We start from the raw sequence: 112,322 nt of genomic DNA, 5'->3' as shown, positions 1-112,322 counted from the left end.
CGAAACGTCCTAGACCACCTTCCAGCAGTGAGTAGTCGCTGGACAGATCGCCCTTCCAGGTGCGGTAGCCCTTTTCGATCCGCAGCGCGTTCAACGCATACATGCCGAACGGTGTCGCACCGGCATCGAGGATCGCCTCGTAGATCGCTGGCATGTCCTCGTTCAGGGCGTGCACCTCCCAACCCAGTTCACCGGCGAAGGAAACGCGGATCAGGAAGGCCGATTTACCGGCGACAGTTGCCGCCTGATGGGTCAGCCAGCCGGTGGACAGGTCCGCATCGCTCAGACCCGCCAGGATCTCACGCGATTTCGGGCCGGTCACGATCAACGTGTCGCGGGTGGTGGTGACATCCTCGACCGAAACACCGGCAGGCATCGCCTTCGTCAGGATGTCACGGTCATGCCACTGAGCAGTCGCTGCGGTGATCATCATGAACTCATCCTCGCCCAGACGGACGCAGGACATTTCTGTCAGGATGCGGCCCCGGTCGTCCGAGACATAGACCAGGTTGATGCGGCCAACCTTGGGCAGGCCACCGGTGATCAGACCACGCAGAGCTTCAGCTGCTCCTTCACCTTTGACCATAAAACGCGAGAAGCCCGGCAGGTCGAGCACGCCGCAATTGTCGCGAACGGCTTCACACTCTTCCTTGATGCGTTGTTCCCACGGGCCGGACCGGCCCCATGTGTGGGTGGCGTCCTCAGAGGTGTCGTCGCCCGGCTTGGCAAACCAGTTAGCACGTTCCCAGCCGTTATAGGCCCCCATAACGCCGCCCAGTTCCTTGATCTTGGCATGGACCGGAGACAGCTTTTTGTCGCGTGCCGCAGGCCATTCGTGGTGCGGGAAGTGCATGGCGTATTCGTTGCCGTAAACTTCCATACCTTTCTGGTTGCAGTAATCCTGATCGGTATAATCGGTGTAGCGGCGCGGATCGACCGCCCACATATCCCACTCAGTGTGACCATCGACGATCCATTCGGCCAGCACCTTGCCTGCACCACCGCCCTGCGCGATGCCGAAGGTAAAGCTGTGGGCTTCGAACGCATTTGTCACGCCCGGCATCGGGCCGATCAGCGGCAGACCGTCGGGCGCATAGGGGATCGGGCCGTTGATCACACGGCCAACACCCGAGGTCGCCATCAGCGGCACCCGCTCCATCGCGTCGGTTACGATGTCTTCGATACGGTCCAGATCGTCATTCCACAGCTGGAAGGAGAAATCCTCGGGCATCGGGTCATCTTCGGTCATCCAGTGGCCCTTGCAGTTGGGCTCGTAGGGACCAAGGTTGAAGCCGTTCTTTTCCTGACGCAGGTAGTACGAGATATCCACGTCCCGCAGAAGCGGCAGCTTGCCACCGTTCTCTTTCGACCATGCCTCGATCTCGGGCACTTCGTCGGTCAGCAGGTACTGGTGGCTCATGACCATCGCAGGCACGGTGCGGCCGCCAAACGGCTTGAACATCTCACCCACGCGCTGCGCATAGTAACCGGCGGCGTTCACCACATAGTCACAAGCGATGTCGCCCTGATCGGTGTGCACGGTCCAGGTGCCGTCTTCGTGCTGGGTCACATTGGTCGCCGGGCAGAAACGGATGATCTTCTGGCCCAGATCGCGCGCGCCCTTGGCAAAGGCCTGAGTCAGCTGCGCCGGGTCGATGTCACCATCGGTCGGGTCGTACAGCACGCCTTCCAGATCATGGGTTTCGAGGAACGGGTAACGCTCTTTCGCCTGCTCCGGGGTCCACATCTCCATCGGGATGCCCTGATACAGGCCCATGGACATGGCACGCTCGAATTCCTGCATCCGCTCTTTGCTGTGCGCCAGACGGATCGACCCCGATACGTGGTAGTTCATCGGGTAGTCGACCTCTTCGGCCAGGCGCGAATACAGCTCGGTCGAATAGCGCTGCATGTTCATGATCGCCCACGAGGTCGAGAAGGTCGGCACGTTACCCGCCGCGTGCCATGTCGAACCGGCAGTCAGTTCGTTCTTTTCCAGCAGAACGCAGTCGGTCCAGCCCTTCTTGGCCAGATGATACAGGGACGAACAGCCAACGACGCCGCCGCCGATGATGACCACACGGGCCTTGGTTGGAAAATCACTCATGAGTTTGGATCCTCTTTTACTGTGCCTCTTGGGGCAGATCGTCTGTGATGTCGTAGTAGTCGCCCTTGTCGGCCACAAAGATGTGCCGGGCGAGGTGCAGTCCGGTGGGTTCGCTCAGGGCACCCATGGAAATCGAAATCGTGTCTTCGTCATTGTGCTGCCAGAACAGGAACGACCCGCAGGCACTGCAAAAGCCACGCCGGGCAATGTCGGAAGCGCGGAACCAGCGCAGCGTGTCACTGGCGGTAAAGCTGAGATTGTCCTGATGGGTCGAGGTCGAAGCCCAGACATGGCCCGATTGCTTACGGCACTGGCCGCAATGGCAGACCGAAGGCGGCGACAGATCGCCGTCAATGGCAAACGAAACAGCACCACAAAGACAGGAACCGGTGTGCATGTGACTACCTCCTTGCTGCCGGCGAATGGACAGGCATCGGCCCTTCGCCACAATTGGTGAATGCTGGACCCACCATGTCAGTACACCGGCGGTGCGATGACCCAGATGGCCACTGCGGGCTCATCATAGGGGTTGGCCCATTGATAGGGTTCGTTCTTGATCCGGAAACTGTCCCCCGGACCGACCGAAAACGCACGCCCCCCGATCACCAGATCCAAACGACCCGACACCATATAGCCAACCTCTTGCGTGGGGCGGTTCGCGGGCGTCTGCATCTTTGAATGAGGCTCGAACGTGGAATGCACCATCTCGAAGTCATCGGTCAGATCGGGTGACAACAGTTCCTCGATCAACCCTTCCTCGCCCGACCCCATCGGGCGGCGCGATCCGGCGCGCACGACATACCCCTGCTCGTCCGCTGGTGCTGAGGAATGCGCGAACAGCATGGACATCGGCACACCCAGACATTCCGCGATCTGGCGCAGGTCCGAGATCGAAGGGTCGGACATGTCCCGCTCGACCTGACTGAGCCACCCGACCGAGCGGTTCAGACGTTCGGCTATTTCGGTCAGCGTCAGCCCGCGCGCCTTGCGCAGGGCGCGGATATCCGCACCAAGCGTCGCGCTGTGGGGGGCCTGAGTGTTCACGTGCCGCTCCGATTCTGGTGAAATTTTCCTCTTCTTTTTCACGATGACCCAGATTCGTGAAATTTCCAAGAGTTTTTTCATTTGCACGAGAAACCGTGCCTGTTTATGCCAAGGCCATGTGGATTGCAGTGATCTATCTTTGGGCGATCAACGCCCTGACGCTATTGGCATTTGCGTGGGACAAGGCCCGCGCCCGGCGGCGCAAAGGCAGGGTTCCGGAACGTCGATTGTTATGGCTGGCCGCACTGGGTGGCAGTCCGGGCGCAGTGGTCGGTCGATGGATTTTCAACCACAAAACCCGCAAGCGCGGCATTTCGATGCGGCTGTTTCTTATTGTCGGGATACAGGTTGTCTGCGGATTTTTCCTTGTACAGTTTGTGCAGGCAAATTGATCAAAGAAGTGCTGTTCAAGCCAACGTACTGGGTAAATTTACGGGGAGCCGATGGATCTTGTATTGCAGTCGATCAAGTACATGCTTTGGCTGAACGGAGCGATGATCGTCGGCGCGATTGGACTCGCCATTGGATACAATTCGCCCGAAGCCATTGCGGTATCCCTGCAGATCGGGCTGGTCACCTTGATCTTGCTGGCCTTTCGGACCGGTCTGCGCAAAGAAAAGCGTTGGGTTGCCCTGTTATTTGCCGCGTTCTGCACAATTGACCTGTTTGGCGCGATTTCAGGCGGCATTTCGCTACGGAACGCCATCAACCTCGTTGACGGTATCTTGTCGTTCGTCGCCATTTGCGGTGTCATCATTTGGCTGCGCGAGCGCAGCATCACAGCCTCACAATCAAAGGCCTAACGGGCAAAGACCTGCGCCAGAACGCGAGTCAGTTGGTCGGCGTCTTCTTCATCAAAAGCATTCGGCTGATCGCTATCGATGTCGAACACGGCAATGACTTCACCCGACGCATCCCGCACCGGCAGCACCAGTTCCGACCGGGTGGACGAGGCGCAGGCGATGTGGCCCGGAAACGCGTCTACATCCGGCACCAGCTGCACCTCGCCGGTGCGCGCCGCTGCGCCACAGACGCCGCGTTCGAATGGGATGACCAGACAGCCGTGACCGCCCTGATAGGGGCCGATCTTCAGCACGCCCGGTTCGGTCACCCGGTAAAACCCGGTCCAGTCAAAACGGTCGTCGGCGTGGTGCACCTCGCAGGCGATCGTGGCCATCAGGGCGACCTGATCTGTTTCGCCTTCGGTCAGGGCTGCAATGGTCTTGGCGAGAGTGTCGTAGTCAACGGTCATGGTCAGTCTTTTCCGGGTTGGGCGGGGGCACTGCCCCCGGACCCCTGGAGTATTTGGAAAATGATGAGGCGTCAAACGCGTTCGATAGCGATGGCCGTGCCTTCACCACCGCCGATGCAGATGGCGGCCACGCCGCGTTTGAGATTTCGCTTTTCCAACGCGTTCAGCAGCGTCACCATGATGCGCGCGCCCGACGCGCCGATCGGGTGGCCCAAAGCGCAAGCGCCGCCGTTCACGTTCACCTTGTCGCGCGGCAGGCCCATTTCGTGCATGAAGGCCATGGGGACAACGGCAAAGGCCTCGTTCACTTCCCACAGGTCCACATCGTCTTTGGTCCAGCCAATGGCCGCAAGCAGCTTTTGCGCCGCCGGAACCGGAGCGGTTGTGAACAGGCCGGGGGCTTGCGCGTGGCTGGCATGCCCGACGATCCGGGCACGCACGGTCAGGCCCTGCGCCTCGGCGGCATCGGCCGAGGCCAGCACCAAGGCCGCGGCACCGTCAGAAATCGATGAAGAATTGGCCGCCGTCACCGTACCGTCCTTGCGGAAGGCGGGTTTCAGTGTTGGGATTTTGTCCGGTCGCGCAGATTGTGGTTGCTCGTCTGCGGCAAAAGTAACCTCACCCTTGCGGGTCCGGGTGGTCACAGGTGCAATCTCGCCTTCGAACGCACCGCTTTCCTGCGCGGACAGGGCGTTGGACAGCGATTGCAGCGCGTACTCGTCCTGTGCCTCACGGGTGAATTGGAAAGATTCGGCGCAGTCCTCGGCGAAGGTGCCCATCAGGCGGCCCTTGTCATAGGCGTCCTCGAGCCCGTCCAGAAACATGTGATCGACCACCTGACCATGCCCGATCCGCGCACCACCACGCATCTTGGGCAGCAGGTAGGGGGCGTTGGTCATGCTTTCCATCCCGCCCGCGATCATTGTATCCGCGTGACCCAGAGCGATCTGGTCAAAGGCCATCATGGCAGCTTTCATCCCCGATCCGCACATCTTGTTCAGGGTCGTCGCGGGCACCTCTTCACCCAGACCCGCCGCGAATCCGGCCTGGCGCGCTGGTGCCTGACCCTGACCGGCGGGCAAAACGCAGCCCATCAAAACCTCATCCACCGTATCAGCGCCTGCGCCCTGCAGCGCGGCTCGGATGGCGGTTCCGCCCAGCTCGGCAGCAGCCACACCGTCGAACATTCCCTGAAACCCTCCCATGGGTGTGCGCGCGGCCCCGGCGATAACAACCTGTTTCATCGGCGTGTTCCTCCTCTTTTTCCATCCGATGGATACCGAATGGTAAGATTTGCCGTCTAGCGTATTTCTACCAGTGATTTTCAGATTAAAGGACCGTCGCGCATGGCCCTGACCAGCACAACGACCGACGCAACCCAGATTATCAAAGTTCATTCAGACCGGATCGATGCGGCCATGGCTATCCAGTTCAAGGAAGACATGCGCAACGAGGCCGAAGGCGGCGCCATACGGGTGGTACTGGACCTGAGCAGCGTGGAGTTCATCGACTCGAGCGGTCTGGGCGCCATCGTCGCCTCGATGAAACAGCTTGGCAACGACCGCAGACTGGATCTGGCCGGGTTGCATCCTTTCGTCGAAAAGGTGTTTCGGCTGACCCGCATGGACACGGTGTTCAAACTGTACCCGACGCTGGATGACGCCTTGTCGACCACCGCCGGCTGACCCTCCTGACCATCTGAATAGGCCCAATGCCCATGTGTGACGGCAAATGTTTGGATCTGAGCTTTGCAGCGACCGAATCTGAGGCCAGCGCCGGAATTGCGCAGCTCAGCAGATGCCTGGCGACACAGGGGCTGCCGCAGCACAAGGCGAGTGACGTGAAGATTGCCCTGGCCGAGGCGATCAACAACGTGGTCGAACACGCCTATGCCGATGTGACACCGGCCAAGGTCCAGGTGCGGTGTCGCCTGCACCGGAACTGGCTGGATATCCTGATCTCGGACACCGGCAACCCCTTGCCCGGATTTCGGGTGCCCGACGGGATTCCGGCGCCGTTGGGATCATCCATTGAAGACCTGCCCGAAGGCGGGTTCGGCTGGTTCCTGATTCACGAATTGACCAGTGATATCCGGTATGAACGCTCTGATGGCTGCAACCGGCTGTCGCTGCGCTTTGATTTCCCCGACCCGGCCTAACGGCAAGAAAACGTCACAATAAGGCCCAGATCGAACCATTGTAGCGCCGCAAACAACGGACAAAGATATAACTGTAGCTCAGATAGCTTCCCTCGGCGCCACGTGTCACAGCCCCCACCCAGTGAACGGCGCCGAGGAACTTCTCCCTCATGTGACTGGACAAGTTCTGACCGCGCGATACTTTCGGCGCGTTCAATACGGGGAATAGCAACATGCGGGATTTTCACACTCCGGGCCGGTCCGAAGTTCTGGCGACCGAAGGGATGTGCGCCACGTCGCATCCTCTGGCGGCGAAAGTGGCCGTGGATATTCTTGCACGGGGCGGCAACGCGATGGATGCGGCCATTGCCGGAGCGGTCCTGCTGGGCATTTGCGAGCCTCAGATGACCGGATTGGGCGGCGATTGCTTTGTCCTCTACAACCGGGCCGGAGAGGATGAGATCCGCGCCCTGAACGGCTCGGGTCGTGCGCCTGCCGCGGCCGATGCGGAAACACTAAGGGCGCAAGGGCTGACTGCGGTGCCCCTGAACACCGCGGACGCCGTGACCATCCCCGGCGCGGTTGATGCGTTCTGTCATCTGGCAGAGACCGAGGGCAAACTGGACCTGGACGCCATCCTGCAACCCTCCATTCACTATGCCGAGGCCGGTGTGCCAGTTGCGCCAAGGGTCGCTTTGGACTGGGCGACCGGGGCGGCCACCCTGCAAGGGGCTGCGCAGGGGCACTATCTGATCAACGACAAAGCGCCCGCCGTCGGGCAGATTTTCCGTTCCCCCGGCCAGGCCGAAGTTCTGCGTCGGATTGCCCGAAACGGACGGGACGCGTTTTATTCTGGCGACATCGCCGAGGACATGATCGCGGCGCTGACTGAACGAGGCGGCACCCACACGGTCGAAGATTTTCAGGCCACGGCCTGCACCAAAACCCTACCCGTCAGCGGAACGTATAGCGGGCTGGAATTGGTCGAGCATCCACCCAACGGTCAGGGTGCCACCGCGATTTTGCTGCTGAACATCCTCAAGAATTTCGACCTTGCCAGCATGGATCCCTTCGGGACCGAGCGCCTGCATATCGAGGCCGAGGCCTCAAAGCTGGCCTATGACACGCGCAACCGGTTCATTGCTGATCCCGACCATACGACTCATGCGGCCCGGTTTCTGGATCAGGACGTTGCAGATAGGCTGGCAGCCCTGATCGACCCAAAGCGCGCAATGCCTGCCGCGGCCCCGCTGACCGAGGCCATTCACAAGGACACCGTCTATATCACCGCGGTGGACCGGGACAGGATGGCAGTGTCGCTGATCTATTCCATATTCCACAGCTTCGGCTCGGGGATCGCGTCCGAGAAATATAGCATTCTGCTGCAGAACCGCGGTGCGGGCTTTACTCTTCAGGCGGGTCATCCCAATGAGTTCGGCGGCGGCAAACGCCCTATGCACACGATCATCCCCGGGCTCTTGAAACAGAATGGCCGGGTCCTGATGCCTTTCGGAGTGATGGGCGGGGCCTATCAGCCCACCGGTCATGCCCGGTTCGTGTCAAACCTGACCGACCACGGGTTGGGCATGCAGGCCAGCATCGATGCACCGCGCGCTTTTGCGGACAATGGTGTTTTGAAGCTGGAACGCGGTATTTCGCCCAAGGTAGCTCAACAATTGTGTGAAATTGGCCACACTGTTGAGCTGCCAGAAACACCACTGGGCGGCGCACAGGCTATTCGAATCTGTGAAAACGGCGTTCTGAAGGGCGCAAGTGACCCGCGAAAAGACGGCTGCGCGCTTGGGTATTGACCGACGAACGCGCGGCCAGAGGACCTCAATTCAGATGGAAGTGCAGCGGGTAGGACCCGTTTTCAAACGGACCGAACATATCGGGGATATCCGGGTGCTCGACCGGTTCTCCAGACTGGTCTGCAACCAGATTTTGTTCTGAAACATAAGCAACATAGAAGGACTGGTCGTTTTCCGCCAACAGGTGGTAAAACGGCTGATCCTTGATCGGGCGGCTGTCTTCGGGGATGGCCTGATACCACTCTTCGGTATTCGAAAACTCTGCATCCACGTCAAAAATCACCCCCCGGAAGGGATGTTTCTTATGACGGACCACCTGACCCAGGCGGTACTTGGCATGTGTCTTCAGCATTGTTTCTGCCCCCAATAGTCTTACTACCTGTTTCCGGGCCGAAATGCCAATAATTGATCCGAATTTAAGGGAAACAGTCTGTGAACCTCCTGCTAACAGTGTTCGAAATCGTGGCCCCGGTCTTTCTTTTGGCCGGTATTGGATTCGCCTGGGTGAAGCTGGGATTCGAGTACCGGTTGGAGTTTGTGACCCGTCTTGGCGTCACGCTTGCGGTGCCCAGTCTGATCTTTGTGGCCCTGATGCAAACCGAAATCCCGGGCGGAGATCTGACCCGTTTCACGCTGGCCGCCATTGCCGGACATGTCGGGCTGGCAATCGTTTTCGAATTATTCGTACGTCTGCGTGGATTGGACCGCAGAACCTACCTGTCTCCGCTGATTTTCGGGAACACTGGCAACTTGGGCCTGCCGCTGTGCATCTTTGCCTTTGGGCAGGCCGGACTGGGTTATGCGGTCATTTTTCTGGCTGTCACTGCCCTGCTGTCTTTCACATACGGCATCTATCTGGTGGCCGGGAAAGGCGGCTTCGGCAAAGCGGCACGGGAACCGATGGTCTGGGCGACGCTGTTGGGAGCCTTGTTCCTTTGGCGCGGTTGGCAAACCCCAGTCTTTTTGACCAACACGCTGGAACTGTTGGGGCAGATGGCCATTCCGATGATGCTGATCACAGTCGGGGTCGCAATCGCCCGCCTGACAACACAGAAAATAGGGCAGGCTGTCTGGCTATCCCTGATCAAACTCGTCGTGTGCTTTGCCTTGGGATGGGCTTTGGCCGTCTTATTCGCCCTCGATTCCATAGCGTTTGGAGTGATGGTCCTGCAAATGTGCACACCGGTTGCGGTGACGTCTTATCTTTTGGCGGAACGGTTTGAGGCGGATGCAGACGCTGTGGCGGGGATGGTCATGATCTCGACAGTCCTGTCTGTCGCCGCGTTACCTTTAATTCTAGCTATTGTTCTGTAACGATTGTGATTTCCTAAAAGCTCAATCTGCGCTAGAATAAAAGAAAAAGGCACGAGGCACATGAGCAGAATTCTTTTCGTACTCTTCGGGGTGCTGCTTTTGGCATCCTGTGGGGGTGGCTCCAAGCAGCCGCCCAGCAAGCTGAATGACGCGTGCAGCATTGCGCGCGAACGGCCCGAATACATGAAGGCCTTCAAAAACACCGAGCGGAAATGGGGCGTTCCGGTCCACGTGCAGATGGCGACGATCTATCAGGAAAGCCGCTATAAGCACGATGCCCGCACACCGCACCAATACGTTCTGGGCGTGATCCCGATGGGCCGCCAAAGCAGCGCCTATGGCTTCAGCCAGGCACTGGACGGCACGTGGGAGCAATACCAGAAAGAAACCGGCAAACGCCGCGCCAAGCGGGATCGTATACGCGATGCGTCGGATTTCATCGGCTGGTATATGAACAAAAGCTACCAGCGGAACGGCATTCACCCCAGCGACACGCGCAACCAGTACCTCGCCTATCACGAGGGGCACACCGGTTACGCCCGCGGCAGCCACTATGGCAAGACGTGGCTTCTGAACGTAGCCAACGACGTGGACGCGCGCGCCAAGCTGTATCAGGCGCAACTGTCCGGTTGCCGCTACTGACAGGTTAGCGGGTCAGCGGTTGCCTGACCCGCTTCTGTTCGATTTTGTAAACAGGTCCCGGCTCAGGTTCTTGCCTGTGTCCAACTGCCCTAGCAGCACGGTGGTCTGGGTGCCCGCATTGTCGTGGATGACCCATTTGCGCAGTTCGATCGGGTTGTCGGTGAACATCAGCTCAATCCGACCCGATTCAGGATTCTTGGGGTCCTGAGCGGTGACTACCGTCGCGGTGCCGTCGAAATCGTGACCAACGACCATATTCGCCTGCCCCAGATTCACATTGCGCGCCAGCACCAGCGACAGGGGCGTCCGGTTCAGCGGATATTGCTCGGGCGGCTGGTTCGACTTGGGGTCAAATATCTGCACGGTGCCCGTGTTGGCCAGAACAACGGCGCTGCTGGGCGGATCATACTCGAACCGCATCTTGCCCGGCCGCTGCAACCACAGCTTGCCGGTGCTCAGCGAACCATCATCATTGACCTGAGTGAATGTCGTCTGAACGGTTTTCAGACCGTTCAAATAGTTGGAAATCTGCGACAGCGGCAGTTTTTCGGCCGCCCAGGTCGCCGGAGCGGCCAGGGTCAGGGCAAGGGCAAAAGCAATCTGTTTCATGCGTCACAGATAGGCGCTCTGCCCTTGTTATTAAATATCCTACTGTTCGGGGACGAGGATTTCCCGCTTACCGACGTGATTTGCCGCCGAAACAACGCCTTCGTCCTCCATCTGCTCAACCAGCCGCGCGGCCTTGTTGTAGCCGATGGCGAGTTTCCGCTGGATGTACGAGGTCGAGCATTTGCGATCCTTGATCACAATCGCCACCGCCTGATCGTAGAGGGCATCTTCTCCGTTCGTGTTGCCGCCGGTGTTCAGGCCCAGAACCGCGTCGATATTTTCAGCCTTTTCCTCGGCCGGGCCATCGACCACGCCGCTCATGTAATCGGGCGGACCGAACTGTTTCAGATGGTTGACGATTTCCTCGACTTCTTCGTCCGAGACAAAGGGCCCGTGACAGCGGGTGATCTTGGCACCTCCCGCCATATACAGCATGTCACCCTGCCCCAGCAGTTGCTCGGCGCCCATCTCACCCAGAATAGTGCGGCTGTCGACTTTCGACGTCACCTGGAACGAAATCCGCGTCGGGAAGTTCGCCTTGATCGTACCGGTGATCACATCGACCGAGGGGCGTTGCGTAGCCATGATCAGGTGAATGCCCGAGGCCCGCGCCATCTGCGCCAGACGCTGAATGCAGGCTTCGATCTCTTTGCCAGCGACCATCATCAGGTCGGCCATCTCGTCGACGATGACAACGATATAGGGCATCGCTTCGGGTGCGAATTCCTCGGTCTCGAACACCGGCTCGCCGGTTTCATCATCAAACCCGGTCTGCACCGTGCGGCTGAACAGCTCACCTTTGGCCAAAGCGTCCTTCACGCGGCCGTTGTAACCTGCGATGTTGCGGACGCCCATTTTGGACATCTTGCGGTAACGATCCTCCATCTCACCCACGACCCATTTCAGGGCCACAACCGCCTTTTTCGGATCGGTCACAACGGGGGACAGCAGGTGCGGGATGCCGTCATAGACCGACAGTTCCAGCATCTTGGGGTCGATCATGATCAGGCGGCACTCATCCGGCGTCAGCTTGTACAGCAGCGACAGGATCATCGTGTTGATCGCCACCGACTTACCGGACCCGGTGGTTCCCGCGATCAGCAGGTGAGGCATTTTTGCAAGGTTCGCCACAACGGACTCACCACCAATATCCTTGCCCAGCGCCAGCGGCAGTGCGTGGTTGCCATCGCCGAAATCGCGGCTGGCGAGGATCTCGCGCAGCACCACCATCTCACGGTTTTCGTTCGGCAGTTCGATTCCGATCACCGAGCGGCCCGGCAGGGTCGAAACCCGCGCCGACAGGGCCGACATCGAACGTGCGATATCATCCGCCAGACCGATCACCCGGCTGGCTTTCAAGCCCGGAGCAGGTTCCAATTCGTACATGGTGACAACGGGGCCGGGACGAACGCTAACGATCTCACCCTTCACGCCATAGTCATCCAGCACGTTCTCCAGCATCCGCGCGTTTTCCTCCAGCGCCTCATCGCTGAGGTGATGGCGCTGAATGCTGGCCGGGTTGGAAAGCAGGCCCAGCGGCGGCAGTTCGAAATCGGAATGCCGTTCCTCAAAGGACAACGCTGGCTGCGCTTCGGCTTGGGCCCGGCGCGAGGGCGGCGGGGCTCGACGCACGGGTTGGGCTACAACCGGCTTGCGCGGCTCGGCCACCGGGATTTTCATCGCCGGGCGCGGCTGCGGTTCGGGTTCGGGCATCGGGGTATCCTCGAACACCGCTTCGTCTTCGAAATCCGGCTCGGGCGCGAAATCCTCATGCAGCGGCTCCTGCTGCCATTCCGGCGCGGGCTCTGCAGTCAACATCGGTTCCGGCGGCAGACCGGTCGAAGTCATCGGCGGTTCGGGCGGCAATTCTTCCCCACCTCTGGGGTTCAGGATCAGCGGGTCCGGCCCACGGCCCCGCCCCTTGGTCAGCGGCAAGTTCGGGTCATGCTCGGGCGCCATCTCGCCCGCGGCGACCTTGCGGTTGCGCACGGCGGCGGAAATCTTGGACCGGATGCGGTCCTCGCCCGGCATCTCGTCAAATCCCGCAACGGGTTCTGGATCGACCAGTTCGGGCTCGGGCATCGGCTCGGGGCGGCGGATCAGGCTGGGCATCCGTGCCAGCAAACCGGTTTTTGCAGGCTCAGGTTCGTCGAATTCCGGCTCTTCAAAGATCGGGTCTTCAAAGGCGATTTCATCGTCGAAAACGGCATCGGCGCGGGCGATCTTGCGTTCCTCCCACTGCGCGCGACGATCGCGCGCAGCCTGCGCGGTGACGGCAGCACCACGGCCCAGCAGGTTCATCAGCATGTCGTAGGACATCACCAGACCCAGCAGGAAGGCGCGGAATCCTTTGCGTACATCGGCCTTGGTAAAGCCCAGAACAAAAACTCCCAGCACCAGCATTCCGGCGGCCATCGCCAGCGACATCAGCTTGACCATGAAATGCGAGGAGATCGGCAGCAATGTCAGAAGCGCGCCCATGACGGTGTCACCGAACAGACCACCCAGACCAAAGCTGTGGGTCGCGCGCCATGCCTCACCCGGCACCAGCGTTGCGGCATAGACCGAGACAACGGCAATCCAGATTGGGGCAAAGATCAGGCGGGCGACTGCGCGTTCTGCGCCGAAATGCCCGGCAAAACGCACACCCCAGCCGATCAGCACCAGCGCAATACTCCAGCTGCCCCAGCCCACGATCATGAACAAGGGTGCCGCAATCGATGCACCAATCCGTCCCATCCAGTTCTGCACCGGCGCGTCCGTCGAGACCATCCAGTTCGGATCATCCGGCGTATAGGACCAAATCATTGCGGCAGCGGCCAGCCCCAGCAGGATCAGGGCGATCCCGATCAGCTCCTTGCTGCGCCGCTCAATCGCGGCCTGAGTCGTGCTGTCCAACAATGGATCGCGGTTGCGCGCGTTCAATGATGCCATTTTGCCCTCGTACCTCACGAATAGATGCAGTCGCGGAGCTTGATCAGCCCTTGCTGCAACTCTGTTTTTGGGGCCACCAAAGCGACCCGGATAAATTGCTCGCCCGGGTTTTGCCCCGGATCACCTTGAGAAAGATATGCGCCCGGCAGCACCCGAACACCGGTTTGCTTCCAGACCTTCAATGCAGTTTCTTCACCGTTCTCGACCGGCAGCCACAGGAAAAACCCGGCCTCGGGCGGCATATAGCCCTGAATGCCCGCGAAGACTTCATCGGCAATCGCGTATTTTTCCTGATAGAGCGCGCGGTTTTCGGCAACGTGTACTTCATCCGCCCAAACCCGGGCAGCAGCGGCCTGCAACGGCAGCGGCAGCGGCGCGCCTGCATAGCTGCGCAACTGTTTAACCCGTCTTATCGTCTCGGGGCCACCGGCAATCAGGCCCGACCGCAGGCCAGCCAGATTGGACCGTTTCGACAGCGAGTTGAACAGAGTGACCCGCTCGGGGTCGGCGCCCAGTTCTTGCGCCACGGTCAGCGCCCCCGTGGGGGCCTCATCGCGGTAGATCTCGGAATAGCACTCATCTGCGAAGATACGGAAATCGTATTTCTCGGCCAATTGGATCAGTTCGACCCAATAGTCGTGCGAGGCCACCGCCCCCTGCGGGTTGGCAGGCGAACAGATATAGGCCGCGACGGTGCGGTTCAGGACATCCTCGGGCAGGCTTGCATAGTCCGGCAGATGGCCGGTGGCGGCCGTGGCGGGCACGAAAACCGGCTCGGCCCGGACCGAGATCGAGGCGACCATATAGACTTGATAGAACGGGTTCGGGCACAGGATGACCGGTTTCTGCCCATTCTTTTCCTCGGGGCACAGCGCCATCGCGGCGTTATACAGCCCCTCACGCGTGCCGTTCAGGGCCATCACGTTGGTGTCGGGGTCCATCTGCACGCCATAGCGGCGGCTGATCCAATCGGTGATCGCCCCACGCAACTCGGGCGAGCCTTCATTCGGCGGATATCCCTGAAACCCGGCGGCGTTTTCGGTGATCACATCTGTCACCCACGCCGGAAAATCGTGCATCGGCGCGCCAATGGTCATGTGAATCACGTCGCCGCCCGGCTGGTGGTGGTCCAACAGGGTGCGCAGACGCGGGAATGCGTATTCCGGTAGGTTCGAAAACCGCTCGGGGAAGTTCATAACTGCTGCCTCAATATCGGGATCATTTTCGCCCCGTTTTTTTGGCAGGTTACAGATCACACCCCGTTTCGTCCAGACAAAGAGGTGCCGAATCAGGGGATTGTGACATTCAGGCCAAAGCAGCTTCGGCCGCTGATCCCAGCCTTAACAGAGCCTCTTCCGACCCCGGATAACCCATCATCATCAGCCCGCAGCCGGGTGTTCCGGTGGGCAATGTCAGCGCTGCCAACCCCATCAGGTTGCCAATCCGCGTGTTACGCAGGGCCAGCAGGTTTTCAGTAACGTAGTAATCATGGTCAGCCATCAGCCGGTCCAGATTCGGCGGCAAGATGGGGGAAGTGGGGGCCAGAACCGCGTCAAACCCGGCGGTGGCTGCGTCCCACGCGGCACGGATGGCCTTCAGCTTGGACCAAGCGGCGATGTAGTCGGGGCCCGAGACGTTCTTGCCCCCGCGGAACCGCTCCAGAATTTCCGGATACATCGCGTCCGGGTTGGCCTCGATCACGTCGCGCCACAACCCGTAGGCTTCGGTTGTGTAGAGGATACCGGACAGGCCCATCGCCTCGTTCAGTTCTGGCACCTCAAGGGGCACGATCTCGGCCCCGGCATCCCGCAGGCGTTCCAGCGCGTCGTCGAAAGCCTTGCCCGGGGCGTCCCGTAGATCATCTCTGGCGACGTTCTGAAGATCGGCAAAGCGGCGACCTTTCAGACTGGCCCCGCGCAGATCGGCCGGTGAGTTCCCTTCCATCATCGCCAGCAGATGGGCCGCATCCTCAACCGACCGGGCCAGAGGACCGGCGGTATCGAAGCGCAAACACAAGGGCACCACCCCTTCCAGACTGACGCGCCCGGCGGTGGTTTTCAGCCCGACCAAATTGTTCCAAGCCGCCGGGATGCGCACCGACCCACCTGTGTCCGAGCCGATCCCACCTGCCGCCAAGCCCCAGGCCACCGATGCGCCGGCCCCAGAGGAAGACCCGCCCGGCACCGCCTCTTCATCGTTGATACAGGGCGGCGTTCCGTTGATGGGGTTCAGGCCAAGCCCGGAAAAGGCCAGCTCGCTCATGTTAGTTTTACCCAGACAGACGGCTCCCAATGCAGTGGCGTTGCGCAGAACAACCGCGTCCACCTCGGGCACGCGGCCTTTCAACAACGCCGATCCGGCCTCGGTCGCGGTTCCGGCGGTGTCGAACAGGTCTTTCCAGCTGATCGGCACGCCATCCAGCAGCGACAGGCGCAGGCCCAGTTTCGCGCGTTCTTGTGCCGCCCTTGCCTCGGCGCGGGCACGGTCGTGGGTTACGCGGGCATAGATCCGATCGCTATGAGGGTGGGCGTCGATGGCCGAGAGGTAGGTCTCGGTCAGTTCCACCGGATCAATCCGGCCCATGCCGATACCTCGACCCAGATCACACGCCGTCATGGTCAGCCAATCCTGCATCCCTGCCCCCCCAAAAAATTCTGCTGCATCGGACGGTAGCGACAGGACCGCACATGGACAATCCCGAAAGGCCGCGCATATTGCGGGGCATGGAACAGAAGACCGATATCCTGATCGTTGGCGGCGGGCTGAATGGCCCGGCCCTGGCCCTGGCTTTGGCGCAGACGGGGCATTCCGTCACCGTGATCGACGCGTTGGCCGAGACAGTACGCAAGAACGCAGCCTTTGACGGGCGCGCCTATGCGCTGGCGCTGGCATCGCAACGCCTGCTGGACGCAATCGGGGTATGGGAGCGGGTCGCCGAACACGCCCAGCCGATGTTGGAGATCAAAGTCACCGACGGGCATGCAGGCGCAGGACCCTCTCCCTTCTTCATGCATTTCGACCACGCCGAGATCGAAGAAGGTCCGATGGGCTATATGGTCGAGGACCGCCACCTGCGCCGAGCCTTTCTGGATGCGATGGCCGAGGAAAAACGTGTCACCCTGATCAGCGGCCGGACGGTCATTGCGCAAGAGGCTGACGCAACCGGTGTGACCCTGACGCTGGACGATAATAACACCGTCACCGGTGGCCTGTTGGTGGGATGCGATGGCCGCCGCAGCGGCACCGCCCTGCGCGCTGGTATCAAGCGCACCGGCTGGGACTACGGCCAGACCGCACTAGTCTGCGCCATCGAACACGACCTGCCCCATCACGGCGTCGCGCATCAGTTCTTCATGCCGCCCGGCCCGCTGGCGATCCTACCGCTGACCGGCAACCGCAGCTCAATCGTCTGGAGCGAGCGAACCGAGGCCGCACAACGCATCAATGCCCTACCCGAAGACGAGTATTTGCAGGTTCTGCGCCCCCGGTTCGGGGATTTTCTGGGCGACATCCGTCTGCAGGGCGACCGGTTCACCTATCCGCTGAACCTTACCATCGCCAACTCCTTTATCGGCGACCGCATGGCCCTGGTCGGAGACGCCGCCCACGGAATGCACCCCATCGCCGGGCAAGGCCTGAACGCGGGTCTACGCGATGTTGGCGCATTGGCCGAAGTGCTGACGCTGGCCGGTCGACGGGGCGAGGATATCGGCTCGGTATTGGTGCTGGAACGCTATCAGGAATGGCGCCGCTTCGACACCGCCGCGTTGGCGATGGCGACGGATGTGTTCAACAAGCTGTTTTCCAACGACAATCCGCTGCTGCGCATGGGGCGTGATATCGGGATGGGGATCGTGGGCTCCATGCCCGGTCTGCGCCGCGGCTTTGTGCGCGAGGCCGCCGGGCTGACCGGAGACCTGCCGAAACTGCTACAGGGCCACCCGATTTAATCCAGCTGGCGTGCCTCATCGACCAGCATCACCGGGATACCGTTGCGGATCGGAAAGGCCAGATTGGCCGCCTTGGACACCAATTCCTGCTTTTCGGCGTCATAGTGCAGCGTGGTGTGGGTTTGCGGGCAGATCAGCGCCTCAAGCATGTGCCGGTCAAAGGGATGTTCAGGGTCGGTCATTGCAGTTTTTCCTCGTTCGTTCCGCCGCGCATGGCGAATTCTATCAGTGTCACCAAAGTCTCGCGCCGGGTACGCAGGCAAGGCGCCTCCAGCAATGCCTGCTTCTCTTCAGGGTCGAAATCCAGCAGCATCGACAATGAGTTGACCAGCAGTTCATCATCAGCATCTTTCAACGTGTCCCAATCCGTCGACAACTGACGCGAGGCGAAAAAGCGCTCCAGCAGGTACAAAAACTTCGAGCGGTCGAACCCGTCGTCCAGTTCGGCCCTCCCCAGATCGCGGTCAAACCCGTCCCAGGACACGGCACAGCGCCGGTAGGGTGTAAAGGCGTCCAACTCGGACGTGATGCGGAACCGCGAAATGCCAGTCAGCGTGATCAGATACCGACCATCTTCGGTTTCCGAAAACTGCGTCACCCGCCCGGCGCAACCGATCTGGTGCAGTTTGTCCTCATTGCTCTGACAAGGGTTCGGCTGCACCATGCCGATCAGGCGCTCCTGCGTTTTCAGCGCATCGTCCAGCATCTGCAGGTAACGCGGCTCGAAAATATGCAGCGGCAGGCGGGAACGGGGCAGCAGCAGCGCCCCGGGCAATGGAAAAACGGATACCGTTTCCGGCAGATCAGCGGGATGCATCATGTACCCGAGTGTAGCTCTGATCCGGAATTAGGCAAATATCATCGAGCTGAGTTTGCGGCGCCCGTTCAGAACAATCGGATCGTTGGGCTTGAGCGCATCGAAGATGGTGAACAGCTGGGCCTTGGCAGCGCCGTCGTTCCATTCGCGGTCACGACGGAACAGGTCCAGCAGGTGTGCGACGGCCTCTTCCACATCGCCATTGGCGTGCAGCGCCTGCGCCAGATCGAAACGCGCCTGATGGTTGTCGGGCTCGGCCTCGACCGCTGCGGTCAACTCGGCCACGGGGCCAGCATCAGCGGCCTGTTTGGCCAATTCGAGCTGCGCATGGGCGGCTTCCAACTCGGGCGAAGAGGAAATCTCGGCCGGTGCGCCGTTCAGAATCGCCTCGGCCTGCTCCAGATCCCCGGCAGCGATATGGGCGCGGACCAAACCGCCATAAGCACCGGCATGGTTGGGATCTTCGCCCAGAATTGCGGCAAAGGTTTGGACCGCGTCACTGGCGGCGCCCTCAGACAGCATCTCTTCGGCAGCGGCAACGGCGTCGTCCAGTTGCCCACCGGGGCTTTCGCCGCCTGCGGCCTCGATCACGCGGTCGACAAATGCCTTGATCTCGGAGCCCGGCAGCGCGCCCTGAAACCCGTCCACAGGCTGGCCCTTGAAGAACGCGTAGACGGTCGGAATCGACTGGATGCGCAGTTGACCGGCGATCATCTGCGCCTCGTCCACGTTAATCTTGACCATCTTCACCGCGCCTTTGGCGGCGGTCACGGCCTCTTCCAGCATCGGGCCCAGCGTCTTGCACGGGCCACACCAGGGTGCCCAGAAATCCACGATGACCGGGATCTCCTGTGAGGTTTCGACCACATCGGCCATGAACGTGGCCTCGGTTCCATCCTTGATCAGATCGGTGGTCTCGGGGGCACCTGCGGCGTTCAGAAGGTCCATGGTATTCACTCTCCGGTTCGAACTTGCGCCCTATATGCAACCACTTGTTGCAGAAACCAAGGGCAGAGTTGCAGGGTTACAGGTCGAAACTGGCAAAAACGGGCGCGTGGTCGCTGGGCTTCTCCCACCCACGTGCGTCCCGCAGAATGCGACTGGAATGACCCGCGTTCGAGATATCGGGCGTAGCCCAGACGTGATCCAGCCGCCGCCCCTTGTCGGCCGCATCCCAATCGCGCGCCCGGTAGGACCACCAGCTAAAGAGCTGCCCTTCAGGGATATCCTGCCGGGTGATGTCGACCCAGCCGCCTGCATCCTGCGTCTCGGCCAGCTGTTCAACCTCGATCGGCGTGTGTGAGACGACCTTGAGCAGTTGTTTATGCGACCACACGTCATCCTCACGCGGGGCAATATTCAGGTCGCCTACCAGAATGGATTTCTCGGGCTTTTCCGCGTGAAACCAGTCGCGCATGTCGGTGAGGTAGTCGAGCTTTTGGCCGAACTTCTCGTTCTTTTCCCGATCCGGGATATCACCACCCGCAGGGACATAGAAATTGTGAATGGTGACGCCATTCTCCAGCCGTCCGGCGATGTGGCGGGCATGGCCGAGACCAGCGAAATCCTTGTCGCCCACTTCCTCCATCGGCAGGCGCGACAGGATGGCGACGCCGTTGTAGCCCTTTTGCCCGCGCGCAACCATGTGAGTATATCCCAGCTCGGCAAACCCCTCGGTCGGAATCTTTTCGACCGGAGACTTACACTCCTGCAGACACAGAACATCCGGAGCCTCTTCCTGCAGCAGTTTCAGCACGATGGGCTCGCGCAGGCGGACCGAGTTGATGTTCCAGGTGGCAAGGGTAAAGGGCATAAGGGATTCCTCTGTCGCGGGTTGGACGGAGGTTAGCGTGATGCACATTTGTGAACCATGGGAAAAGGGCACACAAACATCCAAAAAAATGGTAGCAATGCGAGCAAACGAACTTTGCCTGATAAGGAACTAAAAAATTTCAGCTCCAAAGTTGCATTGTGCCTGTCCTTGAAAATCAACCACCTCCGACACAAGAACAGCTGCTGAGTGCTGTCACAGCACCAAATTCTTCAATCGGCAGCAATACGCAGATTGCGAGCGCCAATCGCAATCAGCAAGCCACTCGCACCATCTAAAAAACACCAACAATTCCAGCGGATCCAGGATCACTGTCCCCTCGCGCTCCACAAAAGATCAATAATTACTGCGGATTTCCCCTCGTTAACATCTGGTTAATCTGAGGATTTATAAAAAAATCATGTAGTTCTTAACGAGTTGAATATGGGTAAGCAAATTAAACGGGAGCTGTTCCCACCATTAGATAGTAATGAGCCCAACTTTCAGGGTTCGAGCGGGAACAGCTCCCTAAAATCTTTGTTTCAAATCTTTAAATCGGCGAGCCCAATTGCTTTGTGTTTTTTCCTTTTGGCCATTTGCCTTCTTGAAGCTTCCGTTGAAAAATTTGTGTCGCTCCTGATGTGAAATACGATCAGCGTAGCGTGCACCTGAGCAACCCCCCAACAAAAAAAGCCGGGCCAAAGGCCCGGCAGTCCAACAGGGAGGTACATGTCATAACCCGGACATGCACGGGTTGGGAGAACTCTAATTACACATCCAGAGTATCACTTTGATCCACGTCAATCCACAACGAGTTAAGAGACCAATCGATATCCACCCGATTCTGTGACCAAAAGGCGTGCATTGGACGGATCGGGTTCGATCTTCTGACGCAGGCGATAGATGTGCGTTTCCAGCGTGTGGGTGGTTACTCCGGCGTTATAGCCCCAGACCTCGTGCAGCAGCACGTCGCGGGCGACCACGCCATCGGTCGAGCGGTACAGGAACTTGAGAATATTGGTTTCTTTCTCGGTCAGCCGGATTTTGCGATCATCTTCGGTGATCAGCATCTTCATCGCAGGCTTGAAGGTGTAGGGCCCCAGAACGAACACCGCGTCCTCGGACTGTTCATGCTGTCTCAGCTGGGCGCGGATGCGGGCCAGCAGGACCGGGAATTTGAACGGCTTCGAGACATAGTCATTGGCGCCTGCATCCAGACCCAGAATGGTATCCGCGTCGCTGTCATGGCCGGTCAGCATCAGAATCGGGCTTTTGACGCCCTGCTTTCGCATCAGGCGGCACAGCTCTCGCCCGTCGGTATCCGGCAGGCCAACGTCCAGAATGACCAGATCGTAAATCGCCTCGCGCGCGCGCTCCATCGCGGATGCCCCGTCATGGGCCTCGAAGACATCGAAATCTTCGGTCATCACAAGTTGCTCGCTGAGCGCCTCGCGCAGGTCTTCGTCGTCATCCACCAGCAGGATTTTCTTGAGCTGAGCCATGTCCGGTCCTCCTAAGCCTTTTCCACCACTTGCGCGCGGAAGATGCAATCAACAAGGTTTGCTGCAACGGTTTCACGCCCTCGTGTCTGACGCAGAGGAAATGTTTCACATTTCCGTCTTATCAGGCTACAGGAAGGCCGGATGGTTACAGGGTAACGCAGATGAGTCTTGTCCCGGATATTTCAGAATTGCTGGCACGGGCCCGCGCGGATCTGCGTATGGGGGTCCCGGTTGCCCTGACCGATGACAGCGGATTCAGCGTGCTGGCCGTTGCCACCGAAACACTGAGCGCCCAGCGGCTTGCGGATCTGCGCGGCCTCGGGGGCGAGCCTGTGGTCGCCGTCACCGTGCGCCGGGCCGAGACGCTGAAGGCGCGGGCCTATGATGGCGATCTGGCGCGGGTGATCATTCCCGCGGACGTGGATATCGCCTGGGTTCAGGCCGTGGCCGATCCCTCGGATGATCTGAACGCGCCGATGAAAGGCCCCCTGATGACCGAGCGTCAGGGTCACGCCAATCTGCACCGTATCGCGATTGCCCTGACTAAATCCTCACGCCTGCTGCCTGCAGCGGTTGTTCTGCCCATCGAGGATGGGCACAGCTTTGCGGCGGCGCATGGTCTGACCTGCATCGACCACACCCGCGCCGCGCCGCATCTGGCGGATCGCAGCGAACTGCACGAGGTGGTTGCCGCCCGCTTACCGATGGAAGTGTCCGAAGCCGGACGGCTGCACGTCTTCCGCCCCGAAGATGGCGGTGAAGAGCATTACGCCGTCGAAATTGGCCGCCCGGATCGCGATAAGCCGGTTCTGGCGCGACTGCATTCGGCCTGTTTCACCGGCGACCTAATGGGCAGCCTGAAATGCGATTGCGGCCCTCAGTTGCGGGGGGCGCTGGCGCAGATGGGCTCGGAAGGGGCCGGGGTTCTGCTGTACCTCAACCAAGAGGGGCGCGGGATCGGTCTGGCCAACAAGATGCGCGCCTATTTCCTGCAGGACCAGGGATTCGACACAGTCGAAGCCAATCACCGGCTGGGGTTCGAAGATGATGAACGGGACTTCCGGCTGGGCTCGGACATTCTGAAATCGCTGGGATTCAGCTCGGTTCGGCTGCTGACCAATAACCCCGCAAAAATCGCGATGATGGAGAATACCGGCATCGCCGTGACCGAGCGTGTTCCGCTGAAAGTCGGCGAAACGGACCATAACCGCGGATATCTGGCGACCAAGGCGGCCAAGTCGGGGCACCTGCTGTGACACCTTCTGATCTGGTGCTGACCCCGCGTGGCGTTCGGTTTGCCGGTCGGGTCTTTCCCTGCTCCATCGGCAAAGGCGGGCTGAGCAATACCAAGCGCGAAGGCGACGGCGCCACACCCACCGGCGTGCATCATATCGTCGGCATGTTTTATCGGCCGGACCGGATTGCGAAACCGGCAGATTGGGCGATTCCGATCGGTCCACGCGATCTGTGGTCAGATGACGTGCAAGACGATGGCTATAACCACCTTGTCACTGCGCCTTATGACTTCAGCCATGAAAAGCTGCGCCGCGCCGATCCCTTGTATGATCTGGTGCTGATCACTGACTGGAACTGGCCCAATGCCGTGCCCGGTCACGGATCGGCGATCTTCATTCACCAGTGGCGGCGCCCCGGCTATCCGACCGAGGGCTGCGTTGCGTTTCGCCGCGACCACCTGCACTGGATTGCGGGCAAGGTGTCTCTGGGTGCGCGGCTGATTATTCCCGAGGTTTGACCCGCTCGCCGAAAATGGCGGAGCCGACGCGGACATGGGTTGCCCCAAGCGCGATAGCTTTTTCGAAATCACCGCTCATGCCCATTGAAAGGCCCTGAAGACCGTTGCGACTCGCGATCTTGGCCAACAGGGCAAAATGCAGCGCGGGTTCTTCATCAATCGGCGGGATGCACATCAACCCCTGAACCGGCAGGTCTAGTTCCCGGCACTCTTTAACAAAGGCGTCGGCATCGGCAGGCAGGATACCGGCCTTTTGCTCCTCTTCCCCGGTGTTGACCTGAATGAACAGGTTCGGGCAGGAGCCGACCTCTTGCGCCAGTCGGGCCAGCGTCTTGGCCAGCTTGGGCCGGTCGACGGAATGGATGGTGCTGAACAACTCCATCGCCTGCCGGGCCTTGTTGGTTTGCAGCGGGCCGATCAGGTGCAGATCGACATCCGGGTATTGCGCAGTAAATCCCGGCCATTTGCCGGCGGCCTCTTGCACCCGGTTTTCACCGAAACACCGATGCCCCTGATCCAGAACAGCCTGCACACGCTCATCCGGCTGCACTTTGGAGACCGCGATCAATTTGACGGACCCTGCGGCCCGCCCGGCGGCGGTTTCGGCTTTGGCGATACGGGCAGTGATATCTTGCAGCGACATGGTGTTCCTCAATCTGCTTTGAGCGCAGAAAAACACCAAGTCGGCGCAAAAGAAAAGGGCAGGTCCGAAGACCTGCCCTAAAACCTTGCGGTTTCAGATCAACTTAGAAGTTGAACTGCGCACCGAAGTCAGCCTGGATGGTGTCGTCGCCCGCGTCGGAGTCGTTGCGGCCGATACCACCGCGCAGCGATGCACCGCCGCCCAGGTCGTAGATGGCGCCGATAGCGATCTGCTGAGTGTCGGCGTCTGCGTTACCGTCACCGTAGGCGAACAGCAGGGTGGTTGCGGCGCCTACATTGTAGGAAGCCGACAGACCCCATGCGGTGCCGTCAGTTGCGTCAACCTCGGTGGCGTCGTCTGCAACAAACAGAGTACCGCCGAAGTCACCCCATTCGCCGCCCAGGGTCAGAACGGTCAGGCTCGGGTTGCTACCGCCGTCAACATCGGTCTGACCGTAGGCCAGAGCTGCGGTGATGTTGTTGAAGGTATAGGTCGCGCTCACGTCCCAACGGTCTGCGTCAGCAGAGGTCGCGGTCAGGATCGGGCCAGCTGCGGCAGTGCCGATTGTGGTGGTCACAGAAGCGGCTTGGTCATACGACGCGCCAAAGGCGAAGTCGCCAACTGCGTACTGGAAGAACACAGCGTTCGAACCCGAACCGGTCGAGTCATACGCCAGGAAGTCGTAGTTAACGCCCGAGTACTGACCTGCGAACAGTTCCAGACCAACTTCGTTGCCGTAGTAGTTTGCCAGGTTGTCGAACGAACCTGCTACGTTGCCGGCGTCAACACGCAGACCACCGTAGATGACCGAGAAACGTGCGCCGTTCAGGCCAGCTTCGTTTGCTTCACCAGTTGCGGCGTTTTCGTCGGCTTGCAGACGAACACGGCCTTCAAAGCGAACGCCACCATCGGTTTCGGTGAAACCGTCGATGTTCAGACGGAAGCGCGAAACCAGAATGGTGTCGTCACCTTCGACCGATGCGGTCAGGGTTGTGGTGGTGAGAGCGCCACCGGTTGTCACGGAGCGGATAACAGCGGAGGTCGAGAAGCTACGATCTTCTTTGTAGCCCAAACCAAAACGGCCGTAACCGCTGAAGTTAACACCGGACTCAGCCGCGGCCATACCGGCGGTTGCGATCAGAGCGGTCGATGCGAAGAGAACTTTTTTCATCTTGTTTCCCTCGGTTTCAAAAAGTTTATCTACTCGACATATGCCTCAGCACATGTCTCAGCACGGGAACCGTTTCGCTCTTTTTGCCCCTGAGGCGCAAGCTCGGCATAAATGAATGGTCTGCATTGGCAAAAAATTGGTGCAAGGATGCCACAGTCCGTTTTCGAGGCCCGGCCGCACCTAAACCCACGCTTATGCGACAATAATAGGGTTGTTGCTGAACGGGTCCTTGTCTAGGAGTAACATCTGACAACGTAGACCCAAGTGAACAGGACCAGTCGACAATGCGCCTGCAGACGATTTTCGGTTTGATCATAGTGACTGCCGCCGTGTCGGCATGCGGAGAGAATCGGGGGGCGACGCCTAATCCGAACGTTGTCGCAACTGGCGGCAATTCCGATGAACAAGAGCTCAACGATCCGGATCGTTCGACCATTTGGGATTTGTTCGACGGCCGGAACTCTGAGCAGGTTACGAATGTGAACCGTTACTTGTGGGCTGCTTCGCTTGATGTGCTGGATTTCCTGCCGGTGCAGGAGGTCGACCCGTTTACCGGCGTGATCGTAACGGGTTACGGCACACCTCCGGGTGGCGGACGTCAGTATCGCGCGACCGTACATATCAGTGACCCGGCGCTGGCGGCGCGCTCTTTGTCGGTGTCGCTGCAGACCAGTGGCGGCGCTCCGGTTAGCGCGGCCACGGCGCGTGCGATCGAAGATGCCATCCTGTCCCGCGCGCGTCAGTTGCGCATTGCGGACAACAAGCTCTAGCCACCCGCAGAAAATCACAATATTACCACGCCGGGTTCACACCCGGCGTTTTCATTTACGAAGGACCGCACGATGTCTCGCTACTCGGCCAACGAAATCGAAGCAAAATGGCAAGAGGCCTGGGACAAGGCCGGAATCTTCACTGCCGACCGCACGGCGGACAAGCCCAAGTATTACGTGCTTGAGATGTTCCCCTACCCCTCGGGTCGAATCCATATGGGGCATGTGCGCAACTATACGATGGGCGACGTGATCGCGCGGCACAAGCTGGCGACCGGCCACAACGTGCTGCATCCGATGGGCTGGGATGCCTTCGGGATGCCTGCGGAAAACGCCGCGATGGCCATTGGCGGTCACCCTAAGGACTGGACCTATGGCAACATCGCCGACATGCGCGGGCAGATGAAGCCGCTGGGCCTGTCGATCGACTGGTCGCGTGAATTCGCCACCTGTGACCCGGAATATTACGGCCAGCAGCAGGCGCTGTTTCTGGATATGCTCGAGGCCGGGCTGGTTTACCGCAAGAACGCCGTAGTGAACTGGGACCCGGTCGACATGACAGTTCTGGCAAACGAACAGGTGGAAAACGGCCGCGGCTGGCGCTCGGGCGCGCTGGTGGAACGCCGCGAGCTGACACAATGGTTCTTCAAGATCTCGGACTATTCCGAAGAACTGCTCGAGGCGCTGGACACGCTGGAAAACTGGCCCGCCAAGGTGCGCCTGATGCAGGAAAACTGGATCGGCAAGTCGCGCGGCCTGCAATTCGGTTTTGAACGCACCGACGGCGGAGAACCGATCACCGTCTATACGACTCGCCCCGACACGCTGTTGGGAGCGTCCTTCGTTGGCATCTCGCCAGACCACCCGATTGCCAAGCAGCTTGAGGCCGAAAACCCCGAGGTTGCTGCGTTTGTTGCCGAATGCCGCAAGGGCGGCACCACCGAAGAGGCGATCGAAACCGCCGAGAAGCTGGGCTATGACACTGGTATCAAGGTCAAACACCCGCTGGACCCGAGCTGGGAGCTGCCGGTCTGGATCGCGAACTTCATCCTGATGGATTACGGCACCGGCGCGATCTTTGCCTGCCCGGCACATGACCAGCGCGACCTGGATTTCTGCCGCAAATACGGGTTGCCTGTAGTCGACACCTTCTTTGCGCTGGACGATGACACGCCGGTCGACAAGATCGCGTTCGTTCCGCCGAAAACCGAAAAAGTCCGCTGGGTGAATCACTTCGCGGGCCTGACCGAGGCGACAGGCGACGAGGCCATCAACGCCACCGTGGATTATGCCGAAAAGGCCGGTTGGGGCGAAGGTGTCACCAAATACCGTCTGCGTGACTGGGGCCTTTCCCGCCAGCGCTATTGGGGTTGCCCGATTCCCGTTGTCCACTGCGATAGCTGCGGCGTGGTGCCCGAGAAGAAAGAGAACCTGCCGGTACGCCTGCCCGATGATGTCACCTTTGACAAACCGGGCAACCCGCTGGACCGTCACCCGACCTGGCGCGACTGTACCTGCCCGAACTGCGGCGCCCCGGCCAAGCGCGAAACCGACACGATGGACACGTTTGTCGATTCGTCCTGGTATTTCGCCCGTTTCACCGCGCCGCGCGCCGAAACACCGACCGATCTGGCCGAGGCCGAATACTGGATGAATGTGGACCAGTATATTGGCGGGATTGAGCACGCGATTCTGCACCTGCTCTATTCCCGCTTCTTTGCGCGGGCGATGCAGATCACCGGCCACCTGCCGAAAAAAGCCATCGAGCCGTTCGATGCGCTGTTCACCCAAGGCATGGTAACCCATGAGATTTACCAGACGCGCGACGAAAACGGCCGCCCGGTCTATCACCTGCCGGAGGATGTGACCGACGGCAAACTGGCCGACGGCACCGAGGTCGAGATCATCCCCTCGGCCAAGATGTCGAAATCCAAGAAGAACGTGGTCGACCCGGTCAGCATCATCTCGGCCTTTGGCGCCGACACCGCACGCTGGTTCGTGCTGTCCGATTCGCCGCCCGAGCGTGACGTGGAGTGGACCGCATCCGGGGCCGAGGCCGCGTTCAAGCACCTCAGCCGTGTGCATCGTATCGCGTCGGAGATCGCCGCGTCCGATGAACCGACCAATGCCGAGGATACGGCTCTGCTGCGTGAAATGCACAAGGCGATCCATGACGTGTCGGGCGGTGTCGAGTCGTTTGGCTTCAACGCCTCGATTGCCAAGCTCTATGCCTTCACCAACACGTTGGCGAAATCCAAGGCGGGCACCGCTGCGAAACGCGAAGCCGCCAAGACGCTTGCGCAGTTGATGTCGCCGATGACACCGCACCTGTCCGAGGAACTGTGGCAGCTGCTGGGCGGTGAAGGACTGGTGGCCACCGCGCCGTGGCCCGTTGCGGATGAGGCGATGCTGGTCGACGACACCGTCACCCTGCCGATCCAGATCAACGGCAAGCGTCGCGCGGAAATCAGCGTGGCCAAGGATTTGGCCAAGGACGAGGTTGAAAAAATCGCGCTCAGCACCGAAGCTGTTCAAAAGGCGCTGGATGGTAATGCGCCGAAGAAGGTGATTGTTGTCCCGGGCAGGATCGTGAATGTCGTTGTTTAATCGCAGAACCCTGTTGTTGATGCCGTTTGCCCTAGCGGCCTGCGGCTTTGAACCGGTTTACGCGCCCGGCGGTTCGGGCGCGGCCCTGAATGGTCAGGTCGCCGTGTCGGCCCCCAAGTCGGTCGACAGCTATATGCTGGTGCAGAATCTGGAACAGCGGCTGGGACGCAGCGCAACTTCGGGCAGCGAATATAATCTGGATGTGAACGTATCAACTGCGTTCCGCGCTGCGGCGATCACCACAACGAACGAAACCAATCGCTATACCATCGAAGGCAGTGCAAATTACGCGCTCAGATCGAATGCGACCGGTCAGGTCATTGCGTCCGGCACGGTCAACAATTTCGTCGGCTATTCAGCGGCCGGATCGACCGTCTCCACCTTGGCGGATGAACGCGACGCCCGAGAACGGCTGATGGTGATTCTGTCCGACCAGATCATAGCCGAGCTCTACGCCGCGCCGGGTCTTGGTACATGAAGCTCAGCCCGCGCGAGGCTGAAGGGTATTTCGCCCGGCCAGACGCCGACAAGGCCGGGCTGCTGATCTATGGCGCGGATGCGATGCGCGTGGCGCTGAAACGGCAGCAGGTTCTGGCCGCGCTGCTTGGCCCCAATGCCGAAGAAGAAATGCGCTTGACCCGGATGCCGGGCTCGGATCTGCGCGGTGACCCGGCGCTGTTGCTGGATGCGGTCAAGGCGGTGGGGTTCTTTCCCGGCCCGCGCGCTGTTTTTGTCGAAGACACCACCGACGTAGCCGCCCCCGCGATTCTTGCCGCGTTCGAGGATTGGGCTCCGGGCGATGCCCAGATCATCGTCACCGCCGCGCAGCTGAAAGCCAGTTCGAAAATTCGCAAGGCGTTCGAGGCGCACCCGGCGGCCTATGCGGTCGGCATTTACGACGATCCGCCCTCACGTGGTGAGGTCGAGCGGATTCTGACCGAGGCCGGGGTGCAGAACATTCCCCGCGATTCGATGTCGGCAATCACCGAGCTGGCCTCCGGGATCAGCCCCGGAGATTTTGCGCAGACGATTGAAAAACTCTCTCTCTATAAACGCGGTGACAGCTCGGAGCTGACCATTGAGGACATCGAGGCCTGCGCGCCCCGTTCGACCGAGGCGGCACTGGACGATGTCCTGAATGTGGTGGCCGAGGGCCGCGCGGGCGAGATCGGCCCACTGATCCGGCGCCTGCAATCGCAGGGCACTAATGCGGTCACTCTCTGCATCGGTGCGACCCGACATTTCCGGACTTTGTACGCCTGCGCGTCCGACCCGGGCGGAGCGGCGCAGGGCATCGGCAAGCTGCGGCCACCGGTGTATGGCAAACGCCGCGACCGGATCTTGCGGCAAGCGCAGGGATGGGGTGCGCAAAAACTGCAAACCGCCCTGACCGTCCTTACCGATACCGACCTGTCGCTGCGGTCAGCGGGTCAGACCGCCCCCGCGATGGCGCTGGTTGAACGGGCCATGATCCGTTTGGCGATGCTGGCACGGTCACGCTGAACGGTTCACCCACTCAGCCGCAGACCGCCCGGCCCATTTCCCCGTCGCCATGCAGGCTGTCAGCAGATAGCCCCCGGTTGGGGCTTCCCAATCCAACATCTCTCCAGCGCAGAACACACCCGGCATCGCGGTCAGCATCAGCCCGTCATCCAATGCGGATTGCCTGACACCACCGGCCGTTGAAATAGCTTCATCCATCGGACGCAAGCCCGCGTGGTGGATCGGCAGGCGTTTCAGGGCTTCGCCCCATTGCGCGTACGAAAAGGCGCTGGCCTTAGCCATTTCGTGAAACAGCGCGACCTTCTGGGGTGGCAGACCGAGCGACTTTTTCAGCCATTGCGACAGTGTGGTCTTAGATTTCTTTGACGAAAAGCGGGCCTTTAGGGCCTCGGCATCCAGATCAGGCACCAGATCCACAAAAAGAGGCGCTCCGGTACGCAGGGCCGGGGTCAGAGTGTACAACCCTCCGCCTTCAAGGCCTTTTGCCGATATCGTAGCTTCACCCCGGCTTTCCAGATCTCCGGCCGTCCAGCGCACCGACTTCAACGCCGCGCCGAAATGGGGCCGCATGTGAGGGCTCCAATCGACGGACAGGGCCGAGTTCGAAGGTGCAAACGGTGCAAGTGCCACGCCCATGTCCTGCAAAGTTTCCGCCCATTGGCCATCCGATCCCAGCCGCGCCCAACTTGCCCCACCCAGCGCAAGCACCGTGACATCCGGCGTGATGCTGTGCTGACCATCCACTGTCTGGAACAGCAGCGCATCGCCATCCCAGCCCAACCAACGCCAGCGGGTTTTGATCTGCACGCCAGCGCCCTCAAGCCGCATCAGCCAGGCGCGCAACAATGGCGAGGCTTTCATTACCGTGGGAAACACCCGCCCGGTCGAGCCGGTGAACAACTCTTGCCCCAGTTCGCGCGCCCAGCCCTGCACCGCGGTGGCGTCAAACGCAGCAATCATCGGGCGCAACCAACCTGACGCGTCACCATAGGCCTGCAGCAAGGTGTCGAACGGCTCGGCCTTCGTCAGGTTCAGACCCGATTTCCCGGCCATCAGAAACTTGCGGGCGACCGAGGGCTTGGCCTCGGCCACCAGAACATCATGGCCCGCAGCGGCAAGCTCCTCTGCCGCCATCAGTCCTGCGGGTCCGGCCCCGATTACCACTGCCTGCGCCATTGCCGTCCTCTTGCTTTCCCCGCCATCCGGCGCAAATTAGTAGCCGCCATGCCGACCAGCGACCCGATCTGCCCGCTCTGTGACCGCCCCATACCGGATGGGGACGGCAGCCTGCATCATCTGATCCCAAAACTCAAAGGGGGCAAGGGCGGACCTACGGTTTTACTGCACGTTATTTGCCACAAAGAGGTTCACGCCACCCTGTCCGAGGCCGACCTGGCGCGCACATTCAACACGGTCGAGGCCCTGCGCACCCACCCGCGGTTGGAGAAATTCCTGAGCTGGGTTCGCAAACGCCCGCCAGGATTTCGTTCGAAAGTGCCGGGCAAGCGGCGCGGGCGGTAATCAGCCGGGCCGCACCGGATCGCCAAACGCATCGCGAAGGGACGTCGTCATTCCCTGAACCTCCAACCCGCGATAATCTGGCGCCGGTGCGAATTGCGCCCCGGCAAGATGTTGAAACTCCAGCGTGGTATAGGGGCGTTTCCACAACCATTCCCGGTTTTCGACCGCCCATAGGTCCGCATTCGGCGGTTCCTCATCGGTGAAGGCATAGAAATGCAGGTCGAACCCGTATTGGGCCACATCCTGCACCGACAAAAGGCGCATTCCCTGCCCACGGTAAAACGCATCCTCGGCGGCGATATCGCCGGTGCGCAAGGTGATCTGACCGATACAGGCTTTGGCGAACGGGTTGTCCGGATCGGCTGCATTATCAGGGCGGTTGCCCTGGAAATCATGTTGCAACAGCTCGATCACGAATCCTTCGGGGTCTTTCAGGTGACACATATAGCCTATGTCGAGGAACTGTTTCGGGTCCGAGACCTCAACCCCTTTCCGGCGCAGATGCACAACGGCCAGATCAACATCCGGCACGGTGATCCCAATCTTCCAATACCGCTGCCCGCCATCATGGATATAGCCGCCTCCGCCCGGCATCAGCAGCAGATCCGCATCCTGCCCGCCATAGCCGACGCGGCGGTTCGGCCCCTGCGCCCGGCCGGTCATGCCCAGAACATCCGCATAAAACGCGGTCAATCGGTCCGGATCGGCAACACGTAGTAGCACAGCAGACAATCTCATCGGCACATCCCTGCAATACCGGCAGCAATTCGAGGTTCGGCAGCCAGACTGTCCGCCACCAGTTCGTGCGCCGTTGGCATCAATCTGTCGGGCTCAACCACGCGATCGACCAGCCCGAATGTATAGGCCTCATCCGCAGTAATCTTCTGCCCAGCCATCAAAATCATCTTGGTACGAGACGGGCCGATCAACGCGGCCATGCGCACCGGGTCCGACGGTTGCGGCAGAAATCCCAGCTTCATGACCGGATAGAAGAACTTGGCCTGCGGCACCGCGATACGAATGTCACAGGCCAGCACCATACCGTTGGCCCCGCCCGCAAGCGTTCCGTTCAGGGTGGCAACCGTCAGGCACGGCAGGGCGGCGATGGCACCTGAAAGCCTCTCCCACACGTCCGAGGTCGCCAGCCCGGCGCGCGCTTCGTCCAGATCGGCCCCGGCGCTGAACACCTTGCCCGCACCTGTCAGGATCAAGGCGCGGGCCTCGGTCGCGGCCTCGGCAATTTCGGCCAGTTCGGTCAGCATCGCGCCGGTCAAGGCGTTGGCCTTTTGCGGGTTGTTGAGCGTGACGGTCCACAACCCGTTTTCTTTGGTCAGTTCGATCACGTCAGCCCTACCCTTTTCCGAATATCCTCGCGCCGCAGCGAGATTTCGGTGCCCAGGAACTCATCCGCATCCGGGCTGCACATCCACAGCAGCGCCCGCGCCGGCCAGTCAGCGGGGATGTGATCGCTCCAATCCAGCTGGCTGACTGCGTTGATGCCGCTGGCCTTGATGACTCGCTGCATGTCGGTGGCGACAGTGCCGGGCGACAGACCCATGGCGCGGATGCCGTGGATCGACTCTTCAAGATGCAGGCATTCGGTCAGCATCTTGGCCCCGGCTTTTGAGGCGCAATAATGGCTCCAGGCCTCAATCGGGTTGGACGCCGCCCCCGAGGACACCGTGATCACCGTGCCCCCACCCGCAGCACGCATGACGGGCAGGGCCGCCCGCATCCCGTAGAAAACGCCTTTGAGGTTGATGTCGATGGCCGCGCTCCACGCCGCGACATCGGCATTGGACAGATGGAAGATCGGATCAATGACACCTGCATTTCCGATCAGAACATCCAATCCGCCAAATCGGTCGACACAATCGGCAACCGCCTGTTCGACCTGTGCGAAATCGCTGACATCGCATTGCAGCGCGATGGCGTTTTCGCCCAGCGCGTCGGCCAGCGCACCGATCTGATCACGATTGCGTGCGACCAGCGCCACATTCGCACCGGCTGCGGCAAATACGCGCCCTGCTTCGGCCCCGATACCGCGGCTGGCCCCTGTTATCAGTACGGTTTTCCCCTGCATAAGACCCCTGTAGCTCCGTTGTTTTGAGATTGTGTGAATCTCTACCGCGCCAACGGGGAAAGCGTCCAGCCCTTGCCCCTTGACGCCCGGCGCCGCAGGCACGACGATGCCCGCAAAATTGATCAAGAAGGGTTCTCAAATGTCCGTTTTCGTTCGCCGCAGCTGCGGCGCAGTCTTGGCTTATGCCGTTGTCACCCAGGGTGCGCTTGCCGATGTCACCGCACAGCAGGTCTGGAATGACTGGCAGGCCTATCTGACCCAGATGGGGTACACGGTTTCGGCCGAACAATCCGTATCGGGCAATGTGACCACCATCTCGGATATGAACGTGGCCATGACCGTCCCAGACAGCGACGGTGCATTCAAGGTCACCGTACCGCAAATGACCCTGACTGAAAACGGCGACGGCACGGTCAGCATCGACCTGCCTGAAAGCTTCCCCATGACCGTAACCGGCGAGGAAGAGGACGAGGCGTTTGGCGTCGATATCGAGTATTATCACAAGGATCTCGAAATGGTCGTCTCGGGCGATCCGGACGACATGACCTATGACTATTCCGCGCCCACCCTGGGCGTGAAGCTGGGCGGCCTGACGGTTGACGGGGAATCCGCGCCCGAAGACCTTCTGGATATGAGTTTCGAACTGAGCAACCTTGCGGGCAGCTCACGGATGAAAATCGGTGAGAACCGCGATGTCGATCAGAAATTCTCTGCCGATGGCCTGACCTACGACCTCAAGTTCAACGATCCGGAAGGATCGGATGACGGCAAGATCGTCGGGTCGATGGACAAACTGGCCTTTGAAGGCCTCAGCGTGATCCCGTCGGATTTCGATGGCTCGGACCCCGCAAGCTTTTTCCAGGGCGACACTTCGTTCTCGGGCCTGTTCACCTATGGCTCGGGGAACACCGCCATTGACGGAACCAGCGAAGGTCAGGCGTTCTCGATGGGCAGCGAATCCCAAGGCGGTCGGTTCGGCGCCAGCCTGGACGAACAGCGCCTTGCATATGATATCGAGCAGAACAACGCGAAACTGGCGGTCACCACCGCTGACCTGCCGTTCCCGATTGAAATCGCCATGGCCAAGACCGGTGTGAGCTTTGAGTTCCCGCTGAAGCAATCCGAGGAAGAGCAGCCCTTTGGCTTCGCCATCAACCTGACGGATTTCACCATGTCGGACGTGTTGTGGAGCATTTTCGACCCGGCCGGAGCGCTGCCGCGTGACCCCGCCACCATCGCGCTGGACACCACCGGCACCGCCAAGATCCTGACCAATTTCTTCGATCCGGCTTCGATCGAAGAGCTGGAGGAATCTGGTGAAGCACCGGGTGAGCTGAACTCGCTGAAGATCAACGAACTGCTGGTTTCTCTGGTCGGCGCGAAACTGACGGGTGACGCCGACTTTACCTTCGACAATTCGAACACCGAAGAGTTCGACGGAATGCCCGCACCGGCGGGCGTGGCGAACCTGCAGCTGGTGGGGGCCAATGCGCTGATCGACAAGCTGATCGGTATGGGTCTGCTTCAGGAAAGCGACGCGATGGGTGCCCGGATGATGATGGGTCTTATGGCGGTACCGGGGGATGAGCCCGACACGCTGAACTCGAAAATCGAATTCACCGAAGACGGCCAGATTTTGGCCAATGGTCAACGCATCAAGTGATGATCACGCGGCGGGGCGGATATTCTGCCCCGCCCGCCCCCTGTGTGCTGGTCTGATCGCCACTCACCCTAAATTGCATCCTCCAATACAACCGCAGGTCTTGCGGGTCGGGCGGTCCAAGGCTAGGTCCAATGGATAAAGACCGGAGGCCGCATGACCCGTACACCCGAAGAGATCAGCCAAGCCCTGTTGGACGCAGCCCGCACAGCCGGGGCGGATGCGGCGGATGCCATCGTGATCGACGGCTCTTCAGTCTCGGTCGAGGTGCGGGGCGGCGCGCTGGAACATGCCGAACGCTCGGAAGGCACCGATCTTGGGCTGCGGGTATTTCTGGGGCAGCGGCAGGCCATCGTATCCAGCTCGGACAGTCGACCTGAAACCCTGACCGCGATGGCCGAACGTGCCGTGGCCATGGCGCGTGAAGCGCCCGAGGACCCGTTCACCGGTCTGGCTGATGCGGAACAGTTGGCAAGCGGTTGGGACTTGCCAGCACTGGAACTGTTCGACCCGACCCCGGAACCGGCGGCCGAGGACTTGATGCGCGACGCGCTGGAAGCCGAGGCTGCGGCGCTGTCGGTTCAGGGGGTCTCGCAGGTCTCTGACGCGGCGGCGGGTTATGGCACCCATCGCGTGCATCTGGCAGCGACCAATGGTTTTTCCGGGGGCTATGCCCGCAACAGCCGCTCGACCTCTTGCGTGGCGATCTCGGGCGAAGGCACCGGGATGGAGCGCGACTATGACGGCGACAGCCGCACCTTCCAAAGCGACCTGCGCAACCCCGAAGAGATTGGCCGCACCGCAGGCGAACGTGCCGTGTCACTGGTGGGAGCGCAAAAGCCCGCAACCGGCACCTTCCCGGTGCTGTTTGACGAACGCATTTCATCCTCGCTTATCGGTCACCTGCTGGCGGCGAGCAACGGCGCCGCCATTGCGCGGGGTGCCTCGTGGCTGAAGGATTCTCTGGGCGAACAGGTGCTGCCCGAGCATCTGTCGCTGATCGAAGACCCGCACCGCCCGCGCATCGCAGGCTCGCGCCCCTTCGATGCCGAGGGTCTGGCGACCCGGCGTCGTGCGATTGTTGAAAACGGCATTCTGACCGGCTGGACCCTGGACCTGGCCAGCGCGCGCAAGCTGGACATGACATCAACCGGCAACGCGGCGCGCGGCGTGTCCGGGCCGCCGTCGCCCAGCAACTGGAACCTGGGCCTGACGCAAGGCACGCAAAGCCGCGAGGACCTGCTGCGCGACATGGGCACCGGGCTGCTGGTGACCTCGATGATCGGCTCGACCATCAACCCGAACACCGGCGACTATTCGCGCGGCGCGTCGGGGTTCTGGGTGGAAAACGGAGAGATCACCCATCCGGTCAATGAATGCACCATCGCGGGCAATCTGCGCGATATGCTGAGACGGATCATCCCGGCGAACGACGCGCGCGCCTACCTGTCGCGGGTGGTGCCCTCGGTGCTGATCGAAGGAATGACGCTTGCCGGCAACTGACCTGCCCCTTCTGATCGACGCCGCGTTAGAGGCCGGAAAGATCGCCACCCGATACTCGGGCACCACGGCGCAGCGCTGGGACAAACCCGACGGCGCGGGCCCAGTGACCGAGGCCGATCTGGCGGTCAATGCCATGCTGGAACAACGCTTGCCCTCAGCCCGGCCCGGCTATGGCTGGCTGAGCGAAGAGACCGAGGATTCCACTGCCCGGCTGACCCGCGACCGCGTGTTCATCATCGACCCGATCGACGGCACCCGCAGCTTTGCCGAAGGGTCCCGCACCTGGGCGCATTCGCTTGCCGTTGCCTACGGCGGCGAAGTCACCGCCGCGGTGATTTACCTGCCACAGCGCGACCTGCTTTATGCCGCGGCCAAAGGTGAAGGCGCGACCCTGAACGGTTCGGCAATCCGGGTGTCAGGCGTTTCGGACATTAAAACGGCCGAGATTCTGGCGGCCAAGCCCAATCTGGACCCGCGCCATTGGTTGCAAGGTCAGGTGCCCGAGTTCAAACGGGTCTACCGCCCCTCGCTGGCCTATCGCATGGCCACTGTTGGCCAAGGGCGGTTTGACGGAATGCTGACTCTGCGACCCAGCTGGGAATGGGATATCGCCGCCGGAGACCTGATCATCCGCGAGGCAGGAGGCATCTGTACAGATCGGTTGGGCCAGCCCCTGCGGTTCAACAACGCCCATCCCCGTCTGAACGGCGTGATCGCGGCGGGTTCAGCGCTGCACAATGCTCTGCGCGCCCAGCTTGACCCGGACAGCGCCGGTATTCGCCCATGAGCAAGCCGCGCTCTCTCAGCCTGGCCGCGTATCGGGTGCTGTCCTGGGGCGTGCCCAACACGGCAAACCGGCCCGACCTGCCCCGCCCCGAGGGCGAGCTGATCTGGGTGCATATCAACGTGCAGCACCGCCAGCGCGCGGTGACCGATTTCTGCCACAGGCTGCAACAGGCCCGCCCGACCCTGAACGTTTTGCTGACGGCCCCACCCGAGGCCGATCTGCGACGCTGGGACCAGAGTGACTATCCGCTGGTGAACCTGCCCCTGGAACAGACCGGCGCCGCGCGGGCGTTTCTGGATCACTGGCACCCCGATATCGGCCTCTGGGTCGGGGGCGGGCTGATGCCCAACGTGATCACCCGTGCCGAGGAACGCGGCATTCCCCTAATCCTGATCGAGGCGCAGATCGACATTAAGGTTGCGCGCGGGGCACGGTGGTTACCGGATATCACCCGCTATACGCTGGACTGTTTCCAATCGATCCTGACCAAGACATCCGAGACAGCTCGCACGATCCGCCGCCTTGGCGTTGCCTCGGACAAGGTCAGTGAATCTCCGCCCCTGCATGTCAGTCCGAACCCGAGGCCCTGGCCCGAGGACGAGTTGATCGAAACCAATCATGCCTTGGCAGGTCGGCTGGTCTGGTTGGCCGCCTGCGTGCTGGACAAAGAGTTCATCTCGGTTCTCAGCGCCCATCGTCAGGCGATGCGGATGCTGCCCCGGCTGACACTGGTCCTGCATGTGGCGGACATGGCCGAAGCCGGACCATTGCACCAGCGCCTGGAATCCATGGACCTGCGTTGCGCCAACTGGGATGCCGACGGGCAGATCGAAGACACCACGCAGGTCATCCTGTCAGCGGAACACGAAGACCTGGGTCTGTGGCACCGGATTTCGCCTGTCACGTTCATGGGTACTTCAATGGAGCGCGGAGCGGGCGGACACGATCCGCTTGTTGCAGCAGCCCTCGGGTCGTCCATCATCCACGGTCCGTTTGTGCATCGTCATCAGCAGATATACGATCAGCTGGACCGCGCCGGTGCCGCACGCATGGTCAAGACCGCAACCGAGCTGGGCGACGCCGTGGTCGAGATGTTGTCGCCAGACCGCGCTGCGGACATGGCGCTGGCCGGGTGGCAGATCGTATCAGAGGGCGCACCCCAAACGGACCACCTGATTGACATGGTGCAGGACTGCCTGGATCAGCGGGGGAACAGATGATGCGCGCACCTGATTTCTGGAACACCGCACCCGATCGGCTGGGCCTGCGCGCCAGATTGCTGGCCCCGCTGGGGCGCATCTATGCGGCCGCAACCGCGCGCCGCGTTGCCTCGGAGACCGGTGTCAAACCGGGCGTTCCGGTGATCTGCATCGGCAACCTGAACGCGGGCGGCACCGGCAAGACCCCCACCGTGATCTGGATGATCGAACAGTTGCGCGACGTCTGGCATGAAACGCATGTTGTCACGCGCGGCCATGGCGGCTCATTGGAAGGGCCCGTGCGCGTTGATCCCGCCAAGCACACCGCCGCGCAGGTCGGGGACGAGCCGCTGCTGTTGGCCGCCTTTGCCGAGGTCTGGGTCGCCAAAGACCGCGCCGCCGGAGCGCGTGCCGCCGCCGAGGCCGGGGCAACGGTGATCGTGCTGGACGATGGGTTTCAGAATCCCTCGGTCGCCAAGGATTTCTCGGTCATCGTGGTGGATGCGGCACGCGGATTTGGCAATGGCCTGTGCCTGCCCGCTGGCCCCTTGCGTGAACCCGTTGCTGTCGGATTGCAACGCGCTGATCTGGTGCTGTCACTGGGGGATGCGGCGTCTCAGGCGGAATTCGCAGATCGTTGGAGCGCGGCCCTGACGGTGCCCCATGTCACGGGTGAGGTCGCACCGTTGCAGACCGGTATGGATTGGGCCGACACGCCCGTTCTGGCCTTTGCAGGCATCGGGTACCCTGAAAAATTCTTCCGCACTCTGCGCCAGCAAGGCGCAAAGCTGCTGCGGGCCGAGGCACTGGACGATCATCAACCACTGACCCCGGCCCTCATGACACGTTTGGAAAACGAAGCCCGCCTTTTAGGCGCGCAGATGGTGACAACAGAAAAAGACGCCGTGCGCCTGCCTGCCGCATTCCGCAGCAAGGTCCTGACGCTGCCTGTTCGTCTGAAAGTGGATGAGGTCGACAAGATCCGGCAGATGCTGCTGCAGATCGCCCCGTCACCGTGATTGGCGACCGGCCCGGATTGAGCCGGTCGCACAAGGCAGTTAGCTGCCCAGTTCTTCTTCGATCAGCTTCTTGAAATCGGCATAGGACTGGTTGTCGACTTTCTTGCCGTTCACCACGAAGGACGGCGTCGCTTGAACACCGTCACGTTCGGCGTTTTCCTGATACCAGGCCACCAGCGTTTGTGCGTGGGTGCCGTCCTGCAGGCAGGCCTCAAGCTGGTCATTGTCGATACCCGCCAGGCGTCCGATTTTACGCAGTTCGTCCACGATCTCGGCCGGACCACCGGCTTTGACCCATTCGGACTGACCCTCAAAGATCAAATCGGTAATGCCAAAGAACTTCTCGGGGCCGCCGCAGCGCGCCACCATCGAGGCCCACAGGCCGTAGCGGTCGAAATACACCTCGCGGTAGATGAACTTGACCTTGCCGGTGTCGATGAAGTCCTTCTTCAGCTGCTTATACGCACCTTGATGGAAGGTGGCGCAGTGCGGGCAGGTGTAGGAGGCATACTCGATGATCTCGACCGGCGCGTCCTCGGCGCCCTGCACCATCTCGACGATTGTCGAGGTGTCCAGATCAGCCTCTTGCGCCTCGGCACTGCCGATCAGCGGGTAAGACGGAGAGGAATTTGACAGCGACAGCCAATAGCCGCCCGCGGCGATGGCGACGGCCGCGCAGATTCCGGTTGCGATACGGCTCATTTCTCAGCCCTTTCTCAGCGTTTTTGTTTGGATAAAACGTTACGGCCCAGACGTTCAAGGGCCGCGCGCAAATCACCATCGTGAACGTCGCGTGCGGTCCGGCCTGCCTCGGCCTCGATCTCTGGGTCAATCTTGGGTTTCGCCGGTTTCGGTTTGTGATCGAAACGGGCTTGCCCCTCGGCAAATCCGGTCGGAGCGGTCTGGGTGATGCGCACCCGGCTGATAGCGTTATAGCCATAAACCGCGTTCACCTTGCCGCGCAGCTGTTCCTTCTGCATCTCAAGCATCGGGGCCTGCGGTCCTGTGGTCAGAACGGTCAGCGTCGCCCCCATGCCTTCCCTGCCATAGCCCACCTTTACCGGGCGTGCGATTGAGGCCAGATCCTGGCCCACGATCTCAGCCCAGTGGGTCAGCAGGCGCGATACGGCGAAACCCCGGCTTTCCCCGGCGCGCCGAATCTGCCCGTTCAGCAATGTCGCGGTGCGTTTGAACCCGCGGGTCGAAGAACGTCTGCGCTGCATCTGGTTTCCAACTCCTGCGCCGCTATTGTAAAGGGCGTGACACCGGGCGCCAGCGAAACCCGACAGGGAGATAGATAAAACTTGCGTGACTCTATTCAACAAGGCCTGAGCGGTGTTCTGCTAGACTGGTACAACCGCCACGCCCGAGAAATGCCCTGGCGTGTCGGGCCTGCGGATCGGGCCGCAGGGGTGATGCCCGATCCCTATCGCGTCTGGCTGTCCGAGGTGATGCTGCAGCAGACCACTGTGGCTGCGGTGCGCGACTATTTCACCCGATTCACCGCGCGCTGGCCAACGGTACAGGCTCTGGCCGCCGCCCCGGATGATCAGGTCATGGGCGAATGGGCCGGGCTGGGCTATTACGCCCGCGCCCGCAACCTTCTGAAATGCGCGCGGGCGGTGACTGATGAGCATGGCGGCACGTTCCCCAACACCTACGACGCCCTACTGAAACTGCCCGGCATCGGCCCCTATACCGCCGCCGCCATTTCGGCGATCGCATTCGACCGCCCCGAGACGGTGCTGGACGGCAATGTCGAACGGGTCATGGCCCGCCTTTATGACATTCAAGATCCGCTGCCCGGTTCAAAACCTCTGCTCAAGGACAAGGCCGCTGCGCTGACGCCTGTCACGCGGCCCGGAGATTATGCGCAGGCGGTGATGGATCTGGGCGCCACGATTTGCACACCTAAATCTCCGGCCTGCGGTATCTGCCCCGTCCGCGATCCCTGTCAGGCCCGCGCAGCCGGAACGCAGCCCGACCTGCCACGCAAGGCACCGAAAAAGCCCAAACCCACGCGATACGGCCACGTCTATATCGCCCAAAGTGACTCCGGCGCTCTGCTGCTGGAACGCCGTCCCGACAAGGGGTTGCTGGGCGGGATGCTGGGCTGGCCGGGCTCGGATTGGTCCGATGCGCCAAATGCCTCGCCCCCGTTCGAGGCGGATTGGCAAATGCTGGCCGGAGAGGTGCGACACACATTCACACATTTCCACCTGATCCTGCGCATCTGGACCGCCTCGCTGCCTGCCGAAAGCGTGCCCGAAGGTCTGATTGTACTGGAAAAACATGCCTTCCGGCCCGGCGACCTGCCCACGGTGATGCGCAAGGCGCACGACCTCTGGCGCGACCGATAGTCCGTTGTGCACGCCAATGGACTGTGACTAGTCTATGCGCAATCGTTCGGAGCCCTCCCATGACCGCACCCCAGTCCCTGTCCCGCTGGCAATCGGCACTGCCCTTCTGGATCTCATTCCTGCTGATCCCGGTGATCTGGACAACGGCGATGGCCGGTGGCTGGTGGGTGCTGCTTGTCCCGATGTCGACTTGGTGGGCCTTTGCCGTGCTGGACCGGTTCACCGGACTGGAGCTGAACAACGCCGACCCAGATACGCCAGACACCGGGCTGCGCTGGTATATCCTGCTGACCAAGGCTTGGGTTCCGGTACAGTTCCTAACCCTCTACGGGTTGATCTGGTACGCCACCCATACCGACCATCTGTCGACAGCAGCCAAAGTCGGCTTGTTCTTCGGCATGGGCGTTATCTCTGGCACCATCGGCATCAACTACAGCCACGAGTTGATGCACCAAAAAGGCCGGTTCGAGCGTTGGCTGGGCGATATCCTTCTGGCGATGGTGCTGTATTCGCACTTCCGGTCCGAGCACCTGCTGGTCCATCACCGCTATGTCGGCACCCCGCGCGACCCAGTCACGGCGCGCTACAACGAGGGCTTCCACCGCTTCTACCCGCGCGTCCTGAAGCAGAGCCTTGTTTCTGCCTTCCGGGCCGAACGTGAAAAACTGGCCCGCAAGGATCGCCGCTGGACCGACCGGTCCAACCCGTTCTGGCGATATTGGGGCCTGCAAGCCACGATGCTGGCGATGGCCTTCGCGATCGGAGGTCTATCCGGACTCGCCCTGTTCCTGATCCAGGCAAGCACTGCCATCTGGCAACTGGAACTGGTCAACTACGTCGAACATTACGGCCTGACCCGAAAACACCTGGGCGAGGGGAAATACGAACACGTCCTGCCACGCCATTCGTGGAACGCCTCGCAGAAGGCATCGAACTGGCTGCTGATCAACCTGCAGCGCCATTCGGACCACCACTACAAACCCAACCGTCGTTTTCCGCTGCTGCAGCACCACTCCGAAGACACCGCCCCGCAACTGCCCTATGGCTATCCGGTGATGACGGTCGCCGCCATGATCCCGCCCCTTTGGCGCCGGGTCATGAACCCCCGCGTTCGCGCCTGGCGCCGCCAGTACTACCCCGAGGTCACGGACTGGGCGCCCTACAACAAGTCGCAAAACCCTTTGCCACGCACTTGACCGCAGCGCGCGCCAGCGCGCTGCCCTGCCCAACGATCCGCATTGCATCTCTGATGCTGGGCAGATCGGCGGGAGCGCCTACCCCGTCATTACCCACACATCCATCGGGGCCTCCACCCCCCGGACCGCATGGTTCTCGTGTTTCTCGAATCCATCCATCAGCTCAGATGCGTTGTGACCCTCTTCCTGCAATTGACCCCGCACCGCATCGCTGATGATCACCTTGGCCTGAAACGCCCGGGTCAGCGCCTCCAGCTTGGCGGCCACGTTCACCGCATCTCCGATCACCGCAAATTCCAGCCGGTTGGCGCCAATATCGCCCAGAACCACTGCGCCAAAATGAACCCCGATTCCGACATGAATTTCGGGCTCGCCCGCCCGGCGGCGCTCAATGTTCCAGCGGTCGATCACCGCGACCATTGCCCGCGCACAGGCCACCGCGTTGCTGGCATCCAGAGGCGTTGGCACCGGCGTCCCGAATGTCGCCATCAGCCCGTCACCCAAATACTTGTCCAGCGTGCCGTGATGCCGAAACACCTCGGCCTCCATCCGGGCATGAAACCCGCGCAGAACCTCAATTACCTCATAAGGGTCACGCCCGGCGGCATATTTGGTGAACCCCACGATATCGATGAACAGAACCGCGATGTTCTCTTTGCGCACCTGTTTGAGCGGCTCGTCGTTCTGGCTCAGTTCGTCCACTACGTTGGGTGAAAAATACCGTGACAGGTTCGCTCGCTCCCTCTCCAACCCGGCATTGGTCATCAACAAGTGGTTGAGCCGGCGCATTGAAATGCCAAGCGTCACGGCAACCATCATGAAAACAATGACCTGCTGAATGCGCAGCTCAGGCATAAAGCTGTTTGGGTTCAGCCATTCTGCGACATCCGGATAGCCCACCAAAGCTTCTGCCACCCTTTCGCTGATACCGGGGATCGGCGTTGCTACCCACCAGGCGATCACCCAGCCCGCTGTCCACATCATCACGGTCCACGATCCGATCGCAATAACAGTCCGCCAGGAATAGGCCAGCGTGCCTGCTGCCAGAATGATGAAGAAATACTGGAAGTTGTCGAACCTGTACTGCATGGCCAGCGGCCGCACATCATCGCTGAACGGGTTGGGCACGATCATGCCCAACGTCATGATCAGCAAATCCACAAATATCAGCAAAAGCTCGGTTCGCGATTGTCCCACACGCCCGGCCCGCCGGATCAGCCAGCCATTTGCGCAGATCAGCAACAGGATGAAGTGATACCACATCACCTCCCATTGCGGGTTGAGGAAAACCAGCAGAACCGCCGTCAGGCCCATCGCGATCCACCGGGCGCGCACGGCAAGCTCCAGCCCTTCGCGCTTGTGCCGTTCCAGCGCGGCCTCGGTGTATTTGTTGTCCAAATCGAAATTGTCCGGGCGCGTCACCGAAAACCGGTCAAGGCGGGATAGGCTGGCTGTGGTATCCGACATCGCAAAGGCTCCTACACTGTGCCGCAGGATACAGAAGGTGCGGTTTGAGACCAGACATTCGGAAAACAAAAGACCCCGCCGAGATCGGCGGGGCAAGGCTTAGTGCCTTGTGTCAGGCCACAGGCACCGGCGGTATTGGTGAAATCAGTTCATCTCGGCCCGGATCTGCTGGCGCAGAACATCGATCGGCACCGTCTTGCCGTCGCGCTTGAAGCACCAGTAGGTCCAGCCGTTACAGGATGGCGCGTTTTCCAGATGCGCACCCACCTGATGGATCGAGCCCTTGACGTTCTGCCCAACCAGCGTGCCGTCGGCGCGGACCTTGGCCTTGTGGCGCTGGTTCATGGAATAGAGTTCCTCACCCGGGCGCAGCATCCCGCGTTCGACCAACTGGCCGAAGGGAACACGCGGCTCGGCGCGTTTGCTGGCGCTGACCTCCAGCGCCTCGCGGTCGAATTTGCGCACCTTCGAGATGCGCTTCTCGGCCACCTTGCGATAGCTTTCCTCGCGCTCGATGCCGATAAATTCGCGGCCCAGCATCTTGGCGACGGCACCGGTCGTACCCGTGCCAAAGAACGGATCCAAAATCACATCGCCCGGATTGGTCGAGCCAATCAGGACTCGATGCAACAGCGATTCCGGCTTCTGCGTCGGATGGGCCTTGTCGCCGTTTTCGTCTTTCAGGCGCTCGTGTCCGGTGCAGATCGGAAGCACCCAGTCGCTGCGCATCTGCACGCCTTCGTTCAGAGCCTTCAGCGCCTCGTAGTTGAACGTGTATTTCGCACCTTCGCGCTTGGACGCCCAGATCATCGTCTCATGCGCGTTGGTGAACCGCTTGCCACGGAAATTTGGCATCGGGTTCGATTTGCGCCATACGACGTCATTCAGAATCCAGTATCCCGCGTCCTGCAGGGCCGAGCCCACGCGGAAGATGTTGTGGTAGGAGCCGATCACCCAGATCGCGCCATTGGGCTTGAGCAGACGATGTGCCGCCTTCAGCCACTCGCGGGTGAACTGGTCATAGGCGCCAAAGCTGGAAAACTGATCCCAGTGATCGTCGACCGCATCTACCTGGCTGTTATCGGGGCGGTGCAACTGGCCCTTCAACTGCAGATTATAGGGCGGGTCTGCGAAGATCAGGTCCACCGACGCCTCGGGCAGACTGTTCATCACTTCGATGCAGTCCCCGGATAGAATCGTGTTTAAAGGGAGCGCTTTTGCGCCCTTTTTGGTGGTTGTTGTCATTTTACTGCCTCAAGTATCCACGGCGCTTTTGCGCTCATTTGGTTGAGACTAGGATGAGTCAAAGACGATTCGCCGTCAATTTCTTTTTTGAATCAGCAACTTACGATTTACTCTTGATACAAGATATTGTGTACCGGCTTAAACGAACGTCTATGGTGTGGGGTCACACCAAGATTTTGCAGCGCTTCGCGGTGTTGTTTCGACGGATAACCCGCGTTTGTCTCCCAGCCATAGCCGGGATGCTGTTGCGCCAAATCCACCATCAGTCGATCGCGCCAGTTTTTGGCAATGATCGAAGCCGCCGCAATCGACACCGAATGCGCGTCGCCCTTGACTACGGCCTGCGACGGGATCGTTAATCCACGCGGAATCATGTTTCCGTCGATCAGCAGATAGTCGGGCGGTGGGTCCAGCGCCGCCACCGCGCGTTCCATCGCCAGATGCGAAGCACGCAAGATGTTGTGTTCGTCGATCTCGGCCACTGTGGCTTCGGCCAGTGCGACCTCGGCCCGGTCACGTATGGCGGTCTCAAGCGCGGCGCGGCGTTTGGCGGTCAGCTTTTTGGAATCATTCAACCCTTCGGGAATATCCTCGGGGTTCAGGATCACGGCCGCAGCCACAACCGGCCCGGCCAGCGGCCCGCGCCCAACCTCATCCACGCCCGCGATCCGCAGATAGCCTTGCACCGCGGCAGCATTCTCAAATTCATAATCCGGTGTCGTCATACCCCCGGAAAACCGCGTTTCACCACCCACCGCAAGAAAAAAGAGAGGGCAGCTTGCGCCACCCTCTCCCGCACGGCACTTCTGTGGCGCCGCTCCTGCTCGAAAACTGTTACTTGTAACTCACCCGGTATCCGTTCTGGCGCAAACAGCCAGGGTGGTATGCCCGCTTGACCTTTTTGCCATTCCAGTACCTGACCTTGCACTGGTCCGGCAGGCTATTGCTGTATTTGTAATGCTTGCTCAGGCAGTTCTTGCCCAACAGCGGTTGATCGGGCGAGAACCCATGGAAGGTGCGCAAGCATCGTTGTGGCAGGCTATAGCGCGCAACCCGTTTCGGCAGCGGGCGGACGTCATGCGGCCTGCGCTTTGGCTTTGTGTACACGTGGTCCTGGGGCGCCTTATAAACATGATTGTAGTTATTCGTAACGGTGTTCTTCTTGTTTTCATCGTTGAGATGCTTCACCGCAACGCCAAGCAGCGCGATAGCTGCCAATCCACCAAGGATATCTTCGACATCGGCCGCCCGCGCCTGCGACGCCGAAATTCCGGTGATGGCGACCGCAGAGGCCACGATCAGGGCGATGAATTTCTTATGCATGATGCTTGTCCTTCAGAAGTCTCAGGTGGCCCGTTCGCGGGCCGTGTGCTCGATGCCCTGACACTGGGAGTTCCCTACCCAGACAAGCAATAACGCCCCCGTGTTATCTGATATCAGCCCCGCCAAACCCCTTGGGTTATTGAATATCGCGCCAACCCGTGCGCAGGATGCGGCCTATGAAACAGATCCTCTCTTCTCTGGCCCTGCTGGCCCTGATATCGCTTGGCTCTGCCGCTGCGGCGGCCGATTGCTATGCGGATTACAAGGCCAAACAGGACAATCCGCTACGTCTGCACTATGGCGTGATGCAGGTATCGGCCTGCGACAAGGGGCAGGCAAAACGTGAAGTCGCCCAGCGCCTCAAGGGCGCGGGCTGGACCCTGCTGAACGTCATGTCCGTGTTCGGACCGGAAGGGTTGGAGAAAAGGAAGGCCAATGCCGGACAATTCTATCTCCGTTACTGAGGCCCGCCGATCCGGTGTCAGACTGGTCGGCGCGGGCATCGCGGCGATCGTGTTGATTCTGGTGACGGCGGCGATCTTCCTGTTCTGGACCCTGCCCGACGCAAACGCCTTCAACGCACGGGTCGAGCGGCTGTTCATCGAAAGCGACCTGACCTCGCAGACGGAAATCCGCCTGCTTGAGATTCTGGCGCAATCGGGCACCGCGTTTGCGGACACGCTGTCCAGCTATCGCATGGTGATCTTCGTGCTGCTGGTCTTCGCCAGCGCGATGCTGGTGACCGCGCTGGTGTTTCTGGTGATGTTGGTATTGCTGAACCGCCGGATGGCCCAGATCGAACGCACCGGGATTCAGGTGACCTCTCTGCTGATCAGCCGCGAGGAAAATACCGTCTACCTCAACAATATGGATTTCAAACTGACCCCGGCAGCGATGGAAACCCTGTCGGTGCTGGCCGAATCCCGTCTGGATGACGAGGTTCTTTCGGGCGTGCAGATCGAGGCGATGATATCCGGCAAAGACGCCGCCGATTGTGATGAGGCCGCGGGCGCAACCCGGATCAAACGCCTGCGCGATGCCCTTGGCAATCAGATGGTCAGCGAGCTGTTGGTCAAGAACATCGCCAAAAAGGGCTATATGCTGTCGATCGAAAAAGACGTGATTCAAATGGTCTGATCCAGCCGCACCGCACAGGACACGTGCAGTAAAATGCCGGTTACACCCCTTGGAATGCGACGGTCAAAGCCCCATCCTATAAAGACTCGCGTCAGGGAGTCTGATGATGAATGTGCATACCACCCCAAAGACCAAAGGTTACGGCATCTCGGTCGAACAGCTGACCGGGCGGGTCGCGATCTACCGCGACGACATCCTTCTTGCCGAAAGCACCAACGCCAAGGTTATGTATGAAACGCGGCTGCCAGCCACGATTTATTTCCCGCGGGATGACGTCTGCATCGATCTTAGCGACGAAACCGAATTGCAGACTTTTTGCCCCTTCAAAGGGACCGCGACCTATCACGATGTCAATCTGAATGGTCAACAACTGGCCAACTCCGTCTGGGCCTATGAGGACGCCCTGCCCGAAAGCGCTGCCATTCAGGGCCATATCGGCTTCATGCCCGCAGCCTATACGCGCATCGACCTGGGCGAGAACGATCTGCGCGATCCCGAAGATGGCAATATCAGCGGGCCTTTGATTGACTGGCTGATGCGCGGCGCGTCCGAGAACCAGACCCCCGAAGCCTTTACCAAAGCCTTGGCCGAGAAGATGCTGGAACACGGCATCGCCATCCAGCGGCTCAGCATTCTGGCCTGGTCGCTGCATCCGCTGATCGCGGGCAAACACTATATCTGGGAAAAGGGCACGGCCGAGATTTCCACCAATGTGCCCACCTACGAAATCCACGACCACCCGGCCTATATCAACAGCCCCTTGCGCCACGTGTCGAACGGGCTGGGCGGGGTGCGCCAGCGGCTGAACGACGAAAACCCGCAAAACAGCTTTCCGATCATGGAGGATTTGCGTGCCAAGGGAGCAACTGATTACGTCGCCATGCCGTTGCCGTTTTCGGACGGGCGGACCAACGTTCTGACCCTGACTTGCGATCACCCGGACGGGTTCACCACCGAAAACCTAGGGCTGGTGTTCGAATGCTCCTCGGTCATTGCCCGGTTTTACGAGGTCTTCATGCAGCGCGAAAATGCGCAGGTTCTGCTGGAGACTTATGTAGGCAAACGCTCCGGCGCGCGCGTTCTGGGCGGCGAAATCCGGCGCGGGGACGGCGATGAGATCGACGCTGCCATCATGTTCTGCGACCTGCGCAATTCCACCAGTCTGGAAGAACAGCTCGGCCGCGCCGCCTATATCAAACTGTTGAACGAGTTCTTTGAGACCGTGTCCGGCATCGTTCATGAAAACGGCGGTGAAGTCCTCAAATTCATCGGCGACGCTGTGCTGGCAGTATTCCCGGCCGGAGACAACTCGGAGTCGGCGCGCTGGAATGCCCAGCGATCAGCCATCGAAATCGTCGAAAAACTGGGCGAGCTGCGCCTATCCGGCTCTGACACTCATTGCGATTGCTCGATCGGTGTGGCCTATGGGCGTGTCACCTATGGCAATGTCGGATCACGCGAACGGCTGGATTTCACCGTCATTGGACAGGCCGCAAACGTGGCGGCCCGATTGGGGGAATATGGCAAAAAGGTCGGCCACCGTATTGTCGTCTCCGCCGATATTCAGCCGGCCTGCAACAATGCGGTGCCGTTGGGGGATGTCAAACTACACAACGTATCGCAGCCGGTCACATCCTTTGCCCTGAGGACCTCAGCAGATGCGGTTTTGAGCAGCTAGCGTATTTTTTGGGCGGGCATTGCGACCGGACGAAGACCGGCCGGGTTAGGTGCCGGACCCTTTTTTGCCGTCACGCCCCCAGCAGGATCAACGCGGTTTGAGCGGGAGAAATCGTGCTCTGCAACTGAGCAATCTGGCTGCGGGCAAGGTACCGGTCGGTCAGCTGAGCCACAGCTGCCTCATCGGTAAACTGCGACAGATCATCCGACCCGGTCACACCCGACAGCCTGTCTTTGAACACCTCAAGCTGCCGGTCGATATCCAATTGGGCAAAACTGGACGGCAGGCCAAGCGCTGTCTCCATCATGCTGCGCAGCGGTGGCAAGCTCATCAGATCGAACCACTTGGTGTCCGCACTTCCGCTTTGCCCGGCCAGATCGACCAGAGCGTGCTGCGCATACAGCGCAATCCGCATGGTTTCGTCGGAATCGCCCACCTCGATCTCAAACCGGGACACGTCGTTGTCGCGTGCAATATCTTCCATAAAGCTCGCCAGCCCGGTTCTGCGTATTTCCCCCGGCCCCAGACCGAAGGCTTCGGAAAACTCCCGATACCTGCCGTCCGACAGCCGGTTTGACAGCGCATCGTCGGCACTGGTGCCATCGGAAAGCACCTTCTGGATGAAGTAGCGATTATTGATATCGTCCTCCAAACCGAAAGCGCCCAGAGCGACCTGCAACAAGCGGCGGTCCGACACCAAATCCTCGGCCGCTTCCACCTTGCCGATATTCTCTAGAAAATACTGCCGCTCCCTCTCATTGACGGATGAGGACGAAAAGCTGTCGAGCTGTGCGTCATAGGTGCGCTGCAGAAACCGCCAGCCAACCAGACCGCCCGTAGGGATGACAGGCTGGAACGTCATTGCTGATACGCCATCAACCGTTCTTCGCGCGGCAACAACGCGCGCAGAGATTTCAGACATTTGTAGTACTGCTCGGCCAGCAAGGCCTCGGTGGCCTCGGACAGCACGCGACGACTGTCCGAGTCGGTGAAGACCTGGCTCAGTTCCTCGACCCGGCGCAGCAGCTGCTGACGGGCCCGATCGGGTTCCATATCGCCGGACAGTACAAGCTGGGCGGCATAGCAGACCCGTCGCACCGGAGTGTTCACCTCATCCGGGTGGATGGCGTCCCGCAAGCGCAGGACGTTGGCATCAGGTGTCATGATCGAGAACCGACTGCGGCGATCCCCGTTTTCAACAACCACACCGTTGATCAGCACCCTCTCTTTCGGCGCCAGTTTCAGAACCAACCCGCCCATCAGGTGGCCCCCTTTTGTCGTAGGCCGCGCAGTACGGCCATGTTGATCTCAAGCAGAGGTTCCACAGTCGCCTTATTGCCCAGAACCTGGCTGCTGTGCTGTTCGGTGAACTCGGCCAGATAGAAAATCCGGGCCCGCAGCTCGTTGGGCAAGGCGTTGTCCGAATCCGTGACACCGCTGGCCAAAACGGTCCAAAGACGGCGATTTTCGTGCAGCGCCTGAACGAACCCGCCAAAATCCGATTTTTGCCGGGCAGCGGCAGCCTTGAGCCGATGCGTGATCTTTGAAATCGCCTCGTACTCGGTGTCGCGCGGTGTACGCGTGGGGGCGGCGGTCTGCGCATAGGCTCGCTGTGCAAGAGTGTGCGGTGTCACTTGAAATCCTTCCAATAATCCGTCTTTTGACGATCAGGGCCGGGGCGCGTTACCACGCCCCGGTCAAGTTCCGAAATTTAGCGGAACAGAGACAGGATCGACTGCGGCGCCTGGTTGGCGATCGACAGCGACTGGGTAGCCAGCTGCTGCTGAACCTGCAGGGCCTGCAGACGGGCCGAGGTCTCTTCCATGTCGGCGTCAACCAGCGAACCGATGCCGGATTTGAACGAGTCAGCCAGGTTCGAGATGAACTCCTGCTGGGTTTCGATCCGGCCTTGGGCCGAGCCGAACGCGGCCGAGGCGTCGATGGCTGTATCGATCAGCGTTTCAACAGTTGCCAACGCGGCGTTTGCACCAGCGCCAGTGGAAACATCAATCGAAGACAATGCACCCAGACCACCCGAGCCGGCGTTGGCGAACTGACCACTGACCGTCAGGTCGTTAGTGCCGCCATTGGTGAAGTTCAGCGTTCCAGGTGTACCGCTGTCATAGTCGACGGTCAGACCTGCGACACCCAACTCGTCAACCTTGGCCTTGAGCGCAACCGCAACGATATCAGCCGTGGTTGTTGCCGCTGCATCGTCTGCCGTCACCGTATACGATACAGTTTCGTCACCAACAGTAAGGCTGACGCTGTCACCGGCAGCAAACGCTGCACCGTTCTCTGCGATCTCGATCTGTTCGTTTCCGCCGCCATTATCCAGCGCGATTGCAACGGTATCGCCGTTCGCCGATGCACCCGCCGAACTGCCCGAGAAAATGTCATTGGCGGTATAGCCACCAACCGACAAATCCTGACCGGCAACAGCGATGGACGACGCCGTGACATTGCCGGTGTTGTCTCGGTCGAGTGAGGACAGGATCGAGGCGGACCCGGTCGAACCATTAACCAGATTGAGGCCGTTGAACTGAGCTGCGCCCACAACCGCGGCGATCTGATCACGCAGAGCGGTCACGTCGTCGTTGATCTTGCCACGATCCACGTTGTCTTCCTGCGCGGCGACGATCTTGCCCTTCATCTGGGTCAGAAGGTCGGTCACGGTCTCCGAGGCGTTGCGGGCCACAGCAACGGTCGATTCACCCAGCGCCAGGCTGTCCTTGATCGCGTTGAAGCCCTTTACGTCGGATTCCATGACTTTGGAGATCGCCCAGACGGCCGAGTTGTCCTTGGCGGTTGCAACGTCCTTACCTGTCGAGATCGCGTTCTGGGTCTGTGCCAGGTTCTTGTTGACCGATTTCAGAGTTTGCAGCGCAACCATTGCGCCGTTGTTGGTCAGAATGCTGGACATAGCTTTCTTCCTTTTCCGTTCGGGCCCTTTACGCCCATGCTTACCCCGCACCACATGCGGGCTTTGACGTCTTTCTGATCACTGCGATCCGCCGTCGGGCTGTTCGCGCCACCTGCTGTTTCAGGTGCCCGACCACCTTTGCCCCTGATCCCCTAACGGAGTGCTAAAGCGCCCAAGCCAGAAAATTCGGATTTGAATCAAACCCGCCGCTATGCCCGTTTTTCCAGTTTTGCATGGTGGCGTACGGTGTATCCGTTGCGCTGGCCGTCAGCGCCATAGGTGCTGAACTCCTGACGCACGCGGCGCAGCTCGGCCATACGGCTGGCCACAGCGCGAATCCCTTCGGCCGCGCTGTTCAGCAAGGCCTGATTGCGCTCGACCTTTTGTTGCACGCGAATCAACTCGGCACTGTCAAAGACCTGAAGCTCGTTGATCGCGCCGATCAGCTTCTCCTTTTCCGGCGCCATGTGATTCAGCCGGTCCAGATCACCATCGACAAGCGCGGTACGCTCAAGGTCCAGCACTTCTTCCAAGGATTGGATCAGGTCGGTGTCAGCTTTGGTCGGCATTGGTTTTCTCCATCATGGACTGGAACAGGATTTCGGACAGACCGACGCCACCGGATTCGGCCAGCACGCGCGCCTGATGCTGCACAAGGAAAGAGGAAAACTGATCTTCCCCCGCTCCGCCGCCAAAGGAATGGCGCGCCTCACCCAATCCGGACGCCTTGAGCATTTCAGCCAGAAACGCCGCCTCCAACTCGACGGCGGCGGCCTGTAGTTTCTGGGGTGTCGTCGGTGGATGTGCAGCGGGAAGAGTCGCAGAAACCTTCATTGCTTTCTCCGAAATTTGCATCGAACTTTCTCGATCAAAGTCGAAAGCGGTTAAAATAAATGTAACTTCCTGCGGGCAGATTTCCGGGTACACAAAAGGAGCCGGAGCAAAATGCCCAACCCTCTTTCAGCGGTGATGTCCTCACCTACCGCCGCCGCGAAACCCGATGCGCCCCCGCGTGAGGCACGCGAATCCAAGGGCAGTATGTCCTTTGAGACGGTCATGGATCAGGACACCAGCCCGCAATCCGATGATGCTGAGGCGGCTGATCTTCTGGTTCAGGACCCAGATGCGGCGTCAGAGCTGGAAGCTATCGCGAATGAGGTTGAGCCAGTAGACATTTCTGTTGCACCGGGTGACCAGCCGCCTGTTGAAATCCGCCCTGTTGCCGCCGAAGCGATTCCAAACCCGGCTTTGGAATCACCACCAAAAGGCCAGTCTGTAACGCCTCCGGTCGCCCAGGCTGACGCTGGATCGACCGGCGACAAGCAACCGGATCTTCCACAGGCTGAACTCCTGCGAACCGCCGAAAGCACAGCACAGCGTTTGGTTCCTCCGGTCTTTCAGGCTTTGGTTTCCGGAAGTGACCAACCGAGGCGACCGACTGAAAACGCCCTAAAGCCACAGAACCTGCCGATGGGCCCGTTCGTTACGGATCCGCGCCCGAAAGAGATACCGGTTCTGTCGGTCTTCACCGAACCGGACCGGGGCATGGCGCAAGCTGCATCAGTGGCTGAACCGAGGCCGAACCATCCCGCATCACTTGATCGCGCGCCGACTCTTGTGCAGATGCAGCTTCTGGCGACCGAGAAAGCCCAATTTCAGGCGGAAACACAGCCGGTTCCCGAGGTCGAGGACATACAGGCCGCCAGAGAGGCTCCGACTCAGTCAGCCGCGCGCGACTCGGTACCCGCGATTCAGGCAATGACAGCCTCCGCCCGCGCAGAAACAGCCAGAGCCATCGCGTCTCAGATGGCAACAGCCATCAATGTGCGGCCGCATTCCGGCGCCATCGAGGTTGCGCTGAATCCCGAAGAACTGGGGCGCGTTTCGATCGTTCTGAATGGCCGCGACGATGGCTTGCATCTGACGATCAGCGCAGAACGCCCCGAAACATTGGACATGATGCGACGTCACCTCTCGGTTCTTGAGGCCGAGTTCCAGAATTTCGGTCTGGGCAATCTGTCCTTTGATCTGGGCACATCCGCCGATGCGCAGCACGACGAATCTGAGGGTGCTGAGAGCAACGAATTCCTAACCCCTCAACCCGAGCCCGTCGCCGAGGCTGGCCCGGCACGCCCAAACATCGCCCCTGACGGGCGAATCGATATAAGGCTTTGACCATGATCACCCCAACACAATCGACAACTCAGGCAAGCACGTCCGCACAGGCGGCGTCCAGTTCACAAGCTGCGTCTGTGGCATCCGATTTCGACACGTTCCTGTTGCTGATGACCACGCAGGCGCAGAATCAGGACCCGCTGGAGCCGATGGATTCCAGTGAATACGCCTCACAACTGGCGCAGTTTTCGATGGTCGAACAGCAGGTACAGACCAACGAGGCGTTGTCCGAGCTGGTGCTGTCGCTGGGCGGCGTCAAGCTGGAGGAGTTGGCCAATTGGATCGGCACGGACGTTAAGACCACGGCAGCGTTTCACTTTGACGGTGAACCTGTGACCCTGTCCGCGCAGGCTGCAGCGGCGGCCGACGGTGCGGTCATGGTCATCCGTGACAGCAACGGCACCGAAGTCGAGCGGATTTCAGTCCCGGTAACGCAGACCGACTTTGTCTGGGCCGGAACTGCGAGTGACGGCAGCCCGTTACCAGCGGGCAGCTATACGGCAACCCTGGAAAGCTATGAAGGGGATGAAATACTCTCGGCCCAACCCGTCGCGGCCTACAATCAGGTGGTTGAGGCGCAGGTAGGAGAGGACTCGGTCTTGCTGACGCTGGAAAGCGGTCAGGTTGTGCCGGTGGGAATGGTCACAGCCGTTCGCGCCGGAGCTTGATCTGCAGGGCGCGACAGGCCAAACCTGTGCAACCTGCGACTCGCTTTTGTACTGGTGACCCCTCTGTCTGACCCGATTACCCCTCCGTTGGATCTTGTTGATGACCTGCGCGATCAGGGTTTGATTGCGGGTGACGCGCAATTTCAGACCTTGTATGGCGGGCGCACCAATCAGGTCTGGAAGGTGCTGGAAGAAAACGGCGGCAAGGTGCTGAAACTGTACCGCGCAGGTCTGCGCAATCCGCTGTTCCGCAACGATGCCGAGTTGGAGGCCCAGTGCCTAACCGCCTTGGAGCCCACCGGTTTTGCCCCCCGCCTGCGCGCAGCCGGTGAGCATGAACATGGCCGATGGGTGTTCTACGACCACGCGCCGGGCTCTCCCTGGCGCGAGGGGGCGGCTAAAGTAGGGGCGCTGCTGCGCAAGCTGCATACACTCAACCTGCCCGTACAAGCGCCCAAAGGGTGCAATGGCAGCGCGGATTTGGCCCGACACGGGCAGAGTATTCTTGATGGATGCGTTTCCAGAAAACGGCATAGGCTGGAACAATTGAAGCCAGACGAACAAGTGCCGCCGACCGCCAACACCTGTCTGATTCACGGTGATCCGGTGGCCGGGAATATTCTGGCTGCGCCGTCGGGCTTGACCCTCATTGACTGGCAATGCCCGGCGCAGGGTGATCCGTGTGAGGACCTGGCCTTGTTCCTGTCCCCAGCGATGCAACACCTTTACCGGGGCGCGGCTCTGACGCAGGAAGAAGAGCGTGAGTTCCTGTCCGCCTATGGCCACACGGATACGCTGGAACGGTATCAGGTACTACGCCGCTGGTACGCGTGGCGCATGGCGGCCTATTGCCTGTGGCGCGCCGAAAACGGCGCGGGCGATTACGCTGAAGGATTGGAACTGGAGTTGGCGACGCTCTGATCGTCACCAATCCGCAAGCGCCATCACCGCATAGGCTGGTGGCATCAGCACACGGCGCCAGCGCCCGAGCGGAAACCGCTGCGGCGCACGTGCAATCGGGTCGGGAAGTTCGGGGTCCTGCCCCAGAACCATCCGGGCCAGCGCGCGCCCGCAATAGGTGCCCATCGCCACGCCGTTTCCGTGATAAGCAAACCCGACGAACATCCCCGGCTGGTCCGCCACAGGCCCGGCAAATGGCGTAAGGCCCCGCGAGAGGCAAACCATGCCCGACCACATATGGGTCACGTCAACACTTGCCCAGCCCGGGAACATCTGCCTGAAATCCTTGACGACCTTGCGCCGTATGGCGGCCTCGGCCTGTGACGAAGATATTAATCCTCCGCGCATTCCGAACAGAAACCGCCGGTCGGGCATCAGGCGGAAGTAATGCAGCAGATTTCGCGTGTCATAGGCCATCTGATTCGTAGTCCAACCCTGCGCCTGCAGTTCAACCTCGGACAAGGGGCGGGTCACCAGAACCGTAGATTGGGCGGGCATATAGCGATCAGCCATCCAAGGCGGGATATCCTCGCTGGAATACCCGTTGGTGCAGATCAGTACGTTTTGCGCCCTGATCCGGCCTGAGCCGGTTTGAACTTCGAAGCCGGATTGCGTTTTACGGATGGATTGCGCGCTGCTTTGCTGGAACAGATCCGCGCCTTGGGACTGGGCCGCCTGCGCCAGTCCGAACAGGTATTTTCTGGGATTCAGGGCAAATCCAACCGGGTTGGTATAGCCGCCGTGAAACCCCTCTCCAAAGCCAAGCCCCGGCAGATCACCGGGTTCATGAAGTGTGCCCGAGGCCTCAGCCTGCCGCCGCAATTTGTCCATTGCGCGCGGAGTGTGGGCCAGCTGGGTTTCACCCTGCGAATGAACGTCCGCGTCGATACGATGGGTCTCAAGCAGGTCGGCGACAAGGTGAACCGCGTCTTCTTCAGCTTGGGCATAGCTGTTTGCCGCGACTTCTCCGAACTGGCGGGCCATCGCGTCATGGCTCAGCTTTGATCCACCCAGACAACAGAACCCACCATTGCGCCCGGATGCGCCCCAGCCCGGTGTCTCGGCCTCGAGCACAGCGACCGACACGCCGGCCGCAGCCAGATGCAGCGCCGCCGACAGGCCCGTGAAACCGCCCCCGATGACGGCTACATCGGTGTTCAGGCCGCCCTGAAGCACAGGCCAGTTCGGGCTGGCAATCGTTTCATCCCACCAACAGTTGGTCCGAGGGCCGGACCCATAGGTGTAGTCGGGAAACAGCCGTTTCATTCGGTGCGCGCCGCGGCCATTTCATCCTGCTTTTGCCGCACCATCGCACGTTTTGTTGCCAGAGAGGCGGCGATCACGCCCAAGGTGACAACTGCGATCATGATTGTGGACAGAGCATTGATCTCGGGGCTGACGCCCAACCGCACCGCCGAGAAAATCCTCATCGGCAAGGTTGTCGCTGACGGTCCCGAGGTAAAGGACGCGATCACAAGATCGTCCAGTGAGAGCGTGAAAGCCAGCAGCCATCCCGAGATTACCGCCGGAGCGATGATCGGTAGGGTCACCAAACGAAACGCTTGCGCCGGAGAGCAACCCAGATCAAGTGCCGCTTCTTCCAGTGACTGATCGAACGTTACAAGTCGCGACGAGACAACAACGGACACAAAGCACATTGAGAACGTCGTGTGCGCCAGCACAATGGTCAGGATACCACGATCCAGCCCGATACCGATGAACAGCAGCAAAAGCGACAGGCCTGTAATCACCTCAGGCATAACCAATGGCGCATAGATCATGCCGGAAAACAGCGTGCGGCCAAAGAAACGCCCCCCACGCACCAACACATAGGCAGCGGCGGTGCCCAGAATTGTTGCGATCGTCGACGAGAACACCGCAACGCGCAAAGTCACCCACGCAGCGTCCAGAATTTGCTCGTTCTGGAAAAGCTCACCATACCATTTGGTTGAGAAACCGGCCCAGACCGTCACCAGTTTACTTTCGTTGAAGCTGAAGATGATCAGGATGATCATCGGAATATAAAGGAAGGCGAACCCCAGCGTCAGTGATACGGTATTGAACCAGCTTAGCCTGTTCATTGTTCTGCCTCCGCCTGTTTCTGCTGGTTGCGCTGGAACAGCACAATCGGGATCACAAGGATCAGCAACAGCACTACCGCCACAGCACTGGCCACCGGCCAATCGCGGTTCGAGAAGAACTCCTCCCACAGCACCTTGCCGATCATCAGCGTGCCCGAGCCGCCCAGCAACGACGGGATCACGAACTCACCAATCACCGGGATCATCACAAGGAAACACCCCGCGATGATGCCGGGGCGCGACAGCGGGACGGTCACCAGCCAGAAGGCCTGCAAGCGTGAACAGCCAAGGTCTTCGGCGGCTTCGATCAGGGACCCGTCCATACGCTCGAGCGACGAATAGATCGGCAGGATCATGAAGGGCAGATAAGTATACACGATGCCGATATAGACCGCCGTATTGGTGTTCAAAATGACCAACGGGGTCGAGATGATGCCCGTCCAAAGTAGGAACTGGTTCAGATAGCCCTCGTTCGACAGGATACCCATCCACGCGTAGACCCGGATCAGGAACGAGGTCCAGAACGGCAGGATCACCAGCATCATCAACGTCGGCCGCCATTCCGCAGGTGCGCGGGCCATGCCATAGGCGATGGGATAACCCACCAGCAGCGTCAGGAACGTGGAAATCACAGCGATCTTGACGCTGGAGAGGTAAGCCTTCCAGTACAGGTCATCCTCGGTCAGCCAGACGAAGTTTTCGAAATCCAACTGGCTGAAGAACTCTTTGACCCCAGCCCATCCCTGCGACAGGTCCAGCGTCGGCGTATAAGGCGGGATGGCCAGTTCGGTATCTGACAGAGAGATTTTCAGAACAATGAAAAACGGCACCAGAAACAGCGCCAGCAGCCAGACATAGGGAACGGCGATCAGAAAAGCGCGGCGCATCAGGTTGCCAGCAGAACCGCAGCCGTTGCTGTCCAGGACAGCCAGACCGGGTCTTCCCAGGTGAAGGATCGGCGCGAGATGCGGCGGGTATTGGCCGTCTGCGCCTTGATGATCGTACCATTCGGCAACTCGACGTGATAGGTAGACAGGTTGCCCAGATAGGCGATGTCATGCACCTTGCCCTGCACCGCGTTGATCGCATCTGACGGACGGTCGGCCGAAATCGTCACTTTCTCGGGCCGGATCGCAATATGGCAGGCCTGCCCGTTCGAAAAATCGTTCGCCGAGGTCGCCGTCAGGGGCGATTGCCCCTCGGCCCAGTCGATCTGATAGGTATCTTCGCCATTGGCCGACGCGCGGCCTTCGATGATGTTCACGTCACCAATGAAATCCGCGACATAAACTGAGTTCGGGTTCTCATATATGCGGTCCGGCGTCGCCACCTGCATCAGCTTGCCCTGATCCATCACGGCGACGCGGCTGGCGACCGTCATGGCCTCTTCCTGATCGTGGGTCACAATGACAAAGGTGGTGCCGGTCTTTTCCTGAATGTCCATCAGTTCAAACTGCGTGTCCTGCCGCAGTTTCTTGTCCAGCGCGCCCAAAGGTTCGTCCAGCAGCAACAGTTTGGGTGCCTTGGCCAGAGACCGCGCCAGCGCCACCCGCTGACGTTGCCCGCCCGAAATTTGGTGCGGCTTGCGGCGGGCGAATTGTTCCAACCGGGTCAAGCGCAGCATTTCCTCGACTCGGTCCTGAAGATCATGCTTGGGCATGTTGTCCCTGCGCAGACCGAAGGCGATGTTGTCCCAGATGCTGAGATGCGGAAACAGCGCGTAGGATTGGAACATCATGTTCACCGCCCGCTTGTTCGGCGGGATCGGGTCGATGTCCTGACCGCCCAGCATGATATGCCCTTCGGTCGGTTTTTCGAACCCGGCCAGCATTCGCATCATGGTGGTCTTGCCACAGCCGGACGGACCCAACAGAGCGAAGAACTCCTTTTCGAAGATATCCAAAGACAGATTGTCGATGGCCGTGAACCCGCCAAAACGTTTGGTCACATTCTGGAATTGGATCAATGGTTTCGCCTGTGAGTCTTCCCACGGCGCAAAGACGGTAGTGTTCAAAACGGCCCCCGTTAGACAGTCTGATTGGAACAGCAAGGCGGTCAGGCCGCCTTGCTCAGATACTTCGGATCAGGTGCCCGATTTGATCTTGGTCCACATACGCGTCACGACGCGCTGTGTTTTCGACGGGTAGGGCGTCGTGATGTACAGATTTTGCATTGTGGCATCATCCGGATAGATCGCAGGATCACCGATCACGTCTTCCTCAAGGAACTCTTGCGAGGCCTTGTTACCGTTGGCGTAGTACACATAGTTCGAGGCTGCCGCCATGTTGTTGGCGTCCAGAATGAAGTTCAGAAACTGGTGCGCGCCATCCGGGTTCGGAGCATCTGCCGGGATGGCCATCTGGTCGAACCACATCAGCGAACCTTCGGCGAAGGGATGGTATTCGATGTTCACACCGTTTTCCGCCTCGGCTGCGCGGTCCCGAGCTTGCAGAACGTCTCCCGACCAGCCAACAGCCACACAGATGTCACCGTTTGCTAGCGCATTGATGTATTCCGAACTGTGGAACTTCTGAACATGCGGACGGACACCAGCGAGGATTTCTTCGGCCTTACCAATCACGTCGGTGTCGTGGCTGTCCGGGTCTTCGCCGATGTATTGTAGAACCATCGGAATGATCTCGGCTGGCGCGTCAAGGAAATGCACCCCGCACGAGGCGAGCTTTTCCATGTTTTCCGGTTTCAGAACAAGGTCCATGCTGTTCAGGGCAACGTCTTCACCCAGCGCTTCCTTGACCTTGTCGACATTGAGGCCAAGACCTGTGGTTCCCCACATGTAGTTGATCGAATAGGCGTTGTTCGGGTCATACCCGGAAGTGCGATCCTGAATGACGTCCCACAAATTGCCAGCGTTAGACAGTTTGGCTGAGTCCAACTCCTGAAACGCGCCAGCCTGTATCTGACGCTGAAGGAAAGTGCCCGATGGCACCACAACGTCATAACCCGATCCCCCGGCCAGCATCTTGGTTTCCAGAACCTCGTTGCTGTCGAACACGTCGTAGATCAGCGTCAGGCCGGTTTCTTCCTCGAATTTCTTCAGAAGCTCCTCGTCGATATAGTCCGACCAGTTGTAGACACGTACCTCTTCGGCGAAGGCCGCCGAAGTCCCCAAAGCGATGACTGCGGTCATCGTCAGCGTTTTGATTGACATTTTTTTCTCCCTGCAAGTGTACGGGTATTTTCCCGTTTTTTTGGATTTGATCAAGTTTTGCGTTTTCCCTCGATCCAGCGTATGGTTTCACGAGGTCAGAAACCTGACAAGTAAACATCATCGGAATCAGGGCAAACCAATTGGATTTGATCAAAAATAAGGCATCGGGAACCAAGGCAGAGAGTGAAAAACGGCCTGCGCATGAACAGGTGTACCAGACCCTGAAAGCGCAGATCATGTTCGGCGAATTGGTACCGGGACAGCCCGTCACGATACAGGGTCTGACCGAATCTCTTGGGGTTGGAATGACCCCGGTACGCGAAGCGATCCGGCGTCTGATCTCGGATGGCGCACTGGTGTTTCAGGGCAACCGCAGGGTCAGTGTCCCGTTGTTGTCGGCAGGTGATGTTGAGCAAATGATCTTTGCAAGATTATCAATAGAAACAGAGCTTTCCAAACGCGCGACTGCGAATATGAGCAGCGTAGATATCGACCGCCTTGAACGCCTTGACCAACAGCTGGACCGTACCATCGCCGATGGTGACGTCAGTGGCTATCTGCGCCTGAACCACAGCTTTCACGAGGCGCTCTATTCCCACGCGAATGCACCGATTCTCAGCGATCTGACCGAGCGGCTTTGGCTCAGATTCGGGCCATCGCTGCGGGTGGTTTGCGGCCGATTCGGCACGCAGAGCCTGCCGGATTGGCACAAGGATATACTTGTCGCTTTGCGCGTCAAAGACGCCGACGAGGTCGCAAAAGCCACTGCAAAGGACATCAAACAGGGGATGGAACTGATGGCCGACGCCCTAAGGCACGACTAGTTTCATGCGATTCGATTGACAGAAAAAAATTTGATCATATTGTGAACGCCAACTGCTCTTTCAGGAGATTTCCGGATGTCCACCATCACCAATCACATGCCCACCGCTGAATTGCAGGCACTGGATGCCGCCCACCACATGCACCCGTTTTCGGCCAACGGTTCGCTTGGCAAAGAGGGCGCGCGCGTCATCACCCGTGCCAAAGGCGTCTACCTGACCGACAGCGAGGGCGAAGAGATTCTGGACGCCATGGCCGGTCTGTGGTGCGTCAATATCGGCTATGGCCGCGATGAACTGGCCGAGGTCGCTGCCCGCCAGATGCGCGAGCTGCCTTATTACAACACGTTCTTCAAGACGACCCACGTGCCCGCCATCGCGCTGGCCAAGAAATTGGCCGAACTGGCACCGGGCGATCTGAACCATGTCTTCTTCGCCGCAGGCGGGTCCGAGGCGAACGACACCAACATCCGTCTGGTGCGCACCTATTGGGCCGAAAAAGGCCAGCCCGACAAGAACATCATCATCAGTCGCCATAACGCCTATCACGGGTCCTCCGTGGGCTCAGCCTCGCTGGGTGGCATGGCCGGGATGCACGCGCAGGGCGGCATTCCGATCCCGAACATCCACCACATCAACCAACCGAACTGGTGGGCCGAGGGCGGCGACATGACGCCCGAGGATTTCGGTCTAGCCCGCGCGCGTGAGCTGGAAGAGGCCATTCTGGAACTGGGCGAAGACCGCGTCGCGGCCTTCATCGCCGAACCTGTGCAGGGCGCGGGCGGTGTGATCGTGGCACCCGATACTTACTGGCCTGAAATCCAGCGCATCTGCGACAAGTACGACATCCTGCTGATCGCGGATGAGGTGATCTGCGGTTTTGGCCGTACCGGCAACTGGTTCGGATCTGAAACCGTTGGGATCAAGCCGCATATCATGACCATCGCCAAGGGCCTCAGCTCGGGCTATGCGCCGATCGGTGGGTCCATCGTCAATGACGAGATCGCCGAGGTTATCGGCGGTACCGAGTTCAACCACGGCTACACCTATTCCGGCCACCCGGTCGCCGCTGCCGTGGCGCTCGAGAACCTGCGCATCCTCGAAGAGGAAAAGATCGTCGAGCACGTCCGCGACGTGGCCGCGCCCTACCTAAAACAGAAATGGGAGGCGCTGGCCGATCACCCGCTGGTGGGTGAGGCCAAGATCGTCGGCATGATGGCCTCGATCGCGCTGACCCCGGACAAGGCCAGCCGCGCCAAGTTCGCCTCCGAGCCCGGCACGGTCGGCTATATCTGCCGTGACCGCTGCTTTGCCAACAACCTGATCATGCGCCATGTGGGCGACCGGATGATCATCTCTCCGCCGCTGGTCCTGACCCCTGCGGATATCGACGAAATGTTCGTGCGCATCCACAAGTCTCTGGACGAAGCGCAGGCCGAGATCATCGCGCAGGGGCTGATGAAAGCGGCGTCCTAAGCCAGCGGTTTGGACAGGAAGGATGTAAGGGGTGGTTGATTCAACAACCGCCCTTTTTCAACTCAAAACAGAATAACATCTTTACAACTGATAAATTTCAATCATAGCTCGGCAGCATTCGGTTTAAGAGTTTTCAGTTTCAATGCCCGAGAAAATACTGACAAAAGAAAAGAAACCAATCGTTGCACGGTGGGTCAGAGTTGTACTGCTAGTTTATCTAGTGCTTACCGTTCCACACATCATCTTATCTTTCTTTTCAGTACAGTATTTTCCGTCTCCTGATTGGCTGATCACGGCTCGCCCTTTTGACATCGCTTTGAGCGTTGCTGTGCTTTGCTTTATCAGTGCCGTGTGTTTTAGGTTGTGGAAGAAACAACGCTCTTCGTCCGCCAGATGGGATGTCTTTTGGCAGTGGTTTTCCTTTAGTATGTTTCCAGCTTTGTTAGTCCTCCAAATGGGTGCAGGAGCGGTCACATATGGCTTCCCTATGATAGTTTCCGCATTCGCGAGGCAGGAAATCGAATTACCTTACACCTCAGACTGGTATGGCGGTTCGGGACCTGACGGCCATTGCCCATTCTCTATTGAACTGGAAGGCGTACCGTCACCTTGGGACAGGATTTGCAATCAGTCTGAGGAGCTCGCCACCACCATAAAGCCCGGCGAGACGATCCTTGTGTGGGGCAAAGGGACAAGCATGGGCCTATTTGCCTACGGTGCAAAATTCCCAACCGATAGATAGAAGCGCATCTCAAGGCAGACGCTGCCAAGTCACCGCAACTGTTCCAACAGCTTCAAACTGGCATAACCATCCGGCAGCAAGCCCTGCGCCAATTGGTACGCCCGCACGGCTTCGGTCGTGGCTGGTCCGGTGCGTCCGTCGATGCCTTGGGTGTCAAACCCGGCCTTGGTCAGGCGGGTTTGCAGTTCCTTTTTTTCGGTGAAACTCAGCACCCGGTCGCTGCGGGGCCAGTCGGCCTGAAACGGCGCGCGCCCGGCCAGACGGTCGGACAGGTGGCCGATACCGATGACATAGGCGTCGGCGCCGTTATATGTCTCGATCACGCGGAAATTGTCGAAAATCATCAGCGCCACGCCCTGCCCTCCGGCGGGCAAAAGGATGGCGGCTTGCCCATGATCCTGGACCGGGTTGCCGTCACGCCCGACCACACCGCGCGCGGCCCAGTCCGACGGCAGCAGCGTGTAATCCCGTTTGGCGGTGGCATAGTCGAACCCTTCGGGCAGGCGCACCTCAACCCCCCAGGGTTGCCCCTTGGTCCAACCGTGCCGCGCCAGATACGCAGCGGCCGACGCCAGCGCGTCCGTGGGGTCATCTGACCAGATATCCCGCCGCCCGTCACCGTCGAAATCCACCGCGTGATCCAGGTACGAGGTCGGCATGAACTGCGTATGTCCCATCGCACCCGCCCAGCTGCCGACCATGTGGCCGGGGCTGACATCTCCAGCCTGAACGATCTGCAATGCGGCGATCAGCTGGGCTTCAAAGAACTGCGCCCGCCGCGCATCAAAGGCCAGCGTCGCCAGTGACCGGATGGTGTGATCACTGCCCCGAAACGTGCCGAACGCGGTCTCAAGACCCCAGATCGCGGTGACAACCTCCTTCTCAACGCCATATTGCGCCTCGATCTGGGTCAGGGTTGCGTGGTGACGCTCCAGCCCTGCCCGGCCATTGGAGACGCGCGCATCCGAGACGGCGGAATCCAGATACTCCCAGATCGGTTTCGAGAATTCAGCCTGATTGCGGTCGCGTTCGATGATCTTTTTGTCATAGGTCAGACCGGCCAGCGCTCGATCCAGCGTAGCTGCGGAAAGGCCCTGTTCACGCGCCCGATCCCGAAACGCCCCCAGCCACGCCTGAAACCGCGCGTTTCCTTCGGTCGACACCCGATACTCCATGGCTGAAGGCCGCAGGACCGGTCGCAATGACACGGTTAAATCGGCCGAGGCCAGCTGAAAGGTCTGAGACCCATCCGCCGTGTTAAGGGATTCCGCCTGCACAATGGATGCCCATAATGCAGCGGCAACGACGCCACTTGTGCATTTACGCATTCCGAAATTCCTGATTACTGCTCGGTGTCAGAATAGCGCAAAATGCGAAATTCACAAAGTGCTCAAACTGAAACTTCTGACGTGCTCGGTGAAACCGGATAAGCTGCTGAGATGACACCGTTTGACGACCCCAAAGTGGCCGCGGCCTATGATGCACTGCCAAAGGACACCCGTGACGGTGCGCTGATCCTACGCGAGCTGATCTTTGACACCGCCGCTTCGTTACCCCATGCGCAACCTCTGCAAGAGGCGCTGCGTTGGGGTCAACCGGCCTATATAGCCCCAAAGGGGTCGACGGTCCGGCTTGGGTCGCATAAGGCCGCGTCTTTTGCTTTATTCGTGCATTGCCAAAGCCGCTTGATGGGCGATTTCACCTCGGCCTTTCCGGGTGAGGATCGGCTGGACGGCAACCGGGCTATCCTGTTTGACAACCCGGATCAGATCGACCCGACGCGCCACGGCTGGCTGATTGCACGGGCGTTGACGTATCACCTCTGACGGCGTTTGCGTTCGATCTTGCGTTTGATCTTGTCTTTCTTGCGCTTAGTGCTGACCGCCTTGCGTCGCGTCGGCCGCCCTTTCGGGCCACGACCGCGCGGCAGAGCCTGATCGTCGATAGACAGCAATTCCAGTTCCAGACCGCCTGTCACGGGCGTGGCCTCAGTCAGACGCACAGTGACGCGCTGGCCGATGGCAATGATTAGCCCGGTGTCCGAACCCATCAACGTTCCCGCCTCACGATCGAAGTGGAAGAACTCGCGTCCCAGCGAGCGCACGGGCACCAGCCCATCCGCGCCGGTTTCGTCCATCTTCACGAAAGCCCCGAACCGAGCAATGCCGCTGATCCGTCCCGAGAACTCATTGCCCACCCGTTCGCTGAGAAAGGCCGCCAGATAGCGATCAGTGGTGTCGCGTTCGGCCATCATCGAGCGGCGTTCGGTGTCCGAGATGTGCGTCGCAGTTTCGTCCAGGCGCATAATTTCATCTTCGGTCAAACCGTCCTTGCCCCAACCGTGGGCAGAGATCAGCGCCCGGTGCACAATCAGGTCGGCATAGCGGCGGATGGGCGAGGTGAAATGCGCATAGTTCCGCAGCGCCAGCCCGAAATGGCCAAAGTTCTCGGGGTTGTAATAAGCCTGAGCCATCGACCGCAGAGTGGTGAGGTTGATCAGCTCGGCATCTTCAGTCCCGGCAGCCGCATTCAGCAGCGCGTTCAGGTGACGGGTTTGCAGCACCTGCCCCTTGGCGAGGTTCAGACCTGCCGCTTGCGCCGTTTCCCGCAAGCTTTCCAGCTTCTCGGGCGCGGGTTCTTCGTGCACGCGGAACAACAGTGGGCGGCGTTTGGCGATCAGCGTCTCGGCAGCGGCCACATTGGCGAGGATCATGAATTCCTCGATCAGTTTGTGAGCGTCCAGACGCTCGCGGAAAGCCACGCTCTCGACCTCGCCCTTTTCGCTGAGGACAATCTTGCGTTCCGGCAGGTCCAGTTCCAGCGGCTGCCGCACAGCCCGCGCTTTTTTTAGCGCGGCGTAAGCGGCGTAGAGCGGTTTCAGGACCGGCTCCAACAACGGCCCGGTGCGGTCGTTCGGGTTGCCATCGATGGCCTCCTGAACCTCGGCGTAATGCAGCGAGGCGGCAGAGCGCATCAGACCGCGCACAAAACGGTGGCCGATCTTGTTGCCCTCGGCGTCGATCTGCATCCGCACGGCAATACAGGCACGCGGGACGCCTTCGTGCAGCGAGCACAGGTCACCCGACAGACGATCCGGCAGCATCGGCACAACGCGATCCGGGAAATAGCTGGAATTGCCGCGCTTGCGCGCCTCACGATCCAGCGCGGTGCCGGGCTGCACATAGGCGGCGACATCGGCGATAGCGACCCAGATCACATGGCCGCCAGGGTTTTTCGGATCATCATCCGCATGGGCATAACAGGCATCGTCATGGTCCCGCGCATCCGAGGGGTCGATGGTCAGCAGCGGCATGTCGCGCAGATCTTCGCGCCCGCTCAGGCCAACCGGTTTAGCTTTGTCAGCCTCCGCAATCACCTTGTCGGGGAAATCGTCAGGGATACCGTGTTGGTGAATCGCGATCAGGGACACGGCCTTAGGCGCCGATGGGTCGCCCAACCGTTCCACGATGCGGGCTCGGGGCAGGCCCATGCGGTTCTTGGGCCCGGCCTGTTCGGCCTCGACCAACTCGCCATCTTTGGCACCCAGAACCGCGCCGTCATGGACCAGCCATTCAGTCTGGCCGGTCTTGTCGATGGGCACGATCCGTCCGCCCTCGGCCCCTTTGCGAAAGATGCCGACGATCTTTCGCGGGTTGGTCCCGATGCGGCGGATCAGGCGGGCTTCGTAGTTGTGGTCTTCCTCATGCACCACGGTCAGGCGAGCCAAGATGCGATCGCCCTCGCCCAACGCCGGATCGCTGGCGCGGGTGATGATCAGAACGATAGGCTCGACCCCCTCGCCATGCCATTCCAGCGGGCGTGCGAACAGATCGCCATCGGCGTTCGGTGCCTTCACTTGCAACACGCTGACCGGCGGCAGACGATCCGGGTCGCCATAGCTGCGCTTGCGCTTTTCCAGATGCCCTTCGGCCTCAAGTTCCTTGAGGATACGCTTCAGATCAATCCGGTCAGCGCCCTTAATGCCAAAGGCCTTGGCGATATCGCGTTTCGAGGTCAGGGTGGGGTTCGCCGAGATCCAGTCGAGGACCTCTTGCTTGGTGGGGATGCGAGTCATAATTCCGGCCTAGCACGGGGATGCGACCGCGTCATGACTAAAAAGGATCAGGGTTTCAGATCCGCCAGCGTGTCGACATCGCGCAACTGATCCAGCAAGACCACGCGTGTGCCGGGGACAGAGGCCAGGGTGTCCGCCAGGGCGTGTTCGGTTGACCAGCGGACATCGCGGAACAGGCTCAGCGGAAGCGCGCTGTATCTTTGCGCCCCGACCAGCCAATACCCTCCGTCCGGTGCGGGGCCGAAGACCATCTGATCTTGCCCAAGCGCCTTGAAGGCTCTTGCGATGTGCCCGCGCGTGATACCCGGAATATCCGCGCCGATCAGGCAGACCGGCCCTTTCGGCATTCCGCGCAGCATCCGAGCCATCCGGTGACCCAGATCCCCCCGCCCCTGTGCCGCGCGCGGCAGGTCTGCGGGCCAGATGCGACTGGTCAGCCCCTCTCGATCAGGCGAAACCGCCAGCACGATCTGCCAGCGCGGATCGCGCAACCGCCGGATCAGAGACCGGGTCTGCTGCCGGAACCACCACGCCGCGCCGACCATGCCGATATCGCGGCCCAGCCGGGTTTTCACCCGCCCCGGGCGTGGCTCCTTGACCATGATGACCAGAGTGCGCTGCATCACTCAGGCGAAATAGTCCCGCAAGATGCGCGTGTAGACCGCCTTGAGCTGTTCGATATGCGCCACCTCGACGCATTCATCCACCTGATGCATCGTGCGGCCTACCAAGCCGAACTCGACCACCGGGCAGTGATTTTTTACAAACCGCGCGTCCGAAGTGCCGCCCGTGGTGGACATCTCGGGCCGGATACCGGTTTCCGCCTCAACGGCCTGCGCCACCAGATCGGACAGCGGGCCGGGCGGGGTCAGGAAGCTTTCACCCGAGATCTTGATGCGCACGCCCACCTCTACCTCATAGGTTTCGGCCACGTTTTGCGCCTCGGCCCGCAGCCATTCGCTGAGGCTTGCGCCGGAATGCAGATCGTTGAATCGGATATTCACCGCCCCGTTGCATTGCGCCGGAATCACGTTGGTCGCTTCGTTGCCCGTGTCGATATTCACGACCGCCAGCGTCGAGGCGTCGAAATGGTCTGTGCCGCGATCCAACTCGTGACTGGCCAGCCGGTCCATCAGCCGCGCCATCGCGGGCAGAGGGTTTTTCGCCCGGTGCGGATAGGCGGAATGCCCCTGCACGCCGGTCACGGTGAACCATGCGGTCATCGAGCCGCGGCGGCCGATCTTCATCATTTCACCCATCGTATTCGGGCAGGTCGGCTCACCCACCAGACAGACCGACATCTTCTCATCGGCCTCGGCCATGTAATCAAGCAGCGCCGTGGTGCCGTCTAGCGCATCGGCTTCTTCATCGCCAGTGATGGTCAGGATCACGGCGCCGTCGGGCGGCGTGTCGCGCACGAAATCCACCGCCGCAGCCGCAAAGGCCGCCACGCCGGATTTCATGTCTGTGGTGCCGCGCCCATACATCACGCCATCGCGGATTTCGGCACCAAAGGGCGGCATGGTCCAGGCGGCCTCGTCCCCAACCGGCACGACATCGGTATGGCCGTTGAAGCCAAAGCTGCGCGCGTGGCCCTTTTCGCCCCAGCGTGCAAACAGGTTGCTGATGCCGCCGCGGTCCACGCGGGTGCAGTCGAACCCCGCATTGGACAGAAGTTGTTCCAAAAGAACCAGCGCGCCGCCTTCCTCGGGTGTGACCGATGGGCAACGGGTCAGGGCCGCTGTCAATTCTACCGGATCTGTCATGGCTGCGCCCCTTTGGTTCGTTTGCGTGCACAGATTCAACGAATTGGACCGATTGCCAACCCCCGCCCACCCGATTCCGAAGGCTTTTTTCCACGTGTTTCGCTTTGTCACCCCAACAAAACACAGGTCTTTACCCCGCGATCACCTTGCCGCAGCGTTCAAATCTGCGTTAGAGCCCCGCCAAACAGGTGATTTGAAGATGATACGCGCGCTTTTCGCATTGGTCTGCCTGACCTTTGTCGTTCTTGCACAACAAAGCCAGGCACAGACGCTGAATGTCACCACGGTGACCCGCCCTCCGTTTTCCTATGTCGAAGACGGGGCACAGACCGGGTTTTCCATGGATCTGCTCGAAGCGCTGGCCGAGTCATTGAACTGGGAATATTCGGTCGATCGGGTCGGGACCTTCAACGACATGCTGGGCGCGGTGCAGGACGGGTCCGCCGATCTGGCCATCGCCAACATCTCGATCACCGCCGCGCGTGAAACGCAGATGGACTTCAGCCAGCCGATTTTCGAGGCCGGGTTGCAGATTATGGTCCCGTCCGAAGCCGCGCGCCAGCCGTCACTGCTACATGCGCTGCTGTCGCGCGAACTGTTCATCGCCATCGGTCTGGCCTTTGCCCTGTTGCTGGGCGGCGGCATGTTGATGTGGACGTTCGAGCGCCGCTCGCAACCCTATTTCGACCGTAAGCTGAAAGAGGCCTGGTTCCCGTCCTTCTGGTGGGCGCTGAATCTGGTGGTGAATGGCGGGTTCGAAGAACGGATGCCGCGCACCCCGTTCGGCCGCCTGTTGGGTGTGGTTCTGGTTGTCTCGTCCCTGTTCATTGTGTCGGTGTTCACGGCGCGCATCACCTCGGTCATGACGGTGGATGCGATCAGCGGCAGCGTCAATTCGGTCAACGACCTGTACGGCAAGCAAGTGGGTACGATCACGGATTCCACCGCCGCCAGTTTCCTTAACCGGCGCGAGATTGAATTCGCCGGGTATCCCGGCCTTGATGAAATGCTGGCCGCTTTCAAGGACAAGGATCTGGATGCTGTGGTGTTTGACGCGCCGATCCTGTCTTACTACGCCTCGCACGAGGGCCGCCGGATCGCCACAATGACCGGCGGTATCTTCCTGCGCGAAAGCTACGGGATCGCCTTCCCGACCGGTTCACCACTGGTCGAGGACGTTAATCAAGCGCTACTAAAACTGCGCGAAGACGGCACCTATGACGAGATTTACCGCAAGTGGTTCGGCGTGCGGAACTAGGCCTGTTCCTCATCGCCGAAAAACGGCGTCATCTGCGCAACGATCACTGCGTTTTCATCCAGCGCCCGTTGCATCAGCGCCCGCTCGTCCGGGTCGATGTCATGGCCCTGCGCCTCGCGCTCGGCCAGGGTGCCATAGCCGGTGACGTCCAGCGGTGCCGTATCGGCCTGCTTCAGGATGGCCACGGTTTCGCGCACGGCCTCGGCCTCATCCACGCCGCTGGCGAAACACATCAGCGCCGCCCCGGTCGCGCCTTCGGGCAGGCCGTCGCCGTCTTTGCGGCCGATCTGCACAAGCAGGGTATAGACCTGCTGACGAGAGGGTTTCTTTTGCTTTTCCATGTTGGGGGCCATAGCCGCACGTCCGCGCCCGGTCAAGCGGTCGGGAATTGCAGGTCCGAAGCTTCACCTTCATAGTGCCGTGACACAGACCGCAAAGGACCTATCCATGGCGTACCCAGATTTCATCACCGACTTCCCCAGCCTCGACGTACCCTTCCCCGAGGACGTGGTGCAATCAGCGGTGATCCGGTCGGATGCGGGGCTGGTGGCCTTTTTCACCTTCCTCAAGGATTTCGAACTGCCCGCGCATTCGCACAAGGCGCAATGGGGCACGGTGATTGAGGGCGAGGTGGAACTGACCATCGGGGTTGAGACCAAAACCTATCGCCCCGGCGACAGCTACTCGATCCCGTCCGGCGTCGAACATGGCGGCAAGATCAAGGCCGGAACGCGGGTGATCGACGTGTTCGAGGAACCCGACCGCTATCCGGTCAAAGGGTAACAAAAAAGGCCGCAGCATTGCGCCGCGGCCCGTTTTTTTTGATCTGCAATCCGATCAGTCGCGCAGCAGCTCGTTGATCCCGGTTTTCGAGCGGGTCTTTTCGTCCACCCGCTTCACGATCACGGCGCAGTACAGGCTGACATTGTTCTTGGACGGCATCGAGCCGGCAACAACCACCGAATAGGGCGGCACTTCGCCATACATGACTTCGCCGGTTTCACGGTCGACGATCTTGGTCGACTTGCCGATGAACACGCCCATGCCCAGAACCGAACCTTCGCGGACGATGCAACCTTCGACCACTTCGGAGCGTGCACCGATAAAGCAGTTGTCCTCGATGATGGTCGGACCGGCCTGCATCGGCTCCAGCACGCCGCCGATACCGACGCCGCCTGACAGGTGCACGTTCTTACCGATCTGTGCACAGGACCCCACGGTGGCCCATGTATCAACCATGGTGCCTTCGTCGACATAGGCGCCGAGATTCACGAAAGACGGCATCAGCACCACGCCCGGGGCGATAAAGGCCGACTTGCGGACCACACAGTTGGGAACCGCGCGAAAGCCAGCAGCTTGCCACTGGTTCTCACCCCAACCGGCAAACTTGCTGTCCACCTTGTCCCACCAGCCGCCAGCCTGCGGGCCGCCGTTTTGGATTTCCATATCCTTGATGCGGAAGCCCAGCAGAACCGCTTTCTTGGCCCACTGGTTCACGTGCCAGTCACCGCTTTCCAGCTTTTCGGCAACCCGCAGCGAGCCGCTGTCCAGCGCGTTCAGCGTATCTTCGATCGCTTCACGGGTCTCGCCGGTGGTGGCGGGGGTGATGGTGTCGCGCGCCTCCCAGGCGGCTTCGATGGCGGCTTCCAGTTGCGCGTTGGACATGAGTGGGCTCCCTGCAGAATCTGTTCACGTTGGTGTTGCCTATACGCAAGCGAAGGACTGGCCGCAATGCGACGCTGAACGCGCGCTTTGCGGCTGTTTGCTGCTGTTTTATGCGCCCAGTGGATCCGGAGAGATGTTACCGCCGCAGATCAGCACCGCCACGCGCTCACCCGGTTCCGGCTGGTAGGCCCCCGAAAGCAGCGCCGCCAACGCTGTCGCACCTGCCGGTTCCACAAGGATTCGATGTGCTTGCCATAGCCGCTGTTGCGCCTCGGCAATGGCCTCATCCCTCACCAGAACCGAAGTCATCCCCTGCGCCAGACCGAAACAGATCGACCCGATCCGCCGCGCGCCCAGCGCGTTGGCGGCGATGCCCGAGACGGTCACATCCACCGGCTCACCCGCCTGCAAGGCCGCGTTCAGCGCACACGAAGTTTCGGGTTCAACAGCCACAACTTTGCGTGCGCCCTGAAACCAGCCCAGCGCCCCGGCGATCAATCCGCCGCCGCCCACCGCGATCAGAACCGTATCGGCCTGCAGGCCCTGCGCCTCCCACTCGGCAAAGCAGGTGCCCTGCCCGGCCACGGTGGCGGGCGCATCATAGGCGTGGATCTGCATCGCGCCTGTCGCCTCTTCGTGCTGCTGCGCGCCGGTCAACGCGTTGGCGTACTCGCCGGGCACCACGCTCAGATTGGCACCGGTCTGTTCGATCAGGGCGATTTTCGACGGCCCCGCAATTTCCGGCACGAAGATTTTCGCCGGATAGCCCAAGGACCGCGCCGCAAAGGCCGCCGCCGCACCATGATTGCCGCCGGATGCCGCCACGACACCCGCTTCGGGCACATCCATGCTGAGCAGCGTATTGAACGCCCCGCGGGCCTTGAAACTGCCGGTATGCTGCAAGTGCTCCAGCTTCATTTCGACCGGATAGTCCAGCCCCAAGGCCGTGCTTTCCATCACCGGTGTCACCTGCGCATACCCGGTGATCCGGTCGGCGGCTGCTGAAATTTCGCTCTTCCAATTCATTGTTGTTCTTCCGTGACTGGCGCTCTGGCCGCGAACCCTATAGCTGTTTTAGGAACACGCAAGCAGGGAACCATCACCCATGAGAGAAGACCGCCTCAGCCCCTTCCGCGACGCACAGACCGACCGCTCGACCGCAAGCGAGGTGCCGGACACGCCGCAGACACGCTCACCCGCGTATCGCCTTGCCTTTGCCGATGACGATTTCCTGTGCCGGGATGAGTTGCGTCCGGTGCGCCTGCAACTGGAATTGCTGAAGCCCGAGATGATCATGACCGAGCGTGAAATCACCTCGACCATCGTCATGTTCGGCGGCGCGCGTATTCCGGAACCGTCGCAGAAACACACGGCGCGGACCCAGACCCTGGCCAACCTGTCGGAATACTACGACGAAGCCCGCGAGTTTGCCCGGTTGATGACCGAGAAATCGAACAAAACCGGCTGCCGCGAAAACGTGATCGTCACCGGCGGAGGCCCCGGCGTAATGGAGGCCGGGAACCGCGGCGCGCAGGACGCGGGCGGCTGCTCGATCGGCCTGAACATCGTGTTGCCGCATGAACAGGCGCCGAACGAATTTGTGACCCCGGACCTCAGCTTCAACTTCCACTATTTTGCCATTCGCAAGATGCACTTCCTGATGCGCGCCCGCGCCATCACCATCTTCCCCGGCGGGTTCGGCACGATGGATGAGCTGTTCGAATCCCTCACCCTGATCCAGACCGGCCGGATGGAACGCGTGCCCTTCCTGCTGTTTGGTCGCGCATTCTGGGAAAAGGTCATCAACTGGGAAGCGCTGGCCGATGCGGGCACCATCTCGGACGAAGACCTCGACCTGTTCCGCTTTGTCGATACCGCACAAGAAGCGGTCGATATCATTGAGAACTGGGAACCCGCGCCGCCCCGCGACGAAATTCCGGGGCGCTGAAGGATGTCGAAGACCGGAGAGATGCTGCATCTGCGCGGCAATACATTGCACGCAGGCGACCCGGTGGCACTGCCGCTGACCCAAAGCAGCATGTTCCACCTGCCCGGTGCGCCGGATGGCCTGCCCACCTATGGCCGGGTCGACAACCCTACGTGGCAGCATCTGGAACACGTTCTGGCCCATCTTGAGGACGCGCCTTGCCTGACCTTCCCGTCGGGCATGGGGGCAATTTCGGCGGCTTTGTTTGCGACCTTGAAATCCGGATCGCACCTGCTGATCCCCTCGGATGGATATTACGTCACTCGCGTGTTGGCTGACCGGTTTCTGTCCGGGCTGGGTGTTTCGGTCACAGAACGCCCAACAACCACGTTTACCGAAGGCGGGTTTGACGGCTTCGATGTGGTCTTTGTCGAAAGCCCCTCGAACCCCGGGCTGGACATGATGGACCTGCCTGCTATTGCCCAGGCCGTGCGTGACGCGGGTGGCATCACGATTGCCGACAACACGACCCTAACGCCGCTGGGCCAGCGTCCGCTGGATCTGGGTATCGACGTGGTGGTGGCCTCGGATACCAAAGCCATGGGTGGGCATTCCGACCTGCTGATGGGCCATGTGGCCAGCCGTGACCCACAGATCATGGAACGGGTCGAGGAATGGAGGAGGGTTTCCGGCGCGATCCCCGGGCCGCATGAGGCCTGGCTGCTGCATCGCGGGCTGGAAACGCTGGACGTGCGCCTTGACCGGATGTGCAGCTCGGCGCAAGTCCTGGCAGAACGACTGGCGGAGCACCCGGCTGTGAAACACATCCGCTATCCCGGCCTGTTGGGCGATCCTTCGCATGATCTCGCCAAGGCGCAGACTTCACGGTTCGGCTTCCTGCTGTCGATCACGCTGGAATCGGAAGACAAGGCTGAAACTTTCATCAATGCCTGTTCGATGCTGCGCCCCGCCACCTCCTTTGGCGGCGTCCACAGTTCCGCCGAGCGCCGCGCGCGGTGGGGTGACGATGTCGACCCCGCTTTCATCCGCCTGTCGGTCGGGTGCGAGCCGGTGGAAGAGCTGTGGTACGCGATCGAGGCCAGCCTGAACGCGCTGTGATTACTTCTTGGGCTCGCGTAGTTCCTTGAAAACGTAGATCGGCAGCACCACGCTGGCGATCAGCGCCCCAAGCCAAACCAGCAGCGTTGCGGCCAGCAGGTTGGAAATCCCGCCAATCGTCAGGCCGTTGGTCACCAGATCGGTGACCAGCAAACCCACGAACGTCACGATCAGCGCGATACCGCCCTTGATCGCGGGCGCTCTTTTCTCGCCCAGCTTAAGGATCAAAGGCTCGGCGATCCATTGCACCAGCGTAAAGACAACCACCACCACGATGAATGAGATTGGCCGGATCGCAAATTCCGGCAGCAAAATCGCAGCAAGCAGCAACCCGATGGCATTCCCGGCCAGCAGGGCAAGAATGGACTTGAGTCTGCGCGTCATGGGGGTCTCCGTTAAAAACAATGCGAAACATGCATATGTTAACAGACCTGCAGGGTTTTGCGAGCGGTTTCAAAAGTCTCTTCCTTTTGGCCCTTTGAAAACGCATGATAAAACCCATCCTGTTCCGCCCGACCCGCGAGAGGTGAGATGAGCGACGATCCCTATTCCGCCCTTGGTGTCGCCAAAGACGCCAGCGATGCCGAGATCAAAAAGGCCTATCGGCGCATTGCCAAGGACTGCCACCCCGACTTGAAACCCGGCGACGCCGAGGCCGAAGCCAAGTTCAAGGCCGCAGCCGCCGCCTATGACCTGCTGAAAGACCCAGAAAAGCGGGGGCAATATGACCGGGGCGAGATCGACGCCTCGGGTCAGGAACGCCCGCAACAGCAATATTACCGCGACTATGCCGAAGCCGCAGGGAACCCCTATCGCGGGCGTCAGGCAGACCCGGACGACATGTCCGACATCTTCGCCGAGTTCATGCGTGGTCGAGGTGGCTATGGCCAACGCACACAGGAATTTCACGCGCCGGGGCACAATCGCGCCTACAGCCTGCAGATCAGCTTCTTGGACGCGGTGTTCGGCGCCAGCCAGAAGCTGACCCTACCCGATGGCGACCGGATCGAGGTGAAAATCCCCGCCGGTATCACCGACGGCCAGACCATCCGCCTGCGCGGCAAGGGCGATCCTGGCTTTGGTGAGGGTCCTCCGGGCGACGCGCTGGTGACAGTCTCGGTTGCGAAACACCCGGTTTTTGATCGTCAGGGCGACGACATCCACATCACTCTGCCGATCACGATTGATGAGGCCGTTTTGGGCGGAAAGGTGCCCGCCCCCACCATCGACGGCGGCGTCAATGTCAGCGTCCCGGCAGGCACCAGCAGCGGCAAGACACTGCGCCTGCGGGGCAAGGGGGTCAAGAAACGCGGCTCAACCGAACGAGGCGATCAGTTGATCGAACTGACCATCACGATGCCCGACCAGATCGACGACGAGTTGAAGCAGTTTATGGAGACATGGCGCGACAACCACAGCTATGACCCGCGCAAAGGAATGCCGTCATGAGCCTGACCGAAGAGCAACTGATCGCAACCGTCACCCGCCTGACTTCGGCCCGGCTGACCGAATATCTTGCCGCCGAGATCGTGATCCCCGAACAAACTGATGAGGGTCTGGTCTATCACAGCCTTGATGTCGCCCGTCTGGAACTGGCCTGCGAGTTGCATGACCAGTACGAGATGGAGCCGGATGCGCTGTCTATGATGATCTCTCTGATCGACCAGATGCACGGGTTGCGCGCCGAACTGCGCGAAGTTTTGAACGCGGTCGAAGCGCAGCCCGACCCCGTCCGCAAACAACTGATCGAAGTCATAGGCACAGCGCGGTTCCGTCGCAGATAATGGGCTTTTGGACTCAGGGTCTTTGCCGTAAAAGGCCCCCTTGATCCAAAACCCGGTATGTCCATGACCCAGTCCAGATCCGAACTGCTGATGCCTGCGGGCAATCTGCGCAAGCTGAAACTCGCCATCCTTTACGGGGCGGATGCGGTGTATCTGGGTACGCCGGATATGTCGCTGCGCACGAAATCCGAGTTTTCGCTGGAAGAGGTGATCGAAGGGGTCGAATTCTGCCACCAGCATGGGCGGCGCGCCTACCTGACGCTGAACCTGTTTTCGCACAACAAGGACATTCCGAAGCTGGACGAATACATCGACACAGTCCGCAAGGTGAAACCCGACGGGTTGATCATCGCCGACCCCGGCGTATTCCAGTATGTGCGCGAACGGGCACCCGAACTGCCGCTGCATATCTCGACCCAGGCCAATATCTGTTCCTGGCTGTCGGTGAAGTTCTGGCAGGATCAGGGGGCCGAACTGGTGGTTCTGGCGCGCGAGGTCTCCTACCCCGAACTGGTCGAGATCCGTGAGAAATGCCCCGACATCAAGCTTGAGGCCTTTGTTCACGGCGCCATGTGCATGACCTATTCGGGCCGCTGCCTGCTGTCGAATTTCATGGCCGAGCGTGGTGCCAATCAGGGCAACTGCGCCAATTCCTGCCGCTGGAACTATGGCCTGAAGCTGCGCCTCAAGGACGGCACGCATCAGGAACTCCGCATAACCGAGGAAAACGCCGACCTGTTCGAGTTCCTGCTGGAAGAAGGCTGCCGCCCCGGCGACCTGATGCCCATCGAAGAGGATGATCGCGGCTCGTATATCCTGAACTCGCGCGATCTGTGCATCATGCCGAAACTGGATGAGTACCTGAAGATCGGCGTCGACAGCCTCAAGGTCGAGGGGCGCGGCAAATCGGAATATTACGCTGCCATCGTCGCCCGCGCCTATCGCATGGCCATCGATGACTATCACGCGAACCCCGAGAACTGGGATCCGAAGCCCTATATGCGCGAACTCGAAACCGTGGGGAACCGCGGCTATACGTTGGCCTTCCACGAAGGGCGGCTGACCAACTATTCCCACGATTACGAACACACCGCATCCATCGCCCAATGGGAATATGCCGGGATCGTCACCGAGGTGACCGAAGATGCGTTTCTGGTTGAGGTGAAGAACAAGCTGGAACCAGGCGATGTGCTGGATTTCGTCTCACCCATCTCGCGCGACACGGTTCTGCTGCGGGTCTATGATTTCGAGCGCGCCCATGGCGGCGCGCGACTGGACGTGGTGCATGGCAGCACGAAAACCGTCATCCGCCTGCCCTTCACCCTATTCGATCACGAAGACATCGACGACTTGCGTGCCCGTTTTCCGGTCTATTCCGTCCTGCGCAAGGAACGCGCCCTGACCGACGAACACTGGAGCCGCATCCGGTTCGACAAGCTGGTACAGGGGCTGGAAACCTCGGGCCGTGACAATCCAAAGGCCTATGAACGCCGCCGTGATGAACTGGTGGAAAAGATCGGCGAGGAAGGCAACGAACGCCGTTTCAAGACCAACCGCATAGGCACCGAGGGCTGCTGCGGCAAAGGCTGCAACGGCTGTCTGATCTTCTGGCAGGACGAGAAATACGCGCTGGCCCGCGAGGTGCTGTCGAAACGCAAACAGGGCGAACAACTCAGCCGCCGTGAAGCCACGGCGCTGAAGCTGCCTGACGAGGCCGTCTGACCGTCAGTTCCCGGCGATATAGTCTTCGGGAACAAAGAACGTGTAATCCCGGTCGGCAACGGCCTCGTGGCACTCATGGCAATAACCGACCGCTGAGGCGCGGAACCCCATCGTGTCACCGAACAAAGACCCATCCGGCAGCACCATGATATAGCGCCAATCAGCCGTGTCGGGGCTGACGCCTTCGGCCAGTTTTTCCATCACGAACAGGGCACCGGGATGGACGTTGCCCTCATCCGTGACAGTCACGCTGTCCTTGGCCAGCACTGAGCCTTTGGGCAGCTTTTCGCCCTCCTGCAAGGTGCCGTAGTTATGCGCCATGCGATTGGCATAGCTGTTCACGTAACGCTGGCCATGGGTGGCAGATATATAGGGTGCATCATTGAACAGCGGCCAGCTTTGGTAATTCAACAACTCATCCAACTGCGCAGCACCATACCCGCGCGCCATACGCCGTTGCAGCGACTTGTAAATCTGCAACGCCTCGTCCTTCGACAAATCTGCCGGATTTTCAATGGCGATATGCGCGTCCTCGCCGGTGGATTGCGCAGCCGTTTGAGGGGCGGAAATGCCCGAAAACACCAACGCTGCAAGGAAAATCGAAAACAGTCTTAAAAATCGTAACAACATAGAGATGGCCTACCTGGTTTATAAGGTTCGCCTGAACGCCGCCGGTCATGCCTAAAATAAGATAGCGGCCCTGAACAAACGCGCCACGACCGGAGAGCGGCTTTCACCGCTTTGTGCGCAAGAGTGAATTGCGCCCATCCCGCCTTGACGGTCGAAATATATCAAATTTTGCATTCAAAAAACAGCGGGGCAAACATTAATTTATTGTCGCCTAATGCGATACAATAAAACGGATCAGCTTTGCAGCCCGGCTTCGGCCTCGATTTGTTTGCGCGATTTACGGGCGCGTTCGGTGGCCGATTTCAACTGACCACAGGCTGCCATAATATCCTCGCCGCGGGTTTTGCGGATGGGTGAGGCATAGCCCGCCTGATAGATAATGTTCGCGAAGGCCCGGATACGGTTGTTCGAGCTGCGCTTATAGGGCGCGCCCGGCCATTCGTTGAAGGGAATCAGGTTGATCTTGGCCGGAATGTTGTGACGCTTGATGTGGCCGATCAGGCGATGCGCGTCCTCGTCACTGTCGTTGACGCCATCCAGCATCACGTATTCAAAGGTGATCCGCTCGGAATTCGAGGCTTTGGGATAGCTGGCTAGCGCCTGCAGCAGTTCCTCGATGTTCCAGCGCTTGTTGATCGGCACCAGCACGTCACGGGTTTCATCCGTGGTGGCATGGAAGGAGATCGCCAACAGACAACCGATTTCTTCTGCTGTGCGCGCGATTTCAGGCACCACGCCCGAGGTCGACAGCGTGATCCGACGGCGCGACAGGGAAATTCCCTCGGGGTCCATGGCGATCTTCATCGCGTCACGGACGTTTTCGAAGTTGTACAGCGGCTCGCCCATGCCCATCAGAACGATATTCGACAAAAGACGGGTTTCGTCCTTGGGCGCACCGGGGACGGGCCATTCTTCAAGATCGTCGCGCGCCATCATCACCTGCCCGACAATCTCGGCCGCCGTCAGGTTGCGCACCAGTTTCTGCGTGCCCGTATGGCAGAAGGAACATGTCAGCGTGCACCCGACCTGAGACGAGATACATAGCGTGCCGCGATCCTCTTCGGGGATATAGACCACCTCAACCTCGTGCCCGCCGGCGATACGGCACAGGTATTTGCGGGTGCCGTCTTCCGAGACCTGACGGGTCACCACTTCGGGGATTTCGATCACGAAATTCTCGGCCAGTTGCGCGCGATAGGCTTTGGCCAGATTGGTCATCTCGGCAAAGTCACGCACGCCCCATTGATAGATCCACTGCCAGATCTGCCCTGTGCGCATCTTGGCCTGCTTTTCCGGCGTGCCGTGTTCGATCAGGACCTCGCGCAGCTGGTCGCGGGTCAGGCCGACAAGGTTAATCTTCCCCTCGGGCAATTTGCGGGGGATGGTCATGACGTCTTGAGTGATCGGCGCTTTGGGCGACATGGGGCTATCTCAACGGATTCTGGCTTGGGATGCGCCTCTATATAGGAACATCCGCAAAGATCAAAAGGAATCGTACCGATCAATCGGCAAAGCGCAGCAATTCATCCACACGCGCACGCCCCAGATCGACCCGGCACGACGTGATCGCGATACCGGTTCCCGACCCTCCGCCGTATGAGGCGCCGATGGCCTCGCATTGCGCGTCCCTGTAGCCTTCCCAGGCCGATTGCGCGGCCTCCAATGCGGGCTGCGCAACGATGCGCCCCGTGACATCATCCAACTCTTTGGCGGCCTGCATGGCAAAGCCGTAACTTTCTTCCAGCGCCTGAGCGACCCGATCCTCCATTGCGCCAACGCAAGACCCGATTTCGACCTGCGATCCTGCGTCTGAGCACTCTAACGTCGGGTCCGCCAAAGCCGCGGATGACAACAAAAGTAAAAGCAAGACGTGGCGCATAGTTCATTCCCGGCTGAGGTTTTGTGCGAGGCCACGATACCACGTCATCGGCGAAGCCCCCAAATACAGATCGGCCGCACCGACCAAGCCGGTGCGGCCAAATTCAGATATTCCGGATTAGACGAAACCCCTCAGATACCCGCAGGCAGGATATCGCAATCCGCAGCGTCCAGCGTTTTCACCGGATCTTCCGGGCCGCACTGCTCACCCGAGACTGGGTAGGTGTCGGCATCTTTTTCACAGGCGCTTAAGAACATGGCGGCGGTCATCATGACGGCGACAATGGTTTTGTTCAGCATAGGCAGGCTCCTTCCTTGTCTCTGAACTGATTAGTTCAGAAAGGTCGGTCGCTCACTTTGATACGGATCAATTTTTCAGGCAGACGTGGCGTCAAGCGAACGTGTTTTGCACAAAAGAAAACCCCGCCGGATGACGGGGTTTCGCGTGTCTGTGGAAAAAGATCAGTTTGTGCAGCGTTTTTGGGCGTCTTCCAGCGCTGCGGTGAATCCCAGTAACGAGAACGTGTCCTTGGTCTGCGTGCCGCGTTCGGACCGGGCCGTCACCACCGCCTCGGTGCCTTTTTTCATGGCCTCGATCACCTTGGGTTCCTGACCTTGGGTCGCGGGCCAGGCCCATTCGCCGTCAGTGATGAACTCAAACTCCTGATCTTCGATCCGGACATTGACCGAAGACCCGGCTGCAAACGGGTAACCGCCGGTAAACGACACCTGACCGGCGACGTTTTCGCTGGGCCGGAAAACCACAAACAGCAGAATGTCGCTGCGTCGCACCGATACCACGCGTCCACCGCGCGTGTTGACGGTTTCGTCGGGTGTCGCCACGCTCCAGCATTCGGTGGGATCTTCTTCGACGAACACGCTCCAATCCGTCTTGGCAGCCACACGATTGGTGCTGGACGCCTGTTGAGCGGTTGCGGTTGTAGCCATCCCTGCCACACACAGGCCCGCGATCACACGGACGAGTTTCGATCCCATCTGTCCAGCCTCCTAGCTCGACCTAAACCTCATACCCATCGGAAATGCCTGCGCACCTTGCCGGTTCGTCTGTAAGTTGCGTATTCCGATGATTGTCGACATACACACACTAACGCAGGTTTCGCCACAGGCGAAAGGGCGATTGGCAGAATTTTGCGCATATTTGAGGAGGGTCCCGATGACGCAGCCCGTAGCAATGACAGAACTGTGGCGCGGCCCCTTGCTGGAAAGCCTGCATTTGGGTCACGCAGTGATCTGCGATGACAGCGGCCAGATCGTGCAAAGCTGGGGCGATCCGGATGTGACGATCTACCCCCGGTCTTCCGCCAAGATGATTCAGGGGCTGCCTCTGATCACCTCCGGCGCAGCCGCGAAATACGGGCTGAATTCAGAGCATCTGGCGCTGGCCTGCGCCTCGCATAGCGGTGCGCACATCCATACCGACCGCGTGACGGCCTGGTTGGACCATCTGGGCTTGACCGAGCATGACTTGCGCTGCGGCCCGCAGGAACCGCAGGACATGGCGGCGCGCGACGGGCTGATTCTGGCGGATGACACCCCCTGCCAGATTCACAACAACTGCTCGGGCAAGCATTGCGGCTTCCTGACCGTGGCGCAGCATATGGGAGCGGGGCCGGAATATCTTGAGATTGATCATGACGTGCAACAGGCTTGCCTCTCTGCACTAGAGGAAACGACCGGCGAGACAAGTCCGGCCTATGGCATCGATGGCTGTTCGGCGCCGAATTTCGCCACTTCGCTGGTGGGGCTGGCGCGGTCGATGGCGTGGTTTGCCTCGGCCGCTGATCGGTCGGACCGGGCCAGCGATGCGGCGCAGCAGCTGACCGCAGCGATGATCAAACACCCGGAGCTGGTAGCCGGTGAAAACCGCGCCTGTACCGAGCTGATGCGCGCCATGGAGGGCCGCGCCGCGATCAAAACCGGGGCCGAGGCCGTTTTCGTCGCCATCATTCCGGAAAAACGCATGGGTGTGGCACTGAAGATCACCGATGGCACCACCCGCGCCAGCGAATGCGCCATCGCGGCCATTCTGGTGCATCTGGGCGTGCTGGAGGCCGAACACCCGGCCACCCGCAAATTCATGAATGCCATCCAATACAGCCGCCGCGGGATAGAATGCGGCGTGATCCGACCTGCGCCGGGTTTCCCCGGCTAAGGGTCACATTTCGATCGGATGCACCTCGGCCACTTCGACCGAGCCTGTTCCGCTCACGACCATGGGGCAGCCCTTGGCCATCTCGGTCGCGGCATCGATGCTGTCGGCCTTGATGACGGTAAAGCCCGAGGCCGGGTTTGCCCCACCATTGTCGACGACGCCACCGGAACTGACCGTATAGGACTGGCCCACCGGATTGCCGGGGATGTCCAGCGCGTCGCCAATGTTCTGGAACCACGCGCCCCAGGCGGCCATGGTCGCTTCGATTTCGGCAGGATCGGTTGGGGTATGACCGCCGTGATAGACAAACAGAAATTGGGGCATTTCTCTTCCTCCCTGATGCATTTCTTAAAACTGAGCTTCCAATTTGCGTAGCGACGAGGTCCAGCCTTGGTTGTGGTTCGCTGCGATCTCATCATCGCCCAGATCGCGATGATTCAGGATCAGGCGCGCGCCCTCGCCAGCCGCTTCGACGGTCAGCGTTACATGGCTTTCCGCACCGCGCTGATCCTGATCGTCATGCCAGCCCCATGTGAACCCCACCGAGTTGGGCGGATCGACATGGGTGACCTGCCCCGAGACCTTGTATTGCTGGCCCTCGGCGTTCTGCATGACCGAATACCACGGCCCAAGGCGCGAGAAATCCAGGTCATGCTCGGGCACGTGCATTCCTTCCGGTCCCCACCACTGCAACAGCTTCGCGCCGTCGCTGATCCATGCAAACAGGTTATCCGGGCTGGTGGGGAACTCACGTTCCAGTTTCAGGTCGGCCATGAATTCTCCCTTTCAATCAAGTCGTTCAAACGATCGAGGCTGCCCTCCCAGAATTGCCGTTTCGAGATGGTCCACTCGGCAATCGCCCGCAGCCCCTCGGGCTGGATCGAATACATCCGCTGGCTGCCCTGAACCCGTTGCTGCACCAAGCCAGCCTCTCGCAGTACTTTCAGATGGCGCGAGATCGCGGCGCCGGATATGCCGCGCCCTTCGATCAGGTCACCAGCGGGCAGTTCTCCGTCCTGCATCAACTGCTCGACGATCGAGAATCGGGTGGCATCGGACAAGGCCGAGAATGCGGTCAGAAGCGTGTTCATGACCACCGTTTAACATTTTTGTTAAATAAAGGGAAGCCCTAGGTGTAAGCCCCTTGCGATCAGACGTCGGCAAAGGCCGCGCGGGAATAGCCCTGCAGGTACAACAGCGCCGTCAGATCCCCGAAATTGACCCGAATGTCACATTGCTGCGCGACCGAGGGCTTGGCGTGCAGTGCCACACCGGTTCCGGCCCGGCCAAGCATACCCAGATCGTTTGCCCCATCGCCCACGGCCAGCACATCAGCCTCGGACAGGCCCAGCCGTTTGGTGATCTGCTCCAGCGCGTCAACCTTGGCCTGCTTGCCCAGAATCGGGCGCTGCACATTGCCGGTCAGCTTACCATTCTCAGCCAGCAGCGTATTGGCGCGGTTTTCGTCAAAGCCCAGCTGCTCGGCCACTTTCGAGGTGAACGCCGTGAACCCGCCCGACACCAAAGCCGCATAGCCGCCGTTCATGCGCATGGTCGCAACCAGCTCCGCCCCGCCCGGCATCAGCGTGATGCGTTCCTCCAGCACCTTGTCGATCACCGCTTCGTCCAGCCCTTTCAACAGGCCGACCCGTTCAATCAGCGCGCCCTCGAAATCCAGCTCGCCATTCATCGCCCGCGCGGTGATGTCCTTGACCCGTTCGCCAACACCGGCCTCGTCAGCCAGTTCGTCGATGCATTCCTGCCGGATCATGGTGCTGTCCATATCGGCCAGCAGCATCAGCTTGCGGCGCTTTCCGAGCGGCTGCACGATCAGGTCGATCTCCAACAGCTGCAGCTCGGCCCAGACTGCCTCTTGATTGTCGGTCAGCGCGGGGAACCTGAATTCAGCGGCCTCATTCTCGCTCAGCCAGACCGGATCCGACCCGCCCCAGGCATTGCAAAGCGTCTCGACCACAGCCTCGTCCAGCTTTGGCAGATTCGGATTGGTCAACAGAGTGGCTACGTACATGGTCGGTCTCCTGCAGGCTGTTCTGCGCATATCGCAGAGACAGCCAATTCACCAGAGACCTTATGCACCTACCCCAGGATGCCGGGCAGGCGCAGACCATGTGCGCGGGCGCAGTCCTTGGCAATCTCGTACCCCGCATCCGCATGTCGCCACACGCCCGAGGCCGGATCGTTCCACAGGACCCGCTCCAGCCGCCGGGCGGCATCTTCGGTGCCGTCGGCACAGATCACCACGCCCGCGTGCTGGCTGAACCCCATACCGACCCCGCCGCCGTGATGCAGCGATACCCAGGTCGCGCCGCTGGCGGTGTTGATCAACGCGTTCAGCAAAGGCCAATCAGAGACCGCGTCCGAGCCGTCCAGCATCGCCTCGGTTTCACGGTTAGGGCTGGCGACCGAGCCGCTATCCAGATGGTCGCGACCAATGACAACGGGTGCTTTCAACTCGCCATTGGCGACCATTTCGTTGAAGGCCAACCCGGCGCGGTGACGATCCCCCAGCCCGATCCAGCAGATACGGGCGGGCAGGCCCTGAAACGCGATCCGCTCCTGCGCCATGTCGAGCCAACGATGCAGGTGCTCGTTCTCGGGGAATAGCTCCTTCATCTTTGCGTCGGTCTTGTAGATATCCTCGGGATCACCGGACAGGGCGCACCAGCGGAACGGACCAATTCCCTTGCAGAACAGCGGGCGGATATAGGCGGGTACAAAGCCGGGGAAAGCAAAGGCGTTCTCCAACCCTTCATCCTGCGCCACCTGCCGGATGTTGTTGCCGTAATCCAGCGTCGGCACGCCTGCGTTCCAGAAATCGACCATCGCCGCCACGTGCTGCTTCATCGAAGCCCGCGCGGCCTTTTCCACTGTTTTAGGGTCTGTTTCCCGCTTTTCACGCCATTGCGCCATCGTCCAACCCAAGGGCAAATACCCGTTGATCGGATCATGGGCACTGGTCTGGTCAGTGACGATATCGGGGCGCATCCCGCCCTCGGCCATGCGGCGGTAAATCTCGGGGAAAACCTCGGCGGCATTGCCCAGCAGACCAACCGATTTTGCCTCGCCCGCCTTGGTCCAGCGGTCGATCATCGCCAAAGCTTCGTCCAGCGTTTCCGCCTTTTCATCGAGGTATTTCGTCCGCAGGCGGAAATCGATGCTGTCCGGGTTGCATTCGACCGCAAGACAGCAAGCCCCGGCGAACACGGCGGCAAGCGGCTGCGCGCCGCCCATGCCGCCAAGGCCCCCAGTCAGAATCCACTTGCCGGTCAGATCGCCGCCATAGTGCTGCCGTCCGGCTTCGGCAAAGGTTTCATAGGTGCCCTGAACAATGCCCTGCGTGCCGATATAGATCCACGAGCCAGCGGTCATCTGGCCGTACATCATCAGGCCCTTCTTATCGAGCTCGTTAAAATGGTCCCAGGTCGCCCAGTGCGGAACAAGGTTGGAGTTGGCGATCAGCACTCGCGGCGCATCCTTATGCGTGCGGATGATCGCAACGGGTTTGCCGGATTGGACGATCAGAGTCTCGTCCTCCTCCAAATCCTTCAAACCAGCCACAATAGTATCGAAATCCTTCCACGTCCTCGCGGCGCGACCGATGCCGCCATAGACCACCAACTCATGCGGGTTTTCGGCCACATCGGGGTGCAGGTTGTTCATCAGCATCCGCAGAGGCGCCTCGGTCACCCAGCTCTTGGCATTCAGCTCAGGGCCGGTCGGCGGAAAGATATCGCGGGTATTCTTGCGGGGGTCGGTCATGGCGTAAGCTCCAATGCGGTGTCTTGGATGGCATTCAGAATGTCGCGCAACCAGCGGCGCAGGCGGTCGGCTTTGGCGGTGTCATAGCTCCAAGGCGCAGCCTCAGTGGTCAGATAGGTGGACTGCGCCAACTCCATCTGAATGGCGTGTATGCCTTCGGCCGGGCGGCCATAGTGGCGCGTGGTCCATCCGCCCCGGAACCGGCCGTTCAGGACGGTGCTATAGGGGGAGGAATCTGCTAATTTCTTTGAAATAGACTCTATTTTGAGCGAGCAAGTCGCGCCGCCATCCGTTCCGATATTCATATCTGGCAAAGTGCCTTCGAACAGGTAAGGAATACGGCTGCGGATCGAGTGACAATCGAACAGGATCGCCACACCATGACGGTCGCGCACGCGCTGCAGTTCCTCGGCAAGCGCCGCGTGGTAGGGCGCGTGATAGGCCTGTCGTCGCTGGTCGATCTCGTCGACCGAGGGTTCCTGGCCATCCTGCCAGATCGACTGTCCGTCGAAATCGGTCAAAGGCACCAGCGTCGTTGTGTTCTGTCCGGGATAAAGCGACACCCCCTCGGGATCGCGATTGGCGTCGATGACATAGCGATGGACATGGGATTGTACCACGGTCGCATCGTCCAAAATCCCTTCATAGAGCCTCTTTATGTGCCAATCCGTGTCCGCCAGCGCGCGCCCTGTGTCATTGAAGCGGGCAGCAATGTCATCGGGCACGAAGGTCCCGCCATGGGGCTGGCCCAGCACAATCGGGCTGTCCCCGCGCTCTACGCTGACCACCTGCATCACATCAGCTCCGGCATTGGGGTGTTCACGGCACCAAGGATCGCGCCGTCGGTCACCAATAGTTTTACGGCCTCCAAATCTGGTGCCAGATAGCGATCCTCGGCCAGCGCGGGAATGTCCGCCCGCACCCGCGCTATGACCTGCTGCAGCGGATCGCTGGTGCTCAGCGGCGCCCGAAATTCAACCCCTTGTGCCGCGCAGAGCAGTTCGACCCCCAGAATGTAGTTCAGGTTCTCGACCATGCGGGTCAGACGCCGCGCGCCATGGGCAGCCATCGAGACGTGATCCTCCTGATTGGCCGAAGTTGGGGTGCTGTCGGTGACGCAGGGATTTGCCAGATGCTTGTTCTCGCTCATCAGCGCAGCGGTTGTCACCTCGGCGATCATCAGACCCGAATTCAGCCCCGGTTCTGGGGTCAGGAAGGGCGGCAGATCAAAGCTGAGCGTCGGATCCACCATCAGCGCAATACGCCGCTGGGCAATTGCCCCGATCTCGGACAGGGCCAGCGCGATCATATCGGCGGCAAAGCCGACGGGTTCGGCATGGAAATTGCCGCCCGAGACGATCCCATCCTCAAGAACCAGAGGATTGTCAGTGGCGGCGTTGGCCTCGATCTCAAGCGTTGCAGCGGCCTGACGCATGACATCCATAGCCGCTCCGGTGACCTGCGGCTGACAACGGATGCAATACGGGTCCTGCACGCGCGTGTCGCCTTCCCGGTGACTTTCCCGGATTTCCGACCCGGCCAGAACGGCGCGCATGGCGCTGGCGGCCTCGGTCTGGCCGCGATGGCCGCGCAGAGTGTGGATTTCGGGCCGCAGAGGCGCGGTGGACCCCATGATCGCATCGGTCGACAGAGCCGAAATTACCAACGCGCTTTGCGCCGTGCTCCAGGCGTCGAACAGACCAGCCAGCGCGAAAGCGGTTGAAAACTGAGTGCCGTTGATGAAGGCCAAACCTTCCTTAGGACCCAGTTGAATCGGCTCTAACCCCACAGAATTCAGCGCCTGAGCGCCCGGCTGGATGTCGCCGTTCACCTCGGCCTCACCCGCACCGATGATCACTGCGGTCATGTGGGCCAGCGGTGCCAGATCCCCCGACGCGCCCACGGACCCCTGCGCCGGGATCACGGGTGTGACGCCGCGCGCCAGCATCTGCTGCAGCAGCTCGACCAACTCCCACCGCACACCCGAGGCGCCGCGGCCAAAGGACAACAACTTGAGCGTCATCATCAGCCGGGCCACGCGGCGGGGCACGGCAGGACCGACACCGCAACAATGGCTGAGGATCAAGTTGCGCTGCAGAGTCGAGGTATCTTCGGGTGCGATCTTGTGGCTGGCCAGTTTGCCGAAGCCTGTGTTGACACCATACACCGCAGCCTCGCCCTGAGCGGCGGCCTGAATGCGCCGCGCCGCCGCCTCGACAGCGGGCTTACACTCTTGGTCCAGCGAAACGGCGGGTTGTTCCCAATAAACCTGGGCCAGTTGTGCCAACGTCACCTGACCGGGTTGCAAAGACAGAGGCGTCATTCCAGCCCTCCAAATAGTCGTTTGTGCAGAGGGTTGAAGCCAACGCGATAGGACAGCTCGGCCGGATGTGCGACGTTCCAAACCGCCAGATCCGCCCGCTGGCCTGGCATAATCGTGCCCGCATCGCTGATCCCCAACGCGCGCGCGGCGTTGCGGGTGACACCGGACAGAGCCTCCTCGGGCGTCATACGGAACAACGTGCAGCCCATGTTCATCGTCAGCAGCAACGAAGTCAGCGGCGAAGAACCGGGATTGCAATCCGTTGCCAGCGCCATCGGCACTCGATGCTGACGCAGCAAATCAACCGGAGGCACCTGCGTTTCCCGCAGCGTATAGAACGCACCTGGCAGCAGAACTCCCACGGAACCTGCCTGCGCCATGGCCGTCACGCCCTCGGTATCCAGATACTCGATATGATCCGCCGACAAGGCGCCGTACGAGGCCGCCAGCCGGGCGCCACCCAGATTGGACAGTTGCTCGGCATGGAGTTTTACCGGCAGGCCCAGTTCTTGCGCCACATCGAACACCTGTGCGATCTGGGCAGGAGTGAAGGCAATCCCTTCGCAGAACCCGTCCACCGCGTCTACCAGCCCTTCGGCATGGGCGGCGCGCAGCGTCGGGATACAGACCTCCTGGATATACGCATCGGCCCGGTTTGCATATTCGGGCGGTACCGCATGTGCGCCCAGAAAGCTGGTTCTGACCCGGATCGGACGGGCTTCGCCGATCCGACGGGCCACGCGCAGCATCTTGAGTTCAGTTTCCGTATCCAGCCCATAGCCGGATTTGACCTCGATGCTGCAGACGCCTTCATCCATCAGCGCATCCACCCGGGCCAGAGCGTCGACAAGTAGCTCTTCTTCGCTGGCCGACCGCGTAGCGTTCACCGTTGACAGGATACCGCCGCCTGCGCGCGCAATTTCCTCATACGAGGCCCCGTTCAAGCGCATCTCGAACTCTGTCGCACGGTTGCCGCCGAACACCACGTGGGTGTGGGCATCGATCAGGGCGGGCGTGATCAGCCGGGTGCCGAAATCCTCAACCGGCCAACTGGCGTAGTCGGCGGGCAAGGCCCCTTTCTTTCCGGCCCAGACGATATCTGCGCCATCAATGGCAATCGCCGCATCCCGGCAGAGCCCATAGGGCGTATCGCCCACGGACATCGTGGCCATCGCGGCGCTGGTAAGGACCGATTTTCTGGTCATGGCGATTCTTTTCGGCTCCCCTCTTGCTTGTTTTTTTCGTATACTTGTAAAAGTATAAAGTCTACACAAATTGGAACCGAAATGCCTATCCACGCAAAAACAACCTTATTAGGCTCTGATTGGGTTCATGATGTGCGGATCGAGATCGATCAGGGACGCATCCGACACATACAGACACAAGCAAACGCTGAGCCCGGGGACGAGCGGGTCGATGTGCTGTTGCCCGCCCTGGGGAACCTGCACTCCCACGCTTTTCAGCGGGCCATGGCCGGGATGACCGAAACCCGAGCGGCCGGGCGCGAGAGTTTCTGGACCTGGCGCAACCTGATGTACCGCTTTCTGGACCGTCTGACGCCGGAGCAGATCGAAGCCATCGCCGCGCTGGTGTTCATGGAGATGCAGGAGGCTGGGTACGCTTCGGTTGGTGAGTTCCACTATGTCCATCACCAACCCGGCGGTGCGCCCTATGACCAACTGTCAGAACTCAGCCAACGCATTTTCGCCGCCGCACAGCAAACGGGGATCGGTCTGACCCATCTGCCCGTGCTCTACACCTATGGCGGCGTCAAACAGGAGGCCCTTTCGGGCGGGCAGCTGCGGTTCGGCAACGATGTGGCGCGGTTCCTCGAACTGGTCGATGATTGCCGCCCTGCATTGCCAGAAACAGACTCTAAATTGGGAATTGCGCCACATTCTCTGCGCGCGACCTCGCCCACGGATCTGACCGAGGTGCTAAGGGCCACACCCGAAGGCCCCGTGCATATCCACATCGCCGAACAAGTGCAGGAGGTCACCGATGTTCAGGCCATGCTGGGTCAGCGCCCGGTGGCTTGGCTTCTGGACAATGTGCCGCTAGGCGCACGGTGGTGCCTAATCCACGCGACCCACATGACCGACGCCGAAACCACCGCTCTGGCCCGGTCGGGGGCCGTCGCTGGTCTGTGTCCAATCACCGAGGCCAATCTGGGCGACGGAATCTTCAACGGCGCTGAATATGTCGCTGAAGGTGGTCGTTTTGGGATTGGTTCAGACTCTAATATTAGGATCTCTCTGCCCGAAGAACTGCGCACACTGGAATATTCACAACGCTTGCGTGAACAGCAGCGGGCTGTTCTGGTCAGCGAGGGGTCGGTTGGTCACGCGCTTTACACTAAGGCAGCACTGGGAGGCGCGCAGGCCCTTGGGCGCAACGCGGGTGAGATTGCCGAGGGCAAGCTGGCCGATCTGGTGGCAATTAACCGCGACCACCCGACTCTCTGCGCGCTCAGCGATGATCAGCTGTTGGACGGGCTGTGTTTCGCCGCACCCGACGGGCTGGTTACCGATCTGTGGTCTGCTGGGCGGCATAGGGTGAAACAGGGCCGTCATGTTGCCCGCGACCGGATCATCCCCGCTTACCGATCCGCGATTGCGGACCTGTTGGCCTCGGTCTAAAGCTGCGCCATGCCTCAATCGAGTGATACAACCAGTTACAAAGACATCAAGCAGACCGTGCTGGCGCGCATCCGGTCCGGCGAATGGCAACCCGATGCGCTGCTGCCCAACGAACAGGAGCTTGCGGTCGAGTTTTCCTGCACCCGCACCACGGTCAATCGGGCCCTGCGGGAGCTGGCCGACGAGGGCTATCTGGAACGTCGCCGCAAGGCCGGCACGCGCGTAGCAAGCGCCCCGCAGCGGCAGGCGCGCTTTACCATCCCCATGGTCCGGGATGAAGTCGAGGCACTGGGCGGCACCTATCGCTATGCGCTGGTTTCCTCTGTCTCAGAGCCTGCGCCCGAGTGGCTCAGCGCCCGTCTGGCCCTGGCACCGGGGCAAAACGTGGTGCATGTGCGCTGTATGCATTTCAACGGCAACACCCCGTTTCAGTACGAGGACCGCTGGATCGTCACCGCCTCGGTCCCGCAGGTGGAGCAAGCCGATTTCTCGAAGCTCGGACCGAATGAATGGCTGATCCAGACGGTGCCCTTCACCAATGTCGAGTTGAGCTTTCTGGCCAGCCGCGCCGATGCCACGATTGCGGGATTTTTGGACGTCCCCGAGGGCGAGCCGGTCTTTACCGGCGAGCGGATCACATGGCTGCAAGGGGAACCGGTAACATTTGCTAAGATGTTCTTTGCCGCAGGCTACCGGATGACCACGGAATTCTGATCCCCAGCCCGATTTCCGCTTTACCGTCTAACCAATCCGGGACAGATTCAGCCCCGTATTGAGCAGGCGCAAAGGAATAACGACATGGGCAACCCGCTTTATGACCGGCTGTTTGGCATTCACGCGGGAAAGAGCACTCCATTTCTGCACCTGCCCGATGGTCAGACCCTGACCCATGCCGCCTTTCTGGATATGGCCGCGCGGATCGCTAATGCGCTGACCGGGTATGAGCTGGAACCCGGCGAACGGGTGGCGGTGCAGGTTGAAAAATCACCCGAGGCGCTGGCGCTCTATGCCGCCTGCGCTCAGACCGGGCTGATCTTTCTGCCGCTCAACACCGGATACACCACGGCCGAGTTGCAGTATTTCATCGAAAACAGCGGCGCCAAGCTAGTTGTGTGTGATGACACAAAGGCCGAAGGTCTGGCACCCATCGCCGCGTCCCAGAACGCAAGGTTAGAGACACTGAACGCCGACGGGTCCGGCAGCCTGATGCGGCGCTCCATGGGCATGTTGCCTGCGTTCGAGCCTGTTCGCCGCGCTGAGGATGACCTAGCCGCGTTCCTGTACACCTCGGGCACAACCGGGCGATCCAAAGGCGCGATGCTGACACAGGCCAACCTGCTATCGAACGCCGAGACGCTGGTGCAGGAATGGCGGTTCACAGCCGATGACGTGCTGCTGCACGCGCTGCCGATCTTTCACACCCACGGGCTGTTTGTGGCGACTAATGTGGTGCTGGCCTCGGGCGGGTCGATGATCTTTCTGCCGAAATTCGACCTTGAGGACATGCTGCGCCTGATGCCGCAGGCAACCTCGATGATGGGGGTGCCAACCTTCTATACCCGCTTGCTGAACGATGATCGTTTTAATGGCGATCTGGCGCGACACATGCGGCTGTTCATCTCAGGCTCAGCCCCGTTGCTGGCTGAAACCCATGAACGGTTTGAAACCCGTACCGGCCACCGCATCCTTGAACGCTATGGCATGACCGAAACCAACATGAGCACCTCGAACCCCTATGAGGGTGAGCGGCGCGCCGGCACGGTGGGCTTCCCCCTGCCAGATGTGGACATGAAGGTCACTGATCCCGAAACCGGGGAAACCCTGCCGCAGGGTGAAATCGGCATGATAGAGGTGCGCGGCCCGAACGTATTCGAGGGCTATTGGCAGATGCCCGAGAAAACTGCCGCCGAACTGCGGCCAGACGGGTTCTTTATCACCGGCGATCTGGGGCGGGTGGACGAAGACGGCTATGTCCATATCGTTGGTCGCGGCAAAGATGTGATCATCTCGGGCGGCTACAACATCTATCCCAAAGAGGTCGAATTGGTATTGGACGACCAGCCCGGCGTGCTGGAAAGCGCGGTGATCGGTGTGCCGCACCCGGATTTCGGCGAAACCCCGGTGGGTATTCTGGTGCCCGAGCCGGGACAGAGCCCCGACCCCGAGGCCATTCTGGCCGATGTGCAGGACGCATTGGCCCGGTTTAAACATCCCCGCAAGCTGATCGTGCTGGATGAACTGCCGCGCAACACCATGGGCAAGGTGCAGAAGAACATCCTGCGCGAGGACTACAAGGACCTGTTCACCAAGGGCTAGGGGTCAGCGGCACCCGTCCCGCCTCGGTCAGCAGCCAGCAATCGCGGCCTTCGAACACCGCCGTGGCCAGCGGACGGCCATAGCCCGCACCCGCATCCAGATTGATCCGGATGCTGCAATGTTCGGCCCGGTCCACTGGCGTATGCCCGTGTACCACCAGCCACGGATGCGGGCCGGGGTCACGCAGAAACTCGTGGCGGATCCAGACCAGATCGTCCTCGGCCTGTTGTTCCAGCGGAATGCCGGGGCGGATGCCCGCGTGAACGAATAGCAGCACACCCTCCTGATGATACAGGGGCAGCGCATTGATGAAGTCGATATGTTCGGGTGGCACCGCGGCGCAAGCGCGTTCGTTGACCTGAAAGATGCGGTCTTCATCCACGACCTCAACGCCGTATGAGGCCAGTGTTTCCCGCCCTCCCAGACGCGGGTGGAGCCAACTGAGCGTGATCGGCAGGCGATTGTCGGCAATCTCACAATCCTGCACGAACCGGGCCATCATCCGGTCGTGGTTGCCCTTGACCATGATCCAGTTGCGACCCGCGCGCTGCCCTTCGATCAGCAGGTCCAACACACCACGACTGTCGGGGCCGCGGTCCACATAATCCCCAAGAAACACAATCCGCGCATCCGGCCCGCCGTCCTGCTCAATCAGGCGCAGCGCGTGTTCCAGCATGCCAAGCTGACCGTGAATGTCGCCAACGGCGTAGATGGGGGAGGTCATGAAAAATCCTCGGTCAAAGTGAATACCCTGCTTGTGGCGCGTTTCCGGTCGCCGGAAAAGAAAATACCCGCGCCTTGGGCGGCGCGGGTACGGATTGTCTCAGAATTTCAACACCGCTCAGGCGACATCGAACTCCAGCGGCTTGATCTGGGTGAACAGGCCAGTTTCCGCCAGCTTGGCGCGCGCCTCGGCCGGAACCGGTTCATCCACGTAAAGCAACGCGATAGCCTCACCACCCGCCTCGGACCGGCCGAGGGTAAAGTTGGCGATGTTCACGTCGTTTTCGCCCATGGTCTGTCCCAGAGTACCAATAATACCCGGCACGTCTTCGTTAGTGGTGTACAGCATATGCGCGCCCACCTCGGCATCGATATTGATGCCTTTGATCTGGATGAAACGCGGTTTGCCGTCGCTGAACACGGTGCCAGCAATCGAGCGTTCGCGCTTGTCGGTGACCACGGTGACCTTGATATAGCCATCAAAGACACCGGACTTGTCCTGATTGGTGGTCGAGATCTTGATCCCGCGCTCTTTCGCCACCACAGGGGCCGAGACCATGTTCACCTCGGGGTTGAACTTTTTCATGATCCCGGCGACGACGGCACAGTTCAGCGCGGCCAGGTTCATTTCAGCGGCCACACCGTCATAGAGGATGTTGATCGCTTGCACCGGCTCATCCGTCATCTGGCCAATGAAGCTGCCCAGATGACCCGCCAGCTTGATCCACGGCCCCATGACCTTGGCCTCTTCGGCGGTGACGCTGGGCATGTTCAGCGCGTTTTCCACCGCCCCGGTCAGCAAATAGTTCGAGATCTGCTCGGCCACTTGCAGCGCCACGTTTTCCTGCGCCTCGGTCGTTGCAGCACCAAGGTGAGGCGTGCAAACCACGTTCGGTAGATTGAACAGGGCGTTGTCCTTCGCCGGTTCCTCGCTGAATACGTCAAAGGCCGCGCCCGCAACATGACCGGAAGTCAGCGCCTCCGCCAGCGCCCCTTCGTCGACCAGTCCACCACGGGCACAGTTGATGATGCGAACGCCCTTCTTGGTCTTGGCGAGGTTCTCACGGCTGAGGATATTGCGGGTCTGATCGGTCAGCGGCACGTGCAGGGTGATGAAATCGGCGCGGGACAGAAGTTCGTCCAGCTCGACCTTCTCGACCCCCATCTTGGCCGCTTTCTCTTCGCCCAGATAGGGATCATAGGCGACGACTTTCATCTTCAGGCCCAGCGCGCGTTCACAGACGATACCGCCAATGTTGCCCGCACCAATGACCCCGAGGGTCTTGTTGGTCAGCTCGATCCCCATGAACTTGGACTTTTCCCACTTACCCGCATGGGTCGAGGTGCTGGCCTCGGGGATTTGCCGCGCCACGGCGAACATCATCGCAATGGCGTGCTCGGCTGTGGTGATCATGTTGCCAAAGGGTGTGTTCATCACGATCACACCTTTTTTCGAGGCCGCTTCCTTGTCGATATTGTCGGTGCCGATCCCGGCGCGGCCGATGACCTTCAGGTTGTCCGCTTTTTCCAGAATGGTCGGCGTGACCTTGGTGGCCGAGCGGATGGCAAGGCCGTCATACTGACCGATCACCTCGGCCAGCTTGTCCTTGTCCTTGCCCAGATCGGGCATGAAATCCACGTCGATGCCGCGATCGCGGAAGATCTGCACGGCGGTTTCACTGAGCTTGTCAGATACGAGTACTTTGGGGGCCATATTCTCTGGTCCTTGAATTGTATGGGAAGCCCGGGCCAGATATGGCCCGGTGGAATAGGTCAGGCGGCTTCGGTTTGCGCCGCGATCTCGGCCTCAAAGGCCCAGGCCAGCCAGGGCAGCATCGCCTCGATATCCGAGGTCTCGACCGTCCCGCCGCACCAGATGCGCAGGCCCGCAGGCGCGTCGCGATAGGCGCCGATGTCCAGCGCGATATTCTCGACCTCAAGCCGTTTGGCCACGGCCTTGGCGAAAGTGACACCGTCCTGAATGCGCGGATCGGTGAACTTCAGGCAAACCGAGGTGTTCGATTGCGTCGCCGCATCCTCGGCCAGATTGGCGATCCAGTCATTCTGATCACAGAACGCGTGCACCGCACCGGCATTGGCATCGGCACGGGCGATCAGCCCTTGCAGGCCACCGACCGAGCGCGCCCAGTCCAGTGCGAACAGGTAATCCTCGACCGCCAGCATGGACGGCGTGTTGATTGTTGCACCAGTGAAAATACCGTCGATCAGCTTGCCGCCTTTGGTCAGGCGGAAAATCTTGGGCAGAGGCCATGCGGGGGTATAGCTCTCCAGCCGTTCCACCGCGCGGGGCGACAGGATCAGCATGCCATGAGCCGCTTCTCCGCCCAGCACTTTCTGCCAGCTGAACGTGGTCACATCTAATTTGTCCCAAGGCAGGTCCATCGCAAAAGCTGCCGATGTCGCGTCACAGATCGTCAAACCCTGACGGTCATCCGCGATCCAGTCGCCATTGGGAACCCGAACGCCCGAAGTGGTGCCGTTCCACGTGAACACAACATCATTGGCGAAATCGATGGATGCCAGATCCACGATCTGACCGTAATCCGCGGTTTTGACCTCGGCGTCGATCTTCAGCTGCTTGACTACGTCGGTGACCCAACCGGACCCAAAGCTTTCCCAAGCCAGCATCTCGACCTTGCGTTCGCCCAGCAGCGACCACAGCGCCATCTCGACCGCGCCGGTGTCCGAGGCGGGAACGATGCCGATCTTGTAGTCCGCCGGAATGCCCAGCACTTCGCGCGTGCCTTCGATGGCCGCTTTCAGCTTGTCCTTGCCGACCGCGGCACGGTGCGATCGACCCAATGCAGCGTCGGCCAGTTTGGACAGTTCAAATGTGGGGGGTTTGGCGCAGGGGCCAGAGGAAAAACGCGGATTCGCCGGCCGCGTTGCCGGTTGTTCGATGGTCATGTGTATTACCCTTCCAGATACACGCCCCTCGTTGGGGAGGGGTGTCCCACCTCAACACCTAGAAAGCGCGCCGCGGTGCAGCAAGCAAAAAAGACGCTTTGGGAGCAGAAAACGACGACTTCATTCGTGTCGCTTGCGGTCACAAGTTTCCGATAGGCGGCAAATCGATGGCTTCCGGAGGCCACGCCCCAGGCATTTGACTGTTTTTTAGGCAGTGCCGGCGGGACATGGACAGAATCGCGCCCGATCTCTTGTGAACAAGCAACGCGCCGGTGAAAAGAAGCAATGCCAGACACGCTGACCATTGTCGTTGTAGAAGAAGACCGCGAACGCGCGATTGCTATCGTCGACGCGCTGAAAGCGTCGGGGTCCTATGATGTGCATGTGATCGGCAATGTCTCGAGCCTTGCACGCAAGATCGCGGCGCTGGTGCCCGATGTGGTGCTGATCGATATCGACAATCCTACCCGCGACATGCTGGAGGAGCTGACGCTGGCCTCGGGGCCGTTGGAGCGCCCGGTGGCGATGTTCGTGTCGGGCGCAGCGGGGGATTTGGCCTCAACCGCGATCGAGGCCGGGCTGTCCGCCTATGTGGTGGACGGTATGCAGCCCGACCGGTTGAAACCGGTACTGGACGCCGCCATTGCCCGCTTTCAGATTGTCCGCCAGATGCGCCGCGAATTGGCCGAGACCAAACGCGCGTTGGAAGAACGCAAGGTGATCGACCGCGCCAAGGGGTTGCTGATGAAGGCGCGCGGGATCGAGGAGGAAGAGGCCTATGCCCTGTTGCGTAAGGCCGCCATGGATCAGGGCCGCCGCGTCGCCGACGTGGCCGAGGCGCTGGTCACTGCGTCGGGGCTGCTGTCATGAATGCGGTCACCCTGCCCGTCGCCTATGTGCCATTGGTCGATGCCGCGCCTCTGATCGTGGCGCATGAGATGGGTCTCGCCCGCGCCGAAGGGGTCGAGCTGGAGCTGATAGCCGCACCCTCGTGGTCGTCGGTGCGCGATATGCTGGCATTTGGCCGAGTGGACGCGGCGCATTTGCTGTCGCCGGTGCCCGTCGCAATGGCGCTGGGACTGGGCGGAGTGACGCAACCCTTGTCCGCGGTCTCGGTCCTGTCAGTGAACGGAGACGTCATCGGCGTCAGCCGCGCTTTGGAAATCCGCCTGCGCGAGACGGGCTATGGGTTCGACTTCCACGATCCGTTCAAGGCCGCTGCGGCACTGGCCTCGGTCGCGGACCGGCCTTTGGTGTTTGGCGTGCCCTTCCCGTTCTCGCTGCATGTGGAACTGCTGCATTGCTGGCTTGAGGCCACCGAATTGTCAGCGGTCGGGGTCGAGGTACGCACCATTCCCCCGCCACTGATGGCGCAGGCGCTGGCCGAAGGGGATGTGGATGCGTTCTGCGTGGGCGAGCCCTGGGGCTCGGTCGCGGTGGAATCGCAGGCGGGGGCGCTGTTACTGCCCGGTCAGGCGATCTGGGCCTTTGCCCCCGAAAAGGTGCTGGCCGTGCGCACCGAATGGGCCGAGACCGAACCGCATCTGCTGGGCAAGCTGATGCGGGCCGTCTGGCGGGCCGGGCGCTGGCTGGGTCAGCCGGGCAGCCAAACCGCCGCCGCTGAGATACTGGCGCGCGACGCCTACCTGAACCTGCCGTCGGAGTTGATTGATCGGGCCTTGTCGGGTCGATTCACCATCTCGGGGCAGGCGGAGCAGCGCGAGGTACCGGGTTTCCTTGAATTCCACGACGGGGCGGCGAACTTTCCATGGCGCAGTCAGGCCAAGTGGATCGCCCAGCGTTTGGCCGCACGGTACGGCTTGGACCCGCATCTGGCGCGGGCGCAGGCGGGCAGCGTTTTCCGCAGCGATATCTACCGCAATCAACTGGCCGATATCGGGGCCGACCTGCCCGGCGCGTCGGAAAAACTCGAAGGCGCGATTCGGGAAACCACCCCCGTTGCCTCGCATAATGGGCAATTGTCGCTGAAGCGGGACGCGTTTCTGGACGGGCGCATTTTTGACCCTCAGGATATCTGACGCCTAAAAATTAGGCAGCCCCCGGCGCCATACAGCGCATTCGCAGAAAATCACGCCGCATTGCAGCAAAACTTCTTGAGCCGCACCCGGGTTTCTTCGAATCTGATCTCAACGGCACGCAATGGCGTGTGTCGATGTACTTCTTCCCAAAGTTTGGGATCGACTGAGCAAAGCCGCTCACACTCTGGCCACCTCCTCCCGGTCAGAGCGTGCAGCGGCTTTTTTGTTTTTCACCCCCGGGATCCCCGGGACCAAGAAAAGGGACAGACCCACATGAAGAAATTCCTTGCAGGCCTTGTCGCCACCACCGCCCTGATCAGCCCGGCCATGGCCGAGACGCTGGAACTGGAAAAAGACGAGCTGACCTTCGGCTTTATCAAACTGACCGACATGGCCCCGTTGGCCGTGGCTTATGAGAACGGCTACTTCCTGGACGAAGGCCTGTTCGTGACGCTTGAGGCGCAAGCCAACTGGAAGGTTCTGCTGGACGGCGTGATCGACGGGCAGCTGGACGGCGCGCATATGCTGGCCGGACAGCCGCTGGCCGCGACCATCGGTTATGGCACCGAGGCGCACATCGTCACCCCCTTCTCGATGGACCTGAACGGCAACGGTATCACCGTGTCGAACGAGATCTGGGAAGAGATGAAGCCGAACATCCCGGTGATGGAAGACGGCCGCCCGCAACACCCGATTTCAGCCGAAGCCCTGGCTCCGGTGGTCGAGAAATACAAAGCCGAAGGCAAGCCGTTCAACATGGGCATGGTCTTTCCGGTCTCGACCCACAATTACGAGCTGCGCTACTGGTTGGCCGCTGGTGGTCTGAACCCGGGTTACTACAGCCCCGAAGACGTGACCGGCCAGATTGGCGCGGACGTCTTCCTGTCGGTGACGCCTCCACCGCAGATGCCTGCAACTTTGGAAGCGGGCACCATCTATGGTTACTGCGTGGGTGAGCCGTGGAACCAGCAAGCGGTGTTCAAGGGCATCGGTGTTCCGGTGATCACCGATTATGAGCTGTGGAAAAACAACCCCGAAAAGGTCTTCGGCATCACCGCCGACTTCGCCGAGGAATATCCCAACACCACCCGCGCCGTCACCAAGGCTCTGATCCGCGCCGCGATCTGGCTGGACGAGAATGACAACGCCAACCGCCCCGCCGCGGTCGAGATGCTGAGCCAGCCGGAATATGTGGGTGCCGACTACGACGTGATCGCGAACTCGATGACCGGGACATTCGAATATGAAAAAGGCGATAAGCGCGAAGTGCCCGATTTCAACGTGTTCTTCCGCTATAACGCGACCTACCCGTTCTATTCCGACGCCATCTGGTACCTGACCCAGATGCGCCGCTGGGGCCAGATCGCCGAGCCGCAGACGGACGCGTGGTATGACGAGGTCGCCAAGTCCGTCTATCGCCCGGACATCTATCTGGACGCCGCCCGCATGCTGGTGGACGAAGGTCTGGCGAATGAGGCCGACTTCCCCTGGGACAGCGACGGCTACAAAGCTCCGACGCCGGCTGAGGATATCATCGACGGCATTCCCTATGACGCCCGCCAGCCCAACGCCTACCTGCAAAGCCTGCCGATTGGCCTGAAGGGCGAGCAGGTCGTCGTCGGCGCCGAAGTTCAGGGCTAAGGCCTTCTCCCCGGCCTGAATGGCCGGGGTCTTCCACATCAACAGAATTCCACCCCGCCCGGGCACTTATCCGGGCCAGGAGACCGCAAGATGACCGCCATCGACCACGATACGCTATCAAATGAGGCTGAACGCGAGGCCCGCAAGGCCCGCCTGTTCACCCGAATCAACGCCGCCGACAAATGGTTTCAGGTTCTGGGCTTGTCCTGGATCACCCCTGTTCTGCGCGCCGCCGCGGGCGACAACCCCCGCGCCCAGATGGGTGAAATCTGGCGTCTGCTGGCCGTGCCACTGCTGGCCATCTGCGCGTTCTTGCTGCTTTGGGGCACGCTGGCGCCGAAGGTGCAGACCTCGCTTGGGGCTGTCCCCGGACCGGCTCAGGTCTGGTCCGAAGCTGTCAGCTTGCATCAGGACGCCCAGGCCAAAGCCGCCAAGAAGGCCAAGTTCGAGGTGATGGTCGAAAAGCGGAACCAGAAATTCATCGATGCAGGTCAGCCTGAGAAGGTCAAAGAAGTCGCCTATACCGGCGCGCCGAGCTATTACAACCAGATCTGGACCTCGATCAAAACGGTGTTCTTCGGCTTTCTGATCGCCACAATCGTGGCCGTTCCGCTGGGCATCGCGGCAGGCCTGTCGCCCACCGCAAATGCCGCGCTGAACCCGCTGATCCAGATTTTCAAACCGGTTTCACCGCTGGCCTGGCTGCCGATTGTGACGATGATCGTTTCGGCCGTTTATGTCACCAATGACGGCTGGTTCGCCAAGTCCTTCCTGATCTCGGCCATCACCGTGACGCTGTGTTCGCTGTGGCCTACGCTGATCAACACCTCGCTGGGTGTGGCGTCAATCGACAAGGATCTGGTGAACGTCTCCAAAGTTCTGAAAATGAACACCTATACCAAGATTACCAAGCTGGTGCTGCCCTCGGCCCTGCCGCTGATCTTCACCGGTCTGCGCCTGTCACTGGGTGTCGGCTGGATGGTCCTGATCGCCGCCGAGATGCTGGCGCAAAACCCCGGACTGGGCAAGTTCGTCTGGGATGAGTTCCAGAACGGTTCCTCCAGCTCGCTGGCCAAGATCATGGTGGCTGTGTTCACCATCGGCATCATCGGCTTCCTGCTGGACCGCGTGATGTACGCGCTGCAGTCGCTGTTCACCTTCTCGAACAACCGGTGATCGACATGGCTGTGATGGAATTCAAGAACGTCAGCAAATCCTTCGGCACCGGTACCGCCGCGACGGATGTGCTGAAAGACATCAACCTCTCGGTTCAGGAAGGCGAGTTCGTGGTTCTGCTGGGCTTTTCCGGCACCGGCAAGACCACTCTGATCAACCTGATGGCGGGGATCGAGTTCCCGACCAAGGGCAGCGTCTCCTTCCGCGACGCTCCAATCACTGGCCCTGCGCCGGAACGGGGGGTGATCTTCCAAAACTACTCGCTGATGCCGTGGCTGACGGTGACGGGCAATGTACGGTTGGCCGTGGATGCGGTCTTTCCCAAGATGCCCAAGGCTGAGAAAGAGGAAAAGGTCGCCCACTACATCCGCATGGTCGGCCTAAGCCACGCCGCAACCCGTCGCCCGGCTGAACTGTCGGGCGGGATGCGGCAGCGGGTGAACGTGGCCCGTGCTTTGGCGATGGACCCCGAGGTCCTGCTGTTGGACGAACCCTTGTCGGCGCTGGACGCGCTGACCCGTGGCAATCTGGCGGAAGAAATCGAAAAGATCTGGGAAGAGAACCGCAAGACCTGTGTTCTGATCACCAATGACGTGGACGAAGCGATCCTGCTGGCCGACCGCATCATCCCGCTGAACCCCGATGGCACCTTGGGGACCGAGTTCAAGGTCTCGATCCCCCGCCCCCGCGACCGCTCGGCCATGAACCATGATGAGAAGTTCAAGGCGCTGCGCGGCGAGGTCACCAAATACCTGATGGATGTGGGCATCGAGGCCAAGGTCGAAGGCACCAAGACCCTACCCGACGTGACCCCGATCCACGGTGTACCTGCTGCGGTGAAAGAGGCGCAGACCGGCCTGATCGACGAACGCTATCTGGATTTCAGCCAGTTGCACAAGATCTATCCCACGCCCAAAGGCCCGCTGACTGTGGTCGAGGATTTCAACCTCAAGCTCAATCGCGGTGAGTTCATCTCGCTGATCGGCCATTCGGGCTGCGGCAAATCCACCGTGCTGACCATGGCTGCCGGTCTGAACGAGATATCGAAAGGCGCGATCAAACTGGATGGCCGCCATGTTGAAGGCGCCGATCCCGAACGTGCCGTGGTGTTCCAGTCGCCCTCGCTGTTCCCATGGCTGACCGCGAAAGAGAACGTCTCGGTCGGTGTGGACCGCGTCTATCCGCGCGCCAGCCAGGCCGAGCGTCAGGACGTGGTGGAATACTACCTTGAGCGGGTTGGTCTTGCCGATGCGATGGACAAGTCCGCCGCTGACCTGTCGAACGGGATGCGCCAGCGCGTCGGCATTGCCCGCGCCTTTGCGCTCAGCCCGAAACTGTTGCTGCTGGATGAACCCTTCGGGATGCTCGACAGCCTCACCCGTTGGGAGCTGCAGGAAGTGCTGATGGAGGTCTGGTCCCGCACCAAAGTCACCACCATCTGCGTCACCCATGATGTCGATGAGGCGATCCTGCTGGCCGACCGCGTGGTGATGATGACCAACGGTCCGCAAGCCACGATCGGCAAGATCACCAATGTCGACCTGCCGCGCCCGCGCACCCGCAAGGCGCTGCTGGCCCATCCCGATTACTACGAATACCGGCAAGAGGTGTTGGATTTCCTCGAGGAATACGAGCACGGCGCAAAGCCCAAGCCCAAATCCCCTGCCCCCAAAGCCATTGCTGCGGAGTGAATGACATGAAACAGAAACTGGTAGTCATCGGAGCCGGCATGGCCTCGGGCCGGGTGCTGGAGCATCTGACCGACGCCGCCCCCGATGCGTTCGACATCACCCTGTTCAACGCCGAGCCGCGCGGAAATTACAACCGCATCATGCTCAGCCCGGTTCTGGCAGGTGATCAGACTTACGAAGAGATCGTGACCCATGACGACGCCTGGTATGCCGAACGTGGCATTACCTGCCGGTTCGGTGAGAAGGTTGTCAAAATCGACCGCGAGTTGAAAGTAGTCGAAGGCGAGAACGGTCATGTTCCTTACGACAAGCTGATCTTCGGCACCGGTTCGAACCCCTTCATGATCCCGATGCCGGGACATGATCTGGACGGCGTGATCGCCTATCGCGATCTGGAAGACACCGAACAGATGATGGGCATGGGCGCGGGCAACAAGGTCGTCGTGATCGGCGGCGGCTTGCTGGGCCTTGAGGCCGCCGCAGGCATGGCCGCGCGCGGTGCGGATGTGACCGTGGTGCATATCATGGGCCACCTGATGGAGCGTCAGCTAGACCCCGCTGCAGGCTACCTACTGAAGAAATCGCTGGAAGAAAAAGGCATCACCGTTCTGCTGAATGCCAAATCGACCGAGATCGCGGGTAAAGATGGCAAGGCCCGTGCGTTGCTGCTGGAGGACGGCACGGAATTGCCCTGTGACCTGTTGGTGATGGCTGTGGGCATTCGCCCCAACACCGCACTGGCGCAGGAGACCGGGCTGGCCGTCGGGCGTGGCATCCATGTGGACGATCAGATGATCACCTCGGACGCGGATATCTTTGCCGTTGGCGAATGCGTCGAACATCAAGGCGAGATTTTTGGCCTTGTCGCGCCGCTTTACGATCAAGCCAAGGTGCTGGCGCGGACCCTGCTGGGGGAAGAAGCCGCGTTCAAGCAACGCTCGCTGTCCACCAAGCTGAAGGTCACCGGCTGCGACCTGTTCAGTGCAGGCGACTTTGCCGAGGGCGAAACACGCGAAGATATCGTCTTCCGCGACCCGGCCCGTGGCGTCTACAAACGGCTGGTGCTGGAAGGTGACAAGCTGGTCGGCGCGGTCATGTATGGCGATACCGGTGACAGCAACTGGTTCTTCGGCCTGATCCGCGATGGCGAGGACGTGTCCGAGATGCGCGAGACACTGATCTTCGGCCCGGCCTATCAGGGGGGCGGCTCTGCGGACCCTCTCTCAGCCGTTGCAGCATTGCCGCCTGAGGCGGAAATCTGTGGCTGCAACGGCGTCTGCAAATCCGACATCACCACTGCCATCGACGGCGGCGCTACCGATCTGAGTGCGATCCGCGCAACCACCAAGGCAAGTGCCTCGTGCGGGACGTGCACCGGGCTGGTTGAGCAGTTGTTGCAGGTCACGCTGGGTGACGACTTCCAGATGCCTACCGCGCAACCCATCTGCGGCTGCTGCGATCTGACCCATGAAGACGTCCGCCGCCTGATCAAATCGCAGGAGCTGAAAAGTCAGGAAGCGGTCTGGCAGGAACTGGGTTGGAAAACCCTGAACGGCTGTCATGTCTGCCGTCCGGCGGTGAATTTCTACCTGCTCGCCGACTGGCCAGTGGAGTATCAGGACGACCCGCAAAGCCGCTTCGTCAACGAACGCAAACACGCCAACATTCAGAAGGATGGCACGTTCAGTGTCGTACCCCGTATGTGGGGCGGCATCACCAACCCGGCGGAACTGCGCGCCATTGCCGACGCGGCCGAAAAATACGACGTACCCACGGTCAAGGTCACCGGTGGACAGCGCATCGACCTGCTCGGCGTGAAGGGGTCTGACCTGCCTTACATCTGGTCCGATCTGAACAAGGCCGGGCTGGTCTCGGGCCATGCCTATTCCAAGGGTCTGCGCACGGTGAAAACCTGCGTCGGCACCGATCACTGCCGGTTCGGCACGCAAGACAGCACGGGCCTCGGCGTGAAGCTTGAGAAAATCCTGTGGGGCTCGTGGACGCCGCACAAGCTGAAGCTGGCGGTCTCGGGTTGTCCACGCAACTGCGCCGAGGCGACCTGTAAGGACATCGGTGTCGTCTGCGTGGACTCGGGCTATCAGATCAGCATCGGTGGTGCTGCGGGCATGGACGTCAAGGAAACCGAATTGCTGGTGCAAGTCCCCACCGAAGACGAGGCCATCGAGGTCGTGATGGCCGTCACTCAAGCCTATCGCGAGGGCGGCAAGTATCTGGACCGTCTGTATAAATGGATGGCGAAGGTCGGCCTCGACTGGATCAAGGAAACCGTGGTGGATGATCTCGACAACCGCCGCGCGCTGGTTGAACGCTTCGAACTCAGCCAGTCCATCTATCGCAAAGACCCATGGGCCGAGCAGGCCAAAGAGGCCCCGCGCTTTGCGCCACTGGCCGATCTGACACTGGAGGCCGCAGAATGAGCTGGATCGACATCGGACATATCGACGACATCCCCCTGCGCGGGGCGCGTGTGGTGAAAACCCCGGTGGGTTGCATCGCCCTGTTCCGCACGGCAGAGAATGAGGTTTTTGCCGCCTCGGACCGCTGCCCCCACAAGGGCGGACCGCTGTCCGAAGGCATCGTGCACGGCCAGTCCGTCACCTGCCCGCTGCACAATTGGGTGTTCGACCTGAACTCCGGTCAGGCCCAAGGCGCTGATGAAGGGCAGATTGCTACCTACCCGGTGCAGCTGGATGGCGACCGCATCCTGCTCGACAGCACCTCTCTTGGGCAAAGGAGCGCCGCGTGAAGGATCTGACCGCCTGCGCCAAGCGCTCAACCTGCCCCTATTGCGGGGTCGGCTGCGGTGTTCTGCTGCAGCCGGACGGTGCCGGAGGCCTGACGGTCACCGGCGACCCGGACCATCCGGCCAATCACGGGCGGCTCTGTTCCAAAGGCTCCGCGCTGGCCGAGACCATCGGCCTGTCGCATCGCTTGCTGGCCCCGCGCGTCTCGGGTGTCGAAACCGGCTGGGACGATGCGCTGCAGCTGGTCGCCGACCGGTTTCGCGACACCATCGCGGATCACGGGCCGGATTCGGTGGCCTTCTATGTCTCGGGCCAGTTGCTGACCGAGGATTACTATGTCGCCAACAAGCTGATGAAAGGCTTCATCGGCTCGGCCAATATCGACACCAATTCGCGGCTTTGCATGGCTTCGACTGTGGCGGGGCACAAACGCGCCTTCGGCACCGACACCGTCCCCGGCACCTATGAGGATATCGACGAGGCCGATCTGGTGGTGCTGGTTGGGTCCAATTTGGCCTGGTGTCACCCGGTTCTGTACCAGCGCCTGATGGCGGCACGGCAGGCGCGCGGCACCAAGATCGTGGTGATCGACCCGCGCCGCACTGCCTCCTGCGACAGCGCAGACCTGCATCTGCCACTGGCTGCGGGCAGCGATGTGGCACTGTTCAACCACCTGCTGACCCGGATCGACGCCCTTGGGCTGGTGGATGTGGACTTCCTGCCCCACACAACTGGCACTCCCGAGGCATTGAACAGCGCAATGGCCGATGATGTCTCGGTCACCGGGCTGAGCCCGGAAGATATCGCCACATTCTGCGACATGTGGACCGGCACGGAAAAGGTGGTGACCATTTTCAGTCAGGGCGTGAACCAATCAACCTCGGGCAGTGACAAGGTCAACGCGATCCTCAACTGCCATCTTGCGACGGGTCGGATCGGCAAACCGGGTTGCGGCCCTCTGTCCGTGACCGGCCAGCCCAACGCCATGGGCGGGCGCGAGGTTGGTGGGCTCGCCAACATGCTCGCCTGCCATCTGGATATCGAAAACGCCGACCACCGCTCCGCGGTGCGCGATTTCTGGTCGGCGTCCGCTATGCCTGAAGCCCCCGGTCTGAAAGCGGTTGATATGTTCCGCGCCATCGGCGACGGGCGGATCAAGGCGCTGTGGGTGATCCACACCAACCCCGCCGTGTCCATGCCCGAGGCCGACGCGGTGCGCGACGCCATCGCCGCCTGCCCCTTCACTGTGGTTTCAGATATCACCGACCGGACCGACACGGCACGGCTGGCCGATGTGCTGCTGCCCGCCTCGGCCTGGGCCGAGAAAGACGGCACCGTCACCAATTCCGACCGCACCATCAGCCGCCAGCGCGCGGTTTTTCCCGTCCCCGGGCAGGCCCGCGCCGACTGGGACATCCTATGCGAGGTCGGGCGGCGGATGGGCTGGGCCTCGGCCTTTGACTATCAAAGCCCTAGCGAGATTTTCCGCGAACATGCAGCGCTGTCTGGTGTGGCGGCACAGTTTGACAAAGATTTCGACATCTCGGGCCTCGCTGACCTGAATGCCGCAGATTACGACGCACTTGAACCGACACGCTGGCCCGTGACCGCCGCGCGACGGGGCGGGCGATTCTTCGCGGATGGGCAGTTCTATCATCCCGACGGCAAAGCCCGGCTGTTGCCGGTCAAATGGCGCCCGCCCGCAGCCAAAACCAGTCCACGCTATCCGTTCTGGCTGAACACCGGGCGGCTGCGCGATCAATGGCATACAATGACCCGCAGCGGGTTATCCCCCCGCCTGTCAGCCCATCTGCCCGAGCCTTTTCTGGATATTCACCCGGAAGACGCACGGTCGCAAAAGATTTCCACCGCAGATCTGGTCACGGTGACAAGTCCACACGGCAAAGCCATCCTGCGCGCGCGGATCAACGGGGATGTCACCCAGGGTCAGGTCTTCGCCCCGATCCACTGGACCGGAGAGACCGCGCCCTCGGCCCGCATCGACGCGGTGGTGGCGGCGGCGACCGACCCAGTCTCGGGCCAGCCAGAAAGCAAGGCATCGGTCGTCAATGTCACCCTCTTCAATGCCGCATGGTACGCGTTCGCAGTCTCCGACCGGGAGATAAGCCCAAGCTGCGATTACTGGGCGCAAAGCCCGACGAAATCCGGCTATCGCGCGGAACTGGCCGGGCTAGACCCCATCGAAGACTGGCACGCCGCAGCCCGCGACCTGTTCGGGCTACCGGATGCCGAAATCACCGCGGTTGAGGACCCGGCCCGCGGCGTGGCCCGTCTGGCCTGCCACCAGAACGGACGGCTGGTCGCAGCGCTGTTTGTCTCACCCCAACCGGTCGCAGTGATGCGCGACTATCTGGCGACACTGCCGCAGGTGCCCGATCTGGGCCTGCTGTCGGGCCGCGCCCCGCCAGACATGCCGGACCCGGGACCAATCCTGTGCTCGTGTTTTGATGTTGGCGTGAATACGATCCTGACAGCGATCGAGACCCAAGGTCTGATCTCGGTCGAAGCCATTGGCGCGGCACTACAGGCCGGAACCAATTGCGGATCCTGCCGTCCGGAACTGGCCACACTTCTGGCCTCGGCCCAACAGAAAGAGGCCGCTGAATAGAAAAACCCCCGCCTTTTGAGCGGGGGTTTCGTCTGTTCTTGAACTGAGCTTACTCGGCTGCGTCTTGGTATGCGTCCATTGGTGGGCATGTGCAGACGAGGTTTCT

General features: G+C 60.6%; 113 protein-coding genes (1 of these 113 running past the window's edge). 51 read left to right on the top strand and 62 right to left on the bottom strand.

The window, feature by feature from the left end:
• The 3 genes from GOX63_RS20595 to GOX63_RS20585 all read right to left on the bottom strand — a co-directional run.
• Nucleotides 1-2,107: the 5' portion of a GcvT family protein gene (locus GOX63_RS20595; protein WP_170328123.1), read on the bottom strand. The gene continues 341 nt to the left of window position 1, outside the view; the window shows 2,107 of its 2,448 coding nt (coding positions 1-2,107); its start codon is at nt 2,105-2,107; the stop codon falls past the left edge of the window.
• A gap of 16 nt (nt 2,108-2,123) precedes the next feature.
• On the bottom strand, nt 2,124-2,504 hold the full coding sequence (locus GOX63_RS20590) for a GFA family protein (RefSeq protein ID WP_170328122.1): 381 nt from the start codon (nt 2,502-2,504) through the stop codon (nt 2,124-2,126).
• Between the two features lie 77 nt (nt 2,505-2,581).
• Complete coding sequence (locus GOX63_RS20585) at nt 2,582-3,151, bottom strand: helix-turn-helix domain-containing protein (protein WP_170328121.1); 570 nt, start codon at nt 3,149-3,151, stop codon at nt 2,582-2,584.
• A 95-nt stretch (nt 3,152-3,246) separates the two neighbouring features.
• On the opposite strand from GOX63_RS20585, the gene GOX63_RS20580 reads away from it, so the two are divergent.
• Nucleotides 3,247-3,543, top strand: coding sequence for a DUF1294 domain-containing protein (locus GOX63_RS20580; protein WP_367647223.1), 297 nt, complete (start codon nt 3,247-3,249; stop codon nt 3,541-3,543).
• Nucleotides 3,544-3,594: 51 nt separating this feature from the next.
• A complete protein-coding gene (locus GOX63_RS20575; protein WP_170328120.1) occupies nt 3,595-3,954 on the top strand; it encodes a hypothetical protein in 360 nt (119 codons plus the stop codon).
• Here GOX63_RS20575 and GOX63_RS20570 read toward each other — a convergent pair.
• Complete coding sequence (locus GOX63_RS20570) at nt 3,951-4,403, bottom strand: GAF domain-containing protein (protein ID WP_170328119.1); 453 nt, start codon at nt 4,401-4,403, stop codon at nt 3,951-3,953. The genes GOX63_RS20575 and GOX63_RS20570 overlap by 4 nt on opposite strands.
• 71 nt (nt 4,404-4,474) lie before the next feature.
• A complete protein-coding gene (locus GOX63_RS20565; RefSeq protein WP_170328118.1) occupies nt 4,475-5,647 on the bottom strand; it encodes a thiolase family protein in 1,173 nt (390 codons plus the stop codon).
• A 102-nt stretch (nt 5,648-5,749) separates the two neighbouring features.
• Between GOX63_RS20565 and GOX63_RS20560 the strand changes: the two genes are divergently transcribed.
• The 3 genes from GOX63_RS20560 to GOX63_RS20550 all read left to right on the top strand — a co-directional run bounded on the left by GOX63_RS20560 (nt 5,750) and on the right by GOX63_RS20550 (nt 8,351).
• Entirely contained in the window at nt 5,750-6,088 is a 339-nt protein-coding gene (locus GOX63_RS20560; protein WP_170328117.1) for an STAS domain-containing protein, read from the top strand.
• 32 nt (nt 6,089-6,120) lie between these two features.
• Nucleotides 6,121-6,561 (top strand): ATP-binding protein, encoded by a 441-nt coding sequence (locus GOX63_RS20555; RefSeq protein ID WP_254436049.1) that lies wholly within the window; start codon nt 6,121-6,123, stop codon nt 6,559-6,561.
• Nucleotides 6,562-6,773: 212 nt separating this feature from the next.
• The gene (locus GOX63_RS20550; protein WP_170547020.1) at nt 6,774-8,351 is read left to right on the top strand and encodes a gamma-glutamyltransferase family protein; all 1,578 of its coding nucleotides are present in this window, start codon (nt 6,774-6,776) and stop codon (nt 8,349-8,351) included.
• 25 nt (nt 8,352-8,376) lie between these two features.
• Here GOX63_RS20550 and hspQ read toward each other — a convergent pair whose 3' ends face one another.
• On the bottom strand, nt 8,377-8,703 hold the full coding sequence (hspQ, locus tag GOX63_RS20545) for a heat shock protein HspQ (protein ID WP_170328114.1): 327 nt from the start codon (nt 8,701-8,703) through the stop codon (nt 8,377-8,379).
• An 80-nt stretch (nt 8,704-8,783) separates the two neighbouring features.
• Between hspQ and GOX63_RS20540 the strand changes: the two genes are divergently transcribed.
• Both GOX63_RS20540 and GOX63_RS20535 read left to right on the top strand, forming a co-directional pair.
• Nucleotides 8,784-9,665: an AEC family transporter gene (locus GOX63_RS20540; RefSeq protein WP_170328113.1), complete on the top strand. Its 882-nt coding sequence runs from the start codon at nt 8,784-8,786 to the stop codon at nt 9,663-9,665.
• 60 nt (nt 9,666-9,725) lie between these two features.
• Entirely contained in the window at nt 9,726-10,307 is a 582-nt protein-coding gene (locus GOX63_RS20535) for a lytic transglycosylase (protein ID WP_170328112.1), read from the top strand.
• A gap of 12 nt (nt 10,308-10,319) precedes the next feature.
• Here the strand turns inward: GOX63_RS20535 and GOX63_RS20530 are convergent, their stop codons facing one another.
• The 4 genes from GOX63_RS20530 to GOX63_RS20515 form a co-directional block, all read right to left on the bottom strand.
• Nucleotides 10,320-10,916, bottom strand: coding sequence for a LolA family protein (locus GOX63_RS20530; protein ID WP_170328111.1), 597 nt, complete (start codon nt 10,914-10,916; stop codon nt 10,320-10,322).
• Between the two features lie 39 nt (nt 10,917-10,955).
• The gene (locus tag GOX63_RS20525; protein ID WP_170547017.1) at nt 10,956-13,850 is read right to left on the bottom strand and encodes a DNA translocase FtsK 4TM domain-containing protein; all 2,895 of its coding nucleotides are present in this window, start codon (nt 13,848-13,850) and stop codon (nt 10,956-10,958) included.
• Between the two features lie 14 nt (nt 13,851-13,864).
• A complete protein-coding gene (locus tag GOX63_RS20520) occupies nt 13,865-15,046 on the bottom strand; it encodes an aminotransferase class I/II-fold pyridoxal phosphate-dependent enzyme (RefSeq protein ID WP_170328109.1) in 1,182 nt (393 codons plus the stop codon).
• A gap of 109 nt (nt 15,047-15,155) precedes the next feature.
• A complete protein-coding gene (locus tag GOX63_RS20515) occupies nt 15,156-16,484 on the bottom strand; it encodes an amidase (RefSeq protein ID WP_170547014.1) in 1,329 nt (442 codons plus the stop codon).
• A 53-nt stretch (nt 16,485-16,537) separates the two neighbouring features.
• On the opposite strand from GOX63_RS20515, the gene GOX63_RS20510 reads away from it, so the two are divergent.
• The gene (locus tag GOX63_RS20510; RefSeq protein WP_254436048.1) at nt 16,538-17,800 is read left to right on the top strand and encodes an FAD-dependent monooxygenase; all 1,263 of its coding nucleotides are present in this window, start codon (nt 16,538-16,540) and stop codon (nt 17,798-17,800) included.
• On the opposite strand, the gene GOX63_RS20505 is transcribed toward GOX63_RS20510, so the two are convergent.
• The 5 genes from GOX63_RS20505 to GOX63_RS20485 form a co-directional block, all read right to left on the bottom strand.
• Nucleotides 17,797-17,982 carry a Trm112 family protein gene (locus tag GOX63_RS20505; protein WP_170547011.1) on the bottom strand — a complete coding sequence of 62 codons (186 nt, stop codon included), beginning with the start codon at nt 17,980-17,982 and terminating at the stop codon, nt 17,797-17,799. The two genes, GOX63_RS20510 and GOX63_RS20505, sit on opposite strands and share 4 nt — an antisense overlap.
• Nucleotides 17,979-18,620 carry an LON peptidase substrate-binding domain-containing protein gene (locus GOX63_RS20500; RefSeq protein WP_170547008.1) on the bottom strand — a complete coding sequence of 214 codons (642 nt, stop codon included), beginning with the start codon at nt 18,618-18,620 and terminating at the stop codon, nt 17,979-17,981. The genes GOX63_RS20505 and GOX63_RS20500 overlap by 4 nt, the downstream gene beginning before the upstream one ends.
• Before the next feature lie 27 nt (nt 18,621-18,647).
• A complete protein-coding gene (gene trxA / locus GOX63_RS20495; RefSeq protein WP_170328105.1) occupies nt 18,648-19,565 on the bottom strand; it encodes a thioredoxin in 918 nt (305 codons plus the stop codon).
• A gap of 76 nt (nt 19,566-19,641) precedes the next feature.
• Nucleotides 19,642-20,430, bottom strand: coding sequence for an exodeoxyribonuclease III (locus GOX63_RS20490; protein WP_170328104.1), 789 nt, complete (start codon nt 20,428-20,430; stop codon nt 19,642-19,644).
• Between the two features lie 812 nt (nt 20,431-21,242).
• Nucleotides 21,243-21,929, bottom strand: coding sequence for a response regulator transcription factor (locus tag GOX63_RS20485; protein WP_170328103.1), 687 nt, complete (start codon nt 21,927-21,929; stop codon nt 21,243-21,245).
• 161 nt (nt 21,930-22,090) lie between these two features.
• Here GOX63_RS20485 and ribA point away from each other — a divergent pair, with 161 nt between their 5' ends.
• Nucleotides 22,091-23,185 (top strand): GTP cyclohydrolase II, encoded by a 1,095-nt coding sequence (gene ribA / locus GOX63_RS20480; protein WP_170328102.1) that lies wholly within the window; start codon nt 22,091-22,093, stop codon nt 23,183-23,185.
• Complete coding sequence (locus tag GOX63_RS20475; protein ID WP_170328101.1) at nt 23,182-23,682, top strand: L,D-transpeptidase family protein; 501 nt, start codon at nt 23,182-23,184, stop codon at nt 23,680-23,682. Before ribA ends, GOX63_RS20475 begins: the two co-directional genes overlap by 4 nt.
• Here GOX63_RS20475 and GOX63_RS20470 read toward each other — a convergent pair.
• Together GOX63_RS20470 and GOX63_RS20465 are read right to left on the bottom strand one after the other, a co-directional pair.
• Complete coding sequence (locus GOX63_RS20470; protein ID WP_170328100.1) at nt 23,666-24,325, bottom strand: YggS family pyridoxal phosphate-dependent enzyme; 660 nt, start codon at nt 24,323-24,325, stop codon at nt 23,666-23,668. The genes GOX63_RS20475 and GOX63_RS20470 overlap by 17 nt on opposite strands.
• Before the next feature lie 103 nt (nt 24,326-24,428).
• On the bottom strand, nt 24,429-25,496 hold the full coding sequence (locus GOX63_RS20465; protein ID WP_170328099.1) for a porin: 1,068 nt from the start codon (nt 25,494-25,496) through the stop codon (nt 24,429-24,431).
• Between the two features lie 284 nt (nt 25,497-25,780).
• Here GOX63_RS20465 and GOX63_RS20460 point away from each other — a divergent pair, with 284 nt between their 5' ends.
• The 4 genes from GOX63_RS20460 to holA all read left to right on the top strand — a co-directional run bounded on the left by GOX63_RS20460 (nt 25,781) and on the right by holA (nt 30,376).
• Nucleotides 25,781-26,266 carry a DUF3576 domain-containing protein gene (locus GOX63_RS20460; RefSeq protein ID WP_170328098.1) on the top strand — a complete coding sequence of 162 codons (486 nt, stop codon included), beginning with the start codon at nt 25,781-25,783 and terminating at the stop codon, nt 26,264-26,266.
• Nucleotides 26,267-26,338: 72 nt separating this feature from the next.
• On the top strand, nt 26,339-28,873 hold the full coding sequence (gene leuS / locus GOX63_RS20455; protein WP_170328097.1) for a leucine--tRNA ligase: 2,535 nt from the start codon (nt 26,339-26,341) through the stop codon (nt 28,871-28,873).
• Nucleotides 28,860-29,351, top strand: coding sequence for an LPS assembly lipoprotein LptE (gene lptE / locus GOX63_RS20450; RefSeq protein WP_170328096.1), 492 nt, complete (start codon nt 28,860-28,862; stop codon nt 29,349-29,351). The genes leuS and lptE overlap by 14 nt, the downstream gene beginning before the upstream one ends.
• Entirely contained in the window at nt 29,348-30,376 is a 1,029-nt protein-coding gene (holA, locus tag GOX63_RS20445) for a DNA polymerase III subunit delta (protein WP_170328095.1), read from the top strand. The genes lptE and holA overlap by 4 nt, the downstream gene beginning before the upstream one ends.
• Here holA and GOX63_RS20440 read toward each other — a convergent pair.
• A complete protein-coding gene (locus GOX63_RS20440) occupies nt 30,368-31,552 on the bottom strand; it encodes a TIGR03862 family flavoprotein (protein ID WP_170328094.1) in 1,185 nt (394 codons plus the stop codon). The two genes, holA and GOX63_RS20440, sit on opposite strands and share 9 nt — an antisense overlap.
• A 48-nt stretch (nt 31,553-31,600) precedes the next feature.
• Between GOX63_RS20440 and GOX63_RS20435 the strand changes: the two genes are divergently transcribed.
• On the top strand, nt 31,601-31,897 hold the full coding sequence (locus tag GOX63_RS20435; RefSeq protein WP_170328093.1) for an HNH endonuclease: 297 nt from the start codon (nt 31,601-31,603) through the stop codon (nt 31,895-31,897).
• Here GOX63_RS20435 and GOX63_RS20430 read toward each other — a convergent pair whose 3' ends face one another.
• From GOX63_RS20430 to GOX63_RS20420, 3 genes are read right to left on the bottom strand one after another with little or no spacing between them, the layout of a single operon-like run.
• The gene (locus tag GOX63_RS20430; protein ID WP_170328092.1) at nt 31,898-32,635 is read right to left on the bottom strand and encodes a VOC family protein; all 738 of its coding nucleotides are present in this window, start codon (nt 32,633-32,635) and stop codon (nt 31,898-31,900) included.
• Nucleotides 32,632-33,240, bottom strand: a complete 609-nt coding sequence (locus tag GOX63_RS20425) for an enoyl-CoA hydratase/isomerase family protein (RefSeq protein WP_170328091.1) — start codon at nt 33,238-33,240, stop codon at nt 32,632-32,634. The genes GOX63_RS20430 and GOX63_RS20425 overlap by 4 nt, the downstream gene beginning before the upstream one ends.
• Nucleotides 33,237-33,980 (bottom strand): SDR family oxidoreductase, encoded by a 744-nt coding sequence (locus GOX63_RS20420; RefSeq protein WP_170328153.1) that lies wholly within the window; start codon nt 33,978-33,980, stop codon nt 33,237-33,239. Before GOX63_RS20420 ends, GOX63_RS20425 begins: the two co-directional genes overlap by 4 nt.
• Nucleotides 33,981-34,119: 139 nt before the next feature.
• Here GOX63_RS20420 and GOX63_RS20415 point away from each other — a divergent pair, with 139 nt between their 5' ends.
• The 5 genes from GOX63_RS20415 (at nt 34,120) to lpxK (ending at nt 40,148) form a co-directional block, all read left to right on the top strand.
• On the top strand, nt 34,120-35,643 hold the full coding sequence (locus GOX63_RS20415) for a DUF2125 domain-containing protein (protein ID WP_170328090.1): 1,524 nt from the start codon (nt 34,120-34,122) through the stop codon (nt 35,641-35,643).
• A 153-nt stretch (nt 35,644-35,796) separates the two neighbouring features.
• A complete protein-coding gene (locus GOX63_RS20410; RefSeq protein ID WP_170328089.1) occupies nt 35,797-37,143 on the top strand; it encodes a TldD/PmbA family protein in 1,347 nt (448 codons plus the stop codon).
• Complete coding sequence (locus GOX63_RS20405; protein WP_170328088.1) at nt 37,130-37,930, top strand: inositol monophosphatase family protein; 801 nt, start codon at nt 37,130-37,132, stop codon at nt 37,928-37,930. Before GOX63_RS20410 ends, GOX63_RS20405 begins: the two co-directional genes overlap by 14 nt.
• Nucleotides 37,927-39,150 carry a 3-deoxy-D-manno-octulosonic acid transferase gene (locus GOX63_RS20400; RefSeq protein ID WP_170328087.1) on the top strand — a complete coding sequence of 408 codons (1,224 nt, stop codon included), beginning with the start codon at nt 37,927-37,929 and terminating at the stop codon, nt 39,148-39,150. The genes GOX63_RS20405 and GOX63_RS20400 overlap by 4 nt, the downstream gene beginning before the upstream one ends.
• Entirely contained in the window at nt 39,150-40,148 is a 999-nt protein-coding gene (gene lpxK / locus GOX63_RS20395) for a tetraacyldisaccharide 4'-kinase (RefSeq protein WP_170328152.1), read from the top strand. Before GOX63_RS20400 ends, lpxK begins: the two co-directional genes overlap by 1 nt.
• A gap of 39 nt (nt 40,149-40,187) precedes the next feature.
• Here the strand turns inward: lpxK and GOX63_RS20390 are convergent, their stop codons facing one another.
• A complete protein-coding gene (locus tag GOX63_RS20390) occupies nt 40,188-40,850 on the bottom strand; it encodes a DsbA family protein (RefSeq protein WP_170328086.1) in 663 nt (220 codons plus the stop codon).
• 14 nt (nt 40,851-40,864) lie between these two features.
• Nucleotides 40,865-41,371 carry a DUF721 domain-containing protein gene (locus tag GOX63_RS20385; RefSeq protein WP_170328085.1) on the bottom strand — a complete coding sequence of 169 codons (507 nt, stop codon included), beginning with the start codon at nt 41,369-41,371 and terminating at the stop codon, nt 40,865-40,867.
• Nucleotides 41,372-41,452: 81 nt separating this feature from the next.
• Between GOX63_RS20385 and mutY the strand changes: the two genes are divergently transcribed.
• A complete protein-coding gene (gene mutY / locus GOX63_RS20380) occupies nt 41,453-42,508 on the top strand; it encodes an A/G-specific adenine glycosylase (protein WP_254436047.1) in 1,056 nt (351 codons plus the stop codon).
• Between the two features lie 59 nt (nt 42,509-42,567).
• Nucleotides 42,568-43,704, top strand: coding sequence for an alkane 1-monooxygenase (locus GOX63_RS20375; RefSeq protein ID WP_170547005.1), 1,137 nt, complete (start codon nt 42,568-42,570; stop codon nt 43,702-43,704).
• Nucleotides 43,705-43,782: 78 nt separating this feature from the next.
• Here the strand turns inward: GOX63_RS20375 and GOX63_RS20370 are convergent, their stop codons facing one another.
• The 4 genes from GOX63_RS20370 to GOX63_RS20355 all read right to left on the bottom strand — a co-directional run bounded on the left by GOX63_RS20370 (nt 43,783) and on the right by GOX63_RS20355 (nt 47,739).
• A complete protein-coding gene (locus GOX63_RS20370; protein ID WP_170328083.1) occupies nt 43,783-45,171 on the bottom strand; it encodes an adenylate/guanylate cyclase domain-containing protein in 1,389 nt (462 codons plus the stop codon).
• A gap of 144 nt (nt 45,172-45,315) precedes the next feature.
• The gene (locus GOX63_RS20365) at nt 45,316-46,416 is read right to left on the bottom strand and encodes a site-specific DNA-methyltransferase (protein WP_170328082.1); all 1,101 of its coding nucleotides are present in this window, start codon (nt 46,414-46,416) and stop codon (nt 45,316-45,318) included.
• Nucleotides 46,417-46,523: 107 nt separating this feature from the next.
• On the bottom strand, nt 46,524-47,141 hold the full coding sequence (locus GOX63_RS20360) for a ribonuclease HII (protein WP_170328081.1): 618 nt from the start codon (nt 47,139-47,141) through the stop codon (nt 46,524-46,526).
• 109 nt (nt 47,142-47,250) lie between these two features.
• Nucleotides 47,251-47,739 (bottom strand): hypothetical protein, encoded by a 489-nt coding sequence (locus GOX63_RS20355; RefSeq protein ID WP_170328080.1) that lies wholly within the window; start codon nt 47,737-47,739, stop codon nt 47,251-47,253.
• A gap of 176 nt (nt 47,740-47,915) precedes the next feature.
• Between GOX63_RS20355 and GOX63_RS20350 the strand changes: the two genes are divergently transcribed.
• The 3 genes from GOX63_RS20350 to GOX63_RS20340 all read left to right on the top strand — a co-directional run bounded on the left by GOX63_RS20350 (nt 47,916) and on the right by GOX63_RS20340 (nt 50,554).
• Complete coding sequence (locus GOX63_RS20350; RefSeq protein ID WP_170328079.1) at nt 47,916-48,203, top strand: hypothetical protein; 288 nt, start codon at nt 47,916-47,918, stop codon at nt 48,201-48,203.
• Nucleotides 48,175-48,876, top strand: a complete 702-nt coding sequence (locus tag GOX63_RS20345; RefSeq protein ID WP_170328078.1) for a winged helix-turn-helix domain-containing protein — start codon at nt 48,175-48,177, stop codon at nt 48,874-48,876. Before GOX63_RS20350 ends, GOX63_RS20345 begins: the two co-directional genes overlap by 29 nt.
• A 106-nt stretch (nt 48,877-48,982) precedes the next feature.
• Nucleotides 48,983-50,554 (top strand): DUF427 domain-containing protein, encoded by a 1,572-nt coding sequence (locus GOX63_RS20340; RefSeq protein ID WP_170328077.1) that lies wholly within the window; start codon nt 48,983-48,985, stop codon nt 50,552-50,554.
• A gap of 70 nt (nt 50,555-50,624) precedes the next feature.
• Here GOX63_RS20340 and GOX63_RS20335 read toward each other — a convergent pair whose 3' ends face one another.
• The 6 genes from GOX63_RS20335 to GOX63_RS20310 all read right to left on the bottom strand — a co-directional run bounded on the left by GOX63_RS20335 (nt 50,625) and on the right by GOX63_RS20310 (nt 54,311).
• Nucleotides 50,625-51,416 (bottom strand): DUF1217 domain-containing protein, encoded by a 792-nt coding sequence (locus tag GOX63_RS20335; protein WP_170328150.1) that lies wholly within the window; start codon nt 51,414-51,416, stop codon nt 50,625-50,627.
• Nucleotides 51,413-51,814 carry a flagellar biosynthesis repressor FlbT gene (gene flbT / locus GOX63_RS20330; RefSeq protein ID WP_170328076.1) on the bottom strand — a complete coding sequence of 134 codons (402 nt, stop codon included), beginning with the start codon at nt 51,812-51,814 and terminating at the stop codon, nt 51,413-51,415. Before flbT ends, GOX63_RS20335 begins: the two co-directional genes overlap by 4 nt.
• Complete coding sequence (gene flaF / locus GOX63_RS20325) at nt 51,814-52,188, bottom strand: flagellar biosynthesis regulator FlaF (protein WP_170328075.1); 375 nt, start codon at nt 52,186-52,188, stop codon at nt 51,814-51,816. The genes flbT and flaF overlap by 1 nt, the downstream gene beginning before the upstream one ends.
• Nucleotides 52,189-52,265: 77 nt before the next feature.
• Nucleotides 52,266-53,477 carry a flagellin gene (locus GOX63_RS20320; protein WP_170328074.1) on the bottom strand — a complete coding sequence of 404 codons (1,212 nt, stop codon included), beginning with the start codon at nt 53,475-53,477 and terminating at the stop codon, nt 52,266-52,268.
• Nucleotides 53,478-53,686: 209 nt separating this feature from the next.
• On the bottom strand, nt 53,687-54,046 hold the full coding sequence (locus tag GOX63_RS20315) for a flagellar biosynthesis protein FlgN (protein ID WP_170547002.1): 360 nt from the start codon (nt 54,044-54,046) through the stop codon (nt 53,687-53,689).
• Nucleotides 54,030-54,311: a rod-binding protein gene (locus tag GOX63_RS20310; protein WP_170546999.1), complete on the bottom strand. Its 282-nt coding sequence runs from the start codon at nt 54,309-54,311 to the stop codon at nt 54,030-54,032. The genes GOX63_RS20315 and GOX63_RS20310 overlap by 17 nt, the downstream gene beginning before the upstream one ends.
• Before the next feature lie 111 nt (nt 54,312-54,422).
• Here GOX63_RS20310 and GOX63_RS20305 point away from each other — a divergent pair, with 111 nt between their 5' ends.
• The 3 genes from GOX63_RS20305 to GOX63_RS20295 are packed head-to-tail and all read left to right on the top strand — an operon-like array spanning nt 54,423 to nt 57,241.
• Complete coding sequence (locus tag GOX63_RS20305; RefSeq protein ID WP_170546996.1) at nt 54,423-55,652, top strand: flagellar hook-length control protein FliK; 1,230 nt, start codon at nt 54,423-54,425, stop codon at nt 55,650-55,652.
• Nucleotides 55,653-55,654: 2 nt separating this feature from the next.
• The gene (locus GOX63_RS20300; protein WP_170546993.1) at nt 55,655-56,320 is read left to right on the top strand and encodes a flagellar hook capping FlgD N-terminal domain-containing protein; all 666 of its coding nucleotides are present in this window, start codon (nt 55,655-55,657) and stop codon (nt 56,318-56,320) included.
• Between the two features lie 54 nt (nt 56,321-56,374).
• The gene (locus GOX63_RS20295; RefSeq protein WP_367647222.1) at nt 56,375-57,241 is read left to right on the top strand and encodes a phosphotransferase; all 867 of its coding nucleotides are present in this window, start codon (nt 56,375-56,377) and stop codon (nt 57,239-57,241) included.
• Between the two features lie 3 nt (nt 57,242-57,244).
• Here the strand turns inward: GOX63_RS20295 and GOX63_RS20290 are convergent, their stop codons facing one another.
• From GOX63_RS20290 to GOX63_RS20270, 5 genes are all read right to left on the bottom strand, one after another.
• Nucleotides 57,245-58,546, bottom strand: coding sequence for an NAD(P)/FAD-dependent oxidoreductase (locus GOX63_RS20290; protein ID WP_170546990.1), 1,302 nt, complete (start codon nt 58,544-58,546; stop codon nt 57,245-57,247).
• Nucleotides 58,543-59,361, bottom strand: coding sequence for an ABC transporter permease (locus GOX63_RS20285; RefSeq protein ID WP_170328068.1), 819 nt, complete (start codon nt 59,359-59,361; stop codon nt 58,543-58,545). Before GOX63_RS20285 ends, GOX63_RS20290 begins: the two co-directional genes overlap by 4 nt.
• On the bottom strand, nt 59,358-60,248 hold the full coding sequence (locus GOX63_RS20280) for an ABC transporter permease subunit (RefSeq protein WP_170328067.1): 891 nt from the start codon (nt 60,246-60,248) through the stop codon (nt 59,358-59,360). Before GOX63_RS20280 ends, GOX63_RS20285 begins: the two co-directional genes overlap by 4 nt.
• The gene (locus GOX63_RS20275; RefSeq protein WP_170328066.1) at nt 60,248-61,375 is read right to left on the bottom strand and encodes an ABC transporter ATP-binding protein; all 1,128 of its coding nucleotides are present in this window, start codon (nt 61,373-61,375) and stop codon (nt 60,248-60,250) included. Before GOX63_RS20275 ends, GOX63_RS20280 begins: the two co-directional genes overlap by 1 nt.
• Nucleotides 61,376-61,444: 69 nt before the next feature.
• Nucleotides 61,445-62,530 (bottom strand): polyamine ABC transporter substrate-binding protein, encoded by a 1,086-nt coding sequence (locus GOX63_RS20270; RefSeq protein ID WP_170328065.1) that lies wholly within the window; start codon nt 62,528-62,530, stop codon nt 61,445-61,447.
• A gap of 140 nt (nt 62,531-62,670) precedes the next feature.
• On the opposite strand from GOX63_RS20270, the gene GOX63_RS20265 reads away from it, so the two are divergent.
• The 3 genes from GOX63_RS20265 (at nt 62,671) to GOX63_RS20255 (ending at nt 65,569) form a co-directional block, all read left to right on the top strand.
• Complete coding sequence (locus GOX63_RS20265; RefSeq protein ID WP_170328064.1) at nt 62,671-63,354, top strand: GntR family transcriptional regulator; 684 nt, start codon at nt 62,671-62,673, stop codon at nt 63,352-63,354.
• Nucleotides 63,355-63,429: 75 nt separating this feature from the next.
• Nucleotides 63,430-64,827: an aspartate aminotransferase family protein gene (locus GOX63_RS20260; RefSeq protein WP_170328063.1), complete on the top strand. Its 1,398-nt coding sequence runs from the start codon at nt 63,430-63,432 to the stop codon at nt 64,825-64,827.
• A gap of 142 nt (nt 64,828-64,969) precedes the next feature.
• Complete coding sequence (locus GOX63_RS20255; protein WP_170328062.1) at nt 64,970-65,569, top strand: hypothetical protein; 600 nt, start codon at nt 64,970-64,972, stop codon at nt 65,567-65,569.
• Between the two features lie 29 nt (nt 65,570-65,598).
• Here GOX63_RS20255 and GOX63_RS20250 read toward each other — a convergent pair whose 3' ends face one another.
• Nucleotides 65,599-66,897 (bottom strand): lytic murein transglycosylase, encoded by a 1,299-nt coding sequence (locus GOX63_RS20250; protein ID WP_170546987.1) that lies wholly within the window; start codon nt 66,895-66,897, stop codon nt 65,599-65,601.
• Between the two features lie 111 nt (nt 66,898-67,008).
• Between GOX63_RS20250 and GOX63_RS20245 the strand changes: the two genes are divergently transcribed.
• On the top strand, nt 67,009-67,395 hold the full coding sequence (locus GOX63_RS20245) for a DUF1801 domain-containing protein (RefSeq protein WP_170328060.1): 387 nt from the start codon (nt 67,009-67,011) through the stop codon (nt 67,393-67,395).
• Here GOX63_RS20245 and rnr read toward each other — a convergent pair.
• From rnr to dapE, 3 genes are read right to left on the bottom strand one after another with little or no spacing between them, the layout of a single operon-like run.
• Nucleotides 67,386-69,644 (bottom strand): ribonuclease R, encoded by a 2,259-nt coding sequence (rnr, locus tag GOX63_RS20240; RefSeq protein WP_170546983.1) that lies wholly within the window; start codon nt 69,642-69,644, stop codon nt 67,386-67,388. The two genes, GOX63_RS20245 and rnr, sit on opposite strands and share 10 nt — an antisense overlap.
• A 47-nt stretch (nt 69,645-69,691) precedes the next feature.
• Complete coding sequence (locus GOX63_RS20235; protein WP_170328058.1) at nt 69,692-70,267, bottom strand: TIGR04282 family arsenosugar biosynthesis glycosyltransferase; 576 nt, start codon at nt 70,265-70,267, stop codon at nt 69,692-69,694.
• A 3-nt stretch (nt 70,268-70,270) separates the two neighbouring features.
• On the bottom strand, nt 70,271-71,410 hold the full coding sequence (gene dapE / locus GOX63_RS20230) for a succinyl-diaminopimelate desuccinylase (RefSeq protein WP_170328057.1): 1,140 nt from the start codon (nt 71,408-71,410) through the stop codon (nt 70,271-70,273).
• A gap of 199 nt (nt 71,411-71,609) precedes the next feature.
• On the opposite strand from dapE, the gene GOX63_RS20225 reads away from it, so the two are divergent.
• On the top strand, nt 71,610-72,668 hold the full coding sequence (locus GOX63_RS20225; protein ID WP_170328056.1) for a transporter substrate-binding domain-containing protein: 1,059 nt from the start codon (nt 71,610-71,612) through the stop codon (nt 72,666-72,668).
• Here the strand turns inward: GOX63_RS20225 and GOX63_RS20220 are convergent.
• Nucleotides 72,665-73,009: a hypothetical protein gene (locus GOX63_RS20220; RefSeq protein ID WP_170328148.1), complete on the bottom strand. Its 345-nt coding sequence runs from the start codon at nt 73,007-73,009 to the stop codon at nt 72,665-72,667. The two genes, GOX63_RS20225 and GOX63_RS20220, sit on opposite strands and share 4 nt — an antisense overlap.
• A 106-nt stretch (nt 73,010-73,115) precedes the next feature.
• Here GOX63_RS20220 and GOX63_RS20215 point away from each other — a divergent pair, with 106 nt between their 5' ends.
• A complete protein-coding gene (locus GOX63_RS20215; protein WP_170546979.1) occupies nt 73,116-73,451 on the top strand; it encodes a cupin domain-containing protein in 336 nt (111 codons plus the stop codon).
• 54 nt (nt 73,452-73,505) lie between these two features.
• On the opposite strand, the gene dapD is transcribed toward GOX63_RS20215, so the two are convergent.
• Nucleotides 73,506-74,333 carry a 2,3,4,5-tetrahydropyridine-2,6-dicarboxylate N-succinyltransferase gene (dapD, locus tag GOX63_RS20210; RefSeq protein ID WP_170328054.1) on the bottom strand — a complete coding sequence of 276 codons (828 nt, stop codon included), beginning with the start codon at nt 74,331-74,333 and terminating at the stop codon, nt 73,506-73,508.
• A 108-nt stretch (nt 74,334-74,441) separates the two neighbouring features.
• On the bottom strand, nt 74,442-75,359 hold the full coding sequence (locus GOX63_RS20205) for a threonine/serine dehydratase (protein WP_170546977.1): 918 nt from the start codon (nt 75,357-75,359) through the stop codon (nt 74,442-74,444).
• A 79-nt stretch (nt 75,360-75,438) separates the two neighbouring features.
• Here GOX63_RS20205 and GOX63_RS20200 point away from each other — a divergent pair, with 79 nt between their 5' ends.
• Together GOX63_RS20200 and GOX63_RS20195 are read left to right on the top strand one after the other, a co-directional pair.
• Complete coding sequence (locus GOX63_RS20200) at nt 75,439-76,281, top strand: TIGR00730 family Rossman fold protein (RefSeq protein ID WP_170328052.1); 843 nt, start codon at nt 75,439-75,441, stop codon at nt 76,279-76,281.
• A 3-nt stretch (nt 76,282-76,284) separates the two neighbouring features.
• Nucleotides 76,285-77,379, top strand: a complete 1,095-nt coding sequence (locus tag GOX63_RS20195; protein WP_170546974.1) for a cystathionine gamma-lyase — start codon at nt 76,285-76,287, stop codon at nt 77,377-77,379.
• Here the strand turns inward: GOX63_RS20195 and GOX63_RS20190 are convergent, their stop codons facing one another.
• Entirely contained in the window at nt 77,380-77,763 is a 384-nt protein-coding gene (locus GOX63_RS20190) for a hypothetical protein (RefSeq protein ID WP_170328050.1), read from the bottom strand.
• A 147-nt stretch (nt 77,764-77,910) separates the two neighbouring features.
• On the opposite strand from GOX63_RS20190, the gene GOX63_RS20185 reads away from it, so the two are divergent.
• From GOX63_RS20185 to GOX63_RS20175, 3 genes are all read left to right on the top strand, one after another.
• The gene (locus GOX63_RS20185; RefSeq protein WP_170546971.1) at nt 77,911-78,828 is read left to right on the top strand and encodes a DnaJ C-terminal domain-containing protein; all 918 of its coding nucleotides are present in this window, start codon (nt 77,911-77,913) and stop codon (nt 78,826-78,828) included.
• Complete coding sequence (locus GOX63_RS20180; RefSeq protein WP_170328048.1) at nt 78,825-79,163, top strand: hypothetical protein; 339 nt, start codon at nt 78,825-78,827, stop codon at nt 79,161-79,163. The genes GOX63_RS20185 and GOX63_RS20180 overlap by 4 nt, the downstream gene beginning before the upstream one ends.
• Before the next feature lie 63 nt (nt 79,164-79,226).
• Nucleotides 79,227-80,885, top strand: a complete 1,659-nt coding sequence (locus GOX63_RS20175; protein ID WP_170328047.1) for a U32 family peptidase — start codon at nt 79,227-79,229, stop codon at nt 80,883-80,885.
• A 3-nt stretch (nt 80,886-80,888) separates the two neighbouring features.
• On the opposite strand, the gene GOX63_RS20170 is transcribed toward GOX63_RS20175, so the two are convergent.
• The 5 genes from GOX63_RS20170 to GOX63_RS20150 all read right to left on the bottom strand — a co-directional run bounded on the left by GOX63_RS20170 (nt 80,889) and on the right by GOX63_RS20150 (nt 84,389).
• Complete coding sequence (locus GOX63_RS20170; protein WP_170328046.1) at nt 80,889-81,515, bottom strand: cytochrome P460 family protein; 627 nt, start codon at nt 81,513-81,515, stop codon at nt 80,889-80,891.
• A 234-nt stretch (nt 81,516-81,749) separates the two neighbouring features.
• On the bottom strand, nt 81,750-82,937 hold the full coding sequence (rlmN, locus tag GOX63_RS20165; RefSeq protein WP_170328045.1) for a 23S rRNA (adenine(2503)-C(2))-methyltransferase RlmN: 1,188 nt from the start codon (nt 82,935-82,937) through the stop codon (nt 81,750-81,752).
• 79 nt (nt 82,938-83,016) lie between these two features.
• Nucleotides 83,017-83,394, bottom strand: a complete 378-nt coding sequence (locus tag GOX63_RS20160) for a lysozyme inhibitor LprI family protein (RefSeq protein ID WP_170328044.1) — start codon at nt 83,392-83,394, stop codon at nt 83,017-83,019.
• 131 nt (nt 83,395-83,525) lie between these two features.
• On the bottom strand, nt 83,526-83,693 hold the full coding sequence (locus GOX63_RS20155; RefSeq protein ID WP_170328043.1) for a hypothetical protein: 168 nt from the start codon (nt 83,691-83,693) through the stop codon (nt 83,526-83,528).
• 162 nt (nt 83,694-83,855) lie between these two features.
• Nucleotides 83,856-84,389: an invasion associated locus B family protein gene (locus tag GOX63_RS20150; protein ID WP_170328042.1), complete on the bottom strand. Its 534-nt coding sequence runs from the start codon at nt 84,387-84,389 to the stop codon at nt 83,856-83,858.
• A 178-nt stretch (nt 84,390-84,567) separates the two neighbouring features.
• Here GOX63_RS20150 and GOX63_RS20145 point away from each other — a divergent pair, with 178 nt between their 5' ends.
• Nucleotides 84,568-85,566 (top strand): asparaginase, encoded by a 999-nt coding sequence (locus GOX63_RS20145; protein WP_170328041.1) that lies wholly within the window; start codon nt 84,568-84,570, stop codon nt 85,564-85,566.
• A gap of 3 nt (nt 85,567-85,569) precedes the next feature.
• Here the strand turns inward: GOX63_RS20145 and GOX63_RS20140 are convergent, their stop codons facing one another.
• From GOX63_RS20140 to hutI, 8 genes are all read right to left on the bottom strand, one after another.
• Complete coding sequence (locus GOX63_RS20140; protein WP_170328040.1) at nt 85,570-85,890, bottom strand: YciI family protein; 321 nt, start codon at nt 85,888-85,890, stop codon at nt 85,570-85,572.
• 24 nt (nt 85,891-85,914) lie between these two features.
• Complete coding sequence (locus tag GOX63_RS20135) at nt 85,915-86,340, bottom strand: SRPBCC family protein (protein WP_170328039.1); 426 nt, start codon at nt 86,338-86,340, stop codon at nt 85,915-85,917.
• Entirely contained in the window at nt 86,328-86,657 is a 330-nt protein-coding gene (locus tag GOX63_RS20130) for an ArsR/SmtB family transcription factor (protein WP_170328038.1), read from the bottom strand. The genes GOX63_RS20135 and GOX63_RS20130 overlap by 13 nt, the downstream gene beginning before the upstream one ends.
• A 59-nt stretch (nt 86,658-86,716) precedes the next feature.
• Nucleotides 86,717-87,595: a phosphoserine phosphatase SerB gene (gene serB, locus GOX63_RS20125; RefSeq protein ID WP_170328037.1), complete on the bottom strand. Its 879-nt coding sequence runs from the start codon at nt 87,593-87,595 to the stop codon at nt 86,717-86,719.
• A 68-nt stretch (nt 87,596-87,663) separates the two neighbouring features.
• Nucleotides 87,664-89,346 carry a urocanate hydratase gene (gene hutU / locus GOX63_RS20120; RefSeq protein ID WP_170328036.1) on the bottom strand — a complete coding sequence of 561 codons (1,683 nt, stop codon included), beginning with the start codon at nt 89,344-89,346 and terminating at the stop codon, nt 87,664-87,666.
• Nucleotides 89,343-90,140 (bottom strand): N-formylglutamate deformylase, encoded by a 798-nt coding sequence (gene hutG / locus GOX63_RS20115; protein ID WP_170328035.1) that lies wholly within the window; start codon nt 90,138-90,140, stop codon nt 89,343-89,345. Before hutG ends, hutU begins: the two co-directional genes overlap by 4 nt.
• Nucleotides 90,140-91,669 carry a histidine ammonia-lyase gene (gene hutH / locus GOX63_RS20110; protein WP_170328034.1) on the bottom strand — a complete coding sequence of 510 codons (1,530 nt, stop codon included), beginning with the start codon at nt 91,667-91,669 and terminating at the stop codon, nt 90,140-90,142. Before hutH ends, hutG begins: the two co-directional genes overlap by 1 nt.
• Complete coding sequence (gene hutI, locus GOX63_RS20105) at nt 91,666-92,874, bottom strand: imidazolonepropionase (RefSeq protein ID WP_170328033.1); 1,209 nt, start codon at nt 92,872-92,874, stop codon at nt 91,666-91,668. Before hutI ends, hutH begins: the two co-directional genes overlap by 4 nt.
• Before the next feature lie 81 nt (nt 92,875-92,955).
• Between hutI and GOX63_RS20100 the strand changes: the two genes are divergently transcribed.
• The 3 genes from GOX63_RS20100 (at nt 92,956) to GOX63_RS20090 (ending at nt 96,624) form a co-directional block, all read left to right on the top strand.
• A complete protein-coding gene (locus GOX63_RS20100; protein ID WP_170328032.1) occupies nt 92,956-94,308 on the top strand; it encodes a formimidoylglutamate deiminase in 1,353 nt (450 codons plus the stop codon).
• Nucleotides 94,309-94,317: 9 nt separating this feature from the next.
• Entirely contained in the window at nt 94,318-95,022 is a 705-nt protein-coding gene (locus GOX63_RS20095; RefSeq protein ID WP_170328031.1) for a GntR family transcriptional regulator, read from the top strand.
• 84 nt (nt 95,023-95,106) lie between these two features.
• Nucleotides 95,107-96,624 carry a malonate--CoA ligase gene (locus tag GOX63_RS20090; RefSeq protein ID WP_170328030.1) on the top strand — a complete coding sequence of 506 codons (1,518 nt, stop codon included), beginning with the start codon at nt 95,107-95,109 and terminating at the stop codon, nt 96,622-96,624.
• Here GOX63_RS20090 and GOX63_RS20085 read toward each other — a convergent pair.
• The 3 genes from GOX63_RS20085 to GOX63_RS20075 form a co-directional block, all read right to left on the bottom strand.
• Complete coding sequence (locus GOX63_RS20085) at nt 96,611-97,348, bottom strand: metallophosphoesterase family protein (RefSeq protein WP_170328029.1); 738 nt, start codon at nt 97,346-97,348, stop codon at nt 96,611-96,613. The genes GOX63_RS20090 and GOX63_RS20085 overlap by 14 nt on opposite strands.
• Nucleotides 97,349-97,465: 117 nt before the next feature.
• Entirely contained in the window at nt 97,466-99,061 is a 1,596-nt protein-coding gene (serA, locus tag GOX63_RS20080) for a phosphoglycerate dehydrogenase (RefSeq protein ID WP_170328028.1), read from the bottom strand.
• Nucleotides 99,062-99,120: 59 nt separating this feature from the next.
• Complete coding sequence (locus GOX63_RS20075) at nt 99,121-100,275, bottom strand: phosphoserine transaminase (RefSeq protein WP_170546968.1); 1,155 nt, start codon at nt 100,273-100,275, stop codon at nt 99,121-99,123.
• Nucleotides 100,276-100,560: 285 nt separating this feature from the next.
• On the opposite strand from GOX63_RS20075, the gene GOX63_RS20070 reads away from it, so the two are divergent.
• From GOX63_RS20070 to GOX63_RS20035, 8 genes are all read left to right on the top strand, one after another.
• The gene (locus GOX63_RS20070; RefSeq protein WP_170328026.1) at nt 100,561-101,145 is read left to right on the top strand and encodes an ANTAR domain-containing response regulator; all 585 of its coding nucleotides are present in this window, start codon (nt 100,561-100,563) and stop codon (nt 101,143-101,145) included.
• Nucleotides 101,142-102,314, top strand: a complete 1,173-nt coding sequence (locus tag GOX63_RS20065) for an ABC transporter substrate-binding protein (RefSeq protein WP_170328025.1) — start codon at nt 101,142-101,144, stop codon at nt 102,312-102,314. The genes GOX63_RS20070 and GOX63_RS20065 overlap by 4 nt, the downstream gene beginning before the upstream one ends.
• A 273-nt stretch (nt 102,315-102,587) precedes the next feature.
• Nucleotides 102,588-103,955: a CmpA/NrtA family ABC transporter substrate-binding protein gene (locus GOX63_RS20060; RefSeq protein WP_170328024.1), complete on the top strand. Its 1,368-nt coding sequence runs from the start codon at nt 102,588-102,590 to the stop codon at nt 103,953-103,955.
• A gap of 90 nt (nt 103,956-104,045) precedes the next feature.
• Nucleotides 104,046-105,131: an ABC transporter permease gene (locus tag GOX63_RS20055; RefSeq protein ID WP_170328023.1), complete on the top strand. Its 1,086-nt coding sequence runs from the start codon at nt 104,046-104,048 to the stop codon at nt 105,129-105,131.
• 5 nt (nt 105,132-105,136) lie between these two features.
• Nucleotides 105,137-106,822 (top strand): ABC transporter ATP-binding protein, encoded by a 1,686-nt coding sequence (locus GOX63_RS20050; RefSeq protein WP_170328022.1) that lies wholly within the window; start codon nt 105,137-105,139, stop codon nt 106,820-106,822.
• Between the two features lie 5 nt (nt 106,823-106,827).
• A complete protein-coding gene (gene nirB, locus GOX63_RS20045) occupies nt 106,828-109,260 on the top strand; it encodes a nitrite reductase large subunit NirB (protein ID WP_170328021.1) in 2,433 nt (810 codons plus the stop codon).
• Nucleotides 109,257-109,589 (top strand): nitrite reductase small subunit NirD, encoded by a 333-nt coding sequence (gene nirD / locus GOX63_RS20040; protein WP_170328020.1) that lies wholly within the window; start codon nt 109,257-109,259, stop codon nt 109,587-109,589. The genes nirB and nirD overlap by 4 nt, the downstream gene beginning before the upstream one ends.
• Nucleotides 109,586-112,216: a molybdopterin-dependent oxidoreductase gene (locus GOX63_RS20035; RefSeq protein ID WP_170328019.1), complete on the top strand. Its 2,631-nt coding sequence runs from the start codon at nt 109,586-109,588 to the stop codon at nt 112,214-112,216. The genes nirD and GOX63_RS20035 overlap by 4 nt, the downstream gene beginning before the upstream one ends.
• The last annotated feature ends 106 nt before the right edge of the window (nt 112,217-112,322 follow it).

The sequence above is a fragment of the Ruegeria arenilitoris genome, assembly GCF_013031355.1.
Taxonomy (GTDB): domain Bacteria; phylum Pseudomonadota; class Alphaproteobacteria; order Rhodobacterales; family Rhodobacteraceae; genus Ruegeria; species Ruegeria arenilitoris_C.
The sequence above is the reverse complement of the archived record's forward strand: the minus strand, read 5'-3'. Positions and strand labels throughout refer to the sequence as shown.

Bases quoted from the DNA above. Each gene is read 5' to 3' on its own strand.
- GOX63_RS20590 (WP_170328122.1), bottom strand. From the start codon at position 2,504: ATGCACACCGGTTCCTGTCTTTGTGGTGCTGTTTCGTTTGCCATTGAC.
- GOX63_RS20575 (WP_170328120.1), top strand. From the start codon at position 3,595: ATGGATCTTGTATTGCAGTCGATCAAGTACATGCTTTGGCTGAACGGA.
- GOX63_RS20570 (WP_170328119.1), bottom strand. From the start codon at position 4,403: ATGACCGTTGACTACGACACTCTCGCCAAGACCATTGCAGCCCTGACC.
- GOX63_RS20565 (WP_170328118.1), bottom strand. From the start codon at position 5,647: ATGAAACAGGTTGTTATCGCCGGGGCCGCGCGCACACCCATGGGAGGG.
- GOX63_RS20560 (WP_170328117.1), top strand. From the start codon at position 5,750: ATGGCCCTGACCAGCACAACGACCGACGCAACCCAGATTATCAAAGTT.
- GOX63_RS20555 (WP_254436049.1), top strand. From the start codon at position 6,121: ATGTGTGACGGCAAATGTTTGGATCTGAGCTTTGCAGCGACCGAATCT.
- GOX63_RS20550 (WP_170547020.1), top strand. From the start codon at position 6,774: ATGCGGGATTTTCACACTCCGGGCCGGTCCGAAGTTCTGGCGACCGAA.
- hspQ (WP_170328114.1), bottom strand. From the start codon at position 8,703: ATGCTGAAGACACATGCCAAGTACCGCCTGGGTCAGGTGGTCCGTCAT.
- GOX63_RS20535 (WP_170328112.1), top strand. From the start codon at position 9,726: ATGAGCAGAATTCTTTTCGTACTCTTCGGGGTGCTGCTTTTGGCATCC.
- GOX63_RS20530 (WP_170328111.1), bottom strand. From the start codon at position 10,916: ATGAAACAGATTGCTTTTGCCCTTGCCCTGACCCTGGCCGCTCCGGCG.
- GOX63_RS20525 (WP_170547017.1), bottom strand. From the start codon at position 13,850: ATGGCATCATTGAACGCGCGCAACCGCGATCCATTGTTGGACAGCACG.
- GOX63_RS20520 (WP_170328109.1), bottom strand. From the start codon at position 15,046: ATGAACTTCCCCGAGCGGTTTTCGAACCTACCGGAATACGCATTCCCG.
- GOX63_RS20515 (WP_170547014.1), bottom strand. From the start codon at position 16,484: ATGCAGGATTGGCTGACCATGACGGCGTGTGATCTGGGTCGAGGTATC.
- GOX63_RS20510 (WP_254436048.1), top strand. From the start codon at position 16,538: ATGGACAATCCCGAAAGGCCGCGCATATTGCGGGGCATGGAACAGAAG.
- GOX63_RS20505 (WP_170547011.1), bottom strand. From the start codon at position 17,982: ATGACCGACCCTGAACATCCCTTTGACCGGCACATGCTTGAGGCGCTG.
- GOX63_RS20500 (WP_170547008.1), bottom strand. From the start codon at position 18,620: ATGATGCATCCCGCTGATCTGCCGGAAACGGTATCCGTTTTTCCATTG.
- trxA (WP_170328105.1), bottom strand. From the start codon at position 19,565: ATGGACCTTCTGAACGCCGCAGGTGCCCCCGAGACCACCGATCTGATC.
- GOX63_RS20490 (WP_170328104.1), bottom strand. From the start codon at position 20,430: ATGCCCTTTACCCTTGCCACCTGGAACATCAACTCGGTCCGCCTGCGC.
- GOX63_RS20485 (WP_170328103.1), bottom strand. From the start codon at position 21,929: ATGGCTCAGCTCAAGAAAATCCTGCTGGTGGATGACGACGAAGACCTG.
- ribA (WP_170328102.1), top strand. From the start codon at position 22,091: ATGAGTCTTGTCCCGGATATTTCAGAATTGCTGGCACGGGCCCGCGCG.
- GOX63_RS20470 (WP_170328100.1), bottom strand. From the start codon at position 24,325: ATGTCGCTGCAAGATATCACTGCCCGTATCGCCAAAGCCGAAACCGCC.
- GOX63_RS20465 (WP_170328099.1), bottom strand. From the start codon at position 25,496: ATGAAAAAAGTTCTCTTCGCATCGACCGCTCTGATCGCAACCGCCGGT.
- GOX63_RS20460 (WP_170328098.1), top strand. From the start codon at position 25,781: ATGCGCCTGCAGACGATTTTCGGTTTGATCATAGTGACTGCCGCCGTG.
- leuS (WP_170328097.1), top strand. From the start codon at position 26,339: ATGTCTCGCTACTCGGCCAACGAAATCGAAGCAAAATGGCAAGAGGCC.
- lptE (WP_170328096.1), top strand. From the start codon at position 28,860: ATGTCGTTGTTTAATCGCAGAACCCTGTTGTTGATGCCGTTTGCCCTA.
- holA (WP_170328095.1), top strand. From the start codon at position 29,348: ATGAAGCTCAGCCCGCGCGAGGCTGAAGGGTATTTCGCCCGGCCAGAC.
- GOX63_RS20440 (WP_170328094.1), bottom strand. From the start codon at position 31,552: ATGGCGCAGGCAGTGGTAATCGGGGCCGGACCCGCAGGACTGATGGCG.
- GOX63_RS20435 (WP_170328093.1), top strand. From the start codon at position 31,601: ATGCCGACCAGCGACCCGATCTGCCCGCTCTGTGACCGCCCCATACCG.
- GOX63_RS20430 (WP_170328092.1), bottom strand. From the start codon at position 32,635: ATGAGATTGTCTGCTGTGCTACTACGTGTTGCCGATCCGGACCGATTG.
- GOX63_RS20420 (WP_170328153.1), bottom strand. From the start codon at position 33,980: ATGCAGGGGAAAACCGTACTGATAACAGGGGCCAGCCGCGGTATCGGG.
- GOX63_RS20415 (WP_170328090.1), top strand. From the start codon at position 34,120: ATGTCCGTTTTCGTTCGCCGCAGCTGCGGCGCAGTCTTGGCTTATGCC.
- GOX63_RS20410 (WP_170328089.1), top strand. From the start codon at position 35,797: ATGACCCGTACACCCGAAGAGATCAGCCAAGCCCTGTTGGACGCAGCC.
- GOX63_RS20400 (WP_170328087.1), top strand. From the start codon at position 37,927: ATGAGCAAGCCGCGCTCTCTCAGCCTGGCCGCGTATCGGGTGCTGTCC.
- lpxK (WP_170328152.1), top strand. From the start codon at position 39,150: ATGCGCGCACCTGATTTCTGGAACACCGCACCCGATCGGCTGGGCCTG.
- GOX63_RS20390 (WP_170328086.1), bottom strand. From the start codon at position 40,850: ATGAGCCGTATCGCAACCGGAATCTGCGCGGCCGTCGCCATCGCCGCG.
- GOX63_RS20385 (WP_170328085.1), bottom strand. From the start codon at position 41,371: ATGCAGCGCAGACGTTCTTCGACCCGCGGGTTCAAACGCACCGCGACA.
- GOX63_RS20375 (WP_170547005.1), top strand. From the start codon at position 42,568: ATGACCGCACCCCAGTCCCTGTCCCGCTGGCAATCGGCACTGCCCTTC.
- GOX63_RS20370 (WP_170328083.1), bottom strand. From the start codon at position 45,171: ATGTCGGATACCACAGCCAGCCTATCCCGCCTTGACCGGTTTTCGGTG.
- GOX63_RS20365 (WP_170328082.1), bottom strand. From the start codon at position 46,416: ATGACAACAACCACCAAAAAGGGCGCAAAAGCGCTCCCTTTAAACACG.
- GOX63_RS20360 (WP_170328081.1), bottom strand. From the start codon at position 47,141: ATGACGACACCGGATTATGAATTTGAGAATGCTGCCGCGGTGCAAGGC.
- GOX63_RS20355 (WP_170328080.1), bottom strand. From the start codon at position 47,739: ATGCATAAGAAATTCATCGCCCTGATCGTGGCCTCTGCGGTCGCCATC.
- GOX63_RS20350 (WP_170328079.1), top strand. From the start codon at position 47,916: ATGAAACAGATCCTCTCTTCTCTGGCCCTGCTGGCCCTGATATCGCTT.
- GOX63_RS20345 (WP_170328078.1), top strand. From the start codon at position 48,175: ATGCCGGACAATTCTATCTCCGTTACTGAGGCCCGCCGATCCGGTGTC.
- GOX63_RS20340 (WP_170328077.1), top strand. From the start codon at position 48,983: ATGAATGTGCATACCACCCCAAAGACCAAAGGTTACGGCATCTCGGTC.
- GOX63_RS20335 (WP_170328150.1), bottom strand. From the start codon at position 51,416: ATGACGTTCCAGCCTGTCATCCCTACGGGCGGTCTGGTTGGCTGGCGG.
- flbT (WP_170328076.1), bottom strand. From the start codon at position 51,814: ATGGGCGGGTTGGTTCTGAAACTGGCGCCGAAAGAGAGGGTGCTGATC.
- GOX63_RS20320 (WP_170328074.1), bottom strand. From the start codon at position 53,477: ATGTCCAGCATTCTGACCAACAACGGCGCAATGGTTGCGCTGCAAACT.
- GOX63_RS20315 (WP_170547002.1), bottom strand. From the start codon at position 54,046: ATGCCGACCAAAGCTGACACCGACCTGATCCAATCCTTGGAAGAAGTG.
- GOX63_RS20310 (WP_170546999.1), bottom strand. From the start codon at position 54,311: ATGAAGGTTTCTGCGACTCTTCCCGCTGCACATCCACCGACGACACCC.
- GOX63_RS20305 (WP_170546996.1), top strand. From the start codon at position 54,423: ATGCCCAACCCTCTTTCAGCGGTGATGTCCTCACCTACCGCCGCCGCG.
- GOX63_RS20300 (WP_170546993.1), top strand. From the start codon at position 55,655: ATGATCACCCCAACACAATCGACAACTCAGGCAAGCACGTCCGCACAG.
- GOX63_RS20290 (WP_170546990.1), bottom strand. From the start codon at position 58,546: ATGAAACGGCTGTTTCCCGACTACACCTATGGGTCCGGCCCTCGGACC.
- GOX63_RS20285 (WP_170328068.1), bottom strand. From the start codon at position 59,361: ATGAACAGGCTAAGCTGGTTCAATACCGTATCACTGACGCTGGGGTTC.
- GOX63_RS20280 (WP_170328067.1), bottom strand. From the start codon at position 60,248: ATGCGCCGCGCTTTTCTGATCGCCGTTCCCTATGTCTGGCTGCTGGCG.
- GOX63_RS20270 (WP_170328065.1), bottom strand. From the start codon at position 62,530: ATGTCAATCAAAACGCTGACGATGACCGCAGTCATCGCTTTGGGGACT.
- GOX63_RS20260 (WP_170328063.1), top strand. From the start codon at position 63,430: ATGTCCACCATCACCAATCACATGCCCACCGCTGAATTGCAGGCACTG.
- GOX63_RS20255 (WP_170328062.1), top strand. From the start codon at position 64,970: ATGCCCGAGAAAATACTGACAAAAGAAAAGAAACCAATCGTTGCACGG.
- GOX63_RS20250 (WP_170546987.1), bottom strand. From the start codon at position 66,897: ATGCGTAAATGCACAAGTGGCGTCGTTGCCGCTGCATTATGGGCATCC.
- GOX63_RS20245 (WP_170328060.1), top strand. From the start codon at position 67,009: ATGACACCGTTTGACGACCCCAAAGTGGCCGCGGCCTATGATGCACTG.
- rnr (WP_170546983.1), bottom strand. From the start codon at position 69,644: ATGACTCGCATCCCCACCAAGCAAGAGGTCCTCGACTGGATCTCGGCG.
- GOX63_RS20235 (WP_170328058.1), bottom strand. From the start codon at position 70,267: ATGCAGCGCACTCTGGTCATCATGGTCAAGGAGCCACGCCCGGGGCGG.
- dapE (WP_170328057.1), bottom strand. From the start codon at position 71,410: ATGACAGATCCGGTAGAATTGACAGCGGCCCTGACCCGTTGCCCATCG.
- GOX63_RS20225 (WP_170328056.1), top strand. From the start codon at position 71,610: ATGATACGCGCGCTTTTCGCATTGGTCTGCCTGACCTTTGTCGTTCTT.
- GOX63_RS20220 (WP_170328148.1), bottom strand. From the start codon at position 73,009: ATGGAAAAGCAAAAGAAACCCTCTCGTCAGCAGGTCTATACCCTGCTT.
- GOX63_RS20215 (WP_170546979.1), top strand. From the start codon at position 73,116: ATGGCGTACCCAGATTTCATCACCGACTTCCCCAGCCTCGACGTACCC.
- dapD (WP_170328054.1), bottom strand. From the start codon at position 74,333: ATGTCCAACGCGCAACTGGAAGCCGCCATCGAAGCCGCCTGGGAGGCG.
- GOX63_RS20205 (WP_170546977.1), bottom strand. From the start codon at position 75,359: ATGAATTGGAAGAGCGAAATTTCAGCAGCCGCCGACCGGATCACCGGG.
- GOX63_RS20200 (WP_170328052.1), top strand. From the start codon at position 75,439: ATGAGAGAAGACCGCCTCAGCCCCTTCCGCGACGCACAGACCGACCGC.
- GOX63_RS20195 (WP_170546974.1), top strand. From the start codon at position 76,285: ATGTCGAAGACCGGAGAGATGCTGCATCTGCGCGGCAATACATTGCAC.
- GOX63_RS20190 (WP_170328050.1), bottom strand. From the start codon at position 77,763: ATGACGCGCAGACTCAAGTCCATTCTTGCCCTGCTGGCCGGGAATGCC.
- GOX63_RS20185 (WP_170546971.1), top strand. From the start codon at position 77,911: ATGAGCGACGATCCCTATTCCGCCCTTGGTGTCGCCAAAGACGCCAGC.
- GOX63_RS20180 (WP_170328048.1), top strand. From the start codon at position 78,825: ATGAGCCTGACCGAAGAGCAACTGATCGCAACCGTCACCCGCCTGACT.
- GOX63_RS20175 (WP_170328047.1), top strand. From the start codon at position 79,227: ATGACCCAGTCCAGATCCGAACTGCTGATGCCTGCGGGCAATCTGCGC.
- GOX63_RS20170 (WP_170328046.1), bottom strand. From the start codon at position 81,515: ATGTTGTTACGATTTTTAAGACTGTTTTCGATTTTCCTTGCAGCGTTG.
- rlmN (WP_170328045.1), bottom strand. From the start codon at position 82,937: ATGTCGCCCAAAGCGCCGATCACTCAAGACGTCATGACCATCCCCCGC.
- GOX63_RS20160 (WP_170328044.1), bottom strand. From the start codon at position 83,394: ATGCGCCACGTCTTGCTTTTACTTTTGTTGTCATCCGCGGCTTTGGCG.
- GOX63_RS20155 (WP_170328043.1), bottom strand. From the start codon at position 83,693: ATGCTGAACAAAACCATTGTCGCCGTCATGATGACCGCCGCCATGTTC.
- GOX63_RS20150 (WP_170328042.1), bottom strand. From the start codon at position 84,389: ATGGGATCGAAACTCGTCCGTGTGATCGCGGGCCTGTGTGTGGCAGGG.
- GOX63_RS20145 (WP_170328041.1), top strand. From the start codon at position 84,568: ATGACGCAGCCCGTAGCAATGACAGAACTGTGGCGCGGCCCCTTGCTG.
- GOX63_RS20140 (WP_170328040.1), bottom strand. From the start codon at position 85,890: ATGCCCCAATTTCTGTTTGTCTATCACGGCGGTCATACCCCAACCGAT.
- GOX63_RS20135 (WP_170328039.1), bottom strand. From the start codon at position 86,340: ATGGCCGACCTGAAACTGGAACGTGAGTTCCCCACCAGCCCGGATAAC.
- GOX63_RS20130 (WP_170328038.1), bottom strand. From the start codon at position 86,657: ATGAACACGCTTCTGACCGCATTCTCGGCCTTGTCCGATGCCACCCGA.
- serB (WP_170328037.1), bottom strand. From the start codon at position 87,595: ATGTACGTAGCCACTCTGTTGACCAATCCGAATCTGCCAAAGCTGGAC.
- hutU (WP_170328036.1), bottom strand. From the start codon at position 89,346: ATGACCGACCCCCGCAAGAATACCCGCGATATCTTTCCGCCGACCGGC.
- hutG (WP_170328035.1), bottom strand. From the start codon at position 90,140: ATGCAGGTGGTCAGCGTAGAGCGCGGGGACAGCCCGATTGTGCTGGGC.
- hutH (WP_170328034.1), bottom strand. From the start codon at position 91,669: ATGACGCCTCTGTCTTTGCAACCCGGTCAGGTGACGTTGGCACAACTG.
- hutI (WP_170328033.1), bottom strand. From the start codon at position 92,874: ATGACCAGAAAATCGGTCCTTACCAGCGCCGCGATGGCCACGATGTCC.
- GOX63_RS20100 (WP_170328032.1), top strand. From the start codon at position 92,956: ATGCCTATCCACGCAAAAACAACCTTATTAGGCTCTGATTGGGTTCAT.
- GOX63_RS20095 (WP_170328031.1), top strand. From the start codon at position 94,318: ATGCCTCAATCGAGTGATACAACCAGTTACAAAGACATCAAGCAGACC.
- GOX63_RS20090 (WP_170328030.1), top strand. From the start codon at position 95,107: ATGGGCAACCCGCTTTATGACCGGCTGTTTGGCATTCACGCGGGAAAG.
- GOX63_RS20085 (WP_170328029.1), bottom strand. From the start codon at position 97,348: ATGACCTCCCCCATCTACGCCGTTGGCGACATTCACGGTCAGCTTGGC.
- serA (WP_170328028.1), bottom strand. From the start codon at position 99,061: ATGGCCCCCAAAGTACTCGTATCTGACAAGCTCAGTGAAACCGCCGTG.
- GOX63_RS20075 (WP_170546968.1), bottom strand. From the start codon at position 100,275: ATGACCATCGAACAACCGGCAACGCGGCCGGCGAATCCGCGTTTTTCC.
- GOX63_RS20070 (WP_170328026.1), top strand. From the start codon at position 100,561: ATGCCAGACACGCTGACCATTGTCGTTGTAGAAGAAGACCGCGAACGC.
- GOX63_RS20065 (WP_170328025.1), top strand. From the start codon at position 101,142: ATGAATGCGGTCACCCTGCCCGTCGCCTATGTGCCATTGGTCGATGCC.
- GOX63_RS20060 (WP_170328024.1), top strand. From the start codon at position 102,588: ATGAAGAAATTCCTTGCAGGCCTTGTCGCCACCACCGCCCTGATCAGC.
- GOX63_RS20055 (WP_170328023.1), top strand. From the start codon at position 104,046: ATGACCGCCATCGACCACGATACGCTATCAAATGAGGCTGAACGCGAG.
- GOX63_RS20050 (WP_170328022.1), top strand. From the start codon at position 105,137: ATGGCTGTGATGGAATTCAAGAACGTCAGCAAATCCTTCGGCACCGGT.
- nirB (WP_170328021.1), top strand. From the start codon at position 106,828: ATGAAACAGAAACTGGTAGTCATCGGAGCCGGCATGGCCTCGGGCCGG.
- nirD (WP_170328020.1), top strand. From the start codon at position 109,257: ATGAGCTGGATCGACATCGGACATATCGACGACATCCCCCTGCGCGGG.